Below are 112,891 nucleotides of genomic sequence, written 5' to 3'. Positions count from 1 at the left end.
GACCGGCACGCTGCACATGGGCCACGCGTTCAACCAGACCATCATGGACAGTCTCACGCGGTACCACCGCATGGCGGGCGCGAACACGGTCTGGGTGCCCGGCACCGACCACGCGGGCATCGCCACCCAGATCGTGGTGGAGCGCCAGCTACAGGCCCAGGGCATCAGCCGCCATGACATGGGCCCGACGCCTGCCGAGGCGCGCAAGAACTTCGTGGCCAAGGTCTGGGAGTGGAAAGAACAGAGCGGCAACACCATCACCACGCAGATGCGCCGCATGGGCGACAGCGTGGATTGGGGCCGCGAGTACTTCACCATGGACGACAAGCTGAGTACCGTCGTCACCGAAACCTTCGTGCGCCTGTACGAGCAAGGCCTGATCTACCGCGGCAAGCGCCTGGTGAACTGGGACCCGGTGCTCAAGACCGCCGTGTCCGACCTCGAAGTGGAGAGCGAGGAGGAAGACGGCTTCCTCTGGCACATCGCCTACCCGCTGGCCGACGGCAGCGGTGCGCTCACCGTGGCCACCACACGACCCGAGACCCTGCTGGGCGACGTGGCGGTGATGGTGCATCCGGAAGACGAACGCTACACGGCCCTGATCGGCAAGATGGTCCAGCTCCCGCTGTGCGACCGTGAGATTCCCGTGATCGCCGATGCGTATGTGGACCGCGAGTTCGGCACCGGTGTGGTCAAGGTCACGCCCGCGCACGACAACAACGACTATGCCGTCGGCCAGCGCCACGGCCTGCCCATCATCGGCGTGCTCACGCTGGACGCGGCCATCAACGAGAACGCGCCTGCCAAATACCGCGGCATGGACCGCTTCGTGGCCCGCAAGGCGGTGGTGGCCGATCTGGAAGCCGCCGGCCTGCTGGTGGAGACGAAAAAACACAAGCTCATGGTGCCACGCTGCGCGCGCACCGGCCAGGTCATCGAACCGATGCTGACGGACCAGTGGTTCGTGGCCATGGGCAAGGTCAGCGAGTCAGACCCCACCGGCAAGAGCATCGCGCAGAAAGCCATCGACGCCGTCGCTTCGGGCCAGGTGAGCTTCGTGCCGGAGAACTGGGTCAACACCTACAACCAGTGGATGAACAACATCCAGGACTGGTGCATCAGCCGCCAGCTCTGGTGGGGCCACCAGATTCCGGCCTGGTACGACGAAGCCGGCAACGTGATCGTGGCGCGCAGCGAAGCCGAGGCCCAGGCCAGGGCACCGGGCAAGACGCTCACGCGCGACCCCGACGTGCTCGACACGTGGTACTCCTCCGCCCTCGTGCCCTTCAGCACCATGGGCTGGCCGGACCAGAAGGATGGCGAGACCGAGGACTACAACCTCTACCTGCCCAGCACGGTGCTTGTGACCGGCTACGACATCATCTTCTTCTGGGTCGCCCGGATGATCATGATGACGACCCATTTCACCGGCCGCGTGCCGTTCAAGCACGTCTACATCCACGGCCTGGTGCGCGACGCGCAGGGCCAGAAGATGAGCAAGAGCGAGGGCAACGTGCTCGACCCGGTGGACCTGATCGACGGCATCGCCCTGGCGCCACTGCTGGACAAGCGCACCACCGGCCTGCGCAAGCCCGAGACCGCGCCCAAGGTGCGCAAGCAGACCGAGAAGGAATTCCCGGAAGGCATTCCCGCCTACGGTGCCGACGCACTGCGCTTCACCTTCGCCGCACTGGCCTCGCTGGGCCGCAGCATCAACTTCGACAGCAAGCGCTGCGAGGGTTACCGCAACTTCTGCAACAAGCTCTGGAACGCCACGCGCTTCGTGCTCATGAACTGCGAAGGCCACGACTGCGGCCTGAAGGAGCACACCAAGGCCGAGTGCGCACCGGGCCAGCCGTTCCACAACTACATGTCGTTCAGCCAGGCCGACCGATGGATCAGTTCGGTGCTGCAGAAGGTCGAAGCGGAAGTTGCGAAGGGCTTTGCCGAGTACCGCCTCGACAACGTCGCCAACGCGATCTACGACTTCGTCTGGAACGAGTTCTGCGACTGGTACCTCGAGATCGCCAAGGTGCAGATACAGACCGGCGACGCGTCACAGCAGCGCGCCACACGCCGCACGCTGATCCGCACACTGGAAGCGATCCTGCGGCTGGCGCACCCGATCATCCCCTTCATCACCGAAGAGCTCTGGCAGAAGGTGGCGCCGGTGGCCGGCCTGCCCGGTGAGTCCGTCAGCATCGCGCGCTACCCGGAGAGCCAGCCGAACAAGATCGACGAAGCCGCCATCGCACACGCCGCCAAGCTGAAATCGGTGGTCGATGCCTGCCGCACGCTGCGCGGCGAGATGAACGTCTCGCCCGCCACCCGACTGCCGCTCTACGTGGTGGGCGATACGGCCTTCATGCGGGCCGCTGGCCCGGTGCTGCAGGCGCTGGCCAAGCTGAACGAAGTGCGCGTGTTCGAAGACGAGGCTGCCTGGGCCGCCGCCGCACAAACCGCCCCCGTGGCGGTGGTGGGCGAGGCCCGCATGTGCCTCTTCATGGAAATCGACGTTGCCGCCGAGAAGGCCCGCCTGGGCAAGGAGGCGGCGCGCCTGGAGAACGAAATCACCAAGGCCAACGGCAAGCTCTCGAACGAAGCCTTCGTGGCCAAGGCGCCACCGGCGGTGATCGATCAGGAGAAGAAACGCGTGGCCGACTTCAGCGCCACGCTGGACAAGGTCCGCGAGCAACTGGCCCGTTTGAGCGCCTGAGGTACCAGGCCCGTAGACACCGAGGAACCGGCTTTGCCGGGCCTCTGGTGTCGCCTCTTGGGGGGTCCGCGCAAAGCGCGGCGGGGGTGACGCCCCTCACCCTCTGTGCATGGCGATCGAACTCCACTGTGACGGTGAAACCGCCTGGGGATCGCTGGTCGTGTCCTGGTAGTCGATGTTGTCGAGCGCCGAGAAATCGCTCAGGCGGTTCTCGTTCTGCATGGAACCCGGCGACAGGGTCTCGTGCATGCGGTGCGCCACGTACCAGCTGGCACGCAGTTTGGCCTCGCGGGTGTGGGAGCCCAGGCGCGGCGTGAGGTGCAGGTTGGGAATGCCATGCAGCGGGGTGCCTTCGGCCGCGAATTGCGGGTTCGCACCGTCCAGCAGGCAGGCGTCGATGCGGCCGTCGCAGAGCGCCAGCGCCAGGGCTTCGGCGTCAAACAGCGAGCTGCGGCTCACACCCACCCAGAGCTGTCCAGGCTTGCAATGGTTGAGCATGCGCTCGTTGATCCAGCCACGGAAGCGCGAGGCGTAGACCATCTGCAGCGAGATCGCATCCGAGTGGTTCAGCAGTTCCTGCAGCGACACGGGCTCGACCTTGAGCTTGTCCCAGATGTCGGCGGCGTGGTGCACGGCGGGGTCGTAGCCGAGCAGCCGCACACCCAGACTGCGCAGCATGGGCGCCAGCGTGTGGGCCACCGGCGCCAGCCCCAGCAGACCCACGGTGCTGCCGGAGAGCTCACGGCCCATGCGAACCTGGGCGATCTTGCGGCCCAGCAGCGCGCTGATCATGCCGCGGCGGTACAGCATGAGCAGGCCGTAGAGCAGGTACTCCGCGTTGGAGCGGACCGTGGCACTGCGGGCCTGAAGCACGCGCACATTGCGCCGCGCGCAAGCGTTCAGGTCGGTGTTGTCGCTGGAGATCTGCATGCGCGCGACGATCTCGAGCTTGGGCGCAAAGTCCAGGAACTCGCTGGACACCACCACGTGCGGCGGCAGCACGATGGCGCGCGTCTTGTAGGTGCTCTTGCGCAGTTCCGCCGGGTCGTCGGCCAGCTCTGGCCGGAAACTCACCTCATGGCGCTCTTGCAACCAGGCCAGCGCCTCGGGCACGAGCGGATCAAGCAACAGGACTTCCATGGTGGTGTGGTGTGGGCGCGTTGGGGACGGGAAGGAAGCGGATCGCGCCGGCTGGATTTCAGCGGCGCTTCAGGAGCGTGATGTGTTCGCCGCCGACGGTTTCCTGCTGCATGAGCATGTTGCCCGTCTGCTTGGCAAAGGCCTGGAAATCGCGCACGGAACCGGCGTCCGTCGAGATCACCTTGAGCGTCTGGCCGCTGAGCATGTCGGCCAGCGCCTTCTTGGCTTTGAGGATCGGCAGGGGGCAGTTCAGGCCTCGGGCGTCGAGTTCTTTATCGGCAGTCATGGGGTGGGGGGTATTCAGGGTTGTCGCCATTCTAAGCGGCCCGCCGCGCGGAACGGAGTCCGCGCGCGGCCGGTACCCGCTAGCCGGCGCCTTCCAGCGGGCCGGGTTTTCGTTGTATGTCTTCCATGAACACGGGCTCATGCCCCTGCTGGCGCAACCACTGCGCCAGCGCCAGGCCGGTGCCGGCGCGCCAGCAACGCACCTGCCCGGGCCGCAAGAGCCGGTAATCGGCCAGCTCGGGCGACAGCCGGACCTCGCCGTGCGCACGCGCGTGGTAGGTGATGATGACCTGGTTCATGCGCTGGAAATCATGCACGCCCACCAGTTCCAGCGAGTCCACTTCGAGCGAGGTCTCCTCGGCGATCTCACGCCGGATGCCGTCCTCGGGCGTCTCTCCCGCCTCCATGAAGCCAGTGATCAGGCCGAACATCTTGGTGGGCCAAGCAGCGTTACGGGCCAGCAGGATCTGCCCGTCCATCTCCACGATGGCGGCCAGCACCGGCGTCGGGTTGTTCCAGTGCGTGAATCCGCAGGCCGCGCAACGCAAGCGGTGGGTCAAGCCCCCGTCCTCCTCCAGGCCGATCATGACCAGAGGCGTGGCACAGGTGGGGCAGAACCGGAACTCGGTGCTCATGGAGCGCGGCAGGCCTCAGGCCGGGAAGACACCGGTGGAAAGATAGCGGTCACCCCGGTCGCACACCACGAACACGATGGTGGCGTTCTCCACCTGGCGGGCCATCTGCTGGGCCACCCAGCACGCGCCGGCCGCCGAGATGCCGGCAAAGATGCCCTCCTCACGCGCGAGCTGCCGGCACATGGCCTCCGCATCGCCCTGGCTGACGTAGACCAGCTCGTCCACCGTGCTGGGGTCGTAGATCTTGGGCAGGTACTCGGTAGGCCACTTGCGGATGCCCGGAATGCGCGACCCCTCGCTGGGCTGCGCACCGATGATGCGGACCGCCGGATTCTTTTCCTTGAGGAAACGCGAGACGCCCGTGATGGTGCCGGTGGTGCCCATGGCGCTCACGAAATGCGTGATGCGCCCACCCGTCTGTTCCCACAGCTCAGGACCGGTGGTTTCGTAGTGGATGCGCGGGTTGTCGGCATTGGCGAACTGGTCCAGCACGCGGCCCTTGCCGTCGGCCTGCATTTTCTCGGCCAGATCGCGTGCGGACTCCATACCCCCGCTCTTGGACGTGAGGATGAGCTCGGCGCCGAACGCCTTCATGGTCTGCGCACGCTCGATGGACAGATCCTCCGGCATGATCAGCACCATGCGATAGCCCTTGATGGCCGCCGCCATCGCCAGCGCAATGCCAGTGTTGCCCGACGTGGCCTCGATCAGCGTGTCGCCGGGCCGGATATCGCCGCGCTCCTCGGCGCGTTTGATCATCGAGACGGCGGGCCGGTCTTTCACCGAACCCGCCGGGTTGTTGCCTTCCAGCTTGCCCAGGATCACATTGCCGCGCGCCTTGTTGTCCGCGGCACCGATGCGCTGCAGGGCGACCAGCGGCGTACGGCCAATGGCGTCTTCAATCGTCGGGTAGTTCATCCCGCCACTGTGCCATAATTTCGAGTCTCCCTGCTCCCTGCCCGGGTGGTGAAATTGGTAGACGCGCCGGACTCAAAATCCGGTTCCGAAAGGAGTGTCGGTTCGATTCCGACCCCGGGCACCATCCGCCCAAGCCGTGCCGCCCACCGCACGGCTTTTTTGCTGGCGATCAGGCGGGCGCGGTTCCTACAAGGCCGTCTGCCACCTTGGGATAGCGCAGGCGCAGACCGAGCTCGCGCTTCATCCGCACGTTGTGAATCCGACGTGATTCGCTCATGAAGCTCAGCAATACCAATGGCAGTTGGTCACCCGCAGCATCGCGCGCCACGCGGGGTGGGCGCGGCATTCCGTACAGATCGGCGGCCAGATCAAAGTAGTCGCCCATCTTGAGCTCCGTGTCGTCCACCACGTTCACGTTGCGCTGCGGGCGCCCACGCCAGAGCGCGAGCACGCAGGCCCGCGCGAGGTCGTCGGCATGGATATGGTTCGTGTAGACGTCGTCTTCCGCACGCAGCACCGGCGTGCCACGCAGCAGCCGCTCGCGCGGCGTACCGCCTGTCCGGTCGGGCGCGTAGATCCCTGGAACGCGCAGCACCGTGGTGCGCACGCCCGTGGCGCGGCCCAGCCAATGCACAGCGGCTTCCGCGTCCACCCGGCGCCAGGCGCGGGGCGTTGTCGGGTTCGCGGGGGTGCCCTCGTCGATCCAGCGGCCGCCGGCGTCGCCGTACACGCCCGTGGTGGACCCGTAGACCACCGAGGCAGGCAGTGAGCGCTGCGCCAGGGCGCGCGTGAGCGCCCGCGTGCGCGGGTCCAGGCGCCAGTCGACCAGTTCACCGGACGGCGGCGGGGCGAGGTGCAGCACGCGCGTGGCCAGCCCGGACAGCCGCCGCAGGCTGCGCGGGTCGTCCAGGTTGCCCAGGAGCGGCGTGATGCCCTGCGCCCGCAAGGCGGGGCCGCGCTCGGCGCTGGACGTGAGGGCCAGCAGGCGCACGCGCTGCGCGCCGCTCAGAACGCGCGCCGCGCGCTGACCCACGTCGCCACAGCCCACGATGAGAACCCGCTCACGCCGGAAGCGTGCGGGCAAAGCGCCAAGGAGACCCATGCGAAATCCGGATTTGAGACAATGCCGGGTTGCCACACAGGGACGTTCCCCTGTCGGCCATCCCGTCCAACAAGTGCCAGTATGACATTCACCATCTCCGTCGAGCCCAGTGGGCGCACCTTCACCGCCGAGCCCGAAGAGTCCATGCTCGCCGCCGGCATCCGACAGGGCATCGGCCTGCCCTATGGCTGCAAGGACGGCGCCTGCGGATCCTGCAAATGCAAGCTGGTCTCGGGCACCGTGAAGCACGGGCCCCACCAGCCCAAGGCACTGAGCGCCGACGAGGAAGCCGCCGGCTTCGTGCTCACCTGCTGCGGCGTGGCCCAGACCGATGTGGTGATCGAGTCGCGCCAGGTCACCGAGGCCGGTGCCTTCCCGATCAAGAAGATGCCGGTGCGGGTAAGCACGATGGAGCGCGCCTCGCACGACGTGGTCGTGCTGCGCCTGCAACTGCCTGCGAGCGACGCCTTTCAGTACCACGCAGGCCAGTACGTCGAATTCCTGTTGCGAGACGGTGACCGCCGCAGCTATTCCATGGCCAACGCACCGCACACGCAGGCCACGGCGCCTGCGCTGGAGCTGCACCTGCGCCACATGCCCGGCGGCAAGTTCACCGATCACGTGTTCGGTACCATGAAGGAAAAGGACATCCTGCGCATCGAAGGGCCGTACGGCAGCTTCTTCCTGCGCGAAGACAGCGACAAGCCCATCGTGTTCCTCGCCTCGGGCACCGGCTTCGCACCGATCAAGGCCGTCATCGAGCACATGCAGTTCAAGGGCATCACGCGGCCGGCCACGCTGTACTGGGGCGGCCGACGCCCGGCCGACCTGTACCAGAGCGCCTGGCTCGAAGCACGCCTGGCCGAGATGCCAAACCTGCGCTACGTACCCGTGATTTCCCATGCGTTGCCCGAAGACGCCTGGAGCGGTCGCACAGGCTTCGTGCACCAGGCCGTGCTGGAGGACTTCCCGGACCTCTCCGGCCACGAGGTGTACGCCTGCGGTGCGCCCATCGTGGTCGAATCGGCCCAGCGCGACTACGTGGAGAAGGCCGGCCTGCCGGCAGAAGCCTTCTTCGCCGACTCATTCACCAGTGCCGCCGACAAAATCTGACCCCCGTCACTTGCTCTCTTCGTGTAGCCGCATACCCCTCAAGGGGGTAGCACCTGCGGCCCGGCAAAGCCGGTTCCCTGGTGCTTCTGACTGTGATCCTTTTCATCCACAGGAGACAACCATGCTGAACCGCCGCACCCTGATCACCCGGTCCACACTGGCCGCCGCCGCGCTGTCCGCGCCCCTGCTCGGCCGCGCACAGGCCTCCAGCACCACGCGCATCGTGGTGCCGTTCGCAGCGGGTGGTCCCATCGACGTGACGGCCCGCATCCTGGCCGAAGCGGTCAAGGGGACGCTCGGCACGGTGATCGTGGAAAACCGGCCAGGTGCGGGCGGCAACATCGGCATGACCGCGGTGGCCAAGGCCCCGGCCGACGGCCTCACGCTGGGCATCGCCACCACGGCGTCGCACGGCATCAACCCCTGGCTGTTCAAGCAACTGCCGTACGACCCGGCCAAGGACTTCGCGGCCATCACGCAGATGCTGAGCGTGCCCAACGTGCTGGTGATGAACGCCGACACCGCCGCGCGCCTGAAGATCAACACCGTGGCAGACCTCATCGCCTACGGCAAGGCCAACCCGGGCAAGCTCAACTACGGCTCGGGCGGCAATGGGAGCGCTGGCCATCTGGCGGGCGAACTCCTGAAGAACCAGGCCGGCATCTACGCAGTGCACATTCCCTACAACGGCGGCAACCCGGCGCAACTCGGCCTGCTGTCCGGTCAGGTGGACTTCAACATCGACAACCTCGCCACCGCCGCGACCAATATCCGCTCGGGCAAGCTCAAGGCGCTGGCGGTCACCACCGCGCAGCGCAGCAGCGTGATGCCCGACGTGCCGACCCTGGCGTCCACCCTGCCCGGCTTCGAAATCGACACCTGGTGGGGCCTGATCGCGCCCGCCGGCACGCCTGCCGACACCGTGCGCAAGCTCAACGCCGCCTTCAACGCCGCGCTGAACTCCCCCGAGGTCAAGACGCGCTTCGCCCAGCTGCTGGCCGAACCCGCGCCCAGCACACCCGAACAGTTCGACGACTTCATGAAACGCGAACGCTCGAAGTACCAGCGAATGGTCAAACTCAGCGGCGCTCAGGTGGACTGAGAAAAAAGCCACCGTCGCACGAGCGAGGTGGCTTGTCCAGAGATACCGCGGAACCGGCCCCGCCGGACCGCAGGTATCGCCCCTTCGAGGGGGTGGCGCGAAGCGCGGCGGGGGTGCCTCTCTACTTCCTTGCCGCCACGGCCTTCTCGGCTTTGTTCACGAGGTCCGCGCCAATCTGGGTCTTCCACTTGTCGTACACGGGGCGCGTCACCTTGACGAACTCGGCGCGCTGCTCCGCCGTCAGCTCGGTCACGGTCACGCCCATGTCGGTGAGTTGTTTCACCAGCGGCTTGCCGGGCTCCACCAGGCCCTTGCGGGCCAGTGCCTTGCCTTCCTTGCCGGCGTCGATGGCGGCCTGCTTGACGATGACACGGTCGGCCTCGGTCCAGCTGGCCCACACGTCCTTGTTCACCACGAAGATCAGCGGATCGGCCACGTAGCCCCACAGCGTGAGGTGCTTCTGTTCCACCGACGGCAGCTTGGCGGCGAGGAACACCGACAGCGGGTTCTCCTGGCCGTCCACGGCGCGGCTGGCCATGGCGGGCTGTGCATCGGCCCAGCTCATCTGCGTGGGATTCGCGCCCAGCGCGGTAAACGTGTCGAGGAACAGCGGCGAGCCCACCACGCGGATCTTCAGGCCCTTCAGGTCGGCCGGGGTCTTGATGGCGTGCTTGGAGTTCGAAATCTCGCGGTAGCCGTTCTCGCCCCAGGCCAGCGGCACGGCGCCGGCGCGCTCGATGTCCTTGAACAGTTGCGCGCCCACTTCACCCGAGGTCAGCGCGTCGATGGCGGCGAAGTCGGGCATCAGGAAAGGCATGGAGAACAGGTTGAGCTGGCGCACCTGGGGCGACCAGTTGATGGTCGAACCCACGGCGAGGTCGATCACACCCTGACGCAGCGCGCTGAACTCGCGCGTCTGGTCGCCCTGGATCAGTGACACGCCCGGGTACAGCTTGAAGTTGATGCGGCCCTGCGTGCGCTCGCGCACCAGGTTCGCCCAGATCTCGCCGCTCTTGCCCCAGGGGAAAGCCGTGCCCAGCACGAGCGACATGCGGTACTCGGCCTTGTACGCGGCAGTGCTCTGCGCGAAACCGTGGGTGGTGACGGCCAGTGCGGCGGCCGTGAGCGCGGTGGTGAGGAAGGTGCGAAGTTTCATGCGTTTGTCTCCTTGGTTGAAATCGAAAGCTCAGTAGCCCAGCCTGGCGGGCAGCCAGAGCGCCAGTTGCGGGAAGGCGATCACCAGCACCATGACCACGAACATGGCCAGGAGCATGGGACCGACCCATCGGATGGTGGACTCCATGCGCACACCGGCGATGCGGCACGACACCATGAGGTTCACCGCCAGCGGCGGCGTGAACTGGCCCAGCGCCACCTTCAGCGTGAGGATGACGCCGAACCACACCGGATCCCAGTTGTAGTGCTGCATGATGGGCATGAGCAGCGGCACGAAGATCAGGAAGATCGAGATGCCGTCCAGGAACATGCCCACGGTGATCAGCAGCAGGATCAGCAGCGAGAGCACGCCATATTCGCCCAGACCCGAATTCACGATGGCCTTGGCCACCGGGTCGATCACGCCCAGTGTGGAGAGGGAGAACGCAAAGATGCCCGCCAGCGACACCACCAGCAGGATGATGCCGGAGAGCTCGCCCGCCTCGCGCAGGATGGGAAAAAGATCGCGCACGCCGATCGTCCGGTGCACCACCATGCCGACGAACAGGCCGTAGAACACCGCCACCACGGCCGCTTCGGTGGGCGTGAACCAGCCGGCACGCATGCCACCCAGAATGAGCACCGGCGCAGCCAGGCCCCACAGCGCTTCGCGCAGGCTCTTCCAGAAGGGCGGGCGCGGCATGGAGGCTTCGAGCGCGCCCATGTTGTGTTTGCGGGCCAGCCACACGGCCGGCACGATCAGCGCGATGCCGGCCAGGATGCCAGGCACCATGCCGGCGGCAAACAGCGCGGGCACCGAGGCGCCGGGCACCAGCACCGAATAGATGATGAAGGCGACCGAGGGCGGGATGAGAATGTCCGTGGCCGCCGCCGCCCCCACCACGCTGGCCGAGAACGAACCCGGGTAGCCCGCGCGTGCCATGGCCGCGATCATCACGCCGCCCACCGCCGCCGCGTTGGCCGGGCCGGAACCCGAAATGCCGCCCAGGAACATGGCCACGACGATGGCCACCAGCGGCAGCATGCCGGAGCCGCGCCCGACGATGGCCACGGCGAAGTTCACCAGCCGCAGCGCGACGCCGGAGCGGTCGAAGATGGAGCCGACCAGCACGAACATCGGGATGGCCAGCAGCGGGTACTTGCCCAGGCCGGCATAGAAGTTCTGCGGTACCGCCAGCAGGCCGAACCACTGGGAGTTGAAGTCCGCCATGGCGATGGCCGCCGCGCCGGCCAGGCCCAGCGCCGCGGCGATGGGCACCCCGGCGAACATGGCGCCGAGGAACATCAGGAACAGCAGCGCGGCGATCATGGCTGCGCTCCCGCGCGACGCAGTCGGTTGAAGCGGCCCAGTGCGCGCAGCGCGATGGCCAGCGAGAGGATGGGCAGCCAGATCGAATACCACCACTGGGGCAGGCCCAGACCCGGCGAGATCTCTTCGTAGACGTAGTGGTCCCACACCATGCGCACGCTCAGCACGGCCATCAGCAGGAACAGCAGCACCATGGCCATCGCACCCCACAAAGCGAGCAGGTGGCGGCGGCGCGGCGAGCCGGCATCGGCGAAGAACTCGATGCGGATGTGGCGGTGCCGCGCCACGGCTGCCGAGCTGGCCACCAGAGTGAGCACGATCATGAGGAAGATCGAGAATTCCTCGGTCCAGGCGAACGACTGGTCGGTGAAGTAGCGCGCGATCACGTTGCCAAAGGTGATCAGGGCCAGCAACGCCATCGAAATGACGGTCAGCCAGTCCTCGACGCGCAGGGGCACACGGGTGTTTTCGTCGATGGGGTTGTCGGGCGTGGCGGCATCGGGATGCACGTCGCGAGAGGGTTCGGTAGGGGTGGACATGGGATGGAAACGGCAGGCCGGCGGCCGCAGCAGGGCAGCCGGAGATGATAGACGTTTCCCTTTTTGCGCCATGTCCTGCCAGTACCACATGCGGGTTTCACCGAATGCGCCAGGGAACCAGACATAAAAAAACGGCACCCGAAGGTGCCGTTGTGTGCCCAACCCGAAACCATTCAACCCAATGGAACGGGCACAAAGATCTGGGTGCCGTCGCGCTGGATGAGCAGCGCCAGCGACTTGGTGGATGTGCCCAGCATCGCACGCACCTGTTCCACGTTCTGCACTTTCGCGCCGTTGACCGCCAGCAGCACGTCGCCCGGCTGCACACCGGCCAATGCCGCCGGCCCCTGGGCATCCTCGACCACCAGGCCGCCGTCCACGCCGGCCTCCCGCCGCTCCTGCGGCGCCAGAGGGCGCAGCGCCAGGCCGAGGCGTCCCTGGTCCGTGGCCTTCTCATTGCCAGCCGCCTTGGCCGTCTTGGCGGCTGCGTCACCCAGCTGCGCCGTCAACGCCACCGGTTTGCCCTGGCGCCACACGTCCAGCCGCACCTTCTCGCCAGGCAACGCCTGGCCGATGAGGGCGGGCAGGTCGCCGGAACTCACGATGGGTTGCCCATCCATCTGGCGGATCACGTCGCCCACCTGCAGGCCGGCCTTCGCGGCCGGGCTCTCCGGCTCCACGGACGAGACGAGCGCACCTTCGGGCTTGTCCAGCTTGAAGGACTCGGCCAGCGTCTGATTCACCTCCTGGACCGCCACACCCAGCCGTGCATGGCTGGCCTTGCCGTGCGCCACGATCTGGTCCTTGACCTTGAGCACGGTCTCCATGGGAATCGCGAACGACAGGCCCTGGTAGCCGCCGGTGCGGCTGTAGATCTGCGAATTGATGCCCACCACCTCGCCACGCGAGTTGAACAGCGGGCCACCCGAGTTGCCGGGGTTGACCGCCACGTCGGTCTGGATGAAGGGCACAAAGCTGTCGTCCGGCAGCGAGCGGCCCTTGGCGCTGACCACGCCAGCGGTCACGCTGTTCTCGAAGCCGAACGGCGAACCAATGGCCAACACCCATTCACCCACCTTAAGGTCTTTCGTGTTGCCCAGCGGGACCACGGGCAGGTCCTTGGCGTCGATGCGCAGCACGGCCACATCGGTCTTGGGGTCGGAGCCCAGCACCTTGGCCACGAACTCGCGCCGATCCGTGAGCTTGACGGTGACACGTTGCGCGTTGCGGACGACATGGGCGTTGGTCAGCACCAGGCCATCGGGGCTGATGATGAAGCCCGAACCCTGTCCGCGCGAAGGCGCCTCGCGCCCGCCGCCCTGCCCGCCCGGGCCCTGGAAGCGCTTGAAGAATTCGAAGAACGGATCGTTCGGGTCGATACCGGGCGGCGTGCGGCTGGCGGCTTGCTGCTCGTCCTCCGCGCCGGCCTTGCCGATCACGCTGATGTTGACCACCGCAGCGCCATGGCGCTGCGCGATCTGCGAAAAATCGGGCACGACGGCCGCAGCCACCATCGGAGCCTGCTGCGCGGTCACAGGTGATGCCGCGCTCGCGTGTGTGCCGGAAACCAGGCCCACGCTGGCGCCGCCGACGATGCCCGCAGCCGCGAGGGACAACACCAGTCGCGAGGCGGTGAGAGACAGGGTTTTCATGAGAGCTCCTTCAGCAAGGACAGGTTGAACATGTCCTTGAATATGAGCCCACAGAGTTAGACGGTTCTTAAAGCGCCGCCAGCCGCAACGCGATGCGCAGGCCACCGAGACTGGGCGAGCGGTCCAGCTCCAGGGTAGCGCCGTGCAGTTGCGCGATGGCGTTCGCGATGGCCAGGCCCAGCCCGCTGCCCGTCGCTTCGGTGCCCGGCACACGGTAGAAGCGGTCGAACACGCGCGCGCGGTCGGCTTCGGAAATGCCAGGTCCGCTGTCTTCCACCGCGAGCACCAGCCAGCCGGCTTCGCGGCGCACGGTCACGTCCACCTTGCCGCCTTCGGGCGTGTACTTCAGTGCGTTGTCGACCAGGTTGTTCAACAGAATGCGCAACGGTTCGGCGTGGCCTCGCACCTGCCCGGCCATCGTCTCGCCCAGGCCCAGATCGATGTGGCGCGCCACAGCCTGCGGCGCGGCTTCGGCCACCACTTGCGCGGCAAGCGATGCCAGCTCCACCGGCGCGGCGGGCTCACCGCTGGACGGCTGCGCCTGCTGCCGCGCGAGCACCAGCAACTGTTCCACCAGGCGGGTGGCGCGGTCGATGCCCGCCAGCAGCCGTTGTGCAGCAAGCTGTCGCACAGCGTCATCCGGCGCGCGTTGCAGGCCTTGCACCTGCAGACGCAAGGCGGCGAGCGGCGAACGCAGCTCGTGCGCGGCCTCGGCCACGAAGTGCTTCTGCGCCTCGAAAGCCTGCCGCACCCGGCCGAACAACAGGTTGAGTTCGTGCACCAGCGGGCGGATCTCATCGGGCAAGCCCGCCTCGCTCACCTCACCCAGTTCGTCGGCCTCGCGCTCGGCCACCTGCCGCCGCACCCGCGCCACGGGCGCGAGCGACGCACCGACCACGGCCCAGGCCACCAGCATCAGCAAGGGCGCCATCCAGGCAATGGGCAGCACCGTGCGCCAGGCCAGCGCGCGCGCCATGGCCTGCCGGGGACGCAGGTCCTGCGCGACCTGAACCACCTGCGTTCTCGACTGCATCGAATACACGCGGTAGGGCGTGCCTTCGACCTCGATATTCGAGAACCCCAGGATGGCCTGATGCGGCAAGGCCGCCCGTGAGCCGGACTGAAACACCCGGATGCCATCCGGTGTCCATATCTGCACAAAAAAATCGAACGCCTCCGCAGGCGAAGGTGGGGGCTCGCCGGGCGCGGACGGCAGGCCCGGCGGCAGCACGCCCGCGCGCAAGGCCTGCGCCATCTGTTCCATGTGGTAATCGAAGATGCCATCGGCTTCGGCGCGCGCCTGCCGGTAGACCACGGCCGCCTGCAACCCGGCCGCGAGCACGATGGCCAGCAACAACAAGCCGATCAGGCGCGTGCGCAGCGAACGCGTGGACAGGCGCGGCCACCTCACGGCAGCCCCCTCACTCCGATGCCTCGCGGCAGGCGGGGAGGGGCGTGGCGCGTTGCTTCGCTCATGCCTTGGGCACCATGTAGCCCACGCCACGCACGTTCTGGATCAGGCTGGCGCCCAGCTTCTTGCGCACGCCGTGGATGTAGACCTCCACCGCGTTGCTGCTCACGTCGTCTTTCCAGCCGTAGAGCTTTTCCTCGAGCTGCGCGCGGGAGAGCACACGGCCGGGTCGTGCGATCAGCGGTTCGAGCACAGCCCATTCGCGCGCCGAGAGTACCACTGGCTCACCGTTCGCCATGACCTCGCGCGTTGCGGTGTTGATGCTCACCCCCAGGTGTTCATACACGGGCTCGGCGCGGCCCGCCGCGCGGCGCAGCAGGGCGCGGATGCGCGCCAGCAGTTCGTCGAGATCGTAGGGTTTGAGGATGTAGTCGTCGGCACCGGCATCCAGTCCCTGCACGCGCTGCTGCACGGAATCGCGAGCGGTGGCAATCAGCACGGGCACGCGGTTGCGGCGCGCACGCAGCTCGCGCAGCACGTCCAGGCCGTCACGCCGTGGCAGGCCCAGGTCGAGCAGGATGAGGTCGTAAGCTTCGGCCTGCGCCGCCGTCGAGGCCATCTCGCCATCGCGCACCCAGTCGACCGCGTAGTGCTCCGCCCGCAAGAGATCGAGCACGGCTTCGCCGATCATCGTGTCGTCTTCGACCAGCAACAGCCTCATGGGTGCGTGTTCTCCGGACTCGTGGTGTGCCGGGCACTCCAGCGGAGTGCCCCGTCTGCATCCTGCGCCGTCCCGCTTAGGCGGGACTTAGGCGCCGCCAGGCTCAGGCGCCCGCGAGCAGCTTCTTCACGTCGCCGGCCAGCGCGGCCGCACCACTGCCATAACGGTTGTACAGGCGGATGCGCCCTTGCGGGTCGTACACGTAGCTGCCGGCCGAGTGGTCCATGGTGTAGCTGGTGGTCGAAGCACCCAGGACCTTCTTGTAGTAGATCTTGAAGCTCTTGGCCACCTCGGGCAGCTGGTCGGCTGGTGCGTAGAGGGCGAGGAAACTCGGATCGAAGTGGCTCACATACTGCTTCATCACCTCGGGCGTGTCGCGCTCGGGATCCACACTGACGAAGAGGCCTTGCAGGCGGTCGCCATCGGGGCCGAGCAGGCGCTTGGCCTCGGCCATTTCGCTCATCGACGTAGGGCAGACATCGGGGCACTGGGTGAAACCGAAGAAGAGCACCACCACCTTGCCCTTGAAGTCGGCCAGCGTGCGCGGCTGGCCGTTGTGGTCGGTCAGCGAGAACCCCGTGGCGTAGTCGGCGCCGGTGATATCGATGCCGGTGAAGGTGGCGGCGGGCGCCTCCGACTTGTCAGAACAGGCGGCAAGCCCCAGGGAGCCCAGGCTCAAGGCGAGAATTTGACGACGGTTCATGGTGCACCTCAGAGGTAATGATCGATCAGCAACGCCGCGAACAGCACGGCGAGGTGGATCAGGGAGAAACGGAAGGTCTTGCGCGCGAGCGCGTCGGAATAGTGGCGCCAGAGCGCCAACGCATAGCCGCAGAAGCCGATGCTCAGCGCCACGGCGACGACCAGGTAGAACCAGCCGCTCATGCGCATCACGAAGGGCATGAGACAGGCGGCAAACAGCACGAAGGTGTAGAGCAGGATCTGCAGACGCGTGAACTCGGAACCGTGCGTGACCGGCAGCATCGGCAGACCGGACTTGCGGTAGTCCTCCACGCGGTACAGCGCCAGCGCCCAGAAGTGCGGTGGCGTCCAGAGGAAGATGATGAGGAAGAGGATCAATGCCTCGGGCGAGACCACACCGGTCATTGCCGCCCAGCCCAGCACGGGCGGCATGGCACCCGAAGCCCCACCGATCACAATGTTCTGTGGTGTGAGCGGCTTGAGGATCACGGTGTAGACCACCGCGTAGCCCACGAAAGTGGCGAATGTCAGCCACATCGTCAGCGGGTTGACGAAGACATAGAGCACGGCGGAACCGGCAGCGCACAGCAGCGCCGAGAACGTCAGCGTCTTGCCATTGGTGAGCTCTCCTTTGGCAGTGGGCCGCCATGCAGTGCGCTTCATCTTGGCATCGATCTGCTGCTCGACCACACAATTGAAGGCGGCCGCGGCGCCTGCCACCAGCCAGATGCCGAAGCATGCGATGGCGGCCAGTTGCACCTGCGCCCAGGTCGGCACACCCGGCACGGCCAGCACCATGCCGATGAGCGCGCAGAACACGATGAGCTGGATCACACGCGGCTTGGTCAGTGCATGGTACTGCCGCCAGACCGAAGGCAGTGGAGCAACAACGGAAGAGGTGGGCGCGGTGCTCATCGGATCGGTGTGGACAGGGGCAAGGGAGAGACCGAGGTGGCCGGGTCGCGCCGGAGCGCCAGGCGCGTGCTGCAGAGGGCACCGGTCAGCACGATCACCAGCGCGGCGGCGCCACCGGTGTGCCCCACCGCGGCCGCCAGCGGCCAGTCGAGCACGACGTTGGTCAGTCCGCTACCGAACTGCCAGGCCGCGAGCAACAGCAGCGCGCGGGCCGTCGGCCGCATGCCGTCCACCGACCACAGACGCCAGCCCAGCCAGAGCATGGCAGCGAGCACGAGATAGGCCATCAGGCGATGGACGTAGTGGATGGCGGTGAGCGCGGGGAACGTGATCAGCTCGCCCGTGTGGCTCTGCCCCAGCTCACGCCAGATGGTGAAACCCTCGCGGAAATTCATGTGGGGCCACCAGCTACCCTGGCAGGTGGGAAACTCGCCACAGACCAGCACGGCGTAGTTGGTGCTGACCCAGCCACCGAGCGCGATCTGCAGCCACAACAGCAGGAACACGGCGATCAGACCCCACCGCAGTCCTCGCGACAGGGGGATCGGCCCGCGGTGGCCAGGCTCGGCCTGCGCATAGCCGACCGACTGCGCGCGCAAGAGCGCCAACAGCCCAAGCCCGCCGAGCAGGTGCAGCGTGACGATGGCCGGGAACAGCTTCATGGTCACCGTCAACGCACCGAACGCACCCTGCAGACAGACCCAGACCAGTGTGACCAGCGGCCACACGTAGGACACGCTGAGGCGCTTGCGCTCGACCCAGCTCACCATGGAGAGCACCAGGATCAGCACGCCGACCGCCGTGGCAAGGTAGCGGTGGATCATCTCGATCCAGGCCTTGGAGAAGGTGACGGGGCCGTGCGGCATTGCTTCCTGCGCGGCCGCAATCGACGTGCTCGCACCCACGGGACTCACGCTGCCGTAGCAGCCGGGCCAATCGGGGCAGCCGAGGCCGGAGTCCGTCAGACGTGTGAAGGCGCCGAACAGCACCAGGTCAAAGGTGAGGAACAAGGTGATGAGCGTGAGCACGCGCAAGCGGTGCGCGGGCGGCGCATGGCGGTTGCGCACCCACACCCAGGCCAGCGGCCCGAGCGCGATCACTACGCCCAGGAACATCAAGCGCGCGATGGGCGCGAGGTCGTAGAGCGGTTGGGTGTCCATCTCAGTTCGCCCGGCCTTCCTTGTCCCAGAACGCCGAGGCACGCAGCAGGCGGTCCAGGTCGCGCTTGGCCTGCGCAGGGTCGAGGTTGGCCGGGAAGCGCATCATCCAGTTGCCCAGCGGATCGACGACGTACAGGTGGTCTTCGATCTTCTGACCGGGTGCGGGCTGGAGCCAGGTGGCGAGCATCTGCGGGTCCACCTTGAGCACCACGGCGGCGGCCGTGGCCTGTTGCAGCGGAGCGGGCAGCGCGGCGTCTCCCGTGCGCAGCCAGACCCAGTCCAGCCGCTCCTTTTCGCGGCCCAGGGTTTCGCGCAATTGGCGCTGCACATACAGGTGCTGCATGCAGGCCTCGTCGCAGGCGCTGTCGGCCACACTCACCAGCAGCCATTGCTGTTTGAGTGAGTCCAGCGGAACGGTGCGCCCCTGTGCATCGACACCGCTCCAGGTGGGCAGCGGGCGCTGGGGGTCGATCAGCTCACCGTAGTTGCGGCGGCCTTCCGGGCGGATCACGTAATAGGTGAAATACGACGCGATGACGGGCGCAGCGCACACAAACATCAGGCCCAGCATTTTCCAGCGGCCCTTGCGCGTGCTGGCGGCGGCTTCGGCGCTGGCCTGATCCAGCTGCGGCAGGCTGTGCACGGTCAGGGTCAGGGGTTCATCGGGCATCTGTGCCATGGAATCGGCGCTTTCGGCGGGGAGAGAGGATTTGGAACCAGAGATAGAGAAGACCCGCGAGGGCACAGAGGGAGAACCACTGGAAGGCATAGCCGTGGTGCTTGTGCACGTCGACGGCGACGCGCGGCCATTCGCGCAGCAGACCGTCGGCCGCGGCATCGGTCTGCAGGACGGACACGCCCAGCAAGGACAGACCGGTTTCCCGCGCGAAGGCAGGAAGGTCGATATTTTGCCGGATCGCCCCGGGAGCCGCCTCACCCAGCTCGTATAGCTTGCCCGGCGGGGGGGCCAATCGGCCTTCCAGGAGCACCAGGCCTGCGGGGGTGACCACCTCGGGCACGCGACTGCGGTCATTGAAATCCCGAGGCACCCAGCCACGCTGCACCAGCACGGCACGCTCGCTGTTTGCCAGCCGCAGAGGTGTGACGACAAAAAAGCCGACCCGCGTGTTCATCTGGCGGTTGTCGAGAAAGATGGTGCGATCCGGCACCCATGTGCCGCTCAGGCGCACCGGCCGGTGCACACCGGCCATGACGTCGGGGGTCTTCAGCAGCTCCTCCGTGTTCAAGGCCTCCAGCCCTCCCCGCTCGTTGATCTGTGCCTGCAACGCCAGTTTCTGCGCTGCGCGGTCCAGTTGCCACAGGCCCAGCGATGCGGTCGCCACCATGGTGAGCACAGTGGCCATGGTCACAACCCAGAAACGCCAGGTGGAGCGCCGCATGTTCAGACACGCCCCGATTCACATGGGCACGCGCCACAACCTGGCGCACGGTGCGCGCGGATAATGGAGCACATGAAATATCTGGTCATCGCGGCGTTCGTTGCCATCATCGGTAGCCTCGCCACCGCCTTGGTGTACATGATGCGGGGGGGCAGCTCCACCGAGGAAGACGGCACGCCGCGCAAGAACCACATGGCTCGGGCGTTGGCTTTCCGGGTGGGTTTCTCCATCCTGCTGTTCCTGGTGGTGCTCATCAGCTACCTGATGGGCTGGATCCAGCCGACCGGCTTGCCGTTGCGCGGCTGAGCCGATAAGGCCTTTTCGGCAAAAAAGCGCCAGAAGGCGCTTTTTTTGACTGGGCCCGGGCAAGGTGGTTCAACCACCAGGAACGATCACATCCAGTAGACAAGGATGTACAGGCCCAGCCACACCACGTCCACGAAGTGCCAGTACCAGGCGGCACCTTCAAAGCCGAAATGACGCTCTTTGGTGAAGTGGCCTTTTTGCAGGCGCAGGGTGATGAACAGCAGCATCAGCATGCCCACGAACACGTGGAAGCCGTGGAAGCCCGTAAGCATGAAGAAGGTGGAGCCGAACACGCCCGACGACAGCTTGAGGTTCAGGTCGGCGTAGGCATGTGCGTATTCATAGCCCTGCACGAACAGGAAGACGACCCCCAGCACCACGGTCATCCACATGAAGGCGATGGTCTTGCTGCGGTTGCCCACTTGCAGCGCGTGGTGGGCAATGGTCAGTGTCACACCCGAGGTGAGCAGCAGCGCGGTGTTGATGGTCGGCAGCCAGAACGGGCCCATGGTCTGGAAGGGTTCGACGATGCCGGCAGGCGATGCGGTGGCGCCGGCCTGGACGCTGGGCCACACGGCGGAGAAGTTGGGCCAGATCAGCGAGTTCTCGATGCCACCCAGCGCTGGCACCGAGTGGGTGCGGGTCCACCACAGCGCCGTGAAGAACGCGCCGAAGAACATCACCTCGGAGAAGATGAACCAGCTCATGCTCCAGCGGTAGGAGAGATCGATCTTGCGGCCATACATGCCGCCTTCGCTCTCACGCACCGATTCGCTGAACCACTGGAACAGCACGAACAGCCAGAAAGCCAGGCCGAACGCCAGCGAGTAGGCACCCCAGCCATGGCCGTTGATCCACTGACCGGCGCCCAGGATGACGAAGAAGAGACCGATGGAGGCCATCACCGGGTGACGCGACGGGCCGGGAACGAAGTAGTAGGGCGTCGTGCCGTGGGTAGTTGCTGACATGCTCACTCCTGTTGTGCTTTCGCTTGTATCTAATGTCTGAAAATCAAAATCGACTCGTGGGTGTCACCGTGTCTCAACCGGCGACCCAGTTCACCAGCAGGATCAGCCCCAGCACGAACAGGAAAGCCATGCCCACACCCACCGCGAGGAGGTGCAGCGGGTTGAGCTTGGCGATGTCCTTCTGGTAGTCGGCATTGCGGCGCACGCCGATGAAGCCCCATGCCACGGCCTTGACCGTGTCGATGAAGGAGCCTTTGCGCTGGTGAACAGGCGTGGGTGTGTTCATACGTCCCCCGTGGGTTTGAGCGACTCGGCTCCACGGGCCTGAGGCGCGTCGCCGGCCGGTGCCGGAGGCACCTTGCCGCCCACCTCGAAGAAGGTGTACGACAGCGTGATGGTGCTCACATCCTTGGACAACCGGGGATCGATCACGAAGGCCACCGGCCACTCTTTTTTCTCGCCGGCCTGCAGGGTGTACTGCGTGAAGCAGAAACATTCCAGCTTGTTGAAGTGGGCTGCCGCCTGCTTGGGTGCGTAACTGGGCACCGCCTGCGCGGCCATCGTGTGGTTCTGGATGTTCTGGAACTCGTACATCACCGTGGCGAGCTCGCCGGGGTGCACCTGCATCGACCGGACCGCCGGCTTGAAATGCCAGGGCCCGCGAGCGTTGGTGTCGAATTCCACCGTGATGGTGCGGGTGCGGTCCACCTGTGTATTGGCCGGGAGGCTGGCAGCCCCCGGCACACGCAGTTCCGACACGGCCAGCACGTTGATGCCCAGGGCCTCGCAGATGTGGCGGTAGATCGGCACCAGCGCGTATCCGAAGGCGAACATGCCCAGCGCAATCACGCAGAGCTTGCCCACCATCTTGAGGTTTTCGCGTTGCAGTGCCATGGCGACAGTCTGGATGCGCCGGTCAGAAACCGAGCAGGAAACGCTTGCCCACGAAACCGAAGAAGAACACGATGGCCACGGACGCCAGGATCAGGCCCAGGCGGCGATTGCTCTTCTTCTTTTCTGGTGTCATGGCGTTTCCGGACGAACGTTGCAGGGACTCAGCCAATCACCTTGGTGGCGGTCGAGTCGAGCCTGGGCGGGTTCTCGAAGGTGTGGAACGGTGCAGGCGAAGGCACTTCCCACTCCAGGCCCACGGCGCCTTCCCAGGGCTGCTGAACAGCCTTTTCGCCCTTGCCACGCATGGCGGGGATGATGACGGCAACGAAGAAGTACACCTGCGCCAGGCCGAAACCGAATGCGCCCACCGAAGCGATGGCGTTGAAATCAGCGAACTGCATGGGGTAGTCGGCATAACGGCGCGGCATGCCGGCCAGACCCAGGAAGTGCATCGGGAAGAAGGTGATGTTGAACGAGATCATCGACCACCAGAAGTGGATCTTGCCACGCGTTTCGCTGTACATCACACCGGTCCATTTGGGCAGCCAGTAGTAGATGCCGGAGAACATGGCGAAGAGCGAGCCGGCCACCAGCACGTAATGGAAGTGGGCCACCACGTAATACGTGTCCTGCATCTGGATGTCGATCGGCGCAACCGACAGGATCAGGCCCGTGAAGCCACCGATGGTGAACACGAAGATGAAGCCGACGGCCCACAGCATGGGCGTCTCGAAAGTCATCGAGCCCTTCCACATGGTGGCGATCCAGTTGAAGATCTTCACGCCCGTGGGCACGGCGATCAGCATGGTTGAATACATGAAGAAGAGCTGGCCGGTCACCGGCATGCCGGTGGTGAACATGTGGTGGGCCCACACGACGAAGGACAGGATGGCGATGGAACCGGTGGCATAGACCATGGAGGCATAGCCGAACAGCTTCTTGCGCGCGAAGGCGGGCACCACCTGGCTCACGATGCCGAAGGCGGGCAGGATCATGATGTAGACCTCGGGGTGGCCGAAGAACCAGAAGATGTGCTGGTACATCACCGGATCGCCGCCGCCGGCGGGGTTGAAGAAGCTGGTGCCGAAATGGCGGTCCGTCAGCGTCATGGTGATGGCACCGGCCAGCACGGGCATCACGGCGATCAGCAGGTAGGCGGTGATGAGCCAGGTCCAGCAGAACATGGGCATCTTCATCAGCGTCATGCCGGGGGCGCGCATGTTCAGGATGGTCACGATGATGTTGATCGAGCCCATGATCGACGAGGCACCGAGGATGTGCATCGCGAAGATGCCGGCATCCATCGAGGGGCCCATCTGCAGCGTCAGCGGCGCGTACAGCGTCCAGCCGGCGGCAGGGGCACCACCGGGCATGAAGAACGAGGCCACGAGCATGATGGCGGCGGGGATCATCAGCCAGAAGCTGAAGTTGTTCATCCGCGCGAAGGCCATGTCGGATGCGCCGATCTGCAGCGGGATCATCCAGTTCGCGAAGCCCACGAAGGCCGGCATGATGGCACCGAACACCATGATCAGGCCATGCATGGTGGTGAGCTGGTTGAACAGCTCGGGGTTCACCAGCTGCAGGCCCGGCTGGAACAGCTCGGCACGGATCAGCAGCGCCAGGACACCACCGATCATCAGCATGGTGAACGCGAACAGCAGGTACAGCGTACCGATGTCCTTGTGGTTGGTGGCGTAGACCCAGCGACGCCAGCCCGTGGGAGCGTGGTGGTCGTGATCGTGGTCGTGGCCGTGTGCGTCGTGGTGGTCAAGAACTGCACTCATGGTCGATTCCTTTGAGACTCAATATGGTTCTGGCGGACAGATCACTTGCGGGCGGCCAGCACTTCGGCCGGCTGCACGATCTGCTCGGTCTTGTTCGACCAGTTGTTCTTGGCGAAGGTCATCACCGCAGCGAGTTCGGTGTCGGACAGTTGCTTCCAGGAGGGCATGGAACCGCCGGCAGCGCCGTTGAGCACCACTTCGATCATCTTGCCGTGATCGGTGGCGGTCACGATGGCGGAGCCATCGAGAGGCTTGATCGGGCCAGCACCCTTGCCATTGGCCTGGTGGCAGGCCGCGCAGTTGGCGGCATAGACAGATTCGCCTCGCTTGACCAGGTCGGCCAGCGTCCAGACCTTGGTCGGGTCATCGGCGGCAGCGGCCATGGCCTTCTTGCGATCGGTCACCCAGGCGGTGTATTCCTCGGCCGACACCACCTTCACGTGGATCGGCATGTAGGCGTGTTCCTTGCCGCAGAGCTCGGCACACTGGCCATAGAAGTCACCGGTCTTCTCGGCGCGGAACCAGGTGTCCCGCACGAAACCGGGGATCGCGTCCTGCTTGACGCCGAAGGCCGGCACCATCCAGGCATGGATCACGTCGTTGGCGGTGGTGATGATCCGGACCTTCTTGTTGACGGGCACCACGAGCGGGTTGTCCACGCGCAACAGGTAATCGTCGGTCGGCTCGGGCTTGCCGCTGTTGGACATCAGGCGCTGGTTGTTGTCCAGGGTGGAGAGGAAACCGATGCCCTCGCCTTCGCCCTTCAGGTAGTCATAGCCCCACTTCCACTGCATGCCAGTGGCCTTGATGGTCAGGTCGCTGTTGGTGGTGTCTTTCTGGGCCACCAGCACCTTGGTGGCGGGCAACGCCATGCCGATGACGATGAGCAGGGGAACGATGGTCCAGCCCAGCTCCACCCAGATCGGCTCCGGCAGCTCCCGGGCCTTGTGGCCAGCTGCCTTGCGGTGCTTCAGGATGGAATAGAACATCACGCCAAAGACGATGACGAAGATGACGGCGCACAGCACCATCATGAACCAGTGCAGCCAGTGCTGTTCTTCGGCAATGCGGGTCACCGGCGGATGGAAGTTCAGCTGGTTGACCGCGGGCCCCCCCGCCAGATCCTTGACGGCCTGAGCAGCGACCGTGCTCCAGGCGCCTGCGCTCAACGCCAGCGTGGTCGCCACCGTGCGGATCGTGGTCCACCGGTTTCGCAGGGAATGCACCTTTTTATTCGTCGTACTCACTTTAAGCGCCTCAAATATAAGTATTGATTTATATCAATGCCGATTAGAACAAAATTTTCCGGGCTCACCTACCCAAAACACCACCGTCAAGCGCCACGCAAAGCTTGGCGAATCTCCCGCACCAGCACCGGCCTCAGCTCAGGACGCAAAAACCGCCCCAACCTGACCGTCTGCCCCCCGCCACGGACCTCGATCATCAGACCGTCTCCGCCATGCGGCTCAATCTGCACCCAGTCACGAACGAATTCGCTGCGCTTCACCCGTCCCGCCGTCTCCTGCTCCACCACCAGCCTGCCGTCCAGCAAGCGAATGCGCTCGCTGTCCGCGGCGTGTCGGGCATAGACCAGGAAGGCTGCCCCCACCGCGACCAACTCCAGCACCGCGAAAGGCAGCACCAGCATGGCTCCTTGCGACCAGAGGAATCCGGCCACACCCAACGACACGGCACACAGCGAGGCATACAGCCCTCCGAGTTGTGCCGGCGTGACCGAGCAGTTGCGTTTCAACGACCACTCCACGCCTTCTTCAGACTGGGTCGCGAAACGGAAAGCGTTGCAGGTAAGGCTCACCACCCACCACCGGTTCGGGCCACGCCCTGCCCGAAGGCGCGCGCGGCGACGCAGGGAAAATTCCCTCGAAATCTGGATAGCCGCCGATTGTAGCGGTGAGACGAGTGCAAACCCGAGGCAAAACCGTCACATCCGACTCGGACAATGCGCCTTCATCGCCGCGAACAGCCCATGCAACCGACCCGGGCTCAACCCCTTCGGCCTCGCAGCATGGCGCGCATGTCCTCCATCGGTACCGTCGTGGCGGGCCCCATGGCCACACGCGGCACGGGTTTGAAGGCGTGGCCGTAGATGATCTCGAAGGTCAGCAGGAGCCGGCCATCGGCAGCGCGCGGCAAGTCCGCTTCGATGGCGCGGCACAGCTGCGCACGCCATTCCCGCGATCGGCAGGCCGCAAAGCGCGACACATTCAGATTGCGCCCGAGCCCCCTCAATTCCGCCAGCAGTGGCTCTGCGCCGCTGTACGACAGGGTGATGCGCTCCATGTCCATCACCGGCTCGGCAAATCCGCTGTGCACGAGCATGTCACCCCAGTCGTGCATGTCGGTGAACGCATGGGACGGTTCCGGCCAGCCGTGCGCCATGTACACGGAGCGCAACTCGCGCAGGCTGTCAGGGCCCAGGCAGGAAAACATCAGGAAGCCGTCGGTCTCGATGTGCGAGTGCCAGCGCCTGATGAGGGTCTGGGGTCGAGGCTCCATGTGCAGCGCCATGTTGGCCCACAGCATGTTCACCCGTGTGTCAGCCGTGGCGGCCTGCGGTCCCTTCGTCCGGCCCCAGCTCAAGGGGTTCCAGCCAGGCCCACCGGTCTCGCGGGTGGCCTGCAAGGCGTTCGGAAGGCGTTGCGCGGCGATATGGCAGGGAGCGTCAGGCATCTGCCCGCGCAATTCCCGGTGCGCCAGCAGCCCCCCTCCCACCGGTTCCCAATGCAACCAGCTGGTGGGCAACTGCCGAAACCACTTCAGGCGTTCGGCCATGCGCGAAGCCACTTCCTCGTGCAGCCAGGGGCTGGTCGTCATGACACGTTGCTGCCAGCGCAGCGCAGCCACGGGATCCATGCCGGGCACGGTGGTTTCAACAGAGGGAGAAATGCTGCTCAAGAAAAATGCCGGAAAGCGGAACGTGGGGCGCAGAGGCGGCGCGCGTCAGTATATTGGCCCCATGTTCATGCACTGGCGCACTTTGTGGGATTCCCTGCCCGGCACCTGCCAGGTCTGCGGCGCATGGCCGTCCCGGCCCGTCTGCGAGGCCTGCACCTGCCGGTTCCAGGATGACGCCCCGCGCTGCACCACCTGCGCCACCCGCCTGCCGGCGGGCACCGTGCATTGCGGCCCTTGCATGAACCGGTCGGCTCCCGCGACCTTGCGTGCCTGCGCCGCTGCCGTGGACTACGCCTACCCGTGGGACGGGCTGATCGCCCGCTTCAAGTTCCGCCAGGAACCCGGTTGGGCAGGCCCATTCGCCCAGGAGATGCTGCGCAACCCGATGGCCGATGCGCTGCTGTCGCAATCCGACCTCATTGCCCCCGTACCGTTGGCGCCCGCCCGCCTGGCCGAGCGCGGCTACAACCAGGCCTGGGAACTGGTCAAGGCTCTGCGGCGCAGGCGGCCGCCGGGTTCACGCCCACCGGCTCTGGCCGATGCGCTCGTGCGGCTGATCGAGGCGCCCGCCCAGCACCGGCTCTCGCGTGAACAGCGCCTGAGCAACCTGCGAGGCGTGTTTGCCGCACACCCGATGCATGCGGCCCGACTGCGGGGCCGGCACGTGCTGCTGGTGGACGACGTGACCACGACGGGCGCCACGCTGCATGCCGCCGCCCAGGCGCTGATGCAGGCGGGAGCGGGATCGGTCAGTGCGCTGGTGTTCGCGCACACGCCTCCGCGTTAAGCTCGCCGCCCACGTTCACAGCGTCAGCCGCCTGTCATGTTCCATATTGTTCTCGTGCACCCCGAAATCCCGCCCAACACGGGCAATGTGATCCGCCTGAGCGCGAACACCGGCTGCACCCTGCACCTCATCGAGCCCCTGGGTTTCTCGATGGAAGACCGCCACATGCGCCGCGCAGGGCTGGACTACCACGAGTACGCCGAACTCAAACGCCACACCGACTGGGCCAGCTTCCTGCAGACCGCGGCACCCGACCCGCAACGCATGTTCGCCTTCACCACACGCGGCAGCCACAATGTGTTCGACAACCGATTCCAGAAAGGCGACTGGCTGGTGTTCGGTTCCGAAACCCAGGGACTGCCGGACGACTTGCGCGAATCATTCCCCCATGAGCAGCGCCTGCGATTGCCCATGCTGCCCGGCCAACGCAGCCTCAATCTCTCGAATGCGGTGGCGGTGACGGTGTTCGAGGCCTGGCGTCAGCTGCAATTTGCGATGCCTGTTCCGTGATGGAGGTCACGCTGAGCCCTGGTGGGTGAACACCATCGGGGCGGCAAGCGCGCACCATTGCACCATGTCCACTCCCCGAAACGGGGAGGTTTGCACGGAGACCCCCTTGATTTCCGCCCTGACACGCATGATCCGGGTGAATCTCGCGCCTCGACAGCGCGTCCACCGGAAGCCCAGCCTCAAAGATCTGGCCCAGATCCGGCGACAGCTTGCGCTCAGCATCGAAGACTGCACGAGCGAATCCGCGATCCGCTTGCGCAAGCAGATCGAACAGGCCCGCACGCCCCAGGAACTCTGGTTGCTGCGCAACGACGCCTACCAGCAGATTTCCCAGCAGCACGATCAGTCCATCGCGGCGGATCGCATCAACCGCCTGATCCAGCATTTCGATGGCTGGCTGGACCCCCGTCAACTCGTGCGGATCAACTGAGGTCGGTACCTCCCCCCGCACTCAGGGATATTGACGCACCAGCGATTCGGCAAAACACACCGGCTTCTCGGCGCCCTCGCGCTCCACCACCACTGCCCATGTCATCTGCAGGCCGCCCTGCTCGATCGGCTCGGTCGCCTGCAAGGTCAGACGGGCACGCAGGCGGCTGCCCACAGGCACGGGCGCCGTGAAGCGCACCCGGTTCAGCCCGTAGTTCACGCCCATGCGCGTGTTGCGGATGTCGAACGCCGACTCGAAAAACACCGGCAGCAGCGACAGCGTGAGAAAGCCGTGGGCGATCGGAGCGCCGAATGGCCCGGCCTTGGCCCGCTCCACGTCGACATGGATCCACTGATGGTCACCAGTGGCTTCGGCAAAGCGGTTGACCTGTTCCTGGGTGATCGTCACCCATTCGCTGACGGCCACTTCCTGGCCCACGGAGGCCGCGACTTCGGACAGGGATTCGAAGGTTTTCATGGCGGCGACTGTATCGCTGGCACCACGTTGCGCATGTCGGACCGGCGACACGGCTGCCGCGATCCGTCAGCGGTCAAGCCACTCGCAGGTGCCCTGCCACTGCCGCAGATCCTTCTCGACCCGGCTCGGCGTCACGTCGAACAGCGTGAGCCCGCGCGCCGCAAGGTGCACATAGTTCTGCGTGTCACGCAAGGCCCCCAGCACAGGCAGGCCCAGCCCGGTCACGAATTCGCCCAGTTTGTCAGCGGCGATCGTGCGCATGTCCACCCGCATGCCGACGATACCGACCTGCAGCTTGCCCCCGCGACGGGATTCGGCCAGTTCGTCGATGAAGGCGCGGGTGGCATAGATGTCGAAGATGCTGGGTTGCAGCGGCACGATGACCTTGTCGGCAATCTTCAGCACGTCCTTGAAACGCCAGCCGTGCAGGCCCGCCGGGGTATCCAGCACCACGTGGGTGACATCCTTGGGTGGCCGCGCGATCAGGTCCTGCGACACCTCCCAGGTCTGGATCGGCCGGGCCTCGGGCGGCCGCAGCTTGAGCCACAGCGCCGACGACTGCTGGCGATCGGCATCGCCCAGCATGACCGAGTGACCCTGGCGGGCAAAGTAGCCGGCGACGTTGGTCGACAGCGTGGACTTGCCAACGCCTCCTTTGGGATTCGCAATCACCACGATGGGCATGAAGAGCTCCTCTTTGTGTGCGGACGCCCCGTGCGGCGGCGCGTGGGCGATAGGGATGGGGGTACCGGGCGCTATGTTATCGCCACCGCGTCCCACACCAGTTTGCAACCCGTCAGGAACATGCCCAGATAGATGAGGCGGTAGAAGAGCTGGGGCTTGATCCGCTGGGCAATGCGAACGCCCATCCACACCCCAAGCGGTGCGAAGGGCATCAACGCCAGCGAGGTCGACATGTTTCGCAAGTCCAGCAGGCCCAGCCAGGCGTAGGGCACCCATTTGGCCAGATTGACGAAAAAGAACAGGAAAGCCAGCGTGCCGGTGAAGATCGCCGGGGGCATCCGAAGCGGGATCACATACGCGTTGAGTGGCGGCCCGCCTGCGTGGGCCACGAAGCTGGTGAACCCGGAGGTGACCGTGAGCAGTGCCCCCACCCAGCGCGGCGGCGGCACGCTGTCCGGCCGCGGCGGAAACAGCAGGCGCTGGGCCAGGAACATCAGGGTGAACACGCCCACGAGGCCTGCGACCACACGGGCATCGAGCAGCTTGAACAGCAAGGCACCCACCACCACGCCGAACAGGCTGCAGGGCAACAGGAATGTCAGGAGTTTGCGATCAAAGTTCTTGCGGAACGCGGCAATACCGAGCAGGTCCATGAGCAGCAGCACCGGCATCAGGATGGCCGCCGCCTGAGGCACGGTGACCGCCAGCGCCATCAACGGCACGGCGAGCGAGCCGAAGCCCGCGCCGAAACCGCTCTTGCTGATGCCCAGCAGGAGCACCGCAGGAATCGCGACAAGATAGAACTGAGGATCGGTGATGAGAGGGAGATTCAAGCTCACGATTGTCGCCGCACGCGGCCAACGGTCTCGCCACCATCGAGTTCAAGGCGGCGAGAATTGGCACATGCACAACATTCAGTTCTGGGGCGAGACGCTGCGCTTGCTGGTCGAACTGGCCGCCACCGCGGCCTTCGCGCTGTCCGGCATCCTGATGGGCGCGCGCATGCGGCTGGACGCAGTCGGCGTGGCGGTGGTCGGTTTTCTGGCCGCGTTCGGCGGCGGCACGCTGCGCGACCTGCTGCTCGATCAGCGACCGTTCTTCTGGGTGCGTCACGTGGAGATGCTTTGGGGCGTGCTGGCCTTGTGTGTGCTGGCGATGGCGTTCCTGCGCGGTCGTCACGTGAAGCTGACCGAGCGGGCGATCCAGTGGCCCGATGCGCTGGGCCTGGGTTTGTTCACGGCCACGGGCGTGCATCAGGCCCTGCTGCTGGACATGCCCGCCCTGGTGGCCGTGCTGATGGGCCTGATCACCGGCGTCTTCGGCGGCGTGTTGCGCGACGTGGTCTGCAACGAGATCCCCACCGCGTTCAAGGACCACCGGCCCTACGCACTCTGCGCATTTGCCGGCGGCTGGCTGTATGTGGGCCTGTGGACCATGGAGGTACCAGGCTGGATGGCGCTGGCGGCCTGCGTCGTGTTCACGGCCGGGCTGCGCGGTCTTGCCCTGTGGCGCAACTGGCAGCTGCCGGCCTGGAAACTCTGAACCTCAGACTTTTTCGATGACGAGGGCGATGCCCTGCCCGACGCCGATGCACATGGTGCACAGCGCGTAGCGCCCCCCCGTGGCGTGCAGCCGGTTGACAGCGGTGGTCGCCAGCCTGGCCCCGCTGGCGCCCAGCGGGTGCCCCAGCGCGATCGCGCCACCCCACGCGTTCACCCGCTCGTCGTCGTCCTTCAGGCCCAGCAGGCGCAGCACCGCCAGCCCCTGTGCCGCGAACGCCTCGTTGAGTTCGATCACGTCCATCTGCTCCAGCGCGAGGCCTGTGAGGGCCAGCACCCTCTGCGTGGCCGGTGCCGGACCGATGCCCATCACGCGCGGCGCCACCCCGGCCGTGGCCATGCCCACGATGCGCGCCTTGGGCGTCAGCCCGTTCTTCGCCGCCGTCGCCTCATCGGCCAGCAGCAGCGCGCAGGCGCCGTCGTTCACGCCGCTGGCGTTGCCCGCCGTCACCGTGCCGTCGGGGCGCACCACGCCCTTCAGTTTCGCCAGCGCCTCCAGGCTGGTCTCGCGCGGGTGCTCGTCCTTGTCCACCACCAGCGCATCGCCCTTCTTTTGCGGGATCGTCACCGGCACGATCTCGCGCGCCAGGTGCCCGGCCTTCTGCGCGGCCACGGCCTTGAGCTGGCTGGCCAGCGCCATGCGGTCCTGCGCCTCGCGCTCGATCTTGTAATCCACCGCCACGTTCTCGGCCGTCTCGGGCATGGAGTCCACGCCGTACTGGGCCTTCATCAGCTTGTTGACGAAGCGCCAGCCGATGGTGGTGTCGTAGACCGCGTTGGCGCGGCTGAAGGCGGACTCCGCCTTGGGCATGACGAAGGGCGCGCGGCTCATGCTCTCCACGCCGCCGGCGATCATGAGGCCGGCCTCGCCGGCCTTGATGGCACGCGCCGCACTGCCCACGGCATCCAGGCCCGAGCCGCAGAGGCGGTTGATGGTGGCGCCAGGCACCTCCAGGGGCAGGCCGGCGAGCAGGGCGGCCATGCGGGCGACGTTGCGGTTGTCCTCGCCGGCCTGGTTGGCGCAGCCGTAGAGCACGTCGGTGACGGCGGCCCAGTCGACGCTGGGGTTGCGCTGCATGAGCGCCTGGATGGGCAGCGCGCCGAGGTCGTCGGCTCGCACGCTGGAAAGGGCGCCGCCGTAGCGGCCGAAGGGCGTGCGGATCGCGTCGCAGATGAAGGCTTGGGTCATGGGTGATCTCCTCGGGTGAACCCGCGACTGTAACCAAGCCGGGCGCAAGGACGCACGGCATGGGGGAGAATCCCCGCACCATGTTCAACCCCTCCCAAGCCGATGTGCGGCGTTTTTTCTGCTCGGTCCATCAGAAGCAGTTGCAGCAGCAACCGATGGAGGCGATTGAAACGCTGGCCAGCCAATGGATCGCCGAGCACCCGGAGCACCACGGCGAATTGAGTGATCTGGACGCGGCACTGGCACGCCTGGGTGAACCCGACACAGGACGTGACAACCCCTTCCTGCACCTGTCCATGCACCTCTCGATCAGCGAACAGTGCAGCATCGACCAGCCACCGGGCATCCGCCAGGCCGTGGAACTGCTGGCGGCACGGCGCGGCGATCTGCATATGGCCCACCACGAGGTGATGGAGTGCCTGGGCACCATGCTCTGGGAAAGCCAGCGCGCGGGGCGGCCACCCGATGGACAGGCCTACATCGACGCGGTGCGGCGCCGGGCAACGAAAGACTGAGCCTCCGAGGGATCTGCCACACGACGGACAACAAAACAAAAGGGCCGCTCATGGAGCGGCCCTTTTGCTGTTGGAAAGCGCGGGGATCAGCGGAAGCGCGACTGCGGCACCACCTTGAGTTCGCCTTCGACGGTTGACAGGTACTTGGCGATCTCGCGCATTTCGGCCGGCGTGTACTGCTTGGCGATGCCGGCCATGATGCCGTTGGAGCGGCCGATCATGGCGTTGCCTTCGACGGTATAGGACTTGAGAGCGACGAACAGGTAGTCGGCGTGCTGGCCACCGATCTTGGGGTAGCTCGGGTCGATCGGCTTGCTGAAGTTCGCGCCATGGCAGGAAGCGCACGCACCCTTCTCGATCAGGGCTGCGGCTGCGGTGTTCGCGGTGCGCGGCGTTTCGGGAGCGGTCTTGTCGGCCTGGGAAGCATAGTAGGCGCCGAGATCGGCCATGTCCTGCTCGCTCAGCGAGCCCGCGATGCCACGCATGGTGGGGTGCTTGCGGTCGCCCTTCTTGTAAGCGTTCAGTGCCGCAACGATGTACTTGTCCGTCTGGCCGGAGATCTTGGGAACCTTGTGGATCTCGGGGAAACTGTTCTGGTAGCCGGGAATGCCATGGCAACCGATGCACATCTCAGCCTTCTTGTGGCCAGCCTGCACATCACCTGTCACGCCCTGAGCCTGGGCGGCGAGAGCGACGGAGAACGTCGCAGCGGCGACAAGGGTTCGGACAATCGTGGACAACATTGGAATCATTTTGCAAGCACAATGAATGGAACCGGCTGAAAAAATCAACCGCCGATTATATAGACTGGTATTCACCTCTGGTAACACCCCTGCCAACCTTCGCACAAGGCGTTTTTTCATGAAATTCCAAGGCTCCGAGAACTACGTCGCCACGCAGGACCTGATGCTGGCCGTGAACGCCGCCATCACGCTCAAGCGTCCGCTGCTCGTCAAGGGCGAGCCCGGCACAGGCAAGACGATGCTGGCCGAGGAAGTGGCCGCCGCGCTCAAGATGCCGCTGTTGCAATGGCACATCAAGAGCACCACCAAGGCACAGCAGGGCCTGTACGAATACGACGCCGTGAGCCGCCTGCGCGATTCGCAACTGGGCGACGAACGCGTGAAGGACATCCACAACTACATCGTCAAGGGCGTGCTCTGGCAGGCGTTCACGGCGGACGAGCCGGTGGCGCTGCTCATCGACGAGATCGACAAGGCCGACATCGAATTCCCCAACGACCTGCTGCGCGAGCTCGATCGCATGGAGTTCTACTGCTACGAGACGCACGAGATGATCCGCGCCAGGCACCGCCCGCTGGTGTTCATCACCTCGAACAACGAAAAGGAGCTGCCGGACGCCTTCCTGCGGCGCTGCTTCTTCCACTACATCAAGTTCCCCGATGCCGACACCATGCAGCGCATCGTGGACGTGCACTTCCCGACGCTCAAGAAGGAGCTGCTGACCGTCGCGATGAAGACCTTCTACGACGTGCGCAACCTGCCTGGCCTCAAGAAGAAGCCCAGCACCTCGGAGTTGCTGGACTGGCTCAAGCTCCTGATGGCCGAGGACATTCCGCTCGAAGCGCTGCAGAGCGCCGACAGCAAGGTCAGTGTGCCGCCGCTGGTGGGCGCGTTGCTCAAGAACGAGCAGGACACCACCCTCTTCGAGAAGCTGGTCTTCATGAACCAGAGGAATCGATGATCACCCCGTTGCTTGCCCACTTCGTGTGGCCGCATCCCCTTCAAGGAGCGACGCCAGCCGTCGGCAAAGCCGGCCCGGCGGCGTCCCGCGATCTGCCTGATTGCGATCGGAAGAATTGATATGGACCCGAAAACCCGACATGCGTTGAAGGAAGGTCTGGCCGACGCGTCCGGCTTTGTCATCGGTTCCCTGGGCGGCTGGGCGCTGGGACAGCAGCTGGGTCTCGATTTCTTCGCAGCGCCCGATGCATTCGGCTGGCGTGAGATGGCCGGGCTGGCGCTGATCGCCCTGGGTGCTGGCGTGGGCAAGATCGTGGCGCGCAGGATCATCGCGCCACCGCCGCCTTCCACCTGAACTGCACGATGGCCTTCGTCGAACCCGTCACCCTGCGCGCCAACGGCATCGCCCTGGTCCCGCTTTCGCTCGACCACGAAGCCGGCTTGCGCGCAGCCGCTGCCGATGGCGAGCTCTGGAAGCTGCGCATCACCTCGGTGCCGGAGCCGGAACAGACGCGTGGCTACATCGAATCGGCACTGCAGATGCGCGCCGAAGGCCACCGCTTCGCATTCGCCGTGACGGATGAAACCAGCGGCGATGTGCTGGGCAGCACCAGCTTCCACGACATCCTGCCTGCCGTGAAGCGGGTCGAGATCGGCTGGACGTGGTACGCGCGCCGCGTGCAGCGCACCCATGTGAACACCACCTGCAAGCTGCTCATGATGGGTCACGCCTTCGACACGCTGGGCTGCCATGTGGTGGGCTGGCGCACCGACAACTTCAACTTCACCTCGCAGCGCGCCATCGAGCGCCTGGGCGCGAAGAAGGACGGCGTCATTCGCGGGCATGCCCTGCGCCGCGACGGCACCATCCGCGACACGGTGATGTACAGCATGCGCTCGGGCGAATGGCCGGAGGCGAAGGCGCAGTTGCTGTACCTGAGGGACAAGCACGCCTGAAAGGGCCCTGGGGGACCGCCATGCTGATCGACTTCTTCTACACGCTGCGTTCGGCCAAGCTGCCCGTCTCTGTCAAGGAATACCTCACGCTGCTCGAGGCGCTGCAGGCCGACGTGGTCGGACCCCGCAACCCCGAGGCCTGCTCGATGGACGACTTCTACTTCCTGGCACGCACCGCGCTGGTGAAGGACGAGAAGCACTACGACAAGTTCGACCGCGCCTTCGCCGCCTACTTCAAGGGCGTGGAAATGATCGCGGACTTCACCAAGCCGATTCCGGCCGACTGGTTGCGACAGGAGATGGAGCGCATCCTCTCGGAGGAGCAGAAGGCCAACGCCCCGAAGCTGGACTGGGACGAGCTCATGGAGACGTTGAGAAAGCGTCTGGAAGAGCAGAAGGAGCGCCACGAAGGTGGCAGCAAATGGATCGGCACGGGCGGCACCTCGCCATTCGGCAACAGCGGCCAGAACCCGCAGGGCATCCGTATCGGTGGCAAGGGTGGCAACAAAAGCGCGGTGAAGGTCTGGGAACAGCGCAGCTACCGCGACTACGACGACACGCAGGAGCTGGGCACGCGCAACATCAAGGTGGCCCTGCGCCGCCTGCGCAAGTTCGCGCGCGAGGGCAACGACCTGGAACTGGACCTGCCCGACACCATCCGCTCCACCGCCGCCAATGCCGGCTACCTGGACATCAAGATGATTCCGGAGCGGCACAACAACGTGAAGGTGCTGCTGCTCATGGACGTGGGTGGCACGATGGACGAGCACATCCAGCGCGTGGAAGAGTTGTTCTCGGCCGTCAAAAGCGAGTTCAAGCACCTCGAGTTCTACTACTTCCACAACTGCGTCTACGACTTCATGTGGAAGAACAACCGGCGCCGTTACGCCGAGAAGTTCCCGACCTGGGACATCATCCGCAAGTACAACAAGGACTACAAACTGATCTTCGTCGGCGACGCCACGATGAGTCCTTACGAAATCTTGCAACCGGGCGGCAGCGTTGAATACAACAATGAAGAGGCTGGTGCCGAGTGGCTGCAACGCCTCACACACGCATTTCCCCGTTTTGCGTGGATCAACCCGGAACCCCAGGGGGTGTGGCAGTATCGACAGAGCATCAGCGTGATCCAGCAGCTGATGGGCCAGCGGATGTACCCGCTGACCCTGAAGGGGCTGGAAGACACAATGCGCTTGCTCTCGAAATAACGGCCGCATGAACCTTCCTCTCCCGGGCCGTGCCCCCTGGTTGGCATGGTCTTTCCTGCTTTGCGCGACCTTGTTGTGGCCACACGCCGCACGCGCCCAGGCAGCGCCCGAGCCGATCACGGTGCCAGGCAACAGCACCGATGCGTCTGACGCGGATGACGTCGACAGCGACACCCCTCGCCGTCCGCGCGACAACCGCGCGCCCGTGGCTCCGCGTTTCGAGATCGACATGCAGGCGCCCGACGAAGCCATGCGCGACTTTCTCCTGCGCCACATGGAGGTGCAGCGCTACCGCGAACTGCGCAATCTCGACGCCAGCGAACTCGGCCGCCTGCTCGCACAGGCACCGGCCAACGTGCGCGAGCTGCTCGCCACGCTGGGCCACTTCTCGCCCACTGTGGAGGTGGTTCCACCACCCGGCCTTGGCGATGCGGTGGCGGACACCGGCAACAACGAACGCCGCGCGACGCCCTCCTCGCTGGGCACCATCACCGTCAGGGTCGACCCCGGGCCGGTCACGCAGGTGGCATCGGTCACGGTGTCTTTCGTGGGCGATATCGCCAACGCACCTGAGGCCGAGGCGCAGCGTGCCGACATCCGGCGGGAAGCGGGGCTGATCGCAGGCCTGCCCTTCTCACAGGCCGACTGGGACCGCACCAAGACCGTTGCACTGAGAAGGTTGATCGCGCAACGCTACCCCTCGGGTCGCGTGCAGAACAGCCTGGCCGACATCGACAGCGAAGCCCACCAGGCGCGCCTCTACATCGAACTCGACTCCGGCAAAGCCATGCGCATGGGCGAGGTCGTGGTGCAAGGCGCCGAGCGCTACGACGCCATCACCGCCGAGCGGCTGGTGCGCCTGACCGGCCTGACACCGGGCAGTGACTACGACCTCGAGAAGCTGCAGGACGCGCAGCGGCGCATTGCCGAGAGCGGCTACTACGACTCGGTCTTTGTGTACGTGGAACCCACGCCCGACGGCGAGACGCTGCCGGTGATGGTGCAGCTGCGCGAGAGCAAACGCCAGAAGGTCGTGATCGGTATCGGCGGGAGCACCGACAACGGTGCCCGCCTGTCGCTGGAACACACGCACAACAGCGTGCCGGGCATCGGCTGGCGTGCGGTCAGCAAGCTGCGACTCGAACGCGACGACCAGCTCGCCAGCACCGACTGGAGCTCGATCCCCAACGACGACGGCTGGCGCAAGATCGCCGGCGCGCAGGCGGCCAAGCAACTGGACGACTTCACCACCACCACCAGCCAGCGCCTGCGCGTGGGGCAGGCACAACTCGGCGTGGAATACGACCGCAGCTTCTACCTGCAATACGACCGTGCCCTGGTGACGAGCACGTTGCTCTCCGCCGCCGCACAGGAAGAGGCCAAGTCATCCATCAGCGCGAACTACGCGTGGACGCGGCGCCGCTTTGACGATCTGGTGTTTCCGCACCGCGGCTACGGCCTCGCCGTGGAACTCGGCATCGGTTACACCTTGGGCACCACACGCCTGCCGTTTGCCCGAACGAGCGCGCGCTGGCTCACCTACTGGCCCCTGGGAGCGATCTCGCGCGCGGCGGATCCGGCGCCTGGGCAGCCTCGTGACATGAGCGCACCGGGCCGACGCACGCAGCTCGGCCGCCTCGCACTGCGTGTCGAAGGCGGCGCCGTGGTGGCACGCGACAACGCCCCCATTCCAGACACGCAGCTTTTCATCACCGGCGGCGACAACACCGTGCGTGGCTATGGCCTGCGCGACATCGGTGTGACCCGCGCCGACGGCAGCATCGGGCCAGGCCGCTACAAGGGCGTGGTGAGCCTGGAATGGCAACGCCCGATCTTCAACGCCGACCAGCGCTCGAACTGGGAGAACGCGATCTTCATCGACGGCGGTGCCATCGCCAACAAGGCCGGTGACCTCAAACCCGTGTGGGGCGTGGGCACCGGCATCCGCTACAACAGCCCGGTCGGCGCACTGCAGCTGGACCTCGCCTACGGCCTGGAGGTCAAGCGCTTCCGCATCCACCTCAACGTGGGGTTCACATTCTGAACGGCACATGAGCATCGACCCGGAAGCACCCCTCGATCGCACCGCTCCGCCGCCTTCGCGTGTGGGTCGTGCGGTGCGCTGGGTGGTCGGCGGGCTGGTCTCCACCGTGCTGCTCGTCCTGCTCGGCTTTGGTCTGTGGGCTGCCTCGCCAGGCTCGCTGGCACAGGCCATCGGCTGGGGCCAGTCGTTCATGGCGCGGCAAGGACCCGAGGCAGGCACGCTGGATGTGAGCGATGTGCAAGGCAGCCTTTTTCGCGGTGGCCAGATTGCACACCTGCAATGGCAGCGCGATGGCCTGAGCGTGACGGCGACCGACACGCGCATCGGCCTCAGCACCTGGTTCTGGGCAGACGCCCTGCTCGGACGTGGCGTGCGGCTTTCACAGCTCGACATCGGTCGCCTGCAGATCGACGATCAGCGCCCGCCACAACCCTCAGCGTCCCCGGAACCGCTGCAGCCGATCACGCTCCCGCTGCCGGTCACTTTGCCCTGGTCCATCGGCGAGCTGGCGCTGGCCGGCGGCGAACAGCCCCTCACACTCAGCGGCATGAAAGGCCAGTACCGCTACCGCCCGGCCGACCGGGCCTGGAACCTGGGTGTGGCCGATGCACACCAGTTCGATCTGGACAGCGTGGAGGTGGCGGGTGGGCGGTATCAGGCCCAGGCCATTCTGGGCGCTCAGGCCCCCATGCCACTGCGGGTGGACGCCAGCGGCGAGGTGCGGACCACGGTGCCCGGTGGCGAAGCCATGACCCTTCAAGCCATTGCACGCATCGCCGGCAGCCTGGGCGCCACCGACGCTGCGCTCGATGCCAGCGCGAGTGTCAAGGCCACGGGTGGCAGCGCCCAGGCCGACGCCCCCACGCTCGACGCCAAGGCCCGCTTGCGTCCCTGGTGGCCGCAACCCATCGAAACGGTCGACGCCACCATGGAGCGCATCGACCTCGCCGCGTTCTGGCCACAGGCACCGGTGACGCAGTTCAGCGGCACGGTGAAGGCGCAGCCCGAAGGCGAGGCCTGGCGCGCCGAGCTGCAGCTGGCCAACGCGGCCAGCGGCCCGGCCGATCGTCAGCGTCTGCCGATCGAACAGATCGGCGCGGCGCTGGAGCAGCGCGGCACCCGTTGGACGCTGTCGCGGCTGGAGGCACAGCTGGGCGGTGGCCGTGTGCAAGGCCAAGGCCAGTGGGAGCCCGCCACCGGCCCTCAGGCCTCGCCCTTGGGTGAATGGCAGGGCGAGATCACCGCCAGCCGCATCAACCCGGCCCGACTCTGGAGCAGCATCGCGGCTGCCGCGCTCGACGGCAAGGTCACCGCGCGCACGGTGGACGCCAACACCGCGCAGGCCGCCATCGATCTGAGCGCGCGCGTGCAACCCTCGGGCACCCAACCGAGGGATGGCTCCCTGACCGGCGTGCGCCTGCGCGAACTCGATGCCAGCGCCCGCTGGCGCCCGCGCCCGGACGATGCCGCGCAGGGCGTGCTCGAACTGCGCGAGCTCCGGCTGGCCGCCGCCGATGCCACGCTCGACGGCAAAGGCGCTTTCGATACGCGGGCGCGCAGCTTCGACGGCCAGGCCGCGCTGCAGCTGCCCGGCGCGCAGCTCAACTGGAAAGGCAGGACAGCGCATGCCCAAGGCAACGGCAATCTGGACCTGAACCTCGACGACGCCAGCCGCGTGCTGGCCTGGGTGCGCAGCCTGCAGACCCTGCCAGTGGTCGGCGCACAGATCCGCACGGCACTGGATGGACAACCCGGCCTGCAGGCCGAGGGCAGCGCCCGGCTCAACGCCGAATGGCAGGGTGGTCTGGGCGTGTTCGGCTACCCCCCTCCGGCGAACGGCGCCACCACCGCGGCACCGCCCCGCCTGCAGGTGACGCTGGATGCACCGCGCCTGCGCGCCACGCGAAACGTGGCCACCGGCAACGCGGACAACCCGAGCACCACGCAAACGATCAACCTCGCCGCACTGCGCCTGCGCGCCAGCGGCCCGCCCGATCGCCTGGACCTCGGCCTGGCGGGCCGTGCCGAACAAGGCCCCTGGAGCGCCACGCTCGACACCCAGGGCGTGCTGCAACTGGGCCATGCACGCCAGCCCGACATCGACACGGGCCGCCTCGAACTGAGCCGCCTGAAGCTGCAGGCCACCGACAGCGCGCGCCCCGACCGTACGGTGGAGTGGACGCTGGAGAGCGCCGCCGCGCTCGCCATGCAATGGCAAGGGGCGCGCAGCGGCGTGCTGCAGGTGCAGGCCGACCCCGGGCAACTGCGCCTGCAACCCGACTTCCGCCGTCGCACCACGCCGGCACCCGCGCCCGCCGTGGCCGTGTCTGCCGCCACCGTGGCCGCAGCAGCGGCCACGCCCACCGTCACCACCCCCATGACCCTGGCCTGGGACCGCATCACCTGGCGGGCGGGTGCGCTGGAGACGCGCGGTGAACTCACCGGACTGCCCCTGTCGTGGGTCGACGCACTCGCCACCGCCGAAGGTGCACGCCACGGCCCTCTGGCCGAATCCGGCCTCGGCGGTGACGTCGTGTTCGACGGTGCGTGGGACCTCACCCTGCCCGCCGACAGCAACCAACCCCCTCGCCTCACGGCGCGGCTGCAGCGGCGCAGCGGCGACCTTTCCGTCCAGACCGACGGTGCCTTCGACGAGAACACCAGCTCCACCCAGCGCCTGCAGACCGGCATCCGCGAAGCCCAGTTGAATGTCGAAACGCGGGGCAGCAACGTGGTGGCCCGATTGCGCTGGAACAGCGAACGCCTGGGCCAGGCCAGTGCGGATGTGAGCACGGCACTGAGCCCGCCCGGCGGTGAGCAGGCCGCATGGCACTGGGGCGAACAGGCGCCGCTGCGTGGCACCGTCAAAGCCAGCCTGCCCCAGATGGGCGTGTGGTCGGCGCTGGCCCCACCGGGCTGGCGCGTGCGCGGCTCACTCGGCGCCGACCTGACCGTTGGCGGCACACGGGACAAACCCCTGCTCAACGGCTCGCTCAACGCCGACGACCTCGCCCTGCGTTCGCTCGTCAATGGCATTTCCTTCTCGCGCGGCCAGTTGCGCGCCACGCTCGCGGGCGAACGCATCACGATCGACCGGTTCTACCTGCAAGGGCGCGGCGGCGCGGACAACGGCGGCACACTGCTGGCCACCGGCAGCACCGAATGGCGCACCGTCACGGTGGAGGGACAGCCGCGCCGCCAACCCTACATCAGCCTGCAGGCCAATGCCGACAAGCTGCGCGTGTCCACCCGCGCCGACCGCATGCTCACGCTTTCCGGCCAGTTGCAGGCAGAACTCGCGGGCACCGCCCTGCAACTGCGCGGCAAGCTCACCGCCGACAGCGCCCTGTTCGTGCTGCCCGACGAATCCACGCCCACCCTGGGCGACGACGTGGTGGTGCGCGGCACCGAGCGGCCACTGGAAGACCCGAACGCCTTCCGCGTGCAGCCCGACGTGCTGGTGGACCTGGACCTGGGCAACAACTTCGAGGTGCGCGGCCAGGGCCTGCAGACCCGCCTGTCCGGCGAACTCAACGTGCGCAGCACGCCCGCCTCACCCGCACCACGCGTGCTGGGCGAGGTGCGCACCGTGCGTGGCACGTACCGCGCTTACGGCCAGCGGCTCAACATCGAAACGGGCCTTCTGCGTTTCAACGGGCCTTACGACAACCCCACGCTGGACATCTCCGCCGTGCGCCCCAACACCACGCAGCGCGTGGGCGTGCTCATCAGCGGCAACGCGCAGGCGCCGCGCGTGCGGCTGTTCTCCGACCCCGAGCTGCCCGACAGCGAAAAGCTCGCCTGGCTGGTGCTGGGCCGCCCGGCCAGCGGCGCGGGCGCCGAGGCCGCCGTGCTGCAACAGGCGGCGTTGGCCCTGCTGGCTCGAAACGGGGGCAATCTGGACGGTGGCCTGGCAGGCGCCTTCGGCCTGGACGAACTGTCCTTCGCCGGCAGTGCGACGAACGCCGATGGCACCACCTCGGCGGCCGCCCTCACGCTGGGCAAGCGCCTGTCCAACAAGCTCTACCTCACGTACGAGAGCAGCCTGGCAGGTGCGATGGGCACGGTGTCGATGTTCTACGACATCTCGCGCCGCGTGACGGTGCGGGCCCGAGCGGGCGAAGAGAACGCCATCGACCTCATCTTCACCACGACATTTGACTGACCCCCGCGAGGACGAAACCCATCCCCGCGCCGCGCTTTCAGCGCGTCACCCCCTCAAGGGGGCAATGCCTGCGGGCTGGCAGAGCCAGTTCCGCGGCATTTCTGGAGGAAGGTCTGGCGCTCCGGAGAAACTCAGGCAGCCTGGGCCACTGCCGGCTGGTTGGCCGCGACGCGGATCTCGCTCTCGGCGGTGGCCAGGGCCTTGGCCTTGGCGTCGGGCCCCATGCCCACGCCTTCAGCGCGCACGAAGCGCACGTCGGTGATGCCGAAGAAGCCGAAGATGGTCTGCAGGTAGCTTTCCTGGTGTTCCATCGCGCGACCACCTTCGCTGGTGGAATACACGCCGCCGCGGCTCAGTGCCACGATCACGGTCTTGCCGCCGGCCAGGCCCACGGGGCCTTTTTCGGTGTACTTGAAGGTCCGGCCGACCTGCGCCAGACGGTCGATCCACGCCTTGAGCTGGGTCGGGATGGTGAAGTTGTAGAACGGCGCACCGATCACGACTACGTCGGCCGCCAGGAACTGGCTCACCAGCGCTTCAGACAGCGCGTTCTCGCGGCGTTCCACTTCGGTGGCCGCTGCCTGGCCTGTGCGAAAACCCAGCGATTCGGCGCTGAGGTGCGAGGGCGCATCCTTGGCGAGATCGAGGTACTGCACTTGCGTGCCGGGGTGCGAGGCCACCCAGGCTGCCACCGTGCTGGCGGTGAGTTGACGTGACACCGACTGGTCGCCGGTGATCGCGGAATCGATATGAAGCAGTTGCATGGACATCTCCAGAAGTGAAGCCACGCCTTGTGGCCATATATAGATTTTGATTTCGAATCGAATAATTGATAAGTCGGCAGTTTTACGACATATCGTTCCATAATCAGAACAATCAATGTTTAAAAAGAGAGGCCCACGTGCAAGACTTGAACGACATGCTCCTCTTCGCCGAGGTCGTGGAACGCGGTGGTTTCGCGGCCGCCGGCCGCGCGCTGGGCATGCCCAAGTCGCGCCTGTCGCGCCGCGTGGCGGGGCTCGAGGCCCAGCTCGGTGTGCGCCTGCTGCAGCGCACCACGCGCAAGCTGTCGCTGACCGACGTGGGCGAGACCTACCTGAGGCACTGCCAGGCGCTGCGAGAGTCCGCCCAGGCCGCCGCCGATGCGGTCGCCACTGCCCAGACCGAACCGCGCGGCACCATCCGCGTCACCTGCCCCGTCACGCTGGTGCAGACGGTGCTCGCCGGCGTGATGCCGATCTATCTCGCGCGGCACCCACACGTGCGCGTGGAGATGGAGGTGAACAACCGCGTGGTCGATCTCGTGAAGGACGGTGTGGACGTGGCATTGCGCGTGCGCCAGACGCTCGAGGAAAGCGGTAGCCTGGTCGTCAAGCGCCTGGACGACGCGCATTCGCTGCTGGTGGCCAGCCCAGCGCTGCTTGCAAGGCAGGGAACCCCCAGCACGCTGGAAGAAGCCAGCCGGCTCGACAGCGTCGCCATGTCGGCCACCGACGGCACCGCCCGCATCCGCCTGATCAGTCCGGAAGGCCGCGAGGCCGTGCTGGAATACAGGCCACGCTTCGTCGCCGACGATCTGCTCACCCTCAAGATGGCCGTGCTCGGCGGCAGTGGCATGTGCTGGCTGCCAGACTACATGTGCGAGCAGGAACTGCAGGAAGGCCGGCTGGTGCGCCTGCTGCCCGACTGGACCACGCCCGTGGGCGTGGTGCACGCGGTGTTTCCGTCGCGCCGCGGCCTATCGCCTGCGGTGCGCAGCTTCCTCGATTTCCTGGGCGAATACGTGCCCGCGTGCGGCAAGGCGCAAAGGGAAGCAGCGGCCAGTGGACCACAACCCTGCCCGTACAATGCGGGCTCGCTTCTGCGGCCATAGTTCAATGGATAGAACGGGCCCCTCCTAAGGGCCAGATAGGGGTTCGATTCCCTTTGGCCGCACCATCCCGCCCTCCATGTCCACACCGCTGCCACGCCACGCGTTTGCTCAGCAACTGCACCGCCTCGGCCTGCTTGCCGGCGACGTGATCATGGTTCACGCCTCGCTCAAGGCCCTCGGCCCGGTGGAAGGTGGGGCCGAGGGCATCGTGCAGGCGCTGCTCGACAGCATCCAGCCGGGTGGCACGTTGATGGCCTACGTCTCGTGGGACCGCTCGCCGTACGAAGAGACCTTCAATGGCGCCACGCTTGATGCGGCGGCCCGCAACGCCTGGCCCGCGTTCGATCCTTCCGATCCAGAGACAGGCACCGAGCCTGACTATGGATTGCTCAACAGGTTCATCTGCCGCATGCCCGGTGTGCGGCGTAGTCCGCACCCCGATGCCAATATCGCCGCCATCGGCGCGCACGCCCAGGCATTGGTCGGCGTGCATCCGCTGCACGAGGGCTACGGACCTGGCTCGCCACTGGACCGTTTCGTTCGCATGGGTGGCAAGGTGCTGTTGCTCGGTGCACCGCTCGACGCGGTGACGGTGCTGCACCACGCGGAGACACTGGCCGACATCCCGCACAAACGCCGCGTGCGCTACGAGCAACCGGTGCTCGACGCAGAAGGCCACAAGGTATGGCGCGTGGCCGAGGAGTTCGACACCAACGGCATTCTGGACGTCTTTGCAAAGGAAGGCGCCATGGACTCGGTGGAAACGGTTGCACGGGCGTATGTGGCAGAGGGTCGCCACCGCGAGGGGTGTGTGGGGGAAGCCGGCTGTTTCCTGTTCGACGCGCAGGATATCGTGCGCTTCGGCAAGGCCTGGCTCGAACAGCGCTTCGCCTAGCTCAGCGCAACATGGCGTAGCCCACGCCGATCGCGGCCACCAGGCCCACCGCATCGGCGAAGAGCGCACAGGCCAGCGCGTGCCGCGCCCGCTGGATGCCCACACTGCCGAAATACACCGCGAGCACGTAGAAAGTGGTTTCGGTCGAGCCCTGCACGATGGCCGCCAGGCGACCGGCGAACGAGTCCACGCCGTGGGTCTGCATCACGTCGATCATCAGCCCGCGCGCGCCCGCACCGGAGAGCACCTTCATGAGGCCCACCGGCAGCGCGGGCAGGAAGTCGGTGTTCCAGCCCATCGCGGCCACGGCGGCACCGATGCCCGAGAGCAGAAAGTCCATGCAGCCGGCGGCGCGGAACACGCCGATGGCGATCAGGATGGCGATGAGGTAGGGCACGATCTGGATCGCCACACCAAAGCCTTCCTTCGCCCCTTCGATGAAGGCGTCGTACACGTTCACGCGCCGCACCGCGCCAGCGAGAACGAACAGCATGACCACGGAGAGGATCACGCCCGCACCGGTGGCACCGGCCACGCGCGCGGCCTCTTCGGCCGGCAGGCGGGCCAGTGCGGTCACCGCCGCGGCGAGCAGCCCGCCGACCGCGAGCACCGGCAGCAGGAAGCGCGGGCGCCACAGCGGCAGCCGCTGGCACACCGCCACCGCCAGCACGCCCGCGAGCAGCGAGATGAAGGTGACCAGCAGCACCGGCAGGAAGATGTCGGCCGCGTTGAAGTCCGCGCCCAGGCCCTGCTTGATGGCGATGCTCTGGCGGATGGCAATCACCGAGGTCGGGATGAGGGTGAGGCCCGCGGTGTTCATCACCACGAACATGATCTGCGCGTTGCTCGCGGTCTCCGGTGTGGCGGTGTTGAGTGTCTGCAGCTCGCGCATGGCCTTGAGGCCCAGTGGCGTGGCTGCGTTGTCCAGCCCGAGCAGGTTGGCGGAGATGTTCATGGTCATCGCGCCCTGCGCGGGGTGCCCCTGCGGCACGCCAGGGAACAGGCGACGCAGCAGCGGGCCCGCCAGGCGTGCCAGCAGTTCGATCATGCCGGCGCGCTCGCCCACGCGCATGAGGCCAAGCCACAGCGCCATCACGCCCGCCAGGCCCAGCGAGATCTCGAAGCCGGAACGCGCGCCGTCGAACATGGCGGTCATCAACGCCTGCAGGATGCCGTGTTCGCCCAGCAGCCAGCGCACGACAGCGGTGGCGAATGCCACGGTGAAGAAACCGATCCAGACCCAGTTCAGCGCCATGGAGGTCGATGGTAGCGGCTGTCGTCGCAACGAGAGAGGAAACACTCATCCAGAGGCATCGAGGGTCCGGCTCCGCCGGCCCAAGATGCCGTCCCCCCCTCGAAGCTCCGAAGGCGCGCCACAGAGGGGGGAAGCCGCATCAGCGGTGCAGGGGGGGTGCTCACAGATACAACCGCTGTGCCAACGTGTCGCGTGCGCGAAGGAGCATCGGCAGGAAAGCCTCCCGGAACTCGACCATGCTCATGCGCTCCAGGCCGACCGCGATGCTCATCGCAGCCACCACCTGGCCCTGCCGGTCGTGCAGCGGCACCGCCATCGAGCGCACGCCGATCTCGAGCTCTCCCTCGTTGCTCGCGTAGCCTTCGTCCCTGCAGCGCGCCACCAGCTCCAGCACCTTGGGCGCACTGCAAACAGTCTGGGGCGTCAAGGGCACCCGCCGCATCGCGCGCACCCGCGCAGCGGCTTCCTGCGGTGGCAGCCCGGCCAGCAGCACGCGGCCCAGGGCCGAGCAGTACGCCGGCAGCCGCGAACCGATGCCCAGCCCCAGGCTCAGGCTGCGCCGTGCGGTGGAGCGCGCGACGATGATCGCGTCGTCGTCCAGCAGCTGGCCCAGCGAGGCCGACTCGCGCGTGCGCTCCGACAGCGCATCGAGCAGGGGCTGCGCCAGCGAAGGCATGGGGCGCGAGGCGAGGTAGGACTGCGCGACCAGCAGCGAGCGCGGCAGCATCCAGAAGCGCTTGCCATCGCTGTCCAGATAACCGATTTGTTGCAAGGTCAACAACGAGCGTCGCGCCGACGCGGGAGACATCTCCGTCAGCCGTGCCACCTCCGACACGGTGAGGCGTGCGTGCTGACGGCCAAAGCAGGTGAGCACGTCGAGCCCCTTCTGCAGCGAGACCACGAAATTGCGATCGGGCGCTTTGTCACCCGTCAGGGAATCGGCTTCATTTTTGCGCATTGCGCAAATCTAGCTTGTTTGCGGGCTGTGCGCCACCGACACTCTGCGCCTCACAACACCTATCGGAGACCCACGATGTCCCTCAAATTCCTGGGCCACGCCTGCGCGGCGCTGGCACTGGCCGGCGGCCTGGCCGGCCAGGCACTGGCCCAATCCCCCGGTACCCTCAAGCTCATCGTGCCCTTCCCCGCTGGCGGCACGGCCGATGTGCTTCCTCGCATCCTCGCCGAGAAGCTGCGGCCGCATTACGCCGGCGGCGTGGTGGTGGAGAACCGCACCGGTGCGGGCGGCAACATCGGCGCCGAATCGGTGTTCCGTTCGGAGCCCGATGGCCTGACGCTGCTGGCCTCGCCGCCCGGCCCGATCGCGATCAACCACCACCTGTACAAGAAGCTGTCTTTCGACCCCACACGCTGGGTGCCCGTGACGGTGATGGCCACGGTGCCCAACGTGCTCGCGGTGGCCAACAAGGTGCCGGCACAGAACCTCGCGGAGTTCATCGCCTACGTCAAGGCGAACCCGGGCAAGGTCACCTACGCCTCGCAGGGCAATGGCTCCACCTCGCACCTCACCGCGAGCATGTTCATGCAGCTCACCGGAACCGAGATGGTGCACGTGCCGTACCGTGGCACCGCACCCGCGCTGGTCGATCTGGTGGCGGGCCAGGTGGATGTGTTCTTCGACAACCTCAGCTCGTCCGCTCAGTTCCACACCGCAGGCAAGCTGCGCATCCTTGCTGTGGCCGATGCCGAGCGCTCCAGGGTATTGCCGCAGGTGCCGACCTTCGTCGAATTGAAGGTGCCCGGGATGCACGCAGTCACCTTCTTCTCGGTCGTGGCGCCCCCCGGGACGCCACCCGCCGTCGCCGCGAACGTGCAGAAGGCACTGGCCGACGCGATGGCCCAGCCCGACGTGAAAGCCCGCTTCGCCGACCAGGGCGCCGAGCCCCGCGGCTGGTCGACCGAGCGCACCGGTGAATTCATCAAGACCGAATCCGACCGCTGGAACAAGGTCATCAAGAGCGCCAACGTGACGCTGGAGTAACAGGACCCCTCATGCACGAGCAACCGATCCACTGGCGTGGCGACGCGCTGACCCGCATTCCCTACGCCCTCTACAGCGACGTTCACGTCCCCGAACAGGAGCAGGAGAAGATCTTCCGTGGTCACACCTGGAACTACCTCTGCCTGGACGCGGAGATTCCCGAAGACGGCAGCTACCGCACCACCTTCGTCGGCCATACGCCGGTGGTGGTGGTCCGCGACGGCGAGGACATCTACGCGTTCGAGAACCGCTGCGCCCACCGGGGTGCGCTGATCGCGCTGGAGAAGTCGGGCAAGGCGGAAAACTTCCAGTGCGTGTACCACGCCTGGAGCTACAACCGCCAGGGCGATCTCACCGGTGTGGCCTTCGAGAAGGGGGTGAAAGGCCAGGGCGGCATGCCGCCGCACTTCTGCAAGGAAGAGCACGGCCCGCGCAAGCTGCGCATCGCGGTGTTCTGCGGCCTGGTCTTTGGCAGCTTCTCGGACGATGTGCCCGACATCGAGGACTACCTCGGCCCCGAGATCTGCCAGCGCATCGAGCGCGTCATGCACAAGCCGGTGCAGGTCATCGGCCGCTTCACGCAGGCGCTGCCCAACAACTGGAAGCTGTACGTGGAGAACGTGAAGGACAGTTACCACGCGAGCCTGCTGCACCTGTTCTTCACCACCTTCGAGCTCAACCGCCTCTCGCAGAAGGGCGGCGTGATCGTGGACGAATCGGGCGGGCACCACGTGAGCTACTCGATGATCGACAAGTCGGCCAAGGACACGTCTTACAAGGACCAGGCCCTGCGCTCCGACAACGACCGCTACCGCCTGAAGGACCCGACGCTGCTGGAAGGCTTCAAGGAGTACGAGGACGACACCACGCTGCAGATCCTCTCGGTGTTCCCCGGCTTCGTGCTGCAGCAGATCCAGAACTGCCTGGCGGTGCGCCAGGTGCTGCCCAAGGGGGTGGAGCGCACGGAGCTGAACTGGACCTACTTCGGCTACACCGACGACACGCCCGAGCAGCGCAAGGTGCGGCTCAAGCAATCCAACCTGGTCGGCCCGGCCGGCTTCATCTCGATGGAGGATGGCGCCGTGGGCGGCTTTGTGCAACGTGGCATCGCGGGTGCGAGCAACCTGGAAGCGGTGGTGGAGATGGGCGGTGACAGCACCGGCTCCAGCGACGGCCGTGCGACCGAGACTTCGGTGCGTGGCTTCTGGAAAGCCTACCGCCACCACATGGGAGCCTGAGCATGAGCGACCTGATTTCCATTGCCGCCTTCAACGCGCGCTACGCGCACACGATCGACAGCGACGATCTCGAGAACTGGCCGGCGTTCTTCACCGGCGACTGCCACTACCGCATCACCCATGTGGAGAACGAACAGGAAGGCCTGGCCGCCGGCATCGTGTATGCCGAATCGCGCGCCATGCTGGAAGACCGCATCGCCGCGCTGCGCGAGGCCAACATCTACGAACGCCATCGCTATCGCCACCTGCTGGGCATGCCGATGGTGACGTCCAGCGACGGCGCGGTCACCACGTCAAGCACGCCCTTCGTGGTGGTGCGGATCATGGCCACTGGCCAGACCGAGGTGTTCGCCACCGGTGTCTACAACGACCGGTTCGTGACCCAGGGCGATGAACTGCTGCTGGCCGAGCGCGTGGCTGTGTGCGACAGCACGGTGACCGACACCCTGCTGGCCCTGCCGCTGTGACACAGCTCCGCGAACCGCGTCGCCTGGCCCTAGCGGCGGGGGACCCCAACGGCATCGGCCCGGAGATCGCCATCAAGGCCCTGGCCGCGCTGGATGACGCGGCACGCGACTGCATCACGCTGTTCGGCCCGGGCGAGGTGCTGCAGCGCGCCGCGCAGCAGTGCGGCCAGGCCGCGCTGTGGTCACGGCTGCGCCATGTCGAGGCGGGCACGATGGACGCCGCGCATGCCGTGCCCGGCCGCATCGACGCCGCCGCCGGCGTCTCCACCGTGGCCAGCGCCACCGCCGCACTGCAGGCCTGCCGCGCCGGCACGTTCGACGCCGTCATCGCCTGCCCGCACCACGAGACCGCGATCCACCAGGCCGGCATCGCCTTCAGTGGCTACCCCTCGCTGGTGGCGCGTGTCTGCGGGGTGCCGGAAGACGAGGTGTTCATGCTCCTCGTGGGCGGTGGCCTGCGCATCCTGCACGCCACGCTGCACGAGAGCGTGCCGACCGCGCTGGCGCGCATGACGCCGGCGCTGGTGCTGAACGCGGTGCACGCGGGCGTGCGCGCCTGCCAGGCGCTCGGCGTGAACCGCCCGCGCGTCGGCCTCTTCGGCATCAACCCGCACGCGTCCGAAGGCACGCTGTTCGGTCTGGAGGACCAGCGCATCACCGTGCCGGCCGCGCAGGCCCTGCGGGCCGCGGGGCTCGACGTCGAAGGCCCGCAGGGCGCCGACGTGATGCTCTCGCAGCGCCGCCACGATCTCTACATCGCGATGTTCCACGACCAGGGCCACATCCCGATCAAGCTGCTGGCCCCCAACGCCGCGAGTGCGCTGAGCATCGGCGCGGACGCGCTGCTCTCCAGCGTGGGACATGGCAGTGCCATGGACATCGCGGGACGCGGCATTGCTGACCCGACCGCCCTGCTGCGCACCATCGCGCTGCTCAGCGGCACGACACCCACACCCTCTCCATGAGCCACCAGATTTCCATCGAAGCGAGCGACGTGTCGTTCGCCTGCGAGCCCGGCCAGAGCGTGCTCGACGCCGCGCTGAAGGCCGGCATCGACCTGCCCTATTCCTGCCGCAAGGGCGTCTGCGGCAACTGCGTGGGCGCCATCGCGCAGGGCGAGGTCACCGGTGTCGGCGGCGCGGCCATCACCAACGAGGCCTGCGGCCCCGGGCAGGTGCTCTACTGCATGTGCGCACCAGCAGGCAACGTGGTGCTGCGCCCGGTGTCGTGGAAGCGGCTCGACCCGTCGGCGCGCAAGACCTTCAAGGCGAAGGTGCACAGCAACCAGCTGGCCGCACCCGACGTGTCGGTGCTGCGCCTGCGACTGCCTACCGGGCAGCGCGCGAAGTTCCAGGCCGGCCAGTACCTGCAGATCCTGCTGGAGGACGGCAGCGCGCGCTCCTACTCCATGGCCAACCCGCCGCAGGAGAACGACAGCCTGACGCTGCACATCCGGCACGTGTCGGGCGGGCTCTTCAGCCAGCGCGTGGTGCAACTCGCACCGGGCGACCTGCTCGACATCGAGCTGGCCTTCGGCCACGTCGAACTCGCCGCAGACGACACGCGCCCCATCGTGTTCGTCGCGGGCGGCACCGGCTTCGCGCCCGTGAAGTCGCTGCTGGACGACATGCTCAAGCGGCGCGTGCAGCGCGACATCACCCTGATCTGGGGCGCGCGCGATCCCGCCGGCCTCTACATGCCAGCGGCGGTGGAGCGCTGGCAGAAGCAGTGGCCGGGCTTCCGTTATGTGCCGGCGCTGAGCGACGTGCCGGCCGGCGAGGCCGGTGGTGCTTTCGCCGGCCGCGTGGACGAGGCGCTGAAGGCCAGCTTCGCCGACCTGGCGGGCCACATCGTCTACTGCTGCGGCTCTCCGCCCATGGTGTCCGCCGTGCGCGGCGCCGCCGCCGAGCGGGGCCTGGACCCCACCGACTTCCATGCCGATGTGTTCGTGCCCGGCCCACAGACCGCCGCGCCCACCGAATAGCCCTCCCGAGGAGACAACACCGATGAACAACGACAACACCACGACCGCGACCCCACCCACCGCCGCCCGCCGCCTGCTCGAGGAAGCCAGCCGCCTGGGCGTGGACTGCATCTTCACGAACCTGGGCAGCGACCATCCCGCCTTCATCGAGGCCTTTGCCGACATCGACGCCGAGGACGGCCGGATGCCTCGCATCATCGTCTGCCCGCACGAGATGACGGCCCTGAGCGCCGCGCACGGCTATGCCATGCGCACGCGCCGGCCGCAGATGGTGCTGGTGCATGTGGATGTGGGCACGCAGAACCTGGGCTGCAGCATCCACAACGCCGCGCGCGGCCGGGTGCCGGCCATCATCGTCGCCGGCCTGTCGCCGGTGTCGGTCAGCGGCGAGCGCGTGGGCTCGCGCACCGAGTTCATCCACTACACGCAGGACAGCACCCGCCAGCACGAGATCGGCGGCCAGTACATGAAGTGGTCGTACGAACTGCGCGCCGCCGAGATGGTGGACCAGGTGCTGATGCGCGGCATCCAGATTGCGACCACGGCGCCAGAGGGGCCGGTCTACCTCACGGGTGCGCGCGAGGTCTGGGACGAGCCTGCCGCCGCGCCCGAGCAGGCACAACGGCACTGGCAACCCGCGCGCATGGCGGGCCTGCCGGAACAGGATGCGCAGGAACTGGTGGCCGCGCTCGCGGCCGCACGCAAACCACTGGTCATCACCAGCTACCTGGGCCGCGACCGCGAGTCCGTGCGGCGGCTGGAGGCGCTGTCGGACCGGCTCGGCTTCGCGGTCTGCGAAGTCAACCCGCAGTACGTCAACTTCCCGGGCCAGCACCCGCACCACATCGGCTACCGCCGCAACACGCTGGTGGACGAGGCCGACGTGATCCTCATGCTCGATGTGGACGTGCCCTGGATTGTCTCGAAGGTGAAGCCGGCGGCGAACGCCCGCCTGTTCCACCTGGACTGTGACCCGCTCAAGGACGACATGGGTTTCTGGCACTTTCCCGCCGAGCGCACCTGGCAGGCCGACAGTGCGGTGGCGCTGGAACAACTTCTCGTGCTCGCGCGGGCCACCGCCATCGACGACGACGCCCGGGCCGCTCGCGTCGAATGGATCGGCGCCGCCCGCCAACGACTCACCTTGCCGGACGTGCCCGCACCGGCCAACGGGGGCATCGGCCTGCAGCAGCTCTGCGAGGCGATTGGCCGTCTGGTGAACGAAAACACGGTGGTGGTGTTCGAGACGCCCAGCGCCACCGAACGCCTGCTGCCCACACTGCGCCTGAACCGACCGGGGAGCTACTACGCGAACGGTGGCAGCGGCCTGGGCTGGAGCATCAACGCGGCGCTGGGCGTGAAGTTCGCGCAGCCGGAGGCCGAGGTGATCACCGTGGTGGGCGACGGCAGCTACGTGTTCGGCGTGCCCAGCAGCACCTATTGGGTGGGCGAAACCTACGGCGCACCACAGCTCACGCTGATCTTCAACAACGGCGGCTGGAACGCGCCCAAGGTCTCCACGCTGCTGGTGCACCCCGAAGGCACGGCCAAGCGCCGCGACCGCTACTGGACCACCGTCGGCGCGCGCGCCCGGCTGGCCGAGGTAGCCACCGCCGCCGGCAACGCCGCCGCGTTCCGCGTTGAACAACTCGCGCAGCTCGACGCCACGCTGCAGGAGGCGCTGGCCACCGTGCGCGGCGGCCGCAGTGCCGTGGTCGACATCGTGCTGCCGCCCACCTCCGCGCAGGTGCTGGGCGAGCACGCTGCCTGAACCCCTTCATCACACCAGAACGACAGGAGACACCCCCATGCAAGCCTTGCTCGACGACAGCCGCTGGAAAGGCCGCAGCTTCAACGGCCAGTGGCAGCCCGCCGGCCAGACCGCGCCCGTGACCGACAAGTCCACCGGCGAGGTGCTCTCGCAGATCGGCATCGCCACGCCGCAGGACCTGGCCGAAGCCGCGCGCGCCGCCGCCGCCGCCCAGCCCGCCTGGGCCGAGACCGCCCCCGACGAACGCGCCGCCATCTTCCGCCGCGCCGCGCAGTTGCTGGAACAGCACCGCGACGAACTGGCCGGCTGGATCGTGCGCGAGAGCGGCGGCCTGCGCGCCAAGGCCGAGATGGAGCTGAAGTCCACCCTCACCACGCTCAACGCATCGGCCGCGATGATGGGCGAGCCGCAGGGCCTGCTGATGCCGAGCCGCAGCGACCGCACCAGCATGGCGCGGCGCGTGCCGCACGGCGTGGTGGGCGTCATCTCGCCCTTCAACTTCCCGCTCACGCTGGCCATCCGCGCGGTCTCGCCCGCGCTCGTCACCGGCAACGCGGTGCTGCTCAAGCCGGACCCACAGACCGCGGTGTGCGGTGGCGTGCTGATCGCGCGCCTGTTCGAGGAGGCCGGCCTGCCGCCCGGGCTGCTGCACGTGCTGCCCGGCGGTGCCGACGTGGGCGAGGCCATCTGCACCGACCCCCATGTCGGCATGGTGGCCTTCACCGGCTCCACCGGCGCGGGCCGCAAGGTCGGTGCGCTGTGCGGCGCGAACCTGAAGAAGGTCTCGCTCGAACTCGGTGGCAAGAACTCGCTGATCGTGCTGGACGACGCCGACCTCGACGCCGCCGCCTCGGGCGCGGCCTTCGGCGCCTGGCTTCACCAGGGCCAGATCTGCATGGCCACCGGCCGCATCCTGGCGCACGAGCGCATCGCCGAGGAGCTCACGCAGCGCCTGAAGGAGAAAGCCCTGCGCCTGCCGGTGGGCGATCCATCCAGCGGCAAGGTGGCGCTCGGCCCGGTGATCAACGCCCGGCAGCTGCAGGGCATCGACGCCATCGTGCGCGACAGCGTGGCCGCCGGCGCCGTGCTGCACGCGGGCGGCAGCCCGCACGAGGAGCGCTTCTACCAGCCCACCGTGCTCGGCGGCGTGGCGCCCGGCATGCGCGCTTTTGATGAAGAGATCTTCGGCCCGGTGGCCTCGGTCACGCCGTTTGCCAGCGACGACGAGGCGGTGGCCCTGGCCAACCGCACCGAGTACGGCCTGGCCGCCGCCGTGATGTCGCGCTCCACCAGCCGCGCGCTCGCCATCGGCAAGCGCCTGAAGGTCGGCCTGCTGCACATCAACGACCAGACCGTGGCCGGCGACCCACACGTGCCCTACGGCGGCCGTGGCGCCTCCGGCAACGGCAGCCGCATTGGCGGCCCCGCCAACTGGGACGAGTTCACCCAGTGGCAATGGATCACCGTGCGCGATGCCCCACCGCCCTATCCGTTCTGACCCGAGCCATACCCATTTCCCCACCTCTGAAGGAGACAAACCCATGAACACCCGACGCGCCCTCTGCCTCGCCCTGCTGGCGGGCACCGCCGCCCTGCCCGCGTTCGCGCAGGCCGACTACCCCAACAAGCCCGTGCGCTTCATCGTGAACTTCCCCCCGGGCGGCACGGTGGACGTGCTCACGCGCACCGTGGCGCAGAAACTCTCCGAGCGCTTCGGCCAGCCGTTCGTGGTGGAGAACCGCGCCGGTGCGGGCGGCAACATCGGCGCCCACGCGGTGGCCACGGCCGCGCCCGACGGCTACACCCTGCTCGCCTCGCCGCCCGGCCCGCTGTCGATCAACCAGTACCTGTACAAGGACATGTCCTTCGACCCGGCGAAGCTCGCGCCCATCGTGCTGATGGCCGGCGTGCCCAACGTCATCACCGCGCGCGCGAACTTCCCCGCCAATTCGGTGCAGGAACTCATCGCCTACGCCAAGGCCAACCCGGGCAAGGTGACCTACGGCTCGCAGGGCAACGGCTCGACCTCGCACCTCACCGGCCAGATGTTCGCGACCATGACCGGCGCCGACATGCTGCACATCCCCTTCAAGGGCGAAGGCCCGGCTCTCACCGAGCTGCTGGGCGGCCGCGTCGACCTGTTCTTCGGCAACATCTCGGCCGTGCTCAAGTACCGGGAGACCAAGCAGGTCAAGCTGCTCGGCCTGGCGGCACCCAAGCGCGGCTCCATGGCACCCGACGTGCCCACCGTGGCCGAAGGCGGTCTGGCGGATTTCAACTCCTCCGCGTGGTTCGCGCTCGCAGCGCCCCCCGGCACCCCGGCGGCCATCGCTGGCAAGCTCAATGCGGCCATGGTCGACATCCTCAATATGCCCGACGTGGTGCAGAAGTTCGCCGTGTACGGCGCCGAACCCATCGGCGGTTCCGGGGCCGACATGAACACGTTCATCCAGGCCGAGCGCAACCGCTGGAAGAAAGTGATCGAGACGGCGAAGGTGACGGTGGACTGAGTGACGGAAAGGAAGCGAGAGGCGTCGTCACACGGGCACCCCGGACAAACCCTGATTTCGGGTCAGCGTGTCGAAAACGCGTGGATCCGAACGTCATCATCCTTGTGCGCCGGGAACCGCCCGGCACGCAACCTGTTTCACCCACAAGGAGATCGACATGACGACCCAACTCGCCGCCTACCTGTCCTACGACGGCAACTGCGCCGAAGCGATGAATTTCTATGCCCAGGTGCTGGGCGCGAAACTCGAGGCCCTCATCACCTATGGCCAGATGCCTGGCGGCGACCCCGTGGCACCCGAACACGCCGGGCGCATCATGCACGCGTACCTGGTGCACAAGGATTTCGCCCTGATGGCCGGTGATGTGCCACCGGGCATCCCTTTCGCGGGCATCCAGGGCTGCATGATGGCCATCACCTTCCCCACGGTGGCCGAGGCCGAGCGCGTGTTCAAGGCCTTTTCCGAGGGTGGCAAGGTCACCATGCCGCTGTCCGAAACCTTCTGGGCCGACACCTTCGGCATGGTGACCGACCGCTTCGGCACCCCCTGGGGCATCAACGGTGGCCCCAGAACGATGTGACTCCCCCTGCGCCGCTGTGCGGCTTCCCCCTCTCTGGCGCGCCTTCGGCGCTTGGAGGGGGACGGCACCTGGGGCCGGCAGAGCCGGACCCTCGGTGCCCCTGTTGGCGCGTCCTCAGGCATCGCTGATCGCACACCGACTGACATGAAAAACCTGGTCACCTCCACCACACCCGACGACCACCTCGCCGCGCTGCAGGGCTGGCAACAGCAGGCCGTGGCGGCGCTGCACAGCGCGGTGCTGCACGCCGCCCCGGCGCTGACCGCCGTGATCAAGTGGGGGCACCTGGTCTACCTCTCGAACGGCCCGGTGCTGCTGATCCGCGCCGAGGCCTCGCGCGTGCTGTTCGGCTTCTGGCGCGGCCAGCGCCTGCGCGCCATCGAACCGCGCCTCAAGCCCGGCGGCCAGTTCGAGATGGCGACGATGCCGTTGACGCTGGAGACGTCGCTGGATCGGGACACCGTGGTGCGGCTGGTGCGGGAAGCGGTGGGACTGAACGCGGCGCTGGGCGACCCGACGAAGCCTGCGCGCTGAAGCGCGGGCGAAGGGTCAGAGCTGACCTTCGCTCAGCGTGTCGAGCTGGAAGCGGCCGCTGCGGTCCCACAGCCAGGTCTCGACGGTGCGCACGCGGCCCCAACCCGGCGGGTTGGGCAGCGGCGCAGCCGCCCGGATGAGGCGCTCGATTTCCGCCATCACCTCGGGCGCATGGCTCGGGCCGCGCAACCAGCGCACGGCGTCCACGCCACCGCTGCGGTCCAGCTCCAGTTCCACCACGCCGATGGCGTACAGCATGGGCGGCAGCTTGCCTCGGTAGATGCGGTCCGGGTAGCGGCGATAGAGGTGATTGGCCAGCTCGCGCTTGTAGCTGGCGTCGGCCAGCGGCGGGCGGCTGGAGCGCGAGGGCATGACCGAGCAACCCGCCGCGAGCAGGCCGGCCGCCCCGGCGGCGGTGGCCGCCAGCAGCCGGCGGCGCCCGGGCAGAGTGGACATCGATGAAGGCAGTGTCAAATCGGTGGTGTTGGGCATGGCGAGAGCATACGGGCGTGTGCTGGAGAGGCGCACAAGCAATCGCAACAGCTGTTACCGCCTGCCGCCTGCGGCAGGCGCCAGCGGCGCAGCCACGAAACCTTCCTGCAGCAACAGCTGCTCGCGGATCGCCTCGATGAACGCCGTCACACGCGCCGGCCGGTGGCGGCCGGGCAGCAGCGCGACGTGAATGCCCACGGGGGCGAGCGACCACTGCGGCAGCACACGCACCAGGCGACCGGCGGCGATGTCGTCGCGGCACATCCAGGGAGCGGCCGATCCGATGCCCGCGCCGTTGAGGGTGGCGCGGTAGTTCGCGGGCAGGCTCGGCGTGCGAAACGGCGTGTTCAGCATGACCATGCGCGAGGCACCGTCGCTGCGGCGCACGAGTTGCACCATGCCCACCACGTGCGCCTCCAGCCCGATGAAGGGCAGGCGCGGCAGGCGCGCGAGCGTTACCGGGCCGATGCGCTCCACCAGGGCGGGGGTGGCCACCAGCACACGCTCCATCGTGCCCAAGGTGCGGCAGACGATGTCCTGGTCGGGCACTTCGCCCACGAACACACAGCACTCCGCACCCGTGGCCGCCAGGTCGGTGTAGCGATCGGACAGCATCAGCTCCACCTTCAACCGGGGGTGCGCTGCCATCAGGCCGGTGAGCGCGTCGGTCAGGAAGCTGGCGCCGTAACCCGCCGGACCGATCACGCGCAGGGTGCCTTCGGGTCGGCTCTGCCGCCCCTGCAGCCGGTCGGACAGGCCAGCCCAGCGCTCGCCCAGGTCGCGCGCTTCCAGCAGCAGCGTCTGGCCCTCGTCGGTCAGCGAGAAGGTGGAGGTGGTGCGGTTCACCAGCTTGCAACCGAGCAGGGACTCGAGCTCCACCAGGCGGCGGCTCACCGTGGGCTGCGTGGTGCCCAGTTGCCGGGCCGCCTTGCTCAGCGAACGCGCCTCGCTGATGCGCTGGAAGGTGTCGAGCAGTTCAAGCCGGTCGTAGGTCGTCTTCATACGCACGGTGTATAGCACTTACATCGTCCATGCGTCTAGCGATCCACCAGCTCTTTGCGTACCGTGGCGGCTTCGAACAGGAGACAAGACGTGAGCACGCTTTCCCAGACGGCCCCCACCGTGGGTGCCGAGGCCATCCCCGACACACTCTGGACGCCCAGCGCAAACGACGTGAGCGCCAGCCGCCTGGCGCGCTACGAACAGTGGCTGGCCGGGCAGCGCGGCCTGCGCTTTGACGGCTACGCGGCGCTCTGGCAATGGTCGGTGGAGCACCTCGACACCTTCTGGCGCAGCATCTGGGACCACTTCGACGTGCTCGCCGACGGCTCACCCGAGCCGGTGCTCGCGAGCCGCGAGATGCCCGGCGCGCGCTGGTTTCCGAACACCCGGCTGAACTACGCGGAACACGTCTTCCGCCAGGCCAGCACGGAGCGCCCCGCGCTGGTGGCGCGCACCGAAGGCCTGGAGGCGCGCGAGGTGTCCTGGGCCGAACTGCGCCAGATGACCGCGGCCTTTGCTGCCACCCTTCGGCAACGCGGCGTGCAACCGGGCGACCGGGTCGCCTCCTACCTGCCAAACCAGGCCGAAACGGTGGCCGCCTTCCTGGCCTGTGCCAGCCTGGGCGCGATCTGGTCCAGCTGCGCGCCCGACATGGGCCCTTCGGTGGTGTTCGACCGCCTGAGCCAGATCGAACCTCGGGTGCTGCTGGCCACCGACAGCTACCGCTACAACGGCAAGGTGCACGACCGCCACGACACCGTGGACCAGTTGCTCGAACGCCTGCCCAGCGTGCGCACGGTGGTGCACATCCCTGGCCCGCTGGCCGCCGAACGCGCCGTGGCCTGGCGCGACCGCCTCGCATGGAACGACGCGATGCTGCAGCACGCCAGCGCCACACTGCGCTTCGACCGCCTGCCCTTCGATCACCCGCTGTGGATCGTCTATTCCTCCGGCACCACCGGCCTGCCCAAGGCCATGGTGCACGGTCACGGCGGCGTGGTGCTCACCCACCTCAAGACCCTGGCGCTGCAACACGATCTGCGCGAGGGCGACCGCATGCTGTTCCTCGGTGGCACCGGCTGGATCGTCTGGAACCTGCAGATCGGCGGCCTGCTCACCGGTGCCACCACCGTGCTGTACGACGGCAACCCGGCCTGGCCCGACGACGAGGCCCTGTGGCGCTTCATGGACCAGCATGGCGTCACGCTCTTCGGCTGCGGCGCGGCCTTTCTCATGAACTGCATGAAGCGCGGCCTGCGCCCGCGCGACTTCGCCGCGCTGCCGGCGCTGCGGGCCATCAACTCCACCGGCTCACCACTGTCCATCGACGCCTACCACTGGGTCTACGACGCGGTGAAGAGCGACCTGTGGCTGGCTTCGATCAGTGGCGGCACCGACATTGCCTCAGGCTTCGTCGCCTGCGCCCCGAACCAGCCCGTGGTGGCTGGCGAGATCCAGTGCGCCGAACTCGGTGTGGCGGCGTACGCCTACAACGAAGCCGGTCAGCCGGTGCAGGACGAGGTCGGCGAACTCGTGATCACGCAGCCCATGCCGTCGATGCCGCTGTTCTTCTGGAACGACGCCGACGGACGGCGCTACCACGAGAGCTATTTCGACACCTTCCCCGGCGTCTGGCGCCACGGCGACTGGATCCGCTTCACGCCGCGCGGCACCGCCGTCATCTACGGCCGCTCCGACAGCACCATCAACCGCTTCGGCATCCGCATGGGCACGGCCGAGATCTACCGCGTGGTCGAGGAAATGCCGCAGGTGCGCGACAGCCTGGTGGTGGACCTCGAATACCTGGGTCGACCGTCCTTCCTGCCGCTGTTCGTGGTGCTGCAGCCCGGCGTCGTGCTCGATGACGCGCTCAAGGCCGCCATCGCCGGGCAGATTCGCAACAAGGCCTCGGCGCGCCATGTGCCGAACGAGATCTACCTGGTGGACGAGATTCCGCGCACCCTCACCGGCAAGAAGATGGAAGTGCCGGTGCGCAAGCTGCTGCTGGGCACGCCGCTGGAGAAAGTGGCCAGCCCCGACGCCATGGTCAACCCGCGCAGCCTGGACTTCTTCGTGCGGCTCGCCCTCGAACTCAACAAGCCGGCCACCGAACCCGCCTGAACGGCTTCCCCTTCCCCACTTTCAACACAGGAGACAACAAGCATGATGCAACGCCGCCAACTCACCCGCCTGGCCTTCGCCCTGGCCGCCACGCTGGGCCTCGGTTCCACACCCGCTCTGGCCCAGCCGGCCTACCCGAACAAGCCCCTCACCATCGTCGTGCCCTTCGTGCCCGGCGGCCCGGTGGACGTGATGGCGCGCACGCTCGGCGATGCGCTGACGAAATCGCTCAACGTGCCGGTGGTGATCGACAACCGCGCCGGCGCGGGCGGCAACATCGGCAGCCAGTACGTGGCCAAGGCGCCGGCCGACGGCTACACGCTGCTGATGGCCACCGGCAGCATCCTGAGCATCAACGAATCGCTCTACCCCCGCCTGGGTTTCGAGCCCGGCAAGGACTTCGCGCCGGTTTCGCTGGTGGGTGACATGCCGCTGATCGTGACCGTCAACGCCTCGGTGCCGGTGAAGAACGTGGCCGACCTGGTGGCACAGGCCAAGGCCCGGCCCGACAGCCTGCTGCTGAGCTCGCCCGGCAACGGCACCACGCCGCATCTGGCCACCGAGTTGCTCAAGCGCGAAGCCGGCGTGACCCTGGTGCATGTGCCCTACAAGGGCGGTGCCGAGTCGGCCACCGCCATCCTCTCCAACCAGGTCACCGGCGGCATCGAATCCCCGCCGGCCGTGCTGCCACACATCCGCGCAGGCAAGATGCGCGCGCTCGCCATCGCCGGGCCGGAGCGCCTGGACAGCCTGCCCGACGTACCGACCACCACCGAAGCCGGCCTGCCCGGCCTGCAGATCGTGAGCTGGTTCGGCCTGGTCGCACCCGCAGGCACGCCCGCAGCGGTGATCGACAAGCTCAACAAGGAAACGCTGGCCGCGCTCAAGACCGACGAGGTGAAGGCCCGCTTCGAGCGCCTGTCGATCCGCCCGATGGGCAGCACGCCCACGGCGCTGGCCACGCTGGCGCAGCAGGACCGCTTGAAGTGGGGCCAGATCGTCAAGGCTTCCGGGGTGCGGCTCGACTGACGCACCACACTCCGCACAGAACAGCCCGCCCGACGCGGGCTGTTTTTGCTTTCAACGCGAGCGCAGGGTTCGGCTGAGCAGGATCACGGGGACGAGGCCGACGAGCACCAGCGTGAGCGCCGGCAGCGCCGCCTCACCCAGACGCTCGTCGCGTGCGAGCTGGTAGGTCACCACGGCCAGCGTGTCGCTGTTGAAAGGCCGCAGCACCAGCGTGGCCGGCAACTCCTTCATCACGTCGACGAACACCAGCAACGCAGCGGCGGCGGTGGAGCGCTTGAGCAGCGGCCAATGCACGCGCCGGGCCAGCCCGAAGCCGGTGGTGCCCAGCATGCGCGCCGAATCGTCGAGGCTCGCGGGAATCCGCGCATAGCCGCTCTGCAGCGACTGCAGGGACACGGCGGTGAAGCGCACCAGGTAGGCCCACACGATGCCGAGCACCGTGGCGGTGACCCAGTAGCCGACGCTGGCCTCGGGCCGCACCGACTGCACCCAGCCCACCGGCAGCAGGATGCCGACCACGATCACCGCGCCCGGCACGGCATAGCCCAGGCTGGCGAGCTGCACCACGCCACGCGTGACCGGGCCCGGGCGGGCGCGCATGGCGAACGCGAGCGCCAGCGCGATCGCGGTGGCCAGTGCCGCCGCCAGGCCGGCCAGCCACACGCTGTTGCGCGACCACTGCAGGAACGATGTCCAGGGCAACTCGTCCCAGCCGCCGATGAGCGGCCGCAGCATGAACAGCACGGGCAACACGAAGCCGAAGGCAATGGGCAGCGCACACACCAGCATGACCGCCGCCGCACCGCCGCCGCGCAGGCGCACCGGCTGCGCCTCCGCGCTGCCGGCACGCTGGCCGCGCAGCGTGGCGAAGCGCATGCGGCGCTGGGCGCGGTGTTCAAGCCACAGCAGCAGCGCGACGAGGCCGAGCAGCATCGTGGCCAACTGCGCGGCCGCCAGGCGGTTGTCCATCGCGAGCCAGGCCTTGTAGACCCCGGCCGTGAAGGTCTGGACACCGAAGTAGCTCACGACACCGAAATCGGCCAGCGTTTCCATCAGTGCAAGCGCCACGCCGGCCGCCACCGCCGGGCGCGCCAGCGGCAACGCCACCTCGCGGATGCGGCGCGCCAGCGGAGCGCCGAGCAGGCGCGCGGCCTCCATCAGCTGGGCCGCACGCTCGGACAGCGCCGTGCGCGCCAGCAGGTACACATAGGGATACAGCGAGAAAGTGAACACCCAGACAGCGCCCGGTGTGCTGCGCACCTCCGGCAGCAGGCGCCCGGACAGGCCGAAGGTCTCGCGCAACCAGACCTGCAGCGGGCCGCTGAACTGCAGGAAGTCGGTGTACGCATAGGCCACGACGTAAGCCGGCATCGCCAGCGGCAGCAGCAAGGCCCATTCGAAGAAGCGGCGGCCGGGGAAGTCGAACAGCGTGACCGCGCTGGCGGTGGCCATGCCCACCGCCGCGACCCCCAACGCCACGCTGAGCGACAGCACCAGCGTGGTGAGTGCGTACTCCGGCAGCACGGTCTGCGCCATCTGCATGAGCACATCCTGCGCGGCGGCGTCGAACTGGAACCAGGACGCACCAAGCGCCAGCACCGGCAGCGTCAGCACCAGGGCCAGCAGGATCAACAGAGTCGGGGTCAACCAACGCAGCATGGTCAAAGGGTCTCGAATGGGGCCCATCGACCCGCGCAACACAAATGAGAATTGTAGTTATCTAGAATGAGTGCCTTATGTTCCTGAACGTCTCTCAGCTCGATGTGCGTTACGCAGGCCTCGGCCACCCGGCGGTGGACGGCGTTTCCCTGGGCCTGCGTGCCGGTGACATCGGTGTGCTCATCGGCCCGTCGGGCTGCGGCAAGACGACCCTGCTGCGCGCGGTCGCCGGCCTGGAGCGCGCCAGCGCGGGCAGCATCACGCTCGACGGCGAGACCGTGAGCGATGGCACGCGGCACATGCCGGCCGAACGGCGGCGCATCGGCATGGTGTTCCAGGACTACGCGCTCTTCCCGCACCTGGACGTGGGCCGCAACGTCGCCTTCGGCATCGACCGCCTGCCGCGCGCCGAGCGCGAAACGCGCGTGGCAGAGGTGCTGCGCCTGGTCGGGCTCGACGGCATGCAGTCGCGCTTCCCGCACGAACTTTCGGGTGGCCAGCAGCAGCGCGTGGCCCTGGCCCGCGCGCTGGCACCCCGCCCGCGCCTGCTGCTGCTGGACGAACCCTTCTCCAACCTCGACGTCGACCTGCGCGAGCGCCTGGCCCATGAGGTGCGCGGCATCCTGAAGGCCGCGGGCGCCACCGCGCTCTTCGTCACGCACGACCAGCTCGAGGCGTTCGCCATCGGGGACGTGATCGGGGTGATGCACGAAGGTCGCCTGCACCAGTGGGAAGACGCCTATGCGCTCTACCACCGCCCGGCCACGCGCTTCGTGGCGGAATTCATCGGCCACGGCGTGTTCGCGCCGGCGCAGATCCAGATGGTGGGCAACCAGGTGTCGGTGCAGACACCGCTGGGACCGCTGCGGGACGTCGAGGAATGCCCGCTGCCTTCGGCCTACGAAGCCGGCCTGTGCGACGTGCTGCTGCGCGCAGACGACATCGTGCACGACGACGACGCGCCGGTGAAGGCCCAGATCCTGCGCAAGGCGTTCCGGGGTTCGGAGTTTCTCTACACCCTTCGCCTGGCCAGTGGCGAGGTGCTGATGACGCACGTGCCCTCGCACCACAACCACGCCGTGGGCGAGTGGATCGGCATCCGCGCCGAGGTCGATCACGTGGTCACCTTCGAGCGCGGCTCGGGCGCGGGTGCACCGCCTGCGGCCGCCGTGCCACGGGCCGCACCCGCAGCCTGATCAGCCCAGCGCCGCCTTGAAGGCGGGTAGCCGCGAGACCACCAGCCAGTCCAGCAGCAGCACGCCCAGGAGCACCGCACCGGTCAGCGGGAAGGCCAACGCCAGCACGCACATCACCCACGCGCCACCCTTCCACAGCGGCCGGTTGCGCGGCAGGGGCGGTGCCACGAGGCGCCAGCTGCCGCTGGGGCGGCGCTTCCACCACATCACGATGCCGCTGAGGCACAGGAACACGATGGCGGCGCAGAACAGCAGGTTGAGCCACGCGTTCCACAGACCCAGGTCACCCTGATGCAGCGCGATGCCCACCGCCATGGCCTTGGCCAGCAGCGGGTAGTCGGCAAACGCGGCCTCGGCCAGCACGCGGCCGGTGTAGCGGTCCACGTGCACGGTGCGGTCCTGCGTGGGGTTGCCCAGGTCGCCGCTCATGGTGTCGGCCGAAAGGGTGAACACCCCGGTGTCGCCCTGCGGCAGCTGGATATGGTGCTGACCGGTGAAGCCGAGCCGCGTGGCGAGCGCGGCCACGGTGTCGATGTTCACCGGCTGGCCCGCCGGTACACCCACCGCACCCGCGCCAGAACCCGACGTCGGCAGCGACGTCTGCTCCAGCCCCCAGGGCACTTCGTGCTGGCCCTTCGTATTCAGCGAGGCGTGCGTCAGGTCCGACTGCGGCACGGCGTCCCACTTGGCGGCGGGGAAGGTGCCCCAAGGTTGCACGAACTTCGCCCCCCAGACACCCGTCCAGGACAGGCCGGTGAGCAGGAACGCCAGCAGCACGGCGCTGAGCCAGAAGCCGGCGCTGGCGTGCAGCGAACGCCACCACGGCCGCCCCCTCAGGCGCAGGTCCGGCAGCAGAACCGAAGCCCAGCGCGTGGCACCGCGCGGCCACCAGAGGTACAAGCCCGTCACGATCATCACGATGGCGAAACCTGCCGCGATCTCGATCAGGCGATCACCCACATCGCCCAGCAGCAAAGTGCCGTGGATCTTTTCCGCCCATGCAAACCAGGTGTTGTCCTTGTCCACCAGCTGCAGCACCGAGCCCGTGTACGGGTCGACGGCCACCGCCTCGTTGACGCCGTCGCGCATCACCACGAACCAGCTCGCGCGGTCGGGTGTGGCGGGGGCGATGTATTCGCGCAGCGCGGCCTGCGAGCGCAGCTCGAGCACGGCCTGCGCCTGTGCGCTCACCGGCAATGGCGCATGCGGCGCCACGTTCACCGTCACCACGGGACCCAGGCGCGTCTGGAAACCGGTGAAGAACACCATGACCAGCCCGGTGAGGGCCAGCATGAGCAGAAAGGGCACGACGTAGAGGCCGGCATAGAAGTGCCAGCGCCAGGCGACGGCGTGGAATGAGGACGGCTTCGTCCCCGCGCCCATGGCGGGCGCGCGTTCAACGGCTGCCATGGCCGCCTCAGTGCTTGTGCTTGCTGTGGTCTTCCGCCGGTGCGGCGGGCGCGGCCGAGCCCGCACTACCGAGCGCGCGCACAGCGGCCTTGACTTCCAGCGTGCTGCGCTGGCCGTCCTTGCCTTCGAACACGAGCGTCACGGGCACGACGTCACCGGCTTTCACCTGGCCTTTGAGGTCCATCAGCATGACGTGGTAGCCACCGGGTTTGAGCTCGACGGTCCGGCCGGCGGGCAGCGCCAGGCCCTTGACCTCGCGCATGCGCATGACGTCCTTGTCCAGCGCCATTTCATGGATCTGGGCGATGCCTGCCACAGGAGAGCGGACTTCAACCACACGGACATCGGCCTTGGCGGTGAGTTGCATGAAGGCGCCGGTGGCTTTCTGTTGAGCGACGGTGGCACGCACCCAGGCGTCCTTCACGTCGACAGAAGCGGGCGCTTGCGCCCAGGCGCTGGCGGACAGGGCCAGCAGGGAGGAGATGAGCAGGGTTTTCATGGAAACGTCCATTGAAAAAGGCATTGATCGGAAACCGGTTGCCGGGACAGCCATCTGGCGGCGCGGCAAGACACGAAAAGGCGTGGAGCGCACAGGAGGCGCACCGGAGGGCGATCAAACCTGCGGCGGGGCGCGCGACTGCGAGGCGGGCCAGAACGCCGCCGCCGGGACGGGCGGCTCGGGCGCAGGTGGTTGCCCGGCGCGGGGCGCCAGGGCCAGGGCTTGCAACGGTGCGGGCGGCAGGCCTGCGGTGCCGTGCAGGTTGAAGAGGGGGCAATGGCGGGGCGCATCGGCCAGCGACTTTTCGCCGCTCTCGCCCGCACCATGGACGGCACCACCGTCGTCGATCTGCACCCAGACCATGCCGCTGGCGCTGCAGACCTGCACCCAGTCGGGGCCGCCCTTGGAGGCGACGATCGCGTGCGCGACCGCAGGCGCGAACGCGCCGAAGACCATGGCGAGCATGGTCAGCCAGGCGGCAAGGCGGCGGGTGGCGCGGGTGAAGGGCATGGGGCGCGAGTTTATCAGCGGGGCGGTGCGTCAACTGCGGGACGCCCGGATGACCGGGCCCGCGACTAGGATGGGCGTCACAACCCACAACAGGAGACACACATGCTGACACTTTGCGGCTTTGCGGCCAGCAATTACTACAACAAGGTCAAGCTCGCCCTGCTCGAAAAAGGCGTGGCGTTCGACGAGGAGCTGGCCTGGGTCGGCGAGACTGACAAGGCCTGCAGCCCGTTGGGCAAGGTGCCTTACCTCAAGACGGACAAGGGGGCGCTGTCCGAGTCGACCGTGATTCTGGAGTACATCGAGGATGCATTTCCTGCGCGTCCGCTGTTCCCGAAGGATCCGTTCGAGGCGGCGAAGGTGCGCGAGCTGGTGCGCTACATCGAGCTGCACCTGGAACTGGTGGCGCGCAATCTGTACCCGGAAGCGTTCTTCGGTGGCAAGGTGAGCGATTCGGCGAAGGAGAAGATCGGGCAGCAGCTGGAGAAGAACGTGGCGGCGTTCACGAAGCTGACGAAGTACTCGCCGTTCATTGCGGGCGAGCAGTTCACGCTGGCGGACTGCGCGGCAGCGGTGCATCTGCCGCTGGTGGCCAGCGCGACCAGGATCATCTATGGCCGTGATTTCCTGGCCGACACGCCGGCCCGGGACTACCTGAAGAAGCTGGGCGAGCGGCCAGCGGTGCAGAAGGTGAACGCGGACCGGAAGTCGAACACCGAGGTGATGTTGAGTCGTTCGAAGGGCTGAGTTTTTGCACTGGCCTGACGCGAGGTCAACGCACGAAACGCAGCGACCTCAAACCACCCTCAGGGAAACCGCCGCACCAGTTCCACCCCCACGTACACCGACCGCCCCGCCCCCGGCTCGAAGAACCGGTTGTTCCCTTCGTTGACGATCACCGAGCCCGCATACGCGCGGTCGGTGACGTTGTCGATGCGCACGAATTCGCGCCACGTCCAGTCGCCACGCGCCTGCTCGAAGCGCACACCGAGGTTGAACACCGTGCTCGCGGCCGTGAAGTCCGTGTTGCGGTCGTTCACCGCCATGCGCCCGGTGTGCAGCGCCTCCACCGTGAACACGCTGTTGGCCCAGCCCGGTTCCCATGCCACCTGCAGATACGCCTGCTGCTTCGCCAGGCCCGGCAGGCGGTTGCCTGCGGCCACAGGCACGTTCGGCGCTGCGCACGGTGTGGACACGCAAGTGAGGAACCCGTCGCGGTAGGTGGCGTCCATCCAGGTGAACGCGGGCGTTACCGTGAACGGCCCCCACTGCATCACACCGGCCAGCTCGAACCCGTGGCGGCGCGTGCGGCCCGCGTTCTGGAACGTGGAACGCCCGCCGGTGTTGGACAGCACGACGATCTCATCCTTCGTGCGGGTCTCGAACAGCGTGGCGCTCCAGTTGCCCCAGCCCTGGCGGCCGCGCAGCCCCGCTTCGGCGCTCAGGCTGCGCGAGGCGTTGAGCGACGGGTTGAGGCCGGTGAGGCCCGAGGCACGGTACGCCACCTCGTTGAGCGTGGGCGTCTCCAGGCCGCGCCCCACGCTGGCGAAGGCCTGCAACTGCGGTGTGATCTCGCGGCGGACGCCCAGCACCGGGCTGAAGCCGTCGTACCGCACCGCCCCGCTGTCGTCCGGGTTGCCGGCGGCGACGTAGCGGTCGGCCGAGCTGAAGCGCACACGCGAATGGCGCAGCCCGGCCGTGAGCGTGGTCGAGGGCGTGCGCCATTCGGCCTGCACATAGGGATCGAAGGTGCTGGCGCGGTTGGTCTCGTCGCGGCGCAACCGGCCCTGAACGCCCAGCGCGGTGCCGATGAAGTTTTCGTAACCCCGGCGGTCCTCGGTCTGGCGGTCCGATGCGATGCCGGCGGCCAGCAGCAGGCGCCCACTGTCGTAGGTGCGGTCGAGCCGCCAGCGGGCGTTCCAGCCCCAGTAGTCGCGGTCCAGGTCGATCACGCCACCCGCGCTGCCGGGCGGCGTCTGCGCGCCGACGGGAATGGCCTGGAACTGGCGCACCGCCCGCTGGCCGCCATAGCCCATGAGTTCGAGGCGGTGACCTTGCCCGAGCGCGTGCTCCCAGGCCAGGCCTGCCTGTGTCTGCGACACGCTCTTGCGCGTGTTGAATTGCGTGGCCGCGGCGGTGGTCTGCTCGGGGCTGGCGTCGAACTCGGCGCGTGTGAGGCCGAGCGGGTCGAGCGCCTGGCTGCTCTGGCGGTTGACCACCAGCACGGTGCGGCCGCCGTCGTGCGCGCGACTGAGCTTGAGGTTGCCCGTGCTGCGCGATGCGGCCGACTGCGGGCGTTCACCGTCGGTGGCGAACTTGCTCGCGTCGAGCGTGTAGGACCAGCCTGGCTGGTCGCCGCTGCCGGTCTGGCCGCTGAGCTGGGTGGACAGGCGCCACAGGCCGTGCGAGCCTGCTGCCACACCGGTGCGCCACTCGGTGGGGCGTTGCCCGTCCTGGGTGTAGAGCGCGATCACGCCACCGGCGGACGCACCATACAGCGCGGAGAACGGCCCGCGAATGATCTCGATGCGGTCGGCGCTGCCGATGGGGAAGTTGGCGGCCTGGCCCTGCCCGTCGGGCGCGCTGGCCGGGATACCGTCCACATAGAGGCGCACACCGCGAACGCCGAAGGGCGCGCGGGCGCCATAACCGCGCATGGAGATCTGCAGGTCCTGCGCGTAGTTCTGCCGGTTGCGCACCACCAGGCCGGGCACGCGGCCCAGGCCCTCGGAGAGGTTGATCTGCAGCTGGCCGGCGCGCATCTCCTCGCCGTCGACCACCTCCACCGAACCCGGCGCGAGCCAGCGCTGCTGCCAGGCCGATCCGCCGGTGATCACCACCGGTGCGAGGGCACCGGCGGTGTCGTTGTCCGACTGGGCCAGCGCAGGCCACGCAAGACAGGCTGCTGCGCCACACAACAGCCAGCCAACAGCAACCGGGCCAGCCGCCGGGCCGCCCCAAGCCAGGCCCAGCCCCCACGGGGGGCAGCGACCCGCAAAGCGGCAGAGTGTGTGGGCACTACTGTTTCGGCCGAATGGCATCGGCCGTGCCCTGGATGAATGCTTTGATTTTCTGGACATCGTCGGGTGTGAGTTTTCCGGTGAAGTCCGGCATTCCGCGTGCCTGGGCCGGGCCAGCGAACACAAACTTGTCCAGATTCTCGATGAAAGCGCTGTCCATGTAACCCAGGTTGGGAATGTTGCCGCCCCGGTCCACACCCGGCACGCCATGGCAGAACACGCAATTGCTCACGTACAGCGCGGTGCCCGCCGGCACATGGGCAGGGTCGTACTTCACGCCGGCCACGAGCTTGCCGAGCTGGACATTCACGAAGGCCGGTGGCTGTGCCTTGCCGCCGATGGCAAAGGTGTAGACCGTGCCCGGGCCCTGGCGGTCGGTGGCGCGCTGCGCCAGACCGTACACACCGCCCCAGCCGACCGCGATCGACACGTATTGTTTGCCGTCAACCAGGTAGGTGGAAGGTGCAGCGATCACACCCGTGCCGGTGGGCGTTTCCCACAGCTTCTCGCCGCTGGTGGCGTTGTAGGCGATGAAGCGCCCGTCCGCCGTGCCCTGGAACACCAGGTTGCCTGCGGTGGTGAGCGTGCCGCCGTTCCAGGGCGAGATCTGCTCCTGCGTCCAGCGTGCTTTCTGCTGCACCGGGTCCCAGGCCACGAGGCGGCCGAAGGGTTTGCTGGTGGGCGGCTCCACGTTGGCGAAGGTGGCAAGGTTCCAGCCCATGTTGGCGTGCGGCTCGCCAGGCCGGTCGGCGTTGAACTTCCAGTCCTTGTTGTCCATGAGCGTGAGCGGCACGCTCTGCACCGGCATGTAGACCAGGCCCGTGGCAGGGTTGTAGGACATGGAATGCCAGTTGCGCGCGCCGAAAGCGCTGGGAATGATCTCGCGTGGACGGTCGGCTGTGCGGGCGATGGCGGTCTCGATCGGCCGGCCGTTCTTGTCGTAGCCGGTGGCCCAGTTCACGTCGACGAAGTTCTTCGCCGAGATGAACTTGCCATTGGTGCGGTCGATCACGAAGAAGAACCCGTTCTTGGGTGCATGCAGGATGACCTTGCGCGGCTTGTTGTCGATCTTGATGTCGGCCAGGATCATCGGCTGCGTGGAGGTGAAGTCCCAGTTGTCGCCCGGCGTCTGCTGGTAGTGCCAGACGTACTTTCCGGTGTCCGGATTGAGCGCAACGATCGAGGCGAGGTACAGGTTGTCACCGCCGGCCGGGCTGCGCTTGCTGCGTGCCCAGGGCGAGCCGTTGCCGGTACCGATGTACATCAGGTTGAGCTCGGGGTCGAAGGTCATGGTGTCCCATGCCGTGCCACCGCCACCGGCCTCCCACCACTTGCCGGCCGGGTCCCAGGTCTTGGCGGCCTTCGCCATGGACTCGTCCTCGAACGGCTTGCTCGGGTCGCCCGGCACCGTGAACCAGCGCCATTTCTGGTCGCCGGTCTTCGCGTCGTACGCGGTGATGTAGCCGCGCACGCCGTACTCGGCACCACCGTTGCCGATGATCACCTTGCCTTTGAAGACACGCGGTGCGCCGGTGATGGTGTAGCTGAACTTGCGGTCGATGATGGTGTCCTTCGACCACACCTGCTCACCCGTGGCCGCGTCGATCGCGATCAGGCGGCCGTCGTAGGAGGCCACGAACACCCTGCCCTCGTGCAGCGCCACACCGCGGTTGACCACGTCGCAGCAGCCTTTGTAGCCACCCTCGCGCGGCACCTTGGGGTCGAAGGTCCACAGGCGCTTGCCCGTGCGAACGTCGACCGCGTGCACAACGCTCCATGAGGCGGTGACGTACATGATGCCGTCGACCACCAGCGGCGTGGCCTCCACGCCGCGTGTGGACTCCAGGTTGTACGACCAGACCAGGCCCAGGTCCTTCACGTTCTCTGTGGTGATCTGGTTCAGCTTCGAATGGCGCGTCTCGGCATAGTCCAGCCCGTAGCTGGGCCAGTCCGGTGTCTTGCCGACGTTGGCCTTCATGAACGTGGCGTTCACCTTGCCGACGGCGGCCCGGATGTGTTCCTGCGAACCCTTGATGGGGGCCTGCGTCTGCGCAAAAGCCGCACCGCAGAACGCCAGTGCGGTAAACAGACAGGCGGCCGCGCGGCACCTGGCTAAAGCAAGTGGTGTCGGTTTCATCGTGTCTCCTTGTGCTGCCTGCGGCGCGCAGGCCTGTTGTGGGGCGAACCTGGGCGCGTCATGCACGACCCGGCCCGGAAATCTTCTGCTTCCCGCTGACCGGCTTCACCCTCGGGATTTCCCTGAACCCGATGTGTTCCGGCGTGGAACACATCGACACCGGTGGCCGGGCGGGCAAGGGCTTACCCGCATGCCGCGCCCGGCCGAGGCGCCGGATACTGACCGTGGAGACGCTCAGCAGGACAAGAACATGCCCCACACCACGAACGGGCAGGCGGGCACGCCGCGCCAGCTCTTTTTCCAGACCGCCGAACAGCGCACCGCGCTGGCGCGCCAGCGCTTCTTCGACGAGGGCGCCCGCCCTTCAGGCCTGGTGGGCGAGGCGGTGATCCAGTCCTGGCTGCGCTGCGCCAAGGCGCACCAGCAACCCACCGACATGGTGAGCTTCGAGCAGGTCACGCGCAGCCGGGCGCATGCCAGTCTCAATCGCAACCGGCAATTGCTGCAGGCGGGCAACCTGGAGCTCAACAACATGGAGGCCGCACTGGCCGGCACCGACTGCCGCGTGCTGCTGACCGACGCGCAGGGCGTGATCATCCACGCGACCCAGCTGCCCGCCAGCAGCCAGCACCCCCTGCTCAAGACCGCCTCGCGCGTGGGCGTGAACCTCACAGAGGGACAGGTGGGCACCAACGCACCAGGCATCGTGGTTCGCACCGGTGAGGCCTGCACCGTCACGGGCGCCGAGCACTTTTTCCAGTGCCTGCAGACCCTGCATTGCGCTGCCGCGCCGATCCGCGACATCCATGGGCAGCTGGCCGGCGTGCTGGACGTGTCCATCGAAGCCGGTCGCTTTCACTTCGACGCCGCCGCCGTGGTGGGCATGTACGCCACCACCATCGAGAACCGGCTGCTGCAGCTGCAGTCCGTCGAACACCTTGTGCTGCACTTCCAGGCCAGCCCCACCCTGCTGGGCACCCCCATGGAAGCCCTGGCGGGCATCGACACCAGTGGGCGCGTGCTCTGGCTCAACGGCGTGGGCCGCCGGCTCACCGGTTGCCGCATGGAACACCGCCACCTGGTGGACGAGGTGTTCGGTACGCCCCTGGAGCGCCTGCTCGCCCTGCCCCGCCAGCCGCAGGCGCAGACCTTGCGCCTGCCCAATGGGCTGGGCGTGTGGATCCAGGGCACGCTGACCGCGAACGATGGCGCAGATTTCAAGCATGCGGTGGCGGTGTCGCAACCCGCGCCGTGCGCCAGCGAGCCAATGCCAGCGACCAAGGATCCCGTCGACAGCGAGGCCGGGGCTCCCGCCGCCGCGCAGGACGAGACCGACACCCACGCCACCCTGCTCGACCACAAGCAGCGCCTGATCGAATCCACACTGGCCGCCTGTGGCGGCAACATTGCAAAGGCGGCGCGGGCGCTCGGCGTCTCGCGCGGCATGCTGTACCGGCGGTTGCAGAAGGCGGAAACGCCCGCGCCGTCGGGCACCCCCTAGCGGCGCAGCAGCCGTTCGACCTCGGCGCGCAGGTCGTTGGCCCATTCGCGGCGGTCGCGCCCCCCGGCGAGTTGTGGCTCGCCATAGCGCACCACGGCCCGCAGGCCATCGGCACTGAGCGTGGTCCAGATCGAACCGAGCAAGGTGGTGTCTCCGACGAAGATGGGCGCCGGGTGCGGTGCACCGGTGTCGCGCTGCACGAAGCGCAGTGCGATGGGCAGCACCGGCGCGCGGGCTGCGATCGCGGCCTGCAGCAAGTTGGCATGGAACGGCAGCAGGGCCTTGCCATCGCCCGTGGTGCCTTCGGGAAACACGGTGAGGATGTCACCGAGTTCGAGTCGCTCGGCCATGTGGTGCACCATGCGCATCGCCGCGCGCCGGTTGCCACGCTCCAGGTAGAGCGTGCCCGCCCCCGTGATGAGCGAGCCCAGCAGCGGCCAGCGCTCGGCATCGGCCTTGGAGACAAAGCGACTCGGCCGCGCCCCGTTCATGACGAGAATGTCCAGCCAGGACATGTGGTTCGCCACCTGCAGCAGCGGCCCGTGCTCGGGCGGCGCACCCTCCACCACGAGCTCCACCCCCATGATGACCAGCATGCGGCGGGTCCACTCGCGCACCACCAGCTCGGTCTGTGGCGGGGTGAGGCGACCGAACTCGGTGCGAATGGTCCACAGCCCGCGCACCACGTGTGCGGTGGCCCGCAGAACACGCCAGAGCGCGCGCAGTGCTTTCACGCGTGCGCGGCCCGCTCGCTGTCGGATCGCTGATAGGCGACCTGTCCGCCCACCAGCGTGGCGCGCACGCGCACCGGCAGTTCATGGCCGCCGAAGGGTGTGTGCTTGCCCTGGCTGCGCAGCGTTTCGGGTTGCACTGTCCAGCTGGCAGCGGGATCGAAGATACAGAGGTCGGCCACGCCGCCCACCGCGAGGCTGCCCACGCTGGCCTGCAAGGTGCCCAGGCTCGCGCCCAGCACCGCCTGCGGGCCATGTGTGAGCACGGCCAGCGCCTGCATCAGACCCAGGCCGTCCTGCTGCGCCCAGGTGCAGGCCAGGCCGAGCAGCAGCTCGACGGCGGTGGCGCCCGGTTCGGCCTCGGCGAAGGGCAGCGTCTTGGCGTCGCTGTCCACCGGGTTGTGGTCGGACACCAGCGCGTCGATGGTGCCGTCGGCCAGGCCCGCGCGCAGCGCGTCGCGATCGCGTTGCTGGCGCACCGGTGGCTGCAATCGCAGGCGGCTGTCGTAGAAACCGATGTCCACATCCGTCAGATGCAGGTTGTGCACGCTCACATCACAGCTGAGCGGCAGGCCTTCTTCCTTGGCCTGCCGCACCAGCGCCAGGCCGGCCGCGCTGCTGATGCGGCAGAGGTGCACGCGCGCGTTCGAGCCGCTGCTCTTGAGGCCGCGCATCAGCTCGAACAGCGTGTGCAGCGCGATGGTCTCGGCGGCGGCAGGAATGCCGGCCAGGCCCAGGCGTGTGGCCAGCGGGCCGCTGGCGGCCACACCTTTGCCGAGCCAGAAATCCTGCGGGCGCAGCCACACGGTGTAGCCGAACGTGGCGGCGTACTGCAGCGCGCGCTGCAGCACCTGCACGTTGACGATGGGCACCTCGGCCTGGCCAAAACCGATGCAGCCGGATTCGGTCAGCTCAGCCATCTCGGTCAGCACCTCGCCCTGCAGTCCCCGCGTGAGCGCACCCAGAGGAAACACGCGCGCCAGGTGCAACTTCTCGGCGCGGAACTTGAGCATGTCCACCAGGCCAGGTTCGTCGAGCACGGGGTCGGTATCGGGCGGACAGACCAGCGAGGTCACGCCACCGGCCACGGCCGCCGCCATCTCGCTCTCGAGCATGGCCGCATGCTCCTGACCAGGCTCGCGCAGGCGCACGGCCAGGTCCACCAGCCCGGGGGCCACCACGCAGCCGGTGGCGTCGATGGTGCGGCTGGCGTGGAAGTCGGGCGCCACATTGCCGATGGCGATGATGCGGCCCGCTGCGATCGCAACGTCTGCGATTTCGTCGCGGCCACTGGCGGGGTCCATCACCCGGCCGTTCTGAATCAGGATCTTCATGCTTCGTTCCCTGCGACGATGCCCATGACCGCCATGCGCACCGCGATGCCATACGTGACCTGCGGGAGGATCACGCTCTGCGGACCATCCACCACGGCCGAGTCGATCTCCACGCCCCGGTTGATCGGGCCCGGGTGCATCACGATCGCGTCGTCCTTCGCCCAGCGCAGGCGCTCCGGCGTCAGACCGAAGCTCTTGAAGTACTCCTGGCTGGAGGGCAGCAGCGCGCCGCTCATGCGCTCGTTCTGCAGCCGCAACGTGATCACCACGTCGCAGTCCTTGATGCCCTCTTCCAGCGTGTGGCACACGCGAACACCCATGTGCGAGAGGTCGCTCGGCACCAGCGTGCGCGGGCCGACCACGCGCACGTCGGGGCAGCCCAGTGTGGTGAGGGCGTGGATGTCGGAGCGCGCCACGCGCGAGTGCAGCACGTCACCCACGATGGCCACCGAGAGCTGGGTGAAGTCCTTCTTGTAGTGCCGGATCGTGTACATGTCGAGCAGGCCCTGCGTCGGGTGTGCGTGGCGCCCGTCGCCGGCGTTGACCACATGCACATGCGGCGCCACGTGCTGCGAGATGAGGTAGGGTGCGCCCGATTCGCTGTGCCGCACGACGAAGATGTCGGCCGCCATCGCACTGAGGTTGGCAATGGTGTCCAGCAGCGACTCGCCCTTGGCGGTGGAGCTGCGCGCGATGTCGAGGTTGATCACGTCGGCGCTGAGGCGCGTGGCCGCGATCTCGAAGGTGGTGCGGGTGCGCGTGCTGTTTTCAAAGAACAGGTTGAACACGCTCTTGCCACGCAGCAACGGCACCTTCTTCACGTCGCGGCTGCTCACGCTCACGAAGTTGGCGGCGGTGTCGAGGATTTGCGTGAGGATCTCGCGGGACAGGCCCTCGGTCGAGAGCAGGTGGATGAGCTCGCCGTTCTTGTTGAGCTGGGGGTTTCTGCGTTGCACGGTCAGGCTTCCTTGGTTTCCAGCACAAAGCTCAGGCGGCCGCTGTCATCGCACGCGAGCTCGAGCGAGCGGTCAGCAGGCAGCTCCAGACGCGCGGCGCAGACATTGGCCTCGATGGGCAGTTCGCGTCCACCACGGTCCACCAGCACCGCCAGGCGCACGCTGGCCGGGCGGCCGTAGTCGAACAGTTCATTGATCACGGCGCGCAGCGTGCGGCCCGTGTAGAGCACGTCGTCGATCAGCAGCACGTGCGCGCCATCGACGTCGAAAGGCAGAACGGTCTGTGCGCTGGACGCCAGGCCACGCTGCGCAAAATCGTCGCGGTGCATGCTCGACGAGATCACGCCCGCGCGACCGCTCAGGCCCAGGTCGCGCTGCAGCCGTTCGGCCAGCCACGCACCGCCGGAGGTGATGCCAGCCAGCATCACGGGGGCTGGCGAAGCCGCCAGCAGCTGTTTCACCCCGCGGGCCAACTCCGTGTAGAGCGCCTCGGCATCGGGCGATGGGGGAGACGAAGACATCAAGGCAGGCTCCTCAAGAATTGTTCCAGGATGATGCAGGCCGATACGGCATCGGCGTCCTTCGCCCCCAGGCTGTGGGCTTCGGTGGTGCTGTAGCGCTCGTCCACTTCGAAGACCGGCAACCCGTGCCGGCCGCGCAGCTGCCGCGCGAACTTCAGCGCGCGGGTGGTGTTCTCGTGAGGCGCGCCGTCGGGGTGGCGCGGCACACCCACCACCAGGGCATCCGGCTGCCACTCCTTCAGGCGCTGCGCGATCTGGGCGAATCGGGCGTCGCCCTCGGCAGCGATGGTGGGCTGCGGTGTGGCACTGCGCGTGAGCCGGTTGCCGGTGGCCACGCCGGTGCGCTTGAGGCCGTAGTCGAACGCCAGGAACACCTGGCAATGCGCCGGGACTTCAAGGGTCGTGGGCGCCGGCGTGTTCACGGTCATGCGTGACCTGCGTCGGGCGAGAGCATCCACGGCTGCAGGCCCAGCAGGCCCATGGCGCGCTCGTAGCGCTCGGCCACCGGCGCGTCGAAGATCAGGTTCGGGTCCGCTTCCACGGTCAGCCAGCTGTTCTCGGTGATCTCGGATTCGAGCTGGCCCTGGCCCCACGAGGCATAGCCCAGCGACACGAACACGCGGCGCGGGCCCGCACCCGAGGCCATGGCCTCAAGCACGTCCTTGGACGTGGTCATCTCAAGCCCACCGGGAATCGAGAGCGTGGATGCATAGACCGACTCGCCCTCGCCCGACACAGCCTCGTGCAGCACGAAGCCGCGCTCCGTCTGCACTGGGCCACCCTGGAACACCGGCAGGCCGACGAGGTCGTCTCGGCCCATGGGCAGGTCGACCTTCTCGAACAGGCGGGGCAGAAGAATGTCGCTGGGCTTGTTGATCACCAGACCGAGCGCACCGCGCTCGCTGTGTTCACACATGAACACCACACTGCGGGAAAAAAGCTCGTCGCTGAGGCCGGGCATCGCAATCAGGAAATGATTGGTCAGGTTGATGGGGGCAAAATCAGCAGACATGACGCGATTTTAAGCCGCCTACCCTGCCGGCCACCCCGGCAGGGGCAACACCCGCTCTGGCCCATGAACAACTACGACAAAGGTCTGATGTGGTTCCGCCGCGACCTGCGCACGGACGACAACGCCGCGCTGTACCACGCGCTCAAGGTCTGCCGCCAGGTGTGGTGCGTGTTCGTGTTCGACACCGACATCCTCGACGACCTGCTCGAGCGCGGCCTGCGTGCCGACCGGAGGGTCGAGTTCATCCGCGAGTCGCTGGTGGAGCTGGATGAACGGCTCCGCGAGCTGGGACGCGGGCACCGGGTGGAGCGGGCGGGCCTCATCGTGTTGCATGGGTCCGCCGCGCAGGCCATTCCGGAGCTCGCGCAACGGCTGGGCGTGCAGGCGGTGTTTGCCAACCACGACGACGAGCCCGCCGCACTGGCGCGCGATGCCCGGGTGTTCGGCGACCTGGCGCATGCCGGCATCCTGCTGCACAGCCACAAAGACCACGTGATCTTCGAACGGCGGGAAGTGCTCACGCAGGCGGGCCACGCCTTTGGCGTGTTCACGCCGTACAAGAACGCCTGGCTCAAGGCGCTCACGCCCTTCCACCTCAAGGCCTATCCGGTCGAACGCTATGCGGCCACGCTGGCGGCCGTGCCCGCAGAGCACGCGGCGCCTGTTCCTTCGCTGCCGTCCCTGGGTTTCGAGTCCACCAACCTCGCGCAGCTGGCCATGCCCACGGGCGCCAGCGGTGCGCAGCAGCTGTTCGAGGACTTCGTCGACCGCATCGACCGCTACGAGGACGCCCGCAACTTTCCCGCAGTGAAGGGACCGAGCTACCTCAGTGCGCACCTGCGCTTCGGCACGATCTCGATCCGGCGCATCGCCTCCGTGGCCTACCAGATGCACCTGCAAGGCATGCAGGGCGCGAGCACCTGGCTCTCGGAACTGGTCTGGCGCGACTTCTACCACCAGGTGCTGGCGAATTTTCCCCATGTGGTGGACAAGGCCTTCAAGCCGGAATACGACGCCATCAGGTTCGAACACAACAAGCACGCCAGGGAACAGTTCGCCGCCTGGTGCGAAGGCCGCACCGGCTACCCGCTGGTCGACGCCGCGATGGCACAGATCAACCAGACCGGCTACATGCACAACCGGTTGCGCATGGTGGTCGCCAGCTTTCTCGTGAAAGACCTGGGGCTGCACTGGCAGTGGGGCGAACGCTACTTCGCCGACCACCTGATCGACTTCGACCTCGCCGCGAACAACGGAGGCTGGCAGTGGGCCAGCTCCAGCGGCTGCGATGCGCAGCCGTGGTTCCGCATCTTCAACCCGGTCACGCAGAGCGAGAAGTTCGATCCAGCCGGCAAGTTCATCCGCAAGTACCTGCCGCAACTCGCCGGCTTGCCGGACGCGGTCATCCACGCCCCCTGGAAGGCCAATGAGATCGAGCTGGCCGCAGCGGGACTGGTGTTGGGAGAGAACTACCCGCATCCGATCGTGGACCATGCGGTGGCCCGCGAACGCACGTTGCTGCGCTACGCGGTGGTGAAGCAGCCGGGGAAGATTGCGCCCCCACGCTCCACCGCTGCGCGGGTCGCTGCCCCCCGAGGGGGCTGAGCCCGCCTTGGGACGGCCCGGCGGCTGGCTCCGCGCCCCCACGCTCCACCGCTGCGCGGGTCGCTGCCCCCCGAGGGGGCTGAGCCCGCCTTGGGACGGCCCGGCGGCTGGCTCCGCGCCCCCACGCTCCACCGCTGCGCGGGTCGCTGCCCCCCGAGGGGGCTGAGCCCGCCTTGGGACGGCCCGGCGGCTGGCTCCGCGCCCCCGCGCTCCACCGCTGCGCGGGTCGCTGCCCCCCGAGGGGGCTGAGCCCTCCCTGGGGCGGCCCGGCCAGAGCGATCAGGCCTCGGTATCGGCCTTGGCGTAGTGGCCGATCAGGGCCAGCAGCTCGTCTTCCGAATACGGCTTGCCGAGGTAGTGGTCCACGCCGAGTTCGCGCGCATGTTCGCGGTGTTTCTCCGCGATGCGCGAGGTGATCATGATGACGGGCAGGTCGGACAGGCGCACATCGCTGCGGATGTTGCGCACCAGATCGAAGCCGTCCATCCGCGGCATCTCGATGTCGGACAACACCACGGTCGGCCGCTCGGTCTGCAGCTTCTCGAGCGCCTGGAGCCCATCGGCAGCCAGCGTCACGCGGTAACCCTCGCGCTGCAGCAGGCGCTGCGTCACACGGCGCACGGTGATGGAGTCGTCAACCACCAGCACCAGCGGCACCGTGCTCACTTCCATCGCGGTGGCCACGATCTCGTCGCCGGCACCCGCGGGCGCCGTGCCTGTGCGCTGCTGGCTCGCCACCCAGCCGGCCACCTGGTCACCGTACACGGTGGCCAGCGCCACCGGGTTGTAGATCAGTGCCACCGCCCCGGAGGCCAGCACCGACATGCCCGCCAGGCCCGGCAAGCGCGAAAGCTGTGTTCCGAGGTTCTTGACGACGACTTCCTGGTTGCCCAGCACTTCGTCCACGTGCATCGCCACACGTTGCGCCGCGCTTCGGAAAATCACCACCTGCTGCGTGCGGCCCTGCGCCTCGGTCGAATGGGGTGAGGACTGGAGCAAGGCACCGGCCCAGTAGAACGGCACGTCTTCACCAGCCACATTGAGGTGGCCGCTGGCATAGGCCTTGGCCAGCTCATCGCTGTTCAGGCGGCGGACCACTTCGACCAGGTTGGACGGCACGCCCACGGTGAGCGAACCCGCGCGCAGCATCACCACCTGCGTGACGGCGGTGGTCAGCGGCAGCACCAGCTTGAAGCTGCTGCCCTTGCCCTTCTCGGTGGCCGTTTCGATGCGGCCGCCGAGCGCCACCACATCGCTGCGCACGACATCCATGCCGATGCCACGTCCAGCCAGCTCGGACACCTCGCGGGCCGTGCTCAGACCGGGTTCGAACACGAGCTGGGCAGCTTCCTCGTCGCTCAATTGCGCGTCGGAGGGGATGAGACCCTGCGCCATGGCCTTCTCACGCAGCCGCACCAGGTCGATGCCGGCGCCGTCGTCTGTGAACACCAGCGACACGTCGTTGAGTTCGTGACCCAGCACGATCTCGATCTGGCCTTCCGATGCCTTGCCAGCCTGCTGGCGCTTCTCGGGGGCTTCGATGCCGTGCACCACGCTGTTGCGCAGCAGGTGTTCGAACGCACCGGTCATGCGGTCGAGCACGCCACGGTCCATTTCGATGTTGCCGCCGGTGATGTCCAGTCGCACCTGCTTGCCGGTTTCCTTGGACGCCTGCCGCACCACGCGGTACAGGCGCTCGGAGATGCCTTCGAATTCCACCATGCGCGTGCGCAGCAGGTCACGCTGCAGCTCGCGCGTCTGGCGCGCCTGGGCCACGAGGCTGTCCTCGGTGGCTTCCACCGCGCGTTGCAGGTTGCGCTGCACGGTCGCCACGTCGTTGACGGACTCGGCCATCATGCGGGTGAGTTCCTGCACACGGGTGAAGCGGTCGAACTCCAGCGGATCGAACGACTGGTCGGCATCGCGCGCCTGCGCCAGGCGCGATTGCATCTGGGTCTCGGCCTGCAGTTCGATGTCGCGCAGCTGGCCGCGCAGGCGGTCCAGATTGCCGGTGAGGTCCTTGAGCGAGCCGCGCAAGGCGACGAGCTCGGACTCCATGCGGGAGCGCGTGATCATCACTTCGCCGGTCTGGTTGACCAGGCGGTCCAGCAGCTCGGGGCGCACCCGGACGGCCGCACCCGCACGGGTCTGCAGCACCGTGGGCGCTTGCGGCAGCGCGATGCCCGTCAGCCCGCCTTCGCCAGCCGGGGCAGCGCCTTCTGCTGCCGCGCTGCTGGCAACTGGTGCGGGTTCTGGCACGGGTTCGGCGGCCCGTGGCACGGGCACGGGCTGCACGATCTCCACGATCTGGGCATCGGCATTGCGCAGTTGCTCGAAGCGCGCGCTGATGGCGTCGAACGCGGTCTGCAAAGGCTCCAGATCGGCACCACGCTGGAGGTCGGAGCCCAGCCGCTCGGCCGTGGTTTCCATGCGGTGCGCCATTTCACCCAGGCGCAGCGCGCCGGCCAGGCGAGCACTGCCCTTGAGGGTGTGCAGGTTGCGCAGCACCTCGGCACGGGCGCTGGCGTTGTCGGGGCGTGCGACCCATTGACGCAGCGCACCATCCAGCTGGGGGATGAGTTCCTGCGCTTCTTCCGCAAAAATCGGAAAGAGATCGACGTCGATCGTGTCGGTGACGTCGATGTCGTCGTCGATGTCCTGCACGCCTTCATGCAAGCGGTCGCCGGCGGTGGCATGGGGTGCGGTGAAGGTGGTGCCGTGACTGACATCGGGCGCCTCGAAGCCGGTCAGCGGCAGCACAGGAGCCTCTTCGACGTGCGGGGGCACCTCTTCCGCGACGGGCTCGGCCACCGGTGCGGGTTCGGGTTGCGGGTCGTGCACGACGTGGTACAGCGCGTCCATCAGACCGGCGTTCGGCTCCTTGAGGAAACCTGCGGCGAACTGATGCAGCAGACGGCGGATGTCGTCCGATGCGTCAACGAACAGTTGCGCCTGCTCGGCCAAAGCCGGAACGCCCGAGCGCTGATGCAGGCCGACCGATTCGATCGCGTGCTCCAGCGCCCGCGCAATGTCGGACAGCGGCTGGAACCCGACCGTGGCAGAACTGCCCGCCAGCGAATGCGCCAGTGCCTCTGCTTGCTCGGGGACGGGTTCGTGGCGCTCCAGCGCCCATTCGGTCAACACCGTGTTCAGGCGGCGGGACCATTCGTCTGCCTCGTTGAGGTAGACGTTGTAGAGCTTGAGCGCAATGCGCAGCGGACCGATGACCTTGGTCTGCTCATCGGGCATGGGCTCAGGTTCGGGTTCGGGCAGAACCAGCGGTTCGACCGACTGCACCACCTCCAGAGCCACACGGTCGATCGGAGGAAGTTCTTCGGCGGCCTCGGCCACCGGCTCTTCGATGATCGGTGCTCCTGCCGCAGTTTCGACCGCATCGGGCACATCCATCGCGTCGACACTGTGGGCAGCGGCCGGCTCGGCCACCACCTCCGGCTGCGCGGCAGGTTCGATCGGCTCGGGGTTCTCCTGGGAGGCAGAAGAGAAAGCCGCCAGGCTGCCGAAATCGATATCCGCCAGAAGGGGCTCGGTCGACAAGGGTTGAGCCAGGGAGGCCGGTACGGCGGGGGGATCCACCGGCTCGGAAGAGTCGGCCGGCACGGCGTTCGCCGACGCGGCTGCGGCGGCGGCCACCGCATCCAGGTCGAGATCGAACGACAGATCCGCAGGGACCTCGGGCGCGGCTTCCTGGGCATCGGCCGGAACGAACACCGTGGCTTCGGGCAAGGGCGCAGGCGCACTGGCTTCGGCCGGTGGCAACGCCAGGGGCAGGTACTGACCATGGTCGCGCAAGGCCTCGGCACTGACCCTGAAGGGTTGCGAGCGCCAGGGCACCGCACGACGCGCGGAGATGTCGTCCACCCAACGCCCGAATTCCTTCATGGCTTCGCCCGACAGCGTGAGCAGCGGCGGGCTGGCGGGGCGCTGCTCGGCCAGCACGGTGTTGAGCAGTTGCTCCATCGCCCAGGCGGCTTCGCCGAACTCGTCCAGGCCGACCATGCGCGAACTGCCCTTGAGGGTGTGGAACGCGCGGCGCAGGGTGGTGAGGTGCTCGAGGTCGCTGGGTTGCCCCTGCAGGTGCGACACGGCCTCCAGGCCGTTGGCCACCACCTCCCGCGCCTCTTCAAGGAAGATGTCGAGCAGGTCGTCTTCGTCGCTGTCGGCTTCGCCGGAGGCTTCGGCGTCCGGCACATGCGCAGTGCTGGAAGACTCGGACAGACCCACGAGCGCCTGTGCGCCCGCCGCGGCGTTGTCGTTGACCACCGCCTCGGCCGCCTCGCGAGCGGCACGCGCCACACCCGACTGCTCGGCCAGGGAGGCCTGGTCGGCCAGGGAGTCGAGTTGTTCGCTCAGGTCGACCAGGCTCAGTCCACCTTGCACGCCATCGACCACACGTTGCACACCTTCGCTGATGGCCTGTGCTTCATCGCGCGCGGGCTGGCGCAGCGCGCTGGCGCCCAGCGACCGGCCCATGAGCGGCAGCAGCTCGCCTTTCTCCTCGTCGAACACGAAGAGCTTCTTGGCAAGTGCAGGCTGGTAGTTGAGCATGTCCACGAGGAAGCTCATGGCACTGAGGTTGTTGCCCAGTTGCTGGAACGTGCCGGCCTCGCGCGCCTGCACCTCGTCCACCTCGGTGTCCAGGATCTGCTCCACCGTGTTGCGCATGCGGACCACGGTGTGCACCGCCTGGTCCAGACCCAGCACCGACAGCACACCGCGCATCTGGGCCAGCTGGGACACCGCGACGTGCAGGCCTGCCTTTTCCTGAGGGGAGCGGAAGAACTGGTCGAGCGATTTCTCGACCTCGCCCAGTGAAGCCTTGAGCTCGCCGACCACGCTGCCCATGGTCTGCCGGTCGCTCACGCGCCGGTACAGGTGTTCCATCCAGGGGTCCAGTGGTTGCGCGGGACGCCCAGCGAGCACGTTCTCCAGTCGCTCGGCCAGCGCCTGCGTGCGCTCGGTCAGTTCGGGTGCGTTCGGATCGAAGTCCTCGAAGGCGGCTTCGAGGTACAGCGTGGTCGTGGCCACTTCCATCGCCAGTTCGGGGCGCACGTTGCCGGCTTCCTGCACCGCCTGGTCGGCGGCCTTCACCAGCGCCTGCGCCAGCACGGTGCTGGCCGGATGCAGCTTGAGCAACGAGTCACCGATCAGGCTGAACTGGTCCGCCACCTGGCGCACCCGGCTGGTATCTCCACCGGAGTAGAGCGACCAGATTTCCTTGGCCGCATGGATGCGCTTGCGCGCCTGTGCCAGCACCGCCGGGTCGTAGCGGCCCAGCGTGGCCTGGTTGTAATCGACCGGCGTCACGCCACCAAGGCCGAAGGCCTCGCGCACGGCCGCGAGATGCGGCGTGGTGCCGGCAGAAACCGACACCGGCTGGGCGCAGAAAAAGAGCAGGTCGTGCAGCAGCGTCTCGGACACCTGGGCCTTGCCCTGCGTGAGGTTGACGAACTGCAGCAGGATGCGCGAGGTCGCGCGTTTGACGTAGACGTCGGGCGGCAGGAGGCGCTGCGCCACGGCCTCGAAGTAACCGGCCGACACGCGCCAGAACGTGCGGGAACGGGCGTCGGCGGCGCCAGCGGACAAACCGGCGCTGAGCTTGGCGAGCTGCTGGGCGGCCGCGACGCTCTGTGTCTTGACGACCAGCAGCACCAGGCGATCGAACAGTGAGCGCACCGGCGCACCGGACTCCAGCGGCGCGATGTCGGCGGGAGCTCCCACCTCCTTGCCACGGTGCTCGAAAGGCCACAGATCGGCGGGGTGCACGCGCTCGGCCGCCGCCAGCTCCTGCACGTCGCGGTATTGCGCAAACAAGGCCACCGGCTGCACCGGCTTGTTGTTGAGAACGGCCTCCAGGTACTCGACCATCGCGAAGCTGGCGCGCTCCACCTTGCCTGCGGCTTCCTCTGTGCAGGTGTTCGGCCGCTGCACGAAACGCTGGACGGCCGCCTCCATGGCACGCAGCACCTGGGCGGGCGCACCGAGGCCCACCATTTCCAGCGCACCCACGGCCTGGTGCAGTTGCTGGCGGGCCAGGCGCAAGGAGCCGGGGTCAACCGCTTCGAGGTCGTTGTTGCGAGACAGTTCGGTCTCGCGAACGAAGCGCTTGATCGCCTTGTTGGCGCCGTCGAGCGACTTGCGCAGTTCCTCGAAAACCCAGGCCAGGGGGCCCAGGTCGGCGACCGGCGCATCCGCATGAAGGTCGGTGTCGATGGCTGAGTCGAGCATGTTCTTCCAGTGGGTTGGCGCGCACGCGGGCTGGATGGGCGTTTACGCGATCTTGAACCGGGCCACCGACTGCCGCAGTTCCTCGGCCATGGCCGAGAGTTCACGCACCTGCTGGGCCGTGGATCGCGTGCCTTCTCCCGTCTGTTCGGTCACGGCGAAGATGTGCTGGATGTTGCCGGCCACCTCGTTGGCCGAATCGGCCTCGCGGGATGCCGCATCGGAAATCTGCTCGATCAGTTCGGCGAGGCGGCGCGACACGCGGTCGATCTCGGAGAGCGCGGTGCCCGCGTTGTCCGACAGCTTGGCCCCTTCCACCACACCTTGCGTGGATCGCTCCATGGCGGCCACTGCGTCCTGGGTGTCGGTCTGAATCGCTTTCACCAGCGCCGAAATCTGGCGCGTGGCATCGGCCGAGCGTTCGGCCAGGCGCTGCACTTCTTCCGCCACCACCGAGAAGCCTCGACCGGCTTCACCCGCCGAGGCGGCCTGGATGGCGGCGTTGAGGGCCAGCACGTTCGTCTGTTCGGTAATGTCCGAGATCAGCTCGGTGATTTCACCGATCTCCTGCGACGACTCGCCCAGCCGCTTGATGCGCTTGGAGGTTTCCTGGATCTGGTCACGGATGGCGTTCATACCGCCGATGGCGTCCTGCACGGCCTGCAGGCCCGACTCGGCGGCCTGCAGCGACGCACGGGCCACCGTGGCCGATTCCTGAGCCTGGCCGGACACCTGGTTGATGCGCTGCGCCATGTCCAGCACGGACTGGCCGGTTTCGCGAATCTCGCGCAGCTGCTCGGTCGACGCGGCCAGCAGTTCGGTCGAGGTGCTTTCCACCGCCGACGTCGTCTGCGCCACGCGCGTGGCCGTGGCCTGCACGTTGCCCACCAGCGAGCGGAGTTCCTCGACCGTGTAGTTCACCGAGTCCGCGATGGCACCGGTGATGTCCTCCGTCACCGTGGCTTCCTGCGTCAGATCGCCTTCGGCCACCGTCTGCAGTTCGTTCATCAGTCGCAGAATGGCGGCCTGGTTGGCGTCGTTGACGCGCTTGGCGTCCTGTTCCAGCGATTCGGCGGCGAGTCGCTGCGATTCGGCAACGGACTGGCGTTGACGGCTGTCGAGCAGCTGCACATAGGCCAGGCCACCGGCACAAGCCAGGGCGAACAGGGCGGACACCAGCAGCGCCAGCAGTTGCCCACCGCCCAGGCCCGAGGCCGAGGAGAGGTCGCCTTGCAGTTTTTCCAGCGCCAGCCGCAGGGGTTCGCTGTCGGCGATGATCCCGGCCTGCGCTTCACGCGCCGACACGAGGCCCTGCAGGTTGCCCAGAATGGCGCCCGCTTCGGTGCGCGTCGCTTCGTACAGCTTGAGCAGGGCATCCAGCCGTTCGCGGACCTGCGGATCGCGCGCGGCGGCCAGGCGCAGTTCGTCGCTGCCTGTGAGCAGGCCCTCGGCGATTTCCTTGAACGTGTTCAAGTCCTTGCCCAGCAGGAACACCGCCTCGGGACTCACGCCTTCCATCGTCAGGAATTCGTTGGCCGACTTGCCGATGCGCTGGGTCAGCATCACCAGCTGGCCCGACGCGGAAATCTCGGCGGCCGGCGCGTTCTGCTGGAGCTTCAGCGAGGAAATGGTTTCGGCGATCTCGAGCAGGTCAGAAGACTGCCGGTTGATGGTGCGCAGTGCGTTACCCACCTGCGTCAGGATGTTCTGCTGGGCCAGCACCGCGGCGGCATTGCGCTCGGCCTGGTCGACCTTGGGCAGGATGGCGCCGAGGTCATCGGCGTACTCGGGGCCCAGCGCGTCGAGCGACATCTCGCTGTCACCGCCCTGCAGGCCGCGCATCGCGCGGGCCATCACCGAGGAGCTGTCCCGCACTTCGGGGAACGCCGTGGGGCTCCCGATCAGCGCCTGCGACACGCTCTTGGCCAGGCGCTGCGACTGCATCAGGGCCTGACCGCTCGCCGCCACCTGCTGGCCCACCTTCTCCGTCTGGCTCAGCGCATAGAAGGTCACGCCACCCAGCACCACCAGACCCAGCGCCAGCATGGACGCCAGGGTGCGCTGGTGCTGCTCCGCCGGCTTGGTGCCCAGCAAGGGCAGCGTCACCTGACCGGAGAGGTCCGCACTCTCTTCGTCCACCATCGCCTCGCCCGTCAACCCATCGGACAGCGTCGGCGCGAGACGGGCCGCCGCGAGTTCGGCGACTTCCTGGTCGGTGGCATTGGACAGGTCGGGCTCGTCGCCGGCCTTCTTCTTGAAGAGCCCCTGGAATCGATCAAGCATGGCCATGTAAAAACCTTCCAACTGAAAACAGAAAGACAAATGGACCCGCGCGGTCCGCGGGCTCAACCTTCAGGCGGCGATCGCCAGAAATTCGGGCTCGGCCACCAGCACCTGCAAATCCAGTTCCTGCCAGGATTGGCCCTGGGCATCCACCAGGGAGCGGGTGAAGTAGGACGGCGCGCCATCGGGGTTCGCCCCGATCGCGGTGAACATGGCGGGGTTGCGCAGGCCGAGGAGGCGGTCGATCCAGATCACGGCGTTGATGCCCAGCGCCGTGTGCAGGCTGACCAGGCGCGACTCGGAGGTCACGCGCTCGCCAGAGGAAATGAAAGGGGCCGAGGCGGGCTGGACCAGGCTGGCCAGATCGATCACACCATGCAGGCCGCCACGCAAGCTGGCGACCCCGGCATACCAGGGCTTGGTGTACGGCACGCGCTGCAACGCGGACCAGGGAAAAATCTCGCCGGACTGCACCAGAGGGAGCAGGTAACGACGCTCACCGGCTTCCACGGCCAGCCAGGTGGCGGTAACGGCTTCGGTCTTGGCGGCCGTCAAACGCTGGGCCAATCGTTCCTGGAGTTCCTTGAGTGATTGACGTTTGGCCATGCTCGGTGCGGTTCAGGTCGTTGTGCGGTCAACCCAGCGCGCGAATCTTTGACAGCAGTTCTTCCGCATCGACCGGCTTGGTGACGTAGTCGCGGGCCCCCTGTCGCATGCCCCAGACACGGTCGGTCTCCAGATTCTTGCTGGTGCACATGACGATGGGAATGCTCGAATACTGAGGATCCCGCGTGATGGCACGCGTGAGTTGAAACCCATTCTGACCGGGCATCACGACGTCCATCAGGATCAGATCCGGCTTTTCCTCTCCAAGCCGACGGAAGGCCTCGTCCGCGTTCTCAGCGGTGCACACGGTGTAGCCGTTTTTTCCCAGTAGATCGGACAGGACCATCAACTCCGTTTTGGAATCGTCCACCACAAGGATCTTCCGAATGGGCATCACACTGCTCCTGTCAGGTTGGCGCCGAACTGCTGCACCGCTTGCAGAAGCTGGTCTTTGGTAAAGGGTTTGGTGAGGTAGTCCTGCGAGCCGACCATGCGGCCGCGGGCCTTGTCGAACACGCCGTCCTTGGACGACAGCATCACGACCGGGATGCTGGCAAAGCGTGCATTGCGCTTGATGATCGCGCAGGTCTGGTAGCCGTCGAGGCGCGGCATGAGGATGTCGCAGAAGACCAGGTCAGGCTGGTAATCGTTGATCTTGGCCAGGGCGTCAAAGCCGTCATCCGCCAGGAGGACTTCATGCCCTCCCTGCTTGAGAAAGATCTCGGCGCTGCGACGGATGGTGTTGCTGTCGTCGACCACCAGGACTTTGAGGACAGGCGTTGTGCTCACGTTTCACTAGCTCCAGAGGGTGGTACAGAACAAGGAAAGCGAGACCGGGGAAAGCCCTACCGGGTTCGCCTGGAAACCAACGGATGCACGATCCCTGCCTCAGATCTGCACCATCTCGAAATCTTCTTTGCGGGCACCGCACTCGGGGCAGGTCCAGTTCATCGGCACCTCAGCCCATGGGGTACCGGCGGCCACGCCATGCTCGGGTGCACCAGCGGCTTCGTCGTAAATCCAGCCACAGATCAGGCACATCCAAGTCTTGGTTTCGCTCATGGTTATAGGGGTCATTGTCTTAGAATGCAAGCATTGTATCGAGCCATATGTGCCGCTCCGCAAGCCATTCGGACCGGCTGTCGATCACCCGGCGGACACGGTGCCAATCCCCGCCGGCCGACCGCGCCGCAAACCCTCATCCCCCACCGAACCCATGCCCGATACCCCCCCGCCTTCCGCGCCCGAAACGGTCGAGAAGCCCGGCGAGATCTCCCTGCCCTGCGTGTTGACCTTCAACGCGAGCGACCCCAGCGGCGCCGGCGGGCTGAGCGCGGACATCACTGCAATGTCCAGCGCATCGGCGCACGTGCTGCCCATCGTGACAGGTGCCTACATCCGCGACACGTCAGACATCCACGACCACATCGCTTTCGATGAAGAGGCCGTGGCGGACCAGGCGCGGTGCGCACTCGAGGACATGCCGGTGCAGGCCTTCAAGGTGGGCTTCGCGGGCAGCCCCGAGAACATCGCCGCGATTGCAGAGATCACGACCGACTACAGCGAGGTGCCGGTCATCACCTACATGCCCGACCTTTCATGGTGGGACGAAATGGCGATCGACACCTACCTCGATGCCTGTGCCGAATTGCTGCTGCCCCAGACCACGGTGCTGGTGGGCAATCACAGCACGCTGTGTCGCTGGCTGCTGCCGGAGTGGGAGGGCGACCGTGCGCCCACCGCACGCGAAGTGGCGCGCGCAGCCGCCGTGCATGGCGTTCCCTACACGCTGGTGACCGGCTTCAACGCCGCCGACCAGTTCCTCGAAAGCCACCTGGCATCACCGGAATCTGTGCTGGCCACGGCGCGCTACGAACGTTTTGAAGCCACCTTCACCGGCGCCGGCGACACACTGTCGGCCGCGCTGTGCGCGCTCATCGCGGGAGGCAGCGACCTGCAGGCGGCCTGCGCCGAAGCCCTGACCTATCTTGATCAGTGCCTGGACGCGGGCTTCCAGCCCGGCATGGGCCACGCCGTGCCTGACCGGCTGTTCTGGGCCCACGATGAAGAGGCCGAGGAAGAAGCCCCGGTCGAAGGCACGCCCGACAGCACGCTCGATGCCGACGATTTTCCGCTGGACACCACCCGGCATTGAAGACCATGAACCACCCCGATCGCAACCAGCAACTCTTCGACCGAGCCAAGGCCCTCATTCCTGGCGGCGTCAATTCGCCCGTGCGCGCCTTTCGTGCGGTGGGCGGCACACCGCGCTTCGTGCAGCGCGCGCAGGGCGCCCATTTCTGGGACGCGAATGGCCAGCGCTACATCGACTACATCGGCTCCTGGGGCCCGATGATCCTGGGCCACGGCCATCCCGCCGTCGTCGACGCGGTGCAGAAAGCCGTGCTCGAGGGCTTCTCCTTCGGGGCCCCCACCGAGCGCGAGGTGGAACTGGCGGAGGCCATCGTTGACCTGGTGCCAAGCATCGACATGGTGCGCCTGGTCAGCTCGGGCACCGAGGCCGGCATGAGCACGATCCGTCTCGCGCGCGGCGCGACCGGCCGCAAGAAGATCATCAAGTTCGAGGGCTGCTACCACGGCCACGCCGACGCGCTGCTGGTGAAGGCCGGCTCGGGCCTGGCCACCTTCGGCAACCCGACCAGCTCGGGTGTGCCACCCGAGGTGGTGCAGCACACCATCGTGCTCGAGTACAACAACATCGAACAGCTGGAGGCCGCGTTCGCCGAGCACGGCACCGACCTGGCCTGCCTCATCATTGAACCGATCGCCGGCAACATGAACTTCGTGCGTGCCAGCGTGCCCTTCATGAAGCGCTGCCGGGAACTGTGCACACAGCACGGCGCCCTGCTCGCGTTCGACGAGGTGATGACCGGTTTTCGCGTCGCGCTCGGTGGCGCGCAAAGCGTCTATGCCAGGCTCATCCCCGGGTTCGAGCCCGACATGACCGTGATGGGCAAAGTGATCGGTGGCGGCATGCCGCTGGCCGCCTTCGGTGCCAAACGCGCGGTGATGGAACAGCTTGCCCCCCTGGGTGGTGTGTACCAGGCGGGCACCTTGTCGGGCAATCCGGTCGCCACGGCCTGCGGACTGGCCACGCTGAAAGAGATCCGCAAGCCCGGCTTCTACGAGGCGTTGTCAGCCACCACGCGTTCGCTGGTCGACGGCCTCAAGGCCGCTGCGGCGGCAGAAGGCGTGGCACTGAGTGGCGACAGCGAAGGCGGCATGTTCGGCTTCTTCCTGTTCGATGAACTTCCGCAGAACTACGCCAAGGTGATGACCACCGATGGCCCTCGTTTCAACACGCTGTTCCACGGCCTGCTGGAGCGCGGCGTGTACATCGCACCCGCCCTGTACGAGGCCGGCTTCGTGAGCGCCGCGCACACCGTGCAGGACATCGAGGACACCGTGGCAGCTGCTCGAGAAGTGTTCAAGCAACTGGCGCGCTGAAAGCGTTCACACCAGAAAAAGGGCCGGTGGATCACCGGCCCTTTTTCATGGCGTGGTGGCGGTCAGTGCCTGAAGTGGCGCACGCCGGAATACACCATCACGACACCGCGCTCGTCCGCCGCGTCGATCACTTCCTGATCGCGCATCGAACCGCCCGGCTGGATCACGCAGGTCGCGCCGGCGTCCACCACCACGTCGAGACCGTCGCGGAACGGAAAGAAGGCATCGCTTGCCACGGCCGTGCCCTGCAGCGTCAGCCTGGCGTGGCCGGCCTTGATGCTGGCGATCCGCGCCGAGTCGAGCCGGCTCATCTGGCCAGCACCCACGCCCATGGTCATACCGTCCTTGCAGAACACGATGGCGTTGGACTTCACGAACTTCGCCACCTTCCAGGCGAACAACAGGTCTTCGATCTGCTGTTCGGTCGGCTGCAGCTTGGTGACGACCTTGAGGTCCGCGCGCTGGAGCACATGGTTGTCGGCGCTCTGGATCAGCAGGCCGGAGCCGACGCGCTTGACGTCGCTCAGGTTCAGGCCCTTGTCCCACGCGGTCGGACCACCCGGCGGCAGGGCGATTTCCAGCACGCGCACGTTGGCCTTGGCCTTGAACACCTCCAGCGCCTCGGGCGTGTAGCCGGGTGCCATCAGCACCTCGACGAACTGCTTGCTGATCGCCTGCGCCGCAGCGCCATCGAGCACGCGGTTGAGCGCGATGATGCCGCCGAAAGCGCTGGTGGGGTCGGTCTGGAAAGCCTTGCTGTAAGCCTCGAGCGCGTCCTTGCCCACAGCCACGCCGCAGGGGTTGGCGTGCTTGACGATCACGCAGGCCGGCGCGTCGAAGCTCTTGACGCACTCCCAAGCGGCGTCCGCGTCGGCGATGTTGTTGTAGCTCAGTTCCTTGCCCTGCAATTGCTTCGCTGTGACGAGCGAGCCGGGTGCGGGGTACAGGTCGCGGTAGAAGGCGGCGCTCTGGTGCGGGTTCTCGCCGTAGCGCAGGTCCTGCAGCTTGACGAAGCGGCCGTTGCTTTGCGCGGGGTACTCGTTGCGCCGTGGCACGGAGGCGCCTTCCTGGAAGTCGATGGACGAAAGGTAGTCGCTGATGGCGGCGTCATAGTTGCTGATGCGGTTGAACGCCGCCACCGACAGCGCGAAACGCGTCTTGTCGCTGAGCTGGCCACCGGCCTTGAGCTCGTCGATCACGGCCGGGTACTGTGTGGCATCGGTCAGCACCGCGACATCCTTCCAGTTCTTGGCGGCGCTGCGCACCATGGCCGGCCCGCCGATGTCGATGTTCTCGATCGCGTCCTCCAGCGTGCAGCCGGCCTTGGCCACGGTGGCTTCGAACGGGTAGAGGTTGACGATGAGCAGGTCGATGGTGTCGATGCCGTGCGTCTTCAGCGCGGCCATGTGCTCGGGCAGGTCGCGACGCGCCAGCAGGCCGCCATGCACCTTGGGATGCAGGGTCTTCACGCGGCCGTCCAGCATCTCGGGGAAACCGGTGACATCGGCCACCTCGGTCACCGGCAGGCCCTTCTCGGCCAGCAGTTTGGCGGTGCCACCGGTGGAGATGAGGGCCACACCGAGGCCATGCAGGGCCTGGGCGAGTTCGACGATGCCGGTCTTGTCGGAGACGGAGATGAGTGCGCGCATGGATGTGTCTTGAGAGAGGTTTCGGATCGGTTGTCCATCAAACCGGCGTGCGCGCTGCACCGCATGAAGGGGTGCAGGCCTGGAACACCGTAGAACCGGCTTGGCCGGGCGGCTGGTGTTGCCCCCTCGAGGGGGTCGCGCGCAGCGCGGCGGGGGAGTTCATTTCAATCGATGAGCTTGTGTTCGAGCAGCTTCTTGCGCAGCGTGTTGCGGTTGAGGCCGAGCCATTGCGCCGCGCGCGACTGGTTGTTCTGCGCCTGCTCCATCACCACTTCGAGCAGCGGCTTCTCGACCGCCTTCACGAGCATGTCATGCAGGTTGGACGGATCGGTGCCATTGAGGTCGTGGAAGAAGTCTTCCATGCTGGAACGCACACAGTCGTGCAATGTGTTCTGTTTCATGCGGCCAGTTTCCAGTTGTCTCTTTGAATGGATGCGGTGTCGTTCGCCCACTCGTCCAGGCTGTCGCTCACGCAGCGCAGCTGGGCATCCACGGTGGTGACGGCGTTCACGCGCGAGCGGAACAGCACTGCGGCACCCGGTGGCAGCGGCAGTGACTGCGCGTACCAGCCCAGGTGCTTGCGCGCGCTGCGCACCCCGGTGGATTCGCCGTACAGGTCGTAGTGGTCGTGAAGGTGGTCGAGCAGCCAGACGCGCACGTCCGCCAGCGAAGGCGGCGGCAGGTGCTCGCCGGTGGCGAGGAAATGGGCGATCTCACGGAAGATCCAGGGGCGGCCCTGGGCCGCGCGGCCGATCATGATGGCGTCGGCTCCCGTGAGGCGAAGCACTTCGCGCGCTTGCTCCGGGCTGTCGATGTCGCCATTGGCCACCACGGGAATGCGCACGCGGCTCTTGATGTGCGCCACAGTGTGGTGCTCCGCCTGCCCTTTGTAGCCCTGTTCGCGCGTGCGGCCGTGCACGGTGAGCATCTGCACGCCTGCGGCCTCGGCGGCCAGCGCCAGCGTGGGTGCGTTGCGAACGCTGGCGCACCAGCCCGTGCGCATCTTGAGCGTGACGGGGACACCGTGCGGTTCGCAGGCGGCCACCACGGCCTCGACGATACCGATGGCCAGTGTCTCGTCCTGCATCAGCGCCGAGCCGGCCCACTTGTTGCACACCTTCTTGGCCGGGCAGCCCATGTTGATGTCGATGATCTGCGCACCGCGGTCGATGTTGTAGCGCGCGGCGTCGGCCATCATCTGCGCGTCGGTGCCCGCGATCTGCACCGAGATCGGTGCGGCCTCACCCTCGTGGTTGGCGCGGCGCGATGTCTTGAGGCTGTCCTGCAGATCGGGGCGCGAGGTCACCATTTCGCTGACCGCATAGCCCGCCCCCAGCCGCTTGCACAGCTTGCGGAACGGCCGGTCCGTCACCCCCGCCATGGGTGCGACGAACAGGGCATTGGGCAAGGTGAAAGCCCCGAGTTGCATGGCGGTGGGAGAATGGTGTCGAACGGTGGGACTGCGGCCACCCGACTGGAGCGGGCGGCGAAGGAACGCGATTGTATCTGCCTGTTTTTTCAGCAGGCGATAACGCGCCGCTTTTTTTCTGCGCATCCACCACTTCCCGATCACCGGTCATTCCACATTCCCGCCAACGCCCATGCCCGACTGGATCACCTACCTGATGGAACTGCTCGCTCTGCCGGAGTTCGGCCTGAGCACGGTGTTCCTGGTGTCCTTCCTGTCGGCCACGTTGCTGCCCCTGGGTTCCGAGCCGGCGGTGTTCGGGCTCATCAAGCTCAACCCGGAGCTGTTCTGGCCCACCATCCTGGTCGCCACGGCGGGCAACACGGCGGGCGGTGCGGTCAGCTGGCTGATGGGCCTGGGCACACACAAGGCGGTGGACCGCGCACGCGGCACCCATGTGGACGTGCGTGCGCTGCGGTGGCTGGAGCGCTTCGGACCCAGGGCCTGCCTCATGTCCTGGCTGCCGGTGGTGGGCGACCCGCTATGCGCCGTGGCCGGCTGGTTGAAGTTCCCCTTCTGGCCGTGCGTGATGTACATGGCCATCGGCAAGTTCGCCCGCTACCTCACCATGACCGCCGCGCTGTTGTGGTTCTTCCCTGGCACGCTGCACCCATGAGCGCCACCCGCCAAGGCCTGCCCCGCGCCCTGTGGGCATTGATGGTGGGCAACTTCGTGATCGGCACCGGCGTGATGGTGGTGCCCGGCACGCTCAACGACATCAGCCAGTCGCTGGGAGTGTCGATCCCGCAGGCCGGCCAGCTCATCACCGCCGCGGCCATCCTGATGGGTGTGGGCGCACCGGTCTTCGCCAGCCTGGTTGCAGGCTGGGACCGGCGGCGCCTGCTCACGCTTTCGCTGGTCTGGTACGGCGTGCTCATGGTGGCGTGCGCTCTCGCCCCCAACTACACCGCCCTGCTGCCCCTGCGCGTGCTCGCCGTCATCTCCCCCGCCGTCTTCACACCGCAGGCCGCCGCCAGCGTGGGCCTGCTCGTCGGCCCTGCGCAGCGCGGCCGTGCGATCACGTTCATCTTCCTGGGCTGGTCCATCGCCTCGGTCATGGGCATGCCGCTGTCGGCCTGGATCAGCGGCGGGCTGGGCTGGCGCTGGGCCTTCGGGCTGGTCGCGCTGATGTCTTTCCTGAGCGGTGCCTGGGTGTGGCGGGAAATGCCGGACGGCATCAAGCCGGCCGCCCTTTCGCGCGAAGCCTGGGGGCGCACCGTGGGCTCGGCGGCACTCATGTCTGCGGTGGCGGTGACGCTGCTGTCGGCCTTCGGGCAGTTCACGCTGTTCTCCTACCTCGCGCCCTACTTCGCGCAGACGCTGGGCGCCGGCGGCGCCGCGCTCTCGCTGATGTTCCTGTGGTTCGGTGTCTTCGGCCTGGCGGGCAACGTGGTGGTGACGCGCTCCATCGACCGCATCGGCGCACCCAACGCGGTGTTCATCACCCTCGGGCTCATGGTGGTGTGCCTGCTGCTCTGGCCGCTGGGTCGCCATGGCTTCTGGGCGCAGGCACTGGTGGTCATTCCGTGGGCGCTGGGCTGCTTCTCGAGCAACTCGGCGCAACAGGCACGACTGGTGCAGATATCGCCCGAACTGGCCTCCGCCACCGTGGCACTGAACACCTCGGCCATGTACGGCGGGCAGGCGCTGGGCGCGGCGCTGGGCGGCATGATGATCGCGCAGGGCCGCATGCTGCAGTTGCACCACGTGGGCGTGGTGGTGCTGCTCACCGCCATGGCGATGAGCGCCTGGGCCGCTCACCTTCAGAAGCGTTCGTGCGCGGCGGCGTAACGCCACTGGCCTGAGGGCAGGCCGTCGAGCCCGATGCGGCCGAGCCGCTGGCGCCGCACCGCCACCAGCCGCAGACCCGCGCGTTCCGCGAGGTGCGCCACCTGCCCCGGCAGCGTGCCCTTGATGGCCAGGCGCAGGCGCCGCTCGCTCTGCCAGCTCGCGCGTGCGGCGGGCACCGCCCAACCGTCGAAAAACAGCGCCTTGCCGAACGATTGCAGCACCGCTTCGCGCCGCGCGTCGTCGTCCAGCGCCGGGTCGTCCTGCACGTCCACCAGCCATTCGTGTTCGAGCGGTGACGAGGTGTCGTTGATCCTGCGCGCCACGCCCGGGTTCTGCGTGAACACCATGAGGCCACTGGACATCACCTCCAGTGGCGCCACCGGCAGCAGACGGTGCAGGTGCACTTTGAGCGGGCGGATGCCCGAACGGTCGCCCGCGAAGCGCGCGCCGGCGGCGAACCAGCGGGCGGCCTCTTCGTCAGGCAAATGCTGCGCTTCGGGCAGCGCCGCACCGGCGGGTTTGTGCCATACCAGCGTCACGGGCACCAGCGGATCCAGCCGCGCCCGCGGGTCCAGCTCCACGGTCTGCGCGTCGCGCACGCGGGCCATGGGCTCTTCCACCACGGTACCGTCCACCCGCACCCAGCCACCGGCGATGTAGAGCTCCGCGTCGCGGCGCGAACACGGCAGTTGCGCGGCCAGGCGCTTGGCCAGGCGCTGGGGTTCGGCGGGACGGATCGTTTCGTTCATGCCGCCGACTCTACAACCAGCCCGAGCGGGGCCAGTCCATCAAGCCGGTCGTGCAGCGGTGGACGCCCGGATGACCAGCTCGGGGCGCAGCACCACCGTGGAGGCCAGACCGGGCTTGCCCAGGATAAGGTCGAACATCATCTCCGCTGCACGCCAGCCCAGTTCACGGTGTGGCAGGCGCACGGTGGTGAGCGGCGGTGCCACCAGATCCACCAGGGGCATGTCGTTGTGTCCGGTGATGGAGATGTCTTCCGGCACGCGCAAGCCCGCCGCGTGCATGACGTCGTACGCGCCCAGGGCCACAAGGTCATTGCAACAGACCACGGCCTGGGGGCGCGGCGCCGAGGACAGCAACTGCTGCATGGCCACGCGCCCCGCCTCGCGGCTGTAAGCGGTGCATTCCACGATCTGGCCGGGTGGCAGGTCCCGGTCGCGCAGGGCCTGCTCGAAGCCCTGGCGTCGGCCCAGGCCCGTCGGCGAGAGCTGAGGCCCGGCCAGGTGGGCGATGTGCGTGTGACCGAGCTGCGCCAGGTGGTCCACGGCGAACTTCATGGCCAGCCGGTCGTCGCTCACCACGGCACCCAGCCGGCCGGAATCGTCCGCGCGGTTGACCAGCACCGTGGGAAGGCCGGTCGCCGTCACGAACTCAACCAGAGGGTCGTCGCGCGTCACGGTCGCCATGATCAGCCCGGCCACCTGCTGCGCCAGCAGACGCTCGAGCACGGCCTTGCCATTCGCGGCATCGCGCACGTTGGCGATCAGCATGAAGTAGTGGCGTGCGGAGGCGCTCGCCTCGATGCCTTCCAGGATCGGAGGAAAGACGGAGTTCGTGATGTCGGGCAGCAGCACACCAATGAAGTTTGAGCGCCCGGTGCGCAATGCCGATGCCGTGCGGTTGGGCCGGTAACCCAGGCGTCGCGCCGCCGCTTCCACCTGCTTGAGCACCTCGGCACTGATGAGCTGCCGGCGGTTCGGATCGAGCGCACGCGACACCGTGGACACGTGCACGCCCGCGGCCTGCGCCACGTCGCGGATGGTCACCGCCGCCGGGCTGGCGGGCGAAGGGGTGCTGCGCTGCGAAGGTGACGTCATGGCGCGGCGATTGTAGAGATGAAAAACTGAACGGACCCCTGCCTAGGGCTAACCCGCATGGACACGGATGCACCCACTTTGCCACACTCATGCAAACGATTGCACCAAAAGCGCGCCCATGCAGAAAAAAACGCCCCACAAAGAGTCACGTGCAGCGCCTGGCCGCGCGACCGCTCTGTGCGGACCGCCTTCTGGACTGGCACGGTTTTCGCATTGCATCGGATCAGATGCATAACGGGTCAGGTGCACCGATGAATGAAGAGGCTTCAGTCCCCGAGGACCGGGCGCGCAGCCATACCGTGGTTTTTTTGACTCTGAAATGCAAACGTTTGCACAACATGAACATGACCCTCTCCCTGCACCGCTTTTTCAGCAACGCCTGGGTGCCCGCATGAGCACCCAGGTCGACGACGCGCTGGACCTCGAGACCATCGGCCTGGCCCTGCAGATAACCGACCGGGCCACGGGCATCGACGCCCTGCAACTGGGCCTGTGCGAGCAACCCCGGCGAGCGCCCGCCCCCGGTCATGCGCTGGTGCGTGTGCTCGCGGCAGCCGTCAACCCCAGCGACGTGAAGGCCTGCCTCGGGCTGATGCCGCAGGCGGTGTGGCCACGCACGCCGGGGCGCGATTTCGCGGGCGTGGTGGTCGAAGGGCCAACCGGGTGGGTAGGCCGCCAGGTCTACGGATCGGGGGGCGATGTCGGTATCACGCGCAACGGCTCGCACGCACGCTACCTGGAGTTGCCGGTGGCCGCGTTGCGCGCCAGCCCCGCCAACATCAGCGCGGCAGAGGCCGGCGCTGTGGGCGTGCCCTTCGTCACCGCCTACGAAGGGTTCCGCCGCGCGGGCACTGTACAGCGCGGGCAGACCGTGATGGTGATGGGCGCCAACGGCAAGGTCGGTCAGGCCGCGGTGCAGCTCGCGGCGCAGGCCGGTGCGCGCGTCATCGCGGTGCAGCGCGGCCCGGGCCCGCATGCGGGCTTCGCCTGCGCACCGGTGGACACCATCGACGCGTCCGCCTGCAGTGTGGCGGACGTGGCGCGCGATCTCACCGGCGGGTGCGGGGTCGACATTGTCTACAACACCGTGGGCAGCGCCTACTTCGAGGCGGCCAACAAGGCCATGGCCAAGGGCGCGACGCAGATCTTCATCTCCACGCACGACCGCGCCATTCCTTTCGACATCTTCAGCTTCTACCGCGGCATGCACACCTACGTGGGCGTCGACTCGCTCGCGATGGACTGCGTGGCCTCGACCGCGCAACTCGACGCCATGCGGGACGGGTTCGAGCGCGGCACGCTCAAACCCTTCCCCGTGGCACGCGCCTACGCCCTCGCTGAGGCCATGGACGCCTACCGCAGCGTGCTCGCCGGCAGCCCGGACCGCGTCGTGCTGCAACCCTGACGCCCACCCTTGAACGATCGCCACCGAGAGAAAAGAGAAGAGAAGCACCCATGACCCGCATCCTCATCAAGAACACCTGCATCCTGTCCATGGACCCCGCCGTGGGCGACTTCGACGACGCCGACATCCTGATCGAAGACGACTGGATCGTCGCGGTCGGTCCGAACCTGCAGGCCGACAGTGCCGAGATCATCGACGGTAAGGGCCGCATCGTCATCCCCGGCCTGGTCAACGCGCACATCCATACCTGGGAATTCCAGCTGCGCGGCATCGGTTCGGACTGGGTGAGCAGCCGCGATTACCACGCCAACATGCACAAGAACCTCGCGACCCGTTACGAAGATGAGGACGTGTACATCGGCAACCTGGTGGGTTCGCTCAACCAGCTGCGCAACGGCACCACCACCATCGTCGACTGGTGCCACATCACCCGCGACGCCTCCATGACCGACGCCGCCATCGACGGCCTCGAAGAGTCCGGCATCCGCGCCGTCTTCGCCCGCGGCACCGTCAAACCCCCCGAGCGTCCCGGCGAGGTGCCGTACCACAAGAAACCCTTCCCCCGCGAAGAGATCCACCGCCTGCGCACCGGCCGCCTGTCCTCCGACGACGGCCTCGTCACCCTGGCCATGGCCATCCTCGGCCCCGACTGGGGCGAGTACGACGTCGCCGCCCACGACATCCGCCTGGCCCGCGAGTACGGCCTCATCAACTCCGCCCACACCTATGGCCGCAAGGGCAAGCGCGTCGTCGAGGACGGCTACCCCCGCCTGGCCAAAGAAGGCCTGCTCGGCCCCGACCACAACATCGGCCACGGCAACTGCTTCGACGACGAGGAGCTCAAGATCGTCCTGGACGCGGGCTGCACCATCACCGCCACCAACCTCACCGAGATGCTCAACTACGAGCAGCCCGCCATGCTCGGGCGCCTGGTCAAGCACGGCGCCGTGCCCTCGCTGGGCACCGACTGCGACCCCTACTTCAACTCCTCCATGCTGGCCGTCACCCGCCATGCCTTCCTGCACCAGCGCGAGCTGGACAACCGCAGCCTGTGGCACGAGGGCAGCTGGCCGGCCAAGACGCAGCACTCCACGCTCACGCGCGACGCGATCTACTGGGCCACGATGGGCGGGGCCAAGGCCTTCGGCCTGGACAGGAAGATCGGCTCCATCACCCCGGGCAAGCAGGCCGACCTGGTGATGTTCGACTGCCGGGGCATGAACATCTTCCCGGCGCTGCCCGGGGGCAACCCGGCGCACATCGTGGTCATGTACGCCGAAACATCGGACATCGAGAACGTGATCGTGGCCGGCCGGTTCGCCAAGCGCGACGGCCAGCTCACGCTGGACCCCTCCCGCCTGCAGCAACTGCAGGACGAGCTGCTCGAGTCGCGCATGCGCATGTTCAGCGCCGGCAACTTCAAAGCCTCACCTGTCGAACGCGGTCCACAACCTCAGGAGTTCTTCCTATGAAACGTCGCAACCTGCTCATCGGGAGCCTGGCCGCTCCCGCGTTCATCGGCGCCCCGGCCTGGGCGCAATCGGGCTGGCCGACGCGGCCCGTCAAGATCGTGCACGGCTTCGGCCCAGGCGGTCCGGTGGACCTGCTGGCGCGCCTGATCGCGGCGCAGTTTCCGGAGAAGTTTGGCCAGCCGGCCTACGTCGAGGGCAAGCCCGGGGCCGGCGGCACGCTGGGCGCGTCGCAGGTCGCGCAGGCGGCGCCCGATGGCTACACGCTGTTCCTCATGGCCTCCGGCCACGCGGCCGCACCTGGCCTCTACCCCTCGCTGCCGTTCGACCCGGTGAACGACTTCACCGTGGTCTCCATGGTCGCGCGCAGCCCGTTCGCGATCATCGCCAACCCCAACGCGCCCTACAAGACCATCCAGGAACTGGTGCAGCAGGCAAAGAGCCAGCCCGATGGCCTGATCTACGGATCGGCCGGCGTAGGCACCGGCATGCACCTCGCTGCCGTGCTGATGCAGAGCCGCCTGGGCCTGAAGCTGACCCACGTGCCCTACCGGGGCGGCGGCGCGCTCAACACCGCCGTGATCGCGGGTGAGGTGCCGTTCATCTTCACCTCGCTGGCCGGCATGGGCCCGCTGCTCGAGAGCGGACGGCTGCGCGGGCTGGCGGTCACATCGAAGAACCGCTTCCCTGGCGTGCCCGATGTGCCCTCGGTCGCCGAGACCGTGCTGCCCGACTTCGACGTGAGCGCCTGGTACGCCCTGGCCGGACCGAAAGGCTTGCCCGCGCCGCTGGTGAGCAGCCTCAACGACATGGTCCGAGTGGCCATCGCCCGAGCCGACATCGCCGAAGGCATCCGCGCCCAGGCCGCGATTCCGTGGGCGGCACCGGCGGCCGAGTCGCAGGCGTTCGTCGCCAAGGAAATCGCGCACTGGACGCAGGTGATCCGCGCCGAAAAGATCACCGCCCCCACCTGAAAGCCCCACCCCCGTTCCATCCCACTCCTGGAGCCGTCATGACCTTGACCCCCCGCACCGCCTGGCGCATTGCCGCCACCGCACTGGCCTGCGCCAGCCTGACCGCCTTTGCCCAGCCTTCGGGCACGCTGCGCTTCGGCAGCAATCAGGGCATGGACGACTGGGAAACCCTGACCAAACCCAACAGCATCTACACCTCGCTGGTCTATGAACCCCTGATCGAGGTCACGCCGGACGGCCTGTCGCTCGCGCCCAAGCTCGCCGCCAGCTGGAAGGAGTCGCCGCTGAAGCTGGAGATCATGCTGCGCCAGGGCGTGACCTTTCACGACGGCACGCCTTTCGACGCCGCCGCGGTGATCAAGAACCTGGATCGCATCCGCAGCACGCCCGGCCAGTACCGGGGCGTGTTCGACGCGGTGGACAAGTTCGTCGCTGTCTCGCCCATGCAGGTGGACATCGTGCTCAAGCGCCCCGCGCCCAACCTGCTGATCGGCCTGACACGGCGCGGCATCTACATGATCTCGCCCAAGGCGCTGGACGATGGTTCGTTCAAGCTCAACCCCGTGGGCACGGCACCGTGGAAGTACGAGGCCAAGGACACGGTCAAGGGCCTGCGCACCGTGGTCAGCTACTACGACAAGTACTACGCGCCCAAGTCGGTTGGCCCGGCGCGCATCGAGGTCACGCACATCAACGACCCCGACAGCCTCTACAACGCGCTGCGCACCGGCCAGCTCGACATCGTCTGGACCAATCCCTCCATCGCCAAACGCGCCGAACGCGAAGGCCTCAAGACCGCCTGGTTCCCGTCGGTGATGTGGCACCTGCAGATGATGGACACGGCCAAGACCTTCAACAACGTCAAGCTGCGCCAGGCGGTCTGCCACGCGATGAACCCGCAGGACTACATCGACGGTGCACTGGGCGGCCACGGGAAGATCCACACCCAGCGCCTGCGCGAGGGCATGGCCGGCTTCAACCCGGCCGTCAAGGGCTACCCGCACGACCTGGCCAAGGCCAAGAAGCTCATGGCCGAACTGGGCAATCCGAAGGTCGAATTCACGCTGGCCTCCTTCGACAGCCAGCGCACCATCGCCGAACTCTTCAAGGCCCAGATGGCGCAGATCGGCATCGACGTCAAGCTCGACATCATGACCTTCGGCCAGTTCTTCAGCACCTTCCGCAGCGGCAAGTACCCCGCCGCCATCCTGACCGACTCGCAGGAGACCGGCGCCTACGACTACTACCTCTACCACTACGCTCCGGCGGGTTCGGGCAACCCGCTCAAGACCACCTTCCCGGGCATCGAGGCCGTGATCAAGGAAGGGCTGGACGCTCCTGACACGGCAGGCCAGAACCGCGCCTGGCAGAAATTCATGAAGGTGGTGGACGACGAGGCGCTGGATTGCGGCTTCTTCGACTACGCCGCCTACTGGGCCTACAACCCCAAGCGCCTGAGCAACGTGGTCTCCACCGTGGGCGACGTGGCCGTCTTCCGCTACATCGACGCCAAGATCGCGCCCTGAACCGGAGCCGCCCATGAACACCACAACGACTTCCACGAAACTGATCCGCGACGCCCTGGTGCTGACCATGGACCCGGTCCTGGGCGACATTCCCCAGGGCGACGTGCTGGTGCGGGGCAACCGCATCGAGCAGGTCGCCAGGAACCTGCCGTCCCCAGCCGGTGCCGAGGTGATCGACGGGCGCGGGATGATCCTCATCCCGGGTCTGATCGACTCCCACACGCACATGTGGCAGGTGCCGCTCAAGGGACAGGGCACTGGCCTCTGGGGCACGGCGGACTACCAGAAGCACGTGTTCCCGCTGCGCGAGAAGTTCGGCGCCATCGACATGAAGGACGCCTGCTTCGCCGCCGGCATGGAGATGATGGACAACGGCATCACCACGGTGCTGGACTTCTGCCACAACACGATGACGCCCGAGCACGCCGAGGAGTCGATCGCGGCGCACCGGCGCACCGGCCAGCGCGTGCTGTTCGCCTACGGCATGCTGGGCAGCCACCAGACCCACAAGGCCGACCACGCGTGGCGGCTGGCGCAGGTGCGCGAGCTCGCCGCCGATCTCGGCAGCAGCGCACACGACTCGCTGATCCGCCTGGGCATCGCGGTGGCGTCGCTTGAATACTCAAGCATGGAGATGGTGCGCAAGGAAGTGGAGATGGGCCGCGAACTGGGCCTGCCCATGACCTTCCACCAGAACCCGCCGGGGCAGATCCACGCCCTGGGCGAAGCCGGCCTGCTGGGCGCCGACCTGCTGCCGGTGCACGCCAACGTGGCCACCGATGCGGAGCTCGATCTGCTGGCGGCCTGCGGCGCCGGCATCTCGTTCACGGTGGAGGGCGAGTTCGGCGGTGGCCGCTCGATGAGCGTCGTTGGCCGCGCGCACCGCGCCGGCGTGACGCCCAGCCTGGGCGTGGACGTGCCCTCTCGCATCACGATGGACCTCTTCAGCCAGATGCGCCTGACCTACAACGTGATGCGCGCCGAGGAGGCCACGGCCGAGCGCATCGCCGGGCGCTGGCCGCTGGCGCGTCACCCGGGCACGCCCCATATCCAGCCGCGCCACATGCTGGAGTACGTCACCGTGAATGCCGCGCGTGCCGTGGGACGGGGCGACGAACTCGGCCGCATCAAACCCGGCTACCTGGCCGACCTGGTGCTGCTGACCCCGGGTCACTACGGCATGTCACTGGGCGATCCCGCCGCGCACGTCGCACTGATGAGCACACCGGCCGACGTGCACACGGTGGTGGTGAACGGCGAGGTGCGCAAGCGCGCCGGTGAACTGGTGGATCTGAAACGCGCCGAGGCGGTGGAAGCCTCCCGGCGTGTGCGCGAACGCGTGCTGGGGGCCGGCAAGGGCAGCCCGGCACCGGCCGTGGCGGAAAGCGTGGCATGAGACAGCTCGTCCTGACCCGGTTGCTGTCGGTGCTGCCCATCCTGCTGGCGGTGTCGCTGCTCACCTTCATGCTCACGCGCATGACCTCCACAGACCCGGTGGTGCAACTGCTCGGCCCGGGCGCGTCGGCGGCCGACGTGGCCGAGTACGCGCACAAGCTGGGCCTGGACCTGCCGCTGTACCAGCAGTTCCTGAACTGGCTCGGCGATGCGGTGCGCGGCAACCTCGGCGTCTCGCTCTACACCGCGCTGCCGGTGGCCAGCACCCTGGCCACCGGCGTGAGCGTCACGCTCACGCTGGCGCTCTCGGGCATGACGCTGGCGCTGCTGATGGGCATCCCGCTGGGCATCTGGGGCGCGGTGCGCCACGGCTCCTGGGCCGACCGGCTGCTCTCGGTATTCGTGTCCTCCGGCCTGGCCATCCCCAGTATCTGGCTCGCGCTGCTGCTCTCGCTGGCCTTCGCCGTGAAGCTGCAGTGGTTCCAGGTGGTGGGTTATACGCCGTTCTCGCAGGACCCGGTGGAATGGGCACGTGGCCTGCTGCTGCCCGCGTTCGCGCTGTCGGTGCACACCGCGGCCGTCATCGCGCGCCAGATGCGCAGCGCCATGATCGACGTGCTGCGCTCCAGCTATGTGCACGCCCTGCGCGCGCGCGGCATTCCCCAGCGGCTGATCATCCGCCGCTACGCCATCCGCAACGCGCTCGTGCCGGTGCTCAGCGTGATGGCGATCCAGATGTCCGTTCTGGTGGGCGCCAGCATCGCCGTGGAACGCATCTTCGCGATTCCGGCGCTGGGCACCCTGCTGATCGACAGCGTGGTGCGCGGGGACTTCCCCGTGCTCCAGGGTGCCGTGGTGGTGATCGCGACCATCGTGCTCGTCGTCAACCTCGTCACGGACATCGGCTACGGATTGATCAACCCCAAGGTTCGAGCCCACTGATTCACCATGACCCAAGCCTCCACCCTGCCCACCGGCGCCGCGCCCGCGACCCCGGCGCACGCCGCAACACCCGATGACGACACCCGGCTGCCCAGCCGCTCGCTCTGGCGACTGTTCACCCGGCCCTACGCCCTGCTGCCCGGCGCCTTCCTGCTGATGGTGCTGGTATGCGCCATCGGCGCGCCATGGATCGCGCCGTTCGACCCCTTCACGCCCAACATCCGCCATCGGCTGGAGGCGCCCGGCGCCCTCTACTGGCTCGGCACGGACGACCTGGGTCGCGACATGCTCTCGCGCATCATCTTCGGCGCGCGTACCGCGCTGATCGCCTCGTTCGAGAGCGTCGGCATCGGTCTGGTGGTGGGCGTGAGCCTGGGGCTGCTGGCCGGCTACGTGGGCGGCTGGCTGGACCGCGTGGCGATGCGCCTGGCCGACGTGATGCAGTCCATCCCCGCCATCCTGCTGGCGCTGGCGCTGATCGGCGTGCTGGGCAAGGGCCTGGGCAACGCCATGCTGGCCGTGGGCGTGATCTTCTCGATCAGTTTCATGCGGATCACGCGCGCCGTGGTGCTGGCCGAGCGCGAACAGCTCTACGTGGACGCCGCGCGCGTGCTGGGCCTGCGACCCTTCGCCATCATGATCAAACAGATCCTGCCCAACGTGTCGGGCCCGCTGATCGTGCAGGCCTCCATCTCGCTGGGCACGGCGCTGCTGATCGAGGCCATGCTGAGCTTCCTCGGCGTGGGTGCCGACAGCAGCCAGGTCAGCTGGGGCGCGATGCTGGAGACGGCGCGCCAGTTCCAGGCCGAACAGGCATTGCTGCCCATGGTGCCCGGCCTGGCCATCACGCTCACGGTGCTCTCGTTCAACCTGCTGGGCGACACTTTGCGCGACGCGCTGCTGCCCAGCAGCGCCCAGGCACCGCGCCGCAAGGCCGGCGCCGTGCCCGTCGCAGCGCAGGACCCGGGCACGCCGCTGCCCGCCGACACGCTGCTGGAAGTGCGCGGCCTGACCGTGCGCGCCGGCATGGGCGGCAGCGAGGCCGAACTGCTGAGCCAGGTCTCGCTGCACGTGCGGCGTGGCGAGGTGCTGGGCCTGGTCGGTGAATCCGGCTGCGGCAAGTCCATGACGGCCAGCGCCATCCTCGGCCTGCTGCCGCGTGGCGCGCACATCGCCGCCGGTTCGGTGCGGCTGGCCGGCACCGAACTCGTGAACCTGCCCGAGTCCGCCATGCGCCACATCCGGGGCAAGCGCATCGGCATGGTGTTCCAGGACGCCAACGCCGCGCTCTCGCCGGTGCACACCATCGGCACGCAGCTTGAAGACATCGTGCGCGCGCACCAGCCCATGAGCCGGGCGCAGGCCCGCGCGCGCGCCATCGAACTGCTGGACCTCGTGGGCGTGCCCGACCCGGCACGCCGCCTGCAGGACTACCCACACCAGTTCTCGGGCGGCATGGCGCAGCGCGTGGTGATTGCCGGTGCGCTGGCCTGCAACCCCGAACTGCTCATCGCCGACGAACCCACCACCGCACTGGACGTGACGATCCAGGCCCAGGTGCTGGACCTGCTGGCCGAGCTGCGCCAGCGGCTGGGCATGTCGGTGCTGCTGATCACGCACGACCTGGGCGTCGTGGCCGACACCTGTGACCGCGTGGCCGTGATGTATGCCGGCCAGATCGTGGAGGTGGGCGACGTGCGGCAGACGCTGATGTCGCCGCGTCACCCCTACACCACCGCGCTGCTGCAGGCCATGCCAGGCGGTCAGGCGACCGGACAGCCAGGGGATCGCAGGCTGACCACCATCGCCGGCCGCGTGCCGCCCGCCTGGGCCTGGCCGCAGGGCTGCCGCTTCCACCCGCGCTGCCCGCAGGCCGTGGCCGCGTGCTCGCAAAAGCCCATCCCGCTGGCGTCCGGCGTGCGCTGCACCCGCGCCAGCCCGGTCGTACGGCTCGAGGAGATCGCTGCATGAAGACCGCTGAAACCCCCTTGCTCTCGGTGGAGAACCTTTCGGTCGAGTTCAAGCTCAAGGCCGGCCTGTTCGGCTCGCGCACGCTCAAGGCGGTGCGCGACGTGAGCTTCACCATCGAGCGCGGGAAGACCTACGGGCTGGTCGGCGAATCCGGCTCGGGCAAGAGCACCATCGGCCGCGCCATCCTGCGCCTGGCGCCCACCTCGGCCGGACGCATCGTGTTCGACGGCGAGGATGTGACCGCCTTCGGCCGCCGCACACCGCTGTCTTTCCGGCGCGACGTGCAGGTGGTGTTCCAGGATCCGATGTCCTCCATCAACCCGCGCCAGACCGTGGGCACGACGCTGGGCCAGGCGATCGACCGCCACCGCCCGATGCCGGCCGCGCAACGCGCGAAGGAGATCGCGAAACTGGTCGACAGCGTGGGCCTGGCGGCTTACCAGGTGCAGCGCTACCCGCACGAGCTCTCGGGCGGCCAGCGCCAGCGCGTGGCCATCGCGCGCGCGCTGGCGGTGCAGCCTCGCCTGATCGTCTGCGACGAACCGGTGAGCGCGCTGGACGTGAGCACCCAGGCACAGGTGATCAACCTGCTGATGGAGCTGCAGCGCGAGTTCGGCCTGTCCTACCTGTTCATCGCGCACAACCTCGACGTGGTGCGCCACGTGAGCCACGACATCGGCGTGCTCTACCTGGGCCGCCTGGTGGAAACCGGACCGGCCGACATGGTGGTGGAGGCACCGAGCCACCCGTACACGCGCATGCTGATGGCGTCCACGCTCGTGACAGACCCTGACGCCCAGGCCCTGCGCACGCGCGAGCGGCGCCTGCAGGGCCGTGGCGAGCTGCCCAGCCCGCTGTCGCCACCGCCAGGATGCGCCTTCAACACCCGCTGCGCCTGGGCTGGCGAAGGTTGCCGCACCACCATGCCGCAGCTCAGGCCCGCCGTGCCGGGCGTGCACGCGGCCTGCCACCACCTGGCGCACGTGGCCGCGACGCCACCGGGCGCGCGGCCACAGGCCATCGCACCCACCGAGGCGGTGGCGGCATGAGCGCACGTGCTCTGCTGATCCGCGGTGCCACGGTGCTGACCATGGACGCCGGGCTGGGCGACCTGGCAGGCGCCGACGTGCGCGTGGCGGACGGGCGCATCGCCGCCGTGGGCCAGGGCCTGCGGGCCGAGCCGGGCGACGAGGTGATCGACGCCACCGGCATGCTGCTGCTGCCGGGACTCATCGACACCCACACCCACATGTGGCAGGGCCCGCTCAAGGGCCTGGGCGCTGCCATGTGGGGCATGGCGGACTACCACAAGCACATCTTTTCGCTGCGCGAACGCGTCGGCGCGGAAGACATGCACGACGCCACCCTGGCTTGCGGCATGGAGATGCTGGACAACGGCATCACCACCGTGCTGGACTTCTGCCACAACGTGATGTCGCCCGAACATGCCTTGCGTGCCCTGGACGCGCACCGCGCCAACGGTCAGCGCGTGCTGTTCGCCTACGGCATGCTGGGCAGTTTCGCCACCCTCAAGGAAGACCATGTCTGGCGGCTGGCGCAGGTGCGCGAGCTGGCGGCCTCGCTGGCGGGCGACGAGACCACGCCGCTGCGACTGGGCGTCGCCCTGGGGTCCCTGGAATACGCCGGCATGGCGCTGTTCGAGGAAGAAGCCGCCACGGGCCGCGCACTGAAACTGCCCATGACCTTCCATCAGAACGTGGCCGGCCAGGTGCACGAACTGGAAGCGGCCGGCCTGCTGGGCCCCGACATGCTGCCCGTGCACTGCAACCCCACGCTGGATGCAGAACTCGACGTGCTGGCCGCCCATGGGTGCGGCATCTCCTTCACACCCGAGAGCGAAGTGGGTGACGGCCGCAACATCAGCGTGTTCGCGCGCTCGCACCGCGCTGGCGTGACACCCAGCCTGGGCGTGGATGTGCCCTCGCGCGTGGCGCTGGACCTGTTCTCGCAGATGCGCCTGACGTTCTGGCTGATGCGCAACGAGGAAGCCGAAGCCGAGCGCCATGCCGGCCGCACGCCGCTCACGCGCTACCCGGGCGTGCCTTTCATCCAGCCGCGCCATCTGCTGGAGTACGTCACCGTGAACGCGGCGCGCGCCGTGGGCCTGGGCGACGTGCTGGGCCGCATCGCCCCCGGCTGCCTGGCCGATCTGCTGCTGCTGCGCGGCGGCGCCTACGGCCCTTCGCTCGGCGACCCGGCCGCGCACGTCGTGCTGCAGTCCACCGTGGCCGACGTGGACACCGTGGTGATCGGCGGGCGCGTGCGCAAGCGCGCCGGCCAGCTCACCGACCTCGACCGCAACGACGCCATCGCTGCCTCGCAGCGCATGCGCCACAGGCTTTTCGCCTGATCCCCTCGCGACCCTCCGGCCCCCGAGGCCATGCACAACGAAGAGACACCATGAACCGCAAGCTGATCAAGAACGCCAACATCCTCTCCATGGACCTCGCCGTGGGCGACTTCGACGACGCCGACATCCTGATCGAAGACGACAGGATCGTCGCGGTCGGCCCGAACCTGCAGGCCGACGGCGCCGAGATCATCGACGGCAAGGGCCGCATCGTGATCCCCGGCCTGGTCAACGCGCACATCCATACCTGGGAATTCCAGCTGCGCGGCATCGGCAGCGACTGGGTGGGGTTCAGGGACTACGTGGCCAACATGCACGGCAACCTGGCCACGCGCTACCAGGACGAAGACGTGTACATCGGCAACCTGGTGGGTTCGCTCAACCAGCTGCGCAACGGCACCACCACCATCGTCGACTGGTGCCACATCACCCGCGACGCCTCCATGACCGACGCCGCCATCGACGGCCTCGAAGAGTCCGGCATCCGCGCCGTCTTCGCCCGCGGCACCGTCAAACCCCCCGAGCGTCCCGGCGAGGTGCCGTACCACAA

General features: G+C 67.5%; 105 protein-coding genes and 2 tRNA genes (1 of these 107 cut by a window edge). 50 read left to right on the top strand and 57 right to left on the bottom strand.

The window, feature by feature from the left end; translation table 11 throughout:
* A protein-coding gene (locus tag J2X09_RS13840) for a valine--tRNA ligase (RefSeq protein WP_204734072.1) crosses the window boundary here: on the top strand, positions 1-2,716 show its 3' portion. The gene continues 185 nt to the left of window position 1, outside the view; 2,716 of the gene's 2,901 nt are visible here — the last part of the coding sequence; the start codon falls outside the window, past its left edge; its stop codon occupies positions 2,714-2,716.
* A gap of 96 nt (positions 2,717-2,812) precedes the next feature.
* Here J2X09_RS13840 and J2X09_RS13835 read toward each other — a convergent pair whose 3' ends face one another.
* The 4 genes from J2X09_RS13835 to cysM form a co-directional block, all read right to left on the bottom strand.
* Entirely contained in the window at positions 2,813-3,856 is a 1,044-nt protein-coding gene (locus tag J2X09_RS13835; RefSeq protein WP_204734073.1) for an NAD(P)-dependent oxidoreductase, read from the bottom strand.
* Positions 3,857-3,914: 58 nt separating this feature from the next.
* The gene (locus tag J2X09_RS13830) at positions 3,915-4,142 is read right to left on the bottom strand and encodes a sulfurtransferase TusA family protein (protein ID WP_204734074.1); all 228 of its coding nucleotides are present in this window, start codon (positions 4,140-4,142) and stop codon (positions 3,915-3,917) included.
* Between the two features lie 79 nt (positions 4,143-4,221).
* Positions 4,222-4,776: an NUDIX domain-containing protein gene (locus tag J2X09_RS13825; RefSeq protein WP_204734075.1), complete on the bottom strand. Its 555-nt coding sequence runs from the start codon at positions 4,774-4,776 to the stop codon at positions 4,222-4,224.
* A 15-nt stretch (positions 4,777-4,791) separates the two neighbouring features.
* Positions 4,792-5,694, bottom strand: coding sequence for a cysteine synthase CysM (cysM, locus tag J2X09_RS13820; protein ID WP_204734076.1), 903 nt, complete (start codon positions 5,692-5,694; stop codon positions 4,792-4,794).
* 39 nt (positions 5,695-5,733) lie between these two features.
* Between cysM and J2X09_RS13815 the strand changes: the two genes are divergently transcribed.
* Positions 5,734-5,818 (top strand) — tRNA-Leu (locus J2X09_RS13815).
* 45 nt (positions 5,819-5,863) lie between these two features.
* Here the strand turns inward: J2X09_RS13815 and J2X09_RS13810 are convergent.
* A complete protein-coding gene (locus tag J2X09_RS13810) occupies positions 5,864-6,796 on the bottom strand; it encodes an SDR family oxidoreductase (RefSeq protein ID WP_204734077.1) in 933 nt (310 codons plus the stop codon).
* Positions 6,797-6,877: 81 nt separating this feature from the next.
* Between J2X09_RS13810 and J2X09_RS13805 the strand changes: the two genes are divergently transcribed.
* Together J2X09_RS13805 and J2X09_RS13800 are read left to right on the top strand one after the other, a co-directional pair.
* The gene (locus J2X09_RS13805) at positions 6,878-7,909 is read left to right on the top strand and encodes a CDP-6-deoxy-delta-3,4-glucoseen reductase (RefSeq protein ID WP_204734078.1); all 1,032 of its coding nucleotides are present in this window, start codon (positions 6,878-6,880) and stop codon (positions 7,907-7,909) included.
* Between the two features lie 121 nt (positions 7,910-8,030).
* The gene (locus J2X09_RS13800; protein WP_204734079.1) at positions 8,031-9,011 is read left to right on the top strand and encodes a Bug family tripartite tricarboxylate transporter substrate binding protein; all 981 of its coding nucleotides are present in this window, start codon (positions 8,031-8,033) and stop codon (positions 9,009-9,011) included.
* A 121-nt stretch (positions 9,012-9,132) separates the two neighbouring features.
* Here J2X09_RS13800 and J2X09_RS13795 read toward each other — a convergent pair whose 3' ends face one another.
* The 11 genes from J2X09_RS13795 to J2X09_RS13745 form a co-directional block, all read right to left on the bottom strand.
* Positions 9,133-10,167 (bottom strand): DctP family TRAP transporter solute-binding subunit, encoded by a 1,035-nt coding sequence (locus J2X09_RS13795; protein ID WP_204734080.1) that lies wholly within the window; start codon positions 10,165-10,167, stop codon positions 9,133-9,135.
* Positions 10,168-10,197: 30 nt separating this feature from the next.
* Positions 10,198-11,496 carry a TRAP transporter large permease gene (locus J2X09_RS13790; protein WP_204734081.1) on the bottom strand — a complete coding sequence of 433 codons (1,299 nt, stop codon included), beginning with the start codon at positions 11,494-11,496 and terminating at the stop codon, positions 10,198-10,200.
* Entirely contained in the window at positions 11,493-12,035 is a 543-nt protein-coding gene (locus J2X09_RS13785) for a TRAP transporter small permease (RefSeq protein ID WP_204734082.1), read from the bottom strand. The genes J2X09_RS13790 and J2X09_RS13785 overlap by 4 nt, the downstream gene beginning before the upstream one ends.
* A 173-nt stretch (positions 12,036-12,208) precedes the next feature.
* Positions 12,209-13,687 (bottom strand): Do family serine endopeptidase, encoded by a 1,479-nt coding sequence (locus J2X09_RS13780; protein ID WP_204734083.1) that lies wholly within the window; start codon positions 13,685-13,687, stop codon positions 12,209-12,211.
* 67 nt (positions 13,688-13,754) lie between these two features.
* Complete coding sequence (locus J2X09_RS13775) at positions 13,755-15,098, bottom strand: ATP-binding protein (RefSeq protein WP_310308535.1); 1,344 nt, start codon at positions 15,096-15,098, stop codon at positions 13,755-13,757.
* 61 nt (positions 15,099-15,159) lie between these two features.
* Positions 15,160-15,819 (bottom strand): response regulator transcription factor, encoded by a 660-nt coding sequence (locus tag J2X09_RS13770; RefSeq protein ID WP_204734084.1) that lies wholly within the window; start codon positions 15,817-15,819, stop codon positions 15,160-15,162.
* A gap of 103 nt (positions 15,820-15,922) precedes the next feature.
* Entirely contained in the window at positions 15,923-16,522 is a 600-nt protein-coding gene (locus J2X09_RS13765; protein WP_204734085.1) for an SCO family protein, read from the bottom strand.
* An 8-nt stretch (positions 16,523-16,530) separates the two neighbouring features.
* On the bottom strand, positions 16,531-17,436 hold the full coding sequence (gene cyoE / locus J2X09_RS13760; protein WP_204734086.1) for a heme o synthase: 906 nt from the start codon (positions 17,434-17,436) through the stop codon (positions 16,531-16,533).
* Positions 17,433-18,596, bottom strand: a complete 1,164-nt coding sequence (locus tag J2X09_RS13755; protein WP_204734087.1) for a COX15/CtaA family protein — start codon at positions 18,594-18,596, stop codon at positions 17,433-17,435. The genes cyoE and J2X09_RS13755 overlap by 4 nt, the downstream gene beginning before the upstream one ends.
* 1 nt (position 18,597) lies before the next feature.
* Complete coding sequence (locus J2X09_RS13750) at positions 18,598-19,275, bottom strand: SCO family protein (RefSeq protein WP_204734088.1); 678 nt, start codon at positions 19,273-19,275, stop codon at positions 18,598-18,600.
* The gene (locus J2X09_RS13745; RefSeq protein ID WP_204734089.1) at positions 19,256-19,996 is read right to left on the bottom strand and encodes an SURF1 family protein; all 741 of its coding nucleotides are present in this window, start codon (positions 19,994-19,996) and stop codon (positions 19,256-19,258) included. Before J2X09_RS13745 ends, J2X09_RS13750 begins: the two co-directional genes overlap by 20 nt.
* A gap of 72 nt (positions 19,997-20,068) precedes the next feature.
* Here J2X09_RS13745 and J2X09_RS13740 point away from each other — a divergent pair, with 72 nt between their 5' ends.
* The gene (locus J2X09_RS13740; RefSeq protein WP_204734090.1) at positions 20,069-20,302 is read left to right on the top strand and encodes a twin transmembrane helix small protein; all 234 of its coding nucleotides are present in this window, start codon (positions 20,069-20,071) and stop codon (positions 20,300-20,302) included.
* An 86-nt stretch (positions 20,303-20,388) separates the two neighbouring features.
* Here the strand turns inward: J2X09_RS13740 and J2X09_RS13735 are convergent, their stop codons facing one another.
* The 8 genes from J2X09_RS13735 to J2X09_RS13700 all read right to left on the bottom strand — a co-directional run bounded on the left by J2X09_RS13735 (position 20,389) and on the right by J2X09_RS13700 (position 26,825).
* Positions 20,389-21,270 (bottom strand): cytochrome c oxidase subunit 3, encoded by an 882-nt coding sequence (locus J2X09_RS13735; protein ID WP_204734091.1) that lies wholly within the window; start codon positions 21,268-21,270, stop codon positions 20,389-20,391.
* Between the two features lie 73 nt (positions 21,271-21,343).
* Positions 21,344-21,556 carry a DUF2970 domain-containing protein gene (locus tag J2X09_RS13730; protein ID WP_204734092.1) on the bottom strand — a complete coding sequence of 71 codons (213 nt, stop codon included), beginning with the start codon at positions 21,554-21,556 and terminating at the stop codon, positions 21,344-21,346.
* Positions 21,553-22,164 (bottom strand): cytochrome c oxidase assembly protein, encoded by a 612-nt coding sequence (locus J2X09_RS13725; RefSeq protein WP_204734093.1) that lies wholly within the window; start codon positions 22,162-22,164, stop codon positions 21,553-21,555. The genes J2X09_RS13730 and J2X09_RS13725 overlap by 4 nt, the downstream gene beginning before the upstream one ends.
* A gap of 22 nt (positions 22,165-22,186) precedes the next feature.
* Positions 22,187-22,297 carry a cytochrome oxidase small assembly protein gene (locus tag J2X09_RS13720; protein ID WP_310308530.1) on the bottom strand — a complete coding sequence of 37 codons (111 nt, stop codon included), beginning with the start codon at positions 22,295-22,297 and terminating at the stop codon, positions 22,187-22,189.
* A gap of 28 nt (positions 22,298-22,325) precedes the next feature.
* Positions 22,326-23,951 (bottom strand): cytochrome c oxidase subunit I, encoded by a 1,626-nt coding sequence (ctaD, locus tag J2X09_RS13715; protein ID WP_204734094.1) that lies wholly within the window; start codon positions 23,949-23,951, stop codon positions 22,326-22,328.
* 41 nt (positions 23,952-23,992) lie between these two features.
* Positions 23,993-25,168 carry a cytochrome c oxidase subunit II gene (gene coxB / locus J2X09_RS13710; RefSeq protein ID WP_374726506.1) on the bottom strand — a complete coding sequence of 392 codons (1,176 nt, stop codon included), beginning with the start codon at positions 25,166-25,168 and terminating at the stop codon, positions 23,993-23,995.
* 116 nt (positions 25,169-25,284) lie between these two features.
* The gene (locus tag J2X09_RS13705) at positions 25,285-25,767 is read right to left on the bottom strand and encodes a DUF2244 domain-containing protein (RefSeq protein ID WP_204734095.1); all 483 of its coding nucleotides are present in this window, start codon (positions 25,765-25,767) and stop codon (positions 25,285-25,287) included.
* Between the two features lie 188 nt (positions 25,768-25,955).
* Positions 25,956-26,825: a methyltransferase domain-containing protein gene (locus tag J2X09_RS13700; protein WP_204734147.1), complete on the bottom strand. Its 870-nt coding sequence runs from the start codon at positions 26,823-26,825 to the stop codon at positions 25,956-25,958.
* 103 nt (positions 26,826-26,928) lie between these two features.
* On the opposite strand from J2X09_RS13700, the gene J2X09_RS13695 reads away from it, so the two are divergent.
* The 3 genes from J2X09_RS13695 to J2X09_RS13685 all read left to right on the top strand — a co-directional run bounded on the left by J2X09_RS13695 (position 26,929) and on the right by J2X09_RS13685 (position 28,594).
* Entirely contained in the window at positions 26,929-27,654 is a 726-nt protein-coding gene (locus J2X09_RS13695; RefSeq protein ID WP_310308526.1) for a ComF family protein, read from the top strand.
* Positions 27,655-27,690: 36 nt separating this feature from the next.
* Positions 27,691-28,164, top strand: a complete 474-nt coding sequence (trmL, locus tag J2X09_RS13690; protein ID WP_204734096.1) for a tRNA (uridine(34)/cytosine(34)/5-carboxymethylaminomethyluridine(34)-2'-O)-methyltransferase TrmL — start codon at positions 27,691-27,693, stop codon at positions 28,162-28,164.
* A gap of 106 nt (positions 28,165-28,270) precedes the next feature.
* The gene (locus J2X09_RS13685) at positions 28,271-28,594 is read left to right on the top strand and encodes a hypothetical protein (RefSeq protein ID WP_204734097.1); all 324 of its coding nucleotides are present in this window, start codon (positions 28,271-28,273) and stop codon (positions 28,592-28,594) included.
* 21 nt (positions 28,595-28,615) lie between these two features.
* Here J2X09_RS13685 and J2X09_RS13680 read toward each other — a convergent pair whose 3' ends face one another.
* The 3 genes from J2X09_RS13680 to J2X09_RS13670 all read right to left on the bottom strand — a co-directional run bounded on the left by J2X09_RS13680 (position 28,616) and on the right by J2X09_RS13670 (position 30,588).
* On the bottom strand, positions 28,616-29,071 hold the full coding sequence (locus J2X09_RS13680) for a MaoC family dehydratase (RefSeq protein ID WP_204734098.1): 456 nt from the start codon (positions 29,069-29,071) through the stop codon (positions 28,616-28,618).
* Between the two features lie 66 nt (positions 29,072-29,137).
* Positions 29,138-29,755, bottom strand: coding sequence for a nucleotide-binding protein (locus tag J2X09_RS13675; RefSeq protein WP_204734099.1), 618 nt, complete (start codon positions 29,753-29,755; stop codon positions 29,138-29,140).
* A gap of 71 nt (positions 29,756-29,826) precedes the next feature.
* Complete coding sequence (locus J2X09_RS13670; RefSeq protein ID WP_204734149.1) at positions 29,827-30,588, bottom strand: sulfite exporter TauE/SafE family protein; 762 nt, start codon at positions 30,586-30,588, stop codon at positions 29,827-29,829.
* A 70-nt stretch (positions 30,589-30,658) separates the two neighbouring features.
* On the opposite strand from J2X09_RS13670, the gene J2X09_RS13665 reads away from it, so the two are divergent.
* Entirely contained in the window at positions 30,659-31,297 is a 639-nt protein-coding gene (locus tag J2X09_RS13665) for a trimeric intracellular cation channel family protein (RefSeq protein WP_204734100.1), read from the top strand.
* Between the two features lie 3 nt (positions 31,298-31,300).
* Here J2X09_RS13665 and pcaF read toward each other — a convergent pair whose 3' ends face one another.
* Complete coding sequence (pcaF, locus tag J2X09_RS13660; RefSeq protein ID WP_204734101.1) at positions 31,301-32,503, bottom strand: 3-oxoadipyl-CoA thiolase; 1,203 nt, start codon at positions 32,501-32,503, stop codon at positions 31,301-31,303.
* Positions 32,504-32,583: 80 nt separating this feature from the next.
* Between pcaF and J2X09_RS13655 the strand changes: the two genes are divergently transcribed.
* Complete coding sequence (locus J2X09_RS13655; protein ID WP_204734102.1) at positions 32,584-33,018, top strand: DUF1841 family protein; 435 nt, start codon at positions 32,584-32,586, stop codon at positions 33,016-33,018.
* 86 nt (positions 33,019-33,104) lie between these two features.
* Here the strand turns inward: J2X09_RS13655 and J2X09_RS13650 are convergent, their stop codons facing one another.
* The gene (locus tag J2X09_RS13650; RefSeq protein ID WP_310308606.1) at positions 33,105-33,758 is read right to left on the bottom strand and encodes a c-type cytochrome; all 654 of its coding nucleotides are present in this window, start codon (positions 33,756-33,758) and stop codon (positions 33,105-33,107) included.
* A gap of 121 nt (positions 33,759-33,879) precedes the next feature.
* On the opposite strand from J2X09_RS13650, the gene J2X09_RS13645 reads away from it, so the two are divergent.
* The 6 genes from J2X09_RS13645 to J2X09_RS13620 all read left to right on the top strand — a co-directional run bounded on the left by J2X09_RS13645 (position 33,880) and on the right by J2X09_RS13620 (position 43,095).
* Complete coding sequence (locus J2X09_RS13645) at positions 33,880-34,722, top strand: AAA family ATPase (RefSeq protein WP_204734103.1); 843 nt, start codon at positions 33,880-33,882, stop codon at positions 34,720-34,722.
* A 120-nt stretch (positions 34,723-34,842) separates the two neighbouring features.
* Positions 34,843-35,076, top strand: coding sequence for a hypothetical protein (locus tag J2X09_RS13640; RefSeq protein ID WP_204734104.1), 234 nt, complete (start codon positions 34,843-34,845; stop codon positions 35,074-35,076).
* 8 nt (positions 35,077-35,084) lie between these two features.
* Positions 35,085-35,678, top strand: a complete 594-nt coding sequence (locus J2X09_RS13635; protein ID WP_204734105.1) for a GNAT family N-acetyltransferase — start codon at positions 35,085-35,087, stop codon at positions 35,676-35,678.
* Positions 35,679-35,698: 20 nt separating this feature from the next.
* Entirely contained in the window at positions 35,699-36,886 is a 1,188-nt protein-coding gene (locus J2X09_RS13630; RefSeq protein WP_204734106.1) for a vWA domain-containing protein, read from the top strand.
* Between the two features lie 7 nt (positions 36,887-36,893).
* Positions 36,894-38,930, top strand: a complete 2,037-nt coding sequence (locus tag J2X09_RS13625; protein WP_204734107.1) for an autotransporter assembly complex protein TamA — start codon at positions 36,894-36,896, stop codon at positions 38,928-38,930.
* Between the two features lie 7 nt (positions 38,931-38,937).
* Positions 38,938-43,095, top strand: coding sequence for a translocation/assembly module TamB domain-containing protein (locus tag J2X09_RS13620; protein WP_204734108.1), 4,158 nt, complete (start codon positions 38,938-38,940; stop codon positions 43,093-43,095).
* A gap of 131 nt (positions 43,096-43,226) precedes the next feature.
* On the opposite strand, the gene J2X09_RS13615 is transcribed toward J2X09_RS13620, so the two are convergent.
* A complete protein-coding gene (locus J2X09_RS13615) occupies positions 43,227-43,859 on the bottom strand; it encodes an FMN-dependent NADH-azoreductase (RefSeq protein WP_204734109.1) in 633 nt (210 codons plus the stop codon).
* 137 nt (positions 43,860-43,996) lie between these two features.
* Here J2X09_RS13615 and J2X09_RS13610 point away from each other — a divergent pair, with 137 nt between their 5' ends.
* From J2X09_RS13610 to aac(3), 3 genes are all read left to right on the top strand, one after another.
* Positions 43,997-44,968, top strand: a complete 972-nt coding sequence (locus tag J2X09_RS13610) for a LysR family transcriptional regulator (protein ID WP_204734110.1) — start codon at positions 43,997-43,999, stop codon at positions 44,966-44,968.
* Positions 44,959-45,033, top strand: a tRNA-Arg gene (locus J2X09_RS13605). The genes J2X09_RS13610 and J2X09_RS13605 overlap by 10 nt, the downstream gene beginning before the upstream one ends.
* A gap of 11 nt (positions 45,034-45,044) precedes the next feature.
* Positions 45,045-45,863, top strand: a complete 819-nt coding sequence (gene aac(3) / locus J2X09_RS13600) for an aminoglycoside 3-N-acetyltransferase (RefSeq protein ID WP_204734111.1) — start codon at positions 45,045-45,047, stop codon at positions 45,861-45,863.
* Between the two features lies 1 nt (position 45,864).
* On the opposite strand, the gene J2X09_RS13595 is transcribed toward aac(3), so the two are convergent.
* Both J2X09_RS13595 and J2X09_RS13590 read right to left on the bottom strand, forming a co-directional pair.
* Positions 45,865-47,118, bottom strand: coding sequence for a spore maturation protein (locus J2X09_RS13595; RefSeq protein ID WP_204734112.1), 1,254 nt, complete (start codon positions 47,116-47,118; stop codon positions 45,865-45,867).
* Positions 47,119-47,278: 160 nt separating this feature from the next.
* Positions 47,279-48,076 carry an IclR family transcriptional regulator domain-containing protein gene (locus J2X09_RS13590; RefSeq protein ID WP_204734113.1) on the bottom strand — a complete coding sequence of 266 codons (798 nt, stop codon included), beginning with the start codon at positions 48,074-48,076 and terminating at the stop codon, positions 47,279-47,281.
* A 75-nt stretch (positions 48,077-48,151) separates the two neighbouring features.
* Here J2X09_RS13590 and J2X09_RS13585 point away from each other — a divergent pair, with 75 nt between their 5' ends.
* From J2X09_RS13585 to J2X09_RS13540, 10 genes are all read left to right on the top strand, one after another.
* Positions 48,152-49,120, top strand: a complete 969-nt coding sequence (locus J2X09_RS13585; protein ID WP_204734114.1) for a Bug family tripartite tricarboxylate transporter substrate binding protein — start codon at positions 48,152-48,154, stop codon at positions 49,118-49,120.
* A gap of 11 nt (positions 49,121-49,131) precedes the next feature.
* Complete coding sequence (locus tag J2X09_RS13580) at positions 49,132-50,358, top strand: aromatic ring-hydroxylating dioxygenase subunit alpha (protein ID WP_204734115.1); 1,227 nt, start codon at positions 49,132-49,134, stop codon at positions 50,356-50,358.
* Between the two features lie 2 nt (positions 50,359-50,360).
* Complete coding sequence (locus J2X09_RS13575; protein ID WP_204734116.1) at positions 50,361-50,825, top strand: aromatic-ring-hydroxylating dioxygenase subunit beta; 465 nt, start codon at positions 50,361-50,363, stop codon at positions 50,823-50,825.
* Positions 50,822-51,790, top strand: coding sequence for a PdxA family dehydrogenase (locus tag J2X09_RS13570; RefSeq protein ID WP_204734117.1), 969 nt, complete (start codon positions 50,822-50,824; stop codon positions 51,788-51,790). The genes J2X09_RS13575 and J2X09_RS13570 overlap by 4 nt, the downstream gene beginning before the upstream one ends.
* Entirely contained in the window at positions 51,787-52,809 is a 1,023-nt protein-coding gene (locus J2X09_RS13565) for a 2Fe-2S iron-sulfur cluster-binding protein (RefSeq protein WP_204734118.1), read from the top strand. The genes J2X09_RS13570 and J2X09_RS13565 overlap by 4 nt, the downstream gene beginning before the upstream one ends.
* A gap of 22 nt (positions 52,810-52,831) precedes the next feature.
* Positions 52,832-54,580: a thiamine pyrophosphate-requiring protein gene (locus tag J2X09_RS13560; protein ID WP_204734119.1), complete on the top strand. Its 1,749-nt coding sequence runs from the start codon at positions 52,832-52,834 to the stop codon at positions 54,578-54,580.
* Between the two features lie 37 nt (positions 54,581-54,617).
* Positions 54,618-56,078 (top strand): benzaldehyde dehydrogenase, encoded by a 1,461-nt coding sequence (locus J2X09_RS13555; RefSeq protein WP_204734120.1) that lies wholly within the window; start codon positions 54,618-54,620, stop codon positions 56,076-56,078.
* A gap of 43 nt (positions 56,079-56,121) precedes the next feature.
* A complete protein-coding gene (locus tag J2X09_RS13550; RefSeq protein ID WP_204734121.1) occupies positions 56,122-57,090 on the top strand; it encodes a Bug family tripartite tricarboxylate transporter substrate binding protein in 969 nt (322 codons plus the stop codon).
* 157 nt (positions 57,091-57,247) lie between these two features.
* Complete coding sequence (locus tag J2X09_RS13545) at positions 57,248-57,670, top strand: VOC family protein (RefSeq protein ID WP_204734122.1); 423 nt, start codon at positions 57,248-57,250, stop codon at positions 57,668-57,670.
* A 144-nt stretch (positions 57,671-57,814) separates the two neighbouring features.
* Positions 57,815-58,204, top strand: coding sequence for a DUF1801 domain-containing protein (locus tag J2X09_RS13540; RefSeq protein ID WP_204734123.1), 390 nt, complete (start codon positions 57,815-57,817; stop codon positions 58,202-58,204).
* 15 nt (positions 58,205-58,219) lie between these two features.
* On the opposite strand, the gene J2X09_RS13535 is transcribed toward J2X09_RS13540, so the two are convergent.
* Complete coding sequence (locus tag J2X09_RS13535) at positions 58,220-58,696, bottom strand: energy transducer TonB (protein ID WP_204734124.1); 477 nt, start codon at positions 58,694-58,696, stop codon at positions 58,220-58,222.
* A gap of 54 nt (positions 58,697-58,750) precedes the next feature.
* Complete coding sequence (locus J2X09_RS13530; RefSeq protein ID WP_204734125.1) at positions 58,751-59,698, bottom strand: LysR family transcriptional regulator; 948 nt, start codon at positions 59,696-59,698, stop codon at positions 58,751-58,753.
* Positions 59,699-59,788: 90 nt separating this feature from the next.
* On the opposite strand from J2X09_RS13530, the gene J2X09_RS13525 reads away from it, so the two are divergent.
* Together J2X09_RS13525 and J2X09_RS13520 are read left to right on the top strand one after the other, a co-directional pair.
* Entirely contained in the window at positions 59,789-61,819 is a 2,031-nt protein-coding gene (locus tag J2X09_RS13525) for an acetoacetate--CoA ligase (protein WP_310308512.1), read from the top strand.
* A 42-nt stretch (positions 61,820-61,861) separates the two neighbouring features.
* Entirely contained in the window at positions 61,862-62,848 is a 987-nt protein-coding gene (locus tag J2X09_RS13520) for a Bug family tripartite tricarboxylate transporter substrate binding protein (RefSeq protein ID WP_204734126.1), read from the top strand.
* Positions 62,849-62,899: 51 nt separating this feature from the next.
* Here J2X09_RS13520 and J2X09_RS13515 read toward each other — a convergent pair whose 3' ends face one another.
* Positions 62,900-64,507, bottom strand: a complete 1,608-nt coding sequence (locus tag J2X09_RS13515) for an ABC transporter permease (RefSeq protein ID WP_204734127.1) — start codon at positions 64,505-64,507, stop codon at positions 62,900-62,902.
* 77 nt (positions 64,508-64,584) lie between these two features.
* On the opposite strand from J2X09_RS13515, the gene J2X09_RS13510 reads away from it, so the two are divergent.
* Positions 64,585-65,703: an ABC transporter ATP-binding protein gene (locus tag J2X09_RS13510; RefSeq protein ID WP_204734128.1), complete on the top strand. Its 1,119-nt coding sequence runs from the start codon at positions 64,585-64,587 to the stop codon at positions 65,701-65,703.
* On the opposite strand, the gene J2X09_RS13505 is transcribed toward J2X09_RS13510, so the two are convergent.
* From J2X09_RS13505 to J2X09_RS13495, 3 genes are all read right to left on the bottom strand, one after another.
* Complete coding sequence (locus J2X09_RS13505; RefSeq protein ID WP_204734129.1) at positions 65,704-67,113, bottom strand: PepSY-associated TM helix domain-containing protein; 1,410 nt, start codon at positions 67,111-67,113, stop codon at positions 65,704-65,706. It abuts the gene before it with no gap.
* Positions 67,114-67,120: 7 nt separating this feature from the next.
* Positions 67,121-67,612 carry a copper chaperone PCu(A)C gene (locus J2X09_RS13500; RefSeq protein WP_204734130.1) on the bottom strand — a complete coding sequence of 164 codons (492 nt, stop codon included), beginning with the start codon at positions 67,610-67,612 and terminating at the stop codon, positions 67,121-67,123.
* A 114-nt stretch (positions 67,613-67,726) separates the two neighbouring features.
* Positions 67,727-68,122, bottom strand: coding sequence for a DUF2946 family protein (locus tag J2X09_RS13495; protein ID WP_204734131.1), 396 nt, complete (start codon positions 68,120-68,122; stop codon positions 67,727-67,729).
* Positions 68,123-68,224: 102 nt separating this feature from the next.
* Here J2X09_RS13495 and J2X09_RS13490 point away from each other — a divergent pair, with 102 nt between their 5' ends.
* Entirely contained in the window at positions 68,225-68,869 is a 645-nt protein-coding gene (locus J2X09_RS13490) for a glutathione S-transferase (protein WP_204734132.1), read from the top strand.
* A 59-nt stretch (positions 68,870-68,928) separates the two neighbouring features.
* Here J2X09_RS13490 and J2X09_RS13485 read toward each other — a convergent pair whose 3' ends face one another.
* Entirely contained in the window at positions 68,929-71,040 is a 2,112-nt protein-coding gene (locus J2X09_RS13485) for a TonB-dependent receptor family protein (RefSeq protein ID WP_310308511.1), read from the bottom strand.
* 100 nt (positions 71,041-71,140) lie between these two features.
* Complete coding sequence (locus J2X09_RS13480) at positions 71,141-73,279, bottom strand: PQQ-dependent dehydrogenase, methanol/ethanol family (RefSeq protein WP_204734134.1); 2,139 nt, start codon at positions 73,277-73,279, stop codon at positions 71,141-71,143.
* 250 nt (positions 73,280-73,529) lie between these two features.
* Here J2X09_RS13480 and J2X09_RS13475 point away from each other — a divergent pair, with 250 nt between their 5' ends.
* The gene (locus tag J2X09_RS13475; protein WP_204734135.1) at positions 73,530-74,780 is read left to right on the top strand and encodes a helix-turn-helix domain-containing protein; all 1,251 of its coding nucleotides are present in this window, start codon (positions 73,530-73,532) and stop codon (positions 74,778-74,780) included.
* Here J2X09_RS13475 and J2X09_RS13470 read toward each other — a convergent pair.
* Genes J2X09_RS13470 through J2X09_RS13445 form a run of 6 tightly spaced genes read right to left on the bottom strand, consistent with a single transcriptional unit; the run spans position 74,777 to position 79,334 of the window.
* Positions 74,777-75,514, bottom strand: coding sequence for a lysophospholipid acyltransferase family protein (locus J2X09_RS13470; RefSeq protein ID WP_204734136.1), 738 nt, complete (start codon positions 75,512-75,514; stop codon positions 74,777-74,779). The two genes, J2X09_RS13475 and J2X09_RS13470, sit on opposite strands and share 4 nt — an antisense overlap.
* Positions 75,511-76,845: a dihydroorotase gene (locus J2X09_RS13465; RefSeq protein WP_204734137.1), complete on the bottom strand. Its 1,335-nt coding sequence runs from the start codon at positions 76,843-76,845 to the stop codon at positions 75,511-75,513. Before J2X09_RS13465 ends, J2X09_RS13470 begins: the two co-directional genes overlap by 4 nt.
* Positions 76,842-77,801, bottom strand: a complete 960-nt coding sequence (locus tag J2X09_RS13460) for an aspartate carbamoyltransferase catalytic subunit (RefSeq protein ID WP_374726505.1) — start codon at positions 77,799-77,801, stop codon at positions 76,842-76,844. The genes J2X09_RS13465 and J2X09_RS13460 overlap by 4 nt, the downstream gene beginning before the upstream one ends.
* 2 nt (positions 77,802-77,803) lie before the next feature.
* The gene (gene pyrR, locus J2X09_RS13455) at positions 77,804-78,322 is read right to left on the bottom strand and encodes a bifunctional pyr operon transcriptional regulator/uracil phosphoribosyltransferase PyrR (RefSeq protein WP_204734138.1); all 519 of its coding nucleotides are present in this window, start codon (positions 78,320-78,322) and stop codon (positions 77,804-77,806) included.
* Entirely contained in the window at positions 78,322-78,750 is a 429-nt protein-coding gene (gene ruvX, locus J2X09_RS13450; protein WP_204734139.1) for a Holliday junction resolvase RuvX, read from the bottom strand. The genes pyrR and ruvX overlap by 1 nt, the downstream gene beginning before the upstream one ends.
* Positions 78,747-79,334 carry a YqgE/AlgH family protein gene (locus J2X09_RS13445; protein WP_204734140.1) on the bottom strand — a complete coding sequence of 196 codons (588 nt, stop codon included), beginning with the start codon at positions 79,332-79,334 and terminating at the stop codon, positions 78,747-78,749. The genes ruvX and J2X09_RS13445 overlap by 4 nt, the downstream gene beginning before the upstream one ends.
* Positions 79,335-79,397: 63 nt before the next feature.
* Here J2X09_RS13445 and J2X09_RS13440 point away from each other — a divergent pair, with 63 nt between their 5' ends.
* Positions 79,398-80,939, top strand: a complete 1,542-nt coding sequence (locus tag J2X09_RS13440) for a cryptochrome/photolyase family protein (RefSeq protein WP_204734141.1) — start codon at positions 79,398-79,400, stop codon at positions 80,937-80,939.
* 279 nt (positions 80,940-81,218) lie between these two features.
* Here the strand turns inward: J2X09_RS13440 and J2X09_RS13435 are convergent, their stop codons facing one another.
* From J2X09_RS13435 to J2X09_RS13410, 6 genes are all read right to left on the bottom strand, one after another.
* Positions 81,219-87,185: a hybrid sensor histidine kinase/response regulator gene (locus J2X09_RS13435; RefSeq protein WP_204735839.1), complete on the bottom strand. Its 5,967-nt coding sequence runs from the start codon at positions 87,183-87,185 to the stop codon at positions 81,219-81,221.
* A 42-nt stretch (positions 87,186-87,227) separates the two neighbouring features.
* Entirely contained in the window at positions 87,228-89,471 is a 2,244-nt protein-coding gene (locus tag J2X09_RS13430) for a methyl-accepting chemotaxis protein (protein WP_204735840.1), read from the bottom strand.
* Positions 89,472-89,534: 63 nt separating this feature from the next.
* Positions 89,535-90,071, bottom strand: a complete 537-nt coding sequence (locus J2X09_RS13425) for a chemotaxis protein CheW (RefSeq protein ID WP_204735841.1) — start codon at positions 90,069-90,071, stop codon at positions 89,535-89,537.
* Positions 90,072-90,099: 28 nt separating this feature from the next.
* Positions 90,100-90,465 (bottom strand): response regulator, encoded by a 366-nt coding sequence (locus tag J2X09_RS13420; RefSeq protein ID WP_204735842.1) that lies wholly within the window; start codon positions 90,463-90,465, stop codon positions 90,100-90,102.
* Positions 90,465-90,860 carry a response regulator gene (locus J2X09_RS13415; RefSeq protein WP_204735843.1) on the bottom strand — a complete coding sequence of 132 codons (396 nt, stop codon included), beginning with the start codon at positions 90,858-90,860 and terminating at the stop codon, positions 90,465-90,467. The genes J2X09_RS13420 and J2X09_RS13415 overlap by 1 nt, the downstream gene beginning before the upstream one ends.
* Positions 90,861-90,959: 99 nt before the next feature.
* Positions 90,960-91,133, bottom strand: a complete 174-nt coding sequence (locus tag J2X09_RS13410; protein WP_204735844.1) for a rubredoxin — start codon at positions 91,131-91,133, stop codon at positions 90,960-90,962.
* A gap of 154 nt (positions 91,134-91,287) precedes the next feature.
* On the opposite strand from J2X09_RS13410, the gene thiD reads away from it, so the two are divergent.
* On the top strand, positions 91,288-92,226 hold the full coding sequence (gene thiD / locus J2X09_RS13405; RefSeq protein WP_204735845.1) for a bifunctional hydroxymethylpyrimidine kinase/phosphomethylpyrimidine kinase: 939 nt from the start codon (positions 91,288-91,290) through the stop codon (positions 92,224-92,226).
* 5 nt (positions 92,227-92,231) lie between these two features.
* Positions 92,232-93,539 (top strand): glutamate-1-semialdehyde 2,1-aminomutase, encoded by a 1,308-nt coding sequence (gene hemL / locus J2X09_RS13400; RefSeq protein ID WP_204735846.1) that lies wholly within the window; start codon positions 92,232-92,234, stop codon positions 93,537-93,539.
* A 62-nt stretch (positions 93,540-93,601) separates the two neighbouring features.
* Here hemL and purH read toward each other — a convergent pair whose 3' ends face one another.
* The 3 genes from purH to dusB form a co-directional block, all read right to left on the bottom strand.
* Positions 93,602-95,188: a bifunctional phosphoribosylaminoimidazolecarboxamide formyltransferase/IMP cyclohydrolase gene (purH, locus tag J2X09_RS13395; protein ID WP_204735847.1), complete on the bottom strand. Its 1,587-nt coding sequence runs from the start codon at positions 95,186-95,188 to the stop codon at positions 93,602-93,604.
* A 164-nt stretch (positions 95,189-95,352) separates the two neighbouring features.
* Positions 95,353-95,589: a helix-turn-helix domain-containing protein gene (locus J2X09_RS13390; protein ID WP_204735848.1), complete on the bottom strand. Its 237-nt coding sequence runs from the start codon at positions 95,587-95,589 to the stop codon at positions 95,353-95,355.
* Positions 95,586-96,617 carry a tRNA dihydrouridine synthase DusB gene (gene dusB / locus J2X09_RS13385; RefSeq protein ID WP_204735849.1) on the bottom strand — a complete coding sequence of 344 codons (1,032 nt, stop codon included), beginning with the start codon at positions 96,615-96,617 and terminating at the stop codon, positions 95,586-95,588. Before dusB ends, J2X09_RS13390 begins: the two co-directional genes overlap by 4 nt.
* A gap of 172 nt (positions 96,618-96,789) precedes the next feature.
* On the opposite strand from dusB, the gene J2X09_RS13380 reads away from it, so the two are divergent.
* Complete coding sequence (locus J2X09_RS13380) at positions 96,790-97,272, top strand: YqaA family protein (protein ID WP_204735850.1); 483 nt, start codon at positions 96,790-96,792, stop codon at positions 97,270-97,272.
* Positions 97,269-98,447, top strand: a complete 1,179-nt coding sequence (locus J2X09_RS13375) for an MFS transporter (RefSeq protein WP_204735851.1) — start codon at positions 97,269-97,271, stop codon at positions 98,445-98,447. Before J2X09_RS13380 ends, J2X09_RS13375 begins: the two co-directional genes overlap by 4 nt.
* On the opposite strand, the gene J2X09_RS13370 is transcribed toward J2X09_RS13375, so the two are convergent.
* Both J2X09_RS13370 and J2X09_RS13365 read right to left on the bottom strand, forming a co-directional pair.
* Entirely contained in the window at positions 98,420-99,196 is a 777-nt protein-coding gene (locus tag J2X09_RS13370; protein WP_204735852.1) for an RNA pseudouridine synthase, read from the bottom strand. The genes J2X09_RS13375 and J2X09_RS13370 overlap by 28 nt on opposite strands.
* Positions 99,197-99,235: 39 nt before the next feature.
* Positions 99,236-100,288, bottom strand: a complete 1,053-nt coding sequence (locus J2X09_RS13365; protein WP_204735853.1) for a LacI family DNA-binding transcriptional regulator — start codon at positions 100,286-100,288, stop codon at positions 99,236-99,238.
* A 149-nt stretch (positions 100,289-100,437) separates the two neighbouring features.
* Between J2X09_RS13365 and J2X09_RS13360 the strand changes: the two genes are divergently transcribed.
* The 11 genes from J2X09_RS13360 to J2X09_RS13310 form a co-directional block, all read left to right on the top strand.
* Positions 100,438-100,683, top strand: coding sequence for a hypothetical protein (locus J2X09_RS13360; RefSeq protein WP_204735854.1), 246 nt, complete (start codon positions 100,438-100,440; stop codon positions 100,681-100,683).
* Positions 100,680-101,693, top strand: coding sequence for a quinone oxidoreductase family protein (locus J2X09_RS13355; protein WP_204735855.1), 1,014 nt, complete (start codon positions 100,680-100,682; stop codon positions 101,691-101,693). Before J2X09_RS13360 ends, J2X09_RS13355 begins: the two co-directional genes overlap by 4 nt.
* 50 nt (positions 101,694-101,743) lie before the next feature.
* Positions 101,744-103,165 (top strand): amidohydrolase family protein, encoded by a 1,422-nt coding sequence (locus tag J2X09_RS13350; protein WP_310308502.1) that lies wholly within the window; start codon positions 101,744-101,746, stop codon positions 103,163-103,165.
* Positions 103,162-104,136, top strand: a complete 975-nt coding sequence (locus J2X09_RS13345; RefSeq protein WP_204735913.1) for a Bug family tripartite tricarboxylate transporter substrate binding protein — start codon at positions 103,162-103,164, stop codon at positions 104,134-104,136. The genes J2X09_RS13350 and J2X09_RS13345 overlap by 4 nt, the downstream gene beginning before the upstream one ends.
* A gap of 38 nt (positions 104,137-104,174) precedes the next feature.
* A complete protein-coding gene (locus J2X09_RS13340) occupies positions 104,175-105,662 on the top strand; it encodes an ABC transporter substrate-binding protein (protein WP_204735914.1) in 1,488 nt (495 codons plus the stop codon).
* Positions 105,663-105,675: 13 nt separating this feature from the next.
* Positions 105,676-107,058: an amidohydrolase family protein gene (locus tag J2X09_RS13335; RefSeq protein ID WP_204735915.1), complete on the top strand. Its 1,383-nt coding sequence runs from the start codon at positions 105,676-105,678 to the stop codon at positions 107,056-107,058.
* Complete coding sequence (locus J2X09_RS13330) at positions 107,055-107,999, top strand: ABC transporter permease (RefSeq protein WP_204735916.1); 945 nt, start codon at positions 107,055-107,057, stop codon at positions 107,997-107,999. Before J2X09_RS13335 ends, J2X09_RS13330 begins: the two co-directional genes overlap by 4 nt.
* A 6-nt stretch (positions 108,000-108,005) precedes the next feature.
* Positions 108,006-109,970: a dipeptide/oligopeptide/nickel ABC transporter permease/ATP-binding protein gene (locus J2X09_RS13325; RefSeq protein WP_204735917.1), complete on the top strand. Its 1,965-nt coding sequence runs from the start codon at positions 108,006-108,008 to the stop codon at positions 109,968-109,970.
* A complete protein-coding gene (locus J2X09_RS13320) occupies positions 109,967-111,019 on the top strand; it encodes an ABC transporter ATP-binding protein (RefSeq protein ID WP_204735918.1) in 1,053 nt (350 codons plus the stop codon). Before J2X09_RS13325 ends, J2X09_RS13320 begins: the two co-directional genes overlap by 4 nt.
* The gene (locus J2X09_RS13315) at positions 111,016-112,341 is read left to right on the top strand and encodes an amidohydrolase family protein (protein WP_204735919.1); all 1,326 of its coding nucleotides are present in this window, start codon (positions 111,016-111,018) and stop codon (positions 112,339-112,341) included. Before J2X09_RS13320 ends, J2X09_RS13315 begins: the two co-directional genes overlap by 4 nt.
* Positions 112,342-112,391: 50 nt before the next feature.
* Positions 112,392-112,891, top strand: a 500-nt coding sequence (locus tag J2X09_RS13310) for an amidohydrolase family protein (RefSeq protein WP_374726504.1), incomplete at its 3' end; no start/stop codon positions are given.

Origin of the sequence: Hydrogenophaga laconesensis, from assembly GCF_031457235.1 — a bacterium.
In the GTDB taxonomy this organism is placed as follows: domain Bacteria; phylum Pseudomonadota; class Gammaproteobacteria; order Burkholderiales; family Burkholderiaceae_C; genus Hydrogenophaga; species Hydrogenophaga laconesensis.
The sequence above is the reverse complement of the archived record's forward strand: the minus strand, read 5'-3'. Positions and strand labels throughout refer to the sequence as shown.

Excerpts from the sequence above, each read along its gene's own strand:
- J2X09_RS13835 (WP_204734073.1), bottom strand. The coding sequence starts at position 3,856 with ATGGAAGTCCTGTTGCTTGATCCGCTCGTGCCCGAGGCGCTGGCCTGG.
- J2X09_RS13830 (WP_204734074.1), bottom strand. The coding sequence starts at position 4,142 with ATGACTGCCGATAAAGAACTCGACGCCCGAGGCCTGAACTGCCCCCTG.
- J2X09_RS13825 (WP_204734075.1), bottom strand. The coding sequence starts at position 4,776 with ATGAGCACCGAGTTCCGGTTCTGCCCCACCTGTGCCACGCCTCTGGTC.
- cysM (WP_204734076.1), bottom strand. The coding sequence starts at position 5,694 with ATGAACTACCCGACGATTGAAGACGCCATTGGCCGTACGCCGCTGGTC.
- J2X09_RS13810 (WP_204734077.1), bottom strand. The coding sequence starts at position 6,796 with ATGGGTCTCCTTGGCGCTTTGCCCGCACGCTTCCGGCGTGAGCGGGTT.
- J2X09_RS13805 (WP_204734078.1), top strand. The coding sequence starts at position 6,878 with ATGACATTCACCATCTCCGTCGAGCCCAGTGGGCGCACCTTCACCGCC.
- J2X09_RS13800 (WP_204734079.1), top strand. The coding sequence starts at position 8,031 with ATGCTGAACCGCCGCACCCTGATCACCCGGTCCACACTGGCCGCCGCC.
- J2X09_RS13795 (WP_204734080.1), bottom strand. The coding sequence starts at position 10,167 with ATGAAACTTCGCACCTTCCTCACCACCGCGCTCACGGCCGCCGCACTG.
- J2X09_RS13790 (WP_204734081.1), bottom strand. The coding sequence starts at position 11,496 with ATGATCGCCGCGCTGCTGTTCCTGATGTTCCTCGGCGCCATGTTCGCC.
- J2X09_RS13785 (WP_204734082.1), bottom strand. The coding sequence starts at position 12,035 with ATGTCCACCCCTACCGAACCCTCTCGCGACGTGCATCCCGATGCCGCC.
- J2X09_RS13780 (WP_204734083.1), bottom strand. The coding sequence starts at position 13,687 with ATGAAAACCCTGTCTCTCACCGCCTCGCGACTGGTGTTGTCCCTCGCG.
- J2X09_RS13770 (WP_204734084.1), bottom strand. The coding sequence starts at position 15,819 with ATGAGGCTGTTGCTGGTCGAAGACGACACGATGATCGGCGAAGCCGTG.
- J2X09_RS13765 (WP_204734085.1), bottom strand. The coding sequence starts at position 16,522 with ATGAACCGTCGTCAAATTCTCGCCTTGAGCCTGGGCTCCCTGGGGCTT.
- cyoE (WP_204734086.1), bottom strand. The coding sequence starts at position 17,436 with ATGAGCACCGCGCCCACCTCTTCCGTTGTTGCTCCACTGCCTTCGGTC.
- J2X09_RS13755 (WP_204734087.1), bottom strand. The coding sequence starts at position 18,596 with ATGGACACCCAACCGCTCTACGACCTCGCGCCCATCGCGCGCTTGATG.
- J2X09_RS13750 (WP_204734088.1), bottom strand. The coding sequence starts at position 19,275 with ATGGCACAGATGCCCGATGAACCCCTGACCCTGACCGTGCACAGCCTG.
- J2X09_RS13745 (WP_204734089.1), bottom strand. The coding sequence starts at position 19,996 with ATGCGGCGCTCCACCTGGCGTTTCTGGGTTGTGACCATGGCCACTGTG.
- J2X09_RS13740 (WP_204734090.1), top strand. The coding sequence starts at position 20,069 with ATGAAATATCTGGTCATCGCGGCGTTCGTTGCCATCATCGGTAGCCTC.
- J2X09_RS13735 (WP_204734091.1), bottom strand. The coding sequence starts at position 21,270 with ATGTCAGCAACTACCCACGGCACGACGCCCTACTACTTCGTTCCCGGC.
- J2X09_RS13730 (WP_204734092.1), bottom strand. The coding sequence starts at position 21,556 with ATGAACACACCCACGCCTGTTCACCAGCGCAAAGGCTCCTTCATCGAC.
- J2X09_RS13725 (WP_204734093.1), bottom strand. The coding sequence starts at position 22,164 with ATGGCACTGCAACGCGAAAACCTCAAGATGGTGGGCAAGCTCTGCGTG.
- J2X09_RS13720 (WP_310308530.1), bottom strand. The coding sequence starts at position 22,297 with ATGACACCAGAAAAGAAGAAGAGCAATCGCCGCCTGGGCCTGATCCTG.
- ctaD (WP_204734094.1), bottom strand. The coding sequence starts at position 23,951 with ATGAGTGCAGTTCTTGACCACCACGACGCACACGGCCACGACCACGAT.
- J2X09_RS13700 (WP_204734147.1), bottom strand. The coding sequence starts at position 26,825 with ATGGATCCCGTGGCTGCGCTGCGCTGGCAGCAACGTGTCATGACGACC.
- J2X09_RS13695 (WP_310308526.1), top strand. The coding sequence starts at position 26,929 with ATGTTCATGCACTGGCGCACTTTGTGGGATTCCCTGCCCGGCACCTGC.
- trmL (WP_204734096.1), top strand. The coding sequence starts at position 27,691 with ATGTTCCATATTGTTCTCGTGCACCCCGAAATCCCGCCCAACACGGGC.
- J2X09_RS13680 (WP_204734098.1), bottom strand. The coding sequence starts at position 29,071 with ATGAAAACCTTCGAATCCCTGTCCGAAGTCGCGGCCTCCGTGGGCCAG.
- J2X09_RS13675 (WP_204734099.1), bottom strand. The coding sequence starts at position 29,755 with ATGCCCATCGTGGTGATTGCGAATCCCAAAGGAGGCGTTGGCAAGTCC.
- J2X09_RS13665 (WP_204734100.1), top strand. The coding sequence starts at position 30,659 with ATGCACAACATTCAGTTCTGGGGCGAGACGCTGCGCTTGCTGGTCGAA.
- pcaF (WP_204734101.1), bottom strand. The coding sequence starts at position 32,503 with ATGACCCAAGCCTTCATCTGCGACGCGATCCGCACGCCCTTCGGCCGC.
- J2X09_RS13655 (WP_204734102.1), top strand. The coding sequence starts at position 32,584 with ATGTTCAACCCCTCCCAAGCCGATGTGCGGCGTTTTTTCTGCTCGGTC.
- J2X09_RS13645 (WP_204734103.1), top strand. The coding sequence starts at position 33,880 with ATGAAATTCCAAGGCTCCGAGAACTACGTCGCCACGCAGGACCTGATG.
- J2X09_RS13640 (WP_204734104.1), top strand. The coding sequence starts at position 34,843 with ATGGACCCGAAAACCCGACATGCGTTGAAGGAAGGTCTGGCCGACGCG.
- J2X09_RS13635 (WP_204734105.1), top strand. The coding sequence starts at position 35,085 with ATGGCCTTCGTCGAACCCGTCACCCTGCGCGCCAACGGCATCGCCCTG.
- J2X09_RS13630 (WP_204734106.1), top strand. The coding sequence starts at position 35,699 with ATGCTGATCGACTTCTTCTACACGCTGCGTTCGGCCAAGCTGCCCGTC.
- J2X09_RS13625 (WP_204734107.1), top strand. The coding sequence starts at position 36,894 with ATGAACCTTCCTCTCCCGGGCCGTGCCCCCTGGTTGGCATGGTCTTTC.
- J2X09_RS13620 (WP_204734108.1), top strand. The coding sequence starts at position 38,938 with ATGAGCATCGACCCGGAAGCACCCCTCGATCGCACCGCTCCGCCGCCT.
- J2X09_RS13615 (WP_204734109.1), bottom strand. The coding sequence starts at position 43,859 with ATGCAACTGCTTCATATCGATTCCGCGATCACCGGCGACCAGTCGGTG.
- J2X09_RS13595 (WP_204734112.1), bottom strand. The coding sequence starts at position 47,118 with ATGGCGCTGAACTGGGTCTGGATCGGTTTCTTCACCGTGGCATTCGCC.
- J2X09_RS13590 (WP_204734113.1), bottom strand. The coding sequence starts at position 48,076 with ATGCGCAAAAATGAAGCCGATTCCCTGACGGGTGACAAAGCGCCCGAT.
- J2X09_RS13585 (WP_204734114.1), top strand. The coding sequence starts at position 48,152 with ATGTCCCTCAAATTCCTGGGCCACGCCTGCGCGGCGCTGGCACTGGCC.
- J2X09_RS13580 (WP_204734115.1), top strand. The coding sequence starts at position 49,132 with ATGCACGAGCAACCGATCCACTGGCGTGGCGACGCGCTGACCCGCATT.
- J2X09_RS13575 (WP_204734116.1), top strand. The coding sequence starts at position 50,361 with ATGAGCGACCTGATTTCCATTGCCGCCTTCAACGCGCGCTACGCGCAC.
- J2X09_RS13565 (WP_204734118.1), top strand. The coding sequence starts at position 51,787 with ATGAGCCACCAGATTTCCATCGAAGCGAGCGACGTGTCGTTCGCCTGC.
- J2X09_RS13560 (WP_204734119.1), top strand. The coding sequence starts at position 52,832 with ATGAACAACGACAACACCACGACCGCGACCCCACCCACCGCCGCCCGC.
- J2X09_RS13555 (WP_204734120.1), top strand. The coding sequence starts at position 54,618 with ATGCAAGCCTTGCTCGACGACAGCCGCTGGAAAGGCCGCAGCTTCAAC.
- J2X09_RS13550 (WP_204734121.1), top strand. The coding sequence starts at position 56,122 with ATGAACACCCGACGCGCCCTCTGCCTCGCCCTGCTGGCGGGCACCGCC.
- J2X09_RS13545 (WP_204734122.1), top strand. The coding sequence starts at position 57,248 with ATGACGACCCAACTCGCCGCCTACCTGTCCTACGACGGCAACTGCGCC.
- J2X09_RS13540 (WP_204734123.1), top strand. The coding sequence starts at position 57,815 with ATGAAAAACCTGGTCACCTCCACCACACCCGACGACCACCTCGCCGCG.
- J2X09_RS13535 (WP_204734124.1), bottom strand. The coding sequence starts at position 58,696 with ATGCCCAACACCACCGATTTGACACTGCCTTCATCGATGTCCACTCTG.
- J2X09_RS13530 (WP_204734125.1), bottom strand. The coding sequence starts at position 59,698 with ATGAAGACGACCTACGACCGGCTTGAACTGCTCGACACCTTCCAGCGC.
- J2X09_RS13520 (WP_204734126.1), top strand. The coding sequence starts at position 61,862 with ATGATGCAACGCCGCCAACTCACCCGCCTGGCCTTCGCCCTGGCCGCC.
- J2X09_RS13515 (WP_204734127.1), bottom strand. The coding sequence starts at position 64,507 with ATGCTGCGTTGGTTGACCCCGACTCTGTTGATCCTGCTGGCCCTGGTG.
- J2X09_RS13510 (WP_204734128.1), top strand. The coding sequence starts at position 64,585 with ATGTTCCTGAACGTCTCTCAGCTCGATGTGCGTTACGCAGGCCTCGGC.
- J2X09_RS13505 (WP_204734129.1), bottom strand. The coding sequence starts at position 67,113 with ATGGCAGCCGTTGAACGCGCGCCCGCCATGGGCGCGGGGACGAAGCCG.
- J2X09_RS13500 (WP_204734130.1), bottom strand. The coding sequence starts at position 67,612 with ATGAAAACCCTGCTCATCTCCTCCCTGCTGGCCCTGTCCGCCAGCGCC.
- J2X09_RS13495 (WP_204734131.1), bottom strand. The coding sequence starts at position 68,122 with ATGCCCTTCACCCGCGCCACCCGCCGCCTTGCCGCCTGGCTGACCATG.
- J2X09_RS13490 (WP_204734132.1), top strand. The coding sequence starts at position 68,225 with ATGCTGACACTTTGCGGCTTTGCGGCCAGCAATTACTACAACAAGGTC.
- J2X09_RS13480 (WP_204734134.1), bottom strand. The coding sequence starts at position 73,279 with ATGAAACCGACACCACTTGCTTTAGCCAGGTGCCGCGCGGCCGCCTGT.
- J2X09_RS13475 (WP_204734135.1), top strand. The coding sequence starts at position 73,530 with ATGCCCCACACCACGAACGGGCAGGCGGGCACGCCGCGCCAGCTCTTT.
- J2X09_RS13465 (WP_204734137.1), bottom strand. The coding sequence starts at position 76,845 with ATGAAGATCCTGATTCAGAACGGCCGGGTGATGGACCCCGCCAGTGGC.
- pyrR (WP_204734138.1), bottom strand. The coding sequence starts at position 78,322 with ATGTCTTCGTCTCCCCCATCGCCCGATGCCGAGGCGCTCTACACGGAG.
- ruvX (WP_204734139.1), bottom strand. The coding sequence starts at position 78,750 with ATGACCGTGAACACGCCGGCGCCCACGACCCTTGAAGTCCCGGCGCAT.
- J2X09_RS13445 (WP_204734140.1), bottom strand. The coding sequence starts at position 79,334 with ATGTCTGCTGATTTTGCCCCCATCAACCTGACCAATCATTTCCTGATT.
- J2X09_RS13440 (WP_204734141.1), top strand. The coding sequence starts at position 79,398 with ATGAACAACTACGACAAAGGTCTGATGTGGTTCCGCCGCGACCTGCGC.
- J2X09_RS13435 (WP_204735839.1), bottom strand. The coding sequence starts at position 87,185 with ATGCTCGACTCAGCCATCGACACCGACCTTCATGCGGATGCGCCGGTC.
- J2X09_RS13430 (WP_204735840.1), bottom strand. The coding sequence starts at position 89,471 with ATGGCCATGCTTGATCGATTCCAGGGGCTCTTCAAGAAGAAGGCCGGC.
- J2X09_RS13425 (WP_204735841.1), bottom strand. The coding sequence starts at position 90,071 with ATGGCCAAACGTCAATCACTCAAGGAACTCCAGGAACGATTGGCCCAG.
- J2X09_RS13420 (WP_204735842.1), bottom strand. The coding sequence starts at position 90,465 with ATGCCCATTCGGAAGATCCTTGTGGTGGACGATTCCAAAACGGAGTTG.
- J2X09_RS13410 (WP_204735844.1), bottom strand. The coding sequence starts at position 91,133 with ATGAGCGAAACCAAGACTTGGATGTGCCTGATCTGTGGCTGGATTTAC.
- thiD (WP_204735845.1), top strand. The coding sequence starts at position 91,288 with ATGCCCGATACCCCCCCGCCTTCCGCGCCCGAAACGGTCGAGAAGCCC.
- hemL (WP_204735846.1), top strand. The coding sequence starts at position 92,232 with ATGAACCACCCCGATCGCAACCAGCAACTCTTCGACCGAGCCAAGGCC.
- purH (WP_204735847.1), bottom strand. The coding sequence starts at position 95,188 with ATGCGCGCACTCATCTCCGTCTCCGACAAGACCGGCATCGTCGAACTC.
- J2X09_RS13390 (WP_204735848.1), bottom strand. The coding sequence starts at position 95,589 with ATGAAACAGAACACATTGCACGACTGTGTGCGTTCCAGCATGGAAGAC.
- dusB (WP_204735849.1), bottom strand. The coding sequence starts at position 96,617 with ATGCAACTCGGGGCTTTCACCTTGCCCAATGCCCTGTTCGTCGCACCC.
- J2X09_RS13380 (WP_204735850.1), top strand. The coding sequence starts at position 96,790 with ATGCCCGACTGGATCACCTACCTGATGGAACTGCTCGCTCTGCCGGAG.
- J2X09_RS13375 (WP_204735851.1), top strand. The coding sequence starts at position 97,269 with ATGAGCGCCACCCGCCAAGGCCTGCCCCGCGCCCTGTGGGCATTGATG.
- J2X09_RS13370 (WP_204735852.1), bottom strand. The coding sequence starts at position 99,196 with ATGAACGAAACGATCCGTCCCGCCGAACCCCAGCGCCTGGCCAAGCGC.
- J2X09_RS13365 (WP_204735853.1), bottom strand. The coding sequence starts at position 100,288 with ATGACGTCACCTTCGCAGCGCAGCACCCCTTCGCCCGCCAGCCCGGCG.
- J2X09_RS13355 (WP_204735855.1), top strand. The coding sequence starts at position 100,680 with ATGAGCACCCAGGTCGACGACGCGCTGGACCTCGAGACCATCGGCCTG.
- J2X09_RS13350 (WP_310308502.1), top strand. The coding sequence starts at position 101,744 with ATGACCCGCATCCTCATCAAGAACACCTGCATCCTGTCCATGGACCCC.
- J2X09_RS13345 (WP_204735913.1), top strand. The coding sequence starts at position 103,162 with ATGAAACGTCGCAACCTGCTCATCGGGAGCCTGGCCGCTCCCGCGTTC.
- J2X09_RS13340 (WP_204735914.1), top strand. The coding sequence starts at position 104,175 with ATGACCTTGACCCCCCGCACCGCCTGGCGCATTGCCGCCACCGCACTG.
- J2X09_RS13335 (WP_204735915.1), top strand. The coding sequence starts at position 105,676 with ATGAACACCACAACGACTTCCACGAAACTGATCCGCGACGCCCTGGTG.
- J2X09_RS13330 (WP_204735916.1), top strand. The coding sequence starts at position 107,055 with ATGAGACAGCTCGTCCTGACCCGGTTGCTGTCGGTGCTGCCCATCCTG.
- J2X09_RS13325 (WP_204735917.1), top strand. The coding sequence starts at position 108,006 with ATGACCCAAGCCTCCACCCTGCCCACCGGCGCCGCGCCCGCGACCCCG.
- J2X09_RS13320 (WP_204735918.1), top strand. The coding sequence starts at position 109,967 with ATGAAGACCGCTGAAACCCCCTTGCTCTCGGTGGAGAACCTTTCGGTC.
- J2X09_RS13315 (WP_204735919.1), top strand. The coding sequence starts at position 111,016 with ATGAGCGCACGTGCTCTGCTGATCCGCGGTGCCACGGTGCTGACCATG.